At 51.4% G+C, this 109,508-nt stretch carries 98 protein-coding genes, 3 tRNA genes and 1 pseudogene; 57 read left to right on the top strand and 45 right to left on the bottom strand.

The features are described 5' to 3' along the window. On the top strand, nucleotides 1–5,106 hold a 5,106-nt coding region (locus EYB30_RS18685; RefSeq protein WP_166840894.1), incomplete at its 5' end, for a calcium-binding protein. Between the two features lie 89 nt (nucleotides 5,107–5,195). Here the strand turns inward: EYB30_RS18685 and minE are convergent. From minE to minC, 3 genes are read right to left on the bottom strand one after another with little or no spacing between them, the layout of a single operon-like run. Next, nucleotides 5,196–5,456, bottom strand: coding sequence for a cell division topological specificity factor MinE (gene minE, locus EYB30_RS17990; RefSeq protein WP_166840896.1), 261 nt, complete (start codon nucleotides 5,454–5,456; stop codon nucleotides 5,196–5,198). A 3-nt stretch (nucleotides 5,457–5,459) separates the two neighbouring features. Then, on the bottom strand, nucleotides 5,460–6,269 hold the full coding sequence (minD, locus tag EYB30_RS17995) for a septum site-determining protein MinD (protein ID WP_166840898.1): 810 nt from the start codon (nucleotides 6,267–6,269) through the stop codon (nucleotides 5,460–5,462). Nucleotides 6,270–6,279: 10 nt separating this feature from the next. Continuing rightward, the gene (gene minC, locus EYB30_RS18000; protein WP_166840900.1) at nucleotides 6,280–6,993 is read right to left on the bottom strand and encodes a septum site-determining protein MinC; all 714 of its coding nucleotides are present in this window, start codon (nucleotides 6,991–6,993) and stop codon (nucleotides 6,280–6,282) included. A 164-nt stretch (nucleotides 6,994–7,157) separates the two neighbouring features. Here minC and EYB30_RS18005 point away from each other — a divergent pair, with 164 nt between their 5' ends. From EYB30_RS18005 to EYB30_RS18050, 10 genes are all read left to right on the top strand, one after another. Next, nucleotides 7,158–7,436 carry a YcgL domain-containing protein gene (locus tag EYB30_RS18005; protein ID WP_166840902.1) on the top strand — a complete coding sequence of 93 codons (279 nt, stop codon included), beginning with the start codon at nucleotides 7,158–7,160 and terminating at the stop codon, nucleotides 7,434–7,436. Between the two features lie 22 nt (nucleotides 7,437–7,458). Beyond that, complete coding sequence (locus EYB30_RS18010) at nucleotides 7,459–8,517, top strand: lytic murein transglycosylase (RefSeq protein ID WP_166840904.1); 1,059 nt, start codon at nucleotides 7,459–7,461, stop codon at nucleotides 8,515–8,517. Further along, nucleotides 8,514–9,176 carry a fumarylacetoacetate hydrolase family protein gene (locus EYB30_RS18015; protein WP_166840906.1) on the top strand — a complete coding sequence of 221 codons (663 nt, stop codon included), beginning with the start codon at nucleotides 8,514–8,516 and terminating at the stop codon, nucleotides 9,174–9,176. The genes EYB30_RS18010 and EYB30_RS18015 overlap by 4 nt, the downstream gene beginning before the upstream one ends. A gap of 2 nt (nucleotides 9,177–9,178) precedes the next feature. Beyond that, nucleotides 9,179–9,673, top strand: coding sequence for a YcgN family cysteine cluster protein (locus EYB30_RS18020; RefSeq protein ID WP_166840908.1), 495 nt, complete (start codon nucleotides 9,179–9,181; stop codon nucleotides 9,671–9,673). Nucleotides 9,674–9,690: 17 nt separating this feature from the next. Further along, nucleotides 9,691–10,308 (top strand): mechanosensitive ion channel domain-containing protein, encoded by a 618-nt coding sequence (locus EYB30_RS18025; protein WP_166840910.1) that lies wholly within the window; start codon nucleotides 9,691–9,693, stop codon nucleotides 10,306–10,308. Between the two features lie 77 nt (nucleotides 10,309–10,385). Further along, complete coding sequence (locus EYB30_RS18030; RefSeq protein WP_166840912.1) at nucleotides 10,386–13,796, top strand: AAA family ATPase; 3,411 nt, start codon at nucleotides 10,386–10,388, stop codon at nucleotides 13,794–13,796. A 14-nt stretch (nucleotides 13,797–13,810) separates the two neighbouring features. Next, a complete protein-coding gene (gene zipA / locus EYB30_RS18035; RefSeq protein WP_166840914.1) occupies nucleotides 13,811–14,710 on the top strand; it encodes a cell division protein ZipA in 900 nt (299 codons plus the stop codon). Between the two features lie 92 nt (nucleotides 14,711–14,802). Next, nucleotides 14,803–16,836, top strand: coding sequence for an NAD-dependent DNA ligase LigA (gene ligA, locus EYB30_RS18040; protein ID WP_166840916.1), 2,034 nt, complete (start codon nucleotides 14,803–14,805; stop codon nucleotides 16,834–16,836). Continuing rightward, entirely contained in the window at nucleotides 16,837–17,172 is a 336-nt protein-coding gene (locus EYB30_RS18045; protein ID WP_166840918.1) for a DUF3392 domain-containing protein, read from the top strand. After that, nucleotides 17,169–17,657, top strand: coding sequence for a DUF2919 family protein (locus EYB30_RS18050; RefSeq protein ID WP_166840920.1), 489 nt, complete (start codon nucleotides 17,169–17,171; stop codon nucleotides 17,655–17,657). Before EYB30_RS18045 ends, EYB30_RS18050 begins: the two co-directional genes overlap by 4 nt. On the opposite strand, the gene EYB30_RS18055 is transcribed toward EYB30_RS18050, so the two are convergent. From EYB30_RS18055 to EYB30_RS18070, 4 genes are all read right to left on the bottom strand, one after another. Further along, complete coding sequence (locus EYB30_RS18055) at nucleotides 17,654–19,276, bottom strand: response regulator (RefSeq protein WP_166840922.1); 1,623 nt, start codon at nucleotides 19,274–19,276, stop codon at nucleotides 17,654–17,656. The two genes, EYB30_RS18050 and EYB30_RS18055, sit on opposite strands and share 4 nt — an antisense overlap. Nucleotides 19,277–19,515: 239 nt before the next feature. Beyond that, nucleotides 19,516–19,591 (bottom strand) — tRNA-Val (locus EYB30_RS18060). A gap of 107 nt (nucleotides 19,592–19,698) precedes the next feature. Then, nucleotides 19,699–19,774, bottom strand: a tRNA-Val gene (locus EYB30_RS18065). Nucleotides 19,775–19,891: 117 nt separating this feature from the next. Next, nucleotides 19,892–19,967: transfer RNA gene (locus tag EYB30_RS18070), tRNA-Val, on the bottom strand. Between the two features lie 199 nt (nucleotides 19,968–20,166). Here EYB30_RS18070 and gltX point away from each other — a divergent pair. Both gltX and EYB30_RS18080 read left to right on the top strand, forming a co-directional pair. Continuing rightward, entirely contained in the window at nucleotides 20,167–21,576 is a 1,410-nt protein-coding gene (gltX, locus tag EYB30_RS18075; protein ID WP_166840924.1) for a glutamate--tRNA ligase, read from the top strand. 191 nt (nucleotides 21,577–21,767) lie between these two features. Further along, complete coding sequence (locus tag EYB30_RS18080; protein WP_166840926.1) at nucleotides 21,768–22,565, top strand: DUF481 domain-containing protein; 798 nt, start codon at nucleotides 21,768–21,770, stop codon at nucleotides 22,563–22,565. Between the two features lie 29 nt (nucleotides 22,566–22,594). Here the strand turns inward: EYB30_RS18080 and EYB30_RS18085 are convergent, their stop codons facing one another. After that, complete coding sequence (locus EYB30_RS18085; RefSeq protein WP_166840928.1) at nucleotides 22,595–23,584, bottom strand: 2-hydroxyacid dehydrogenase; 990 nt, start codon at nucleotides 23,582–23,584, stop codon at nucleotides 22,595–22,597. Nucleotides 23,585–23,654: 70 nt separating this feature from the next. Further along, nucleotides 23,655–24,134 carry a glutathione peroxidase gene (locus EYB30_RS18090; protein ID WP_166840930.1) on the bottom strand — a complete coding sequence of 160 codons (480 nt, stop codon included), beginning with the start codon at nucleotides 24,132–24,134 and terminating at the stop codon, nucleotides 23,655–23,657. Between the two features lie 86 nt (nucleotides 24,135–24,220). On the opposite strand from EYB30_RS18090, the gene EYB30_RS18095 reads away from it, so the two are divergent. Then, nucleotides 24,221–25,102 carry an NAD(P)-dependent oxidoreductase gene (locus EYB30_RS18095; protein ID WP_166840932.1) on the top strand — a complete coding sequence of 294 codons (882 nt, stop codon included), beginning with the start codon at nucleotides 24,221–24,223 and terminating at the stop codon, nucleotides 25,100–25,102. Nucleotides 25,103–25,143: 41 nt separating this feature from the next. Here the strand turns inward: EYB30_RS18095 and EYB30_RS18100 are convergent, their stop codons facing one another. The 9 genes from EYB30_RS18100 to EYB30_RS18140 form a co-directional block, all read right to left on the bottom strand. After that, complete coding sequence (locus tag EYB30_RS18100) at nucleotides 25,144–26,286, bottom strand: hypothetical protein (protein WP_166840934.1); 1,143 nt, start codon at nucleotides 26,284–26,286, stop codon at nucleotides 25,144–25,146. Between the two features lie 221 nt (nucleotides 26,287–26,507). Further along, nucleotides 26,508–27,167, bottom strand: a complete 660-nt coding sequence (locus tag EYB30_RS18105) for a CoA transferase subunit B (protein ID WP_166840936.1) — start codon at nucleotides 27,165–27,167, stop codon at nucleotides 26,508–26,510. Nucleotides 27,168–27,177: 10 nt separating this feature from the next. After that, complete coding sequence (locus EYB30_RS18110) at nucleotides 27,178–27,879, bottom strand: CoA transferase subunit A (protein WP_166840939.1); 702 nt, start codon at nucleotides 27,877–27,879, stop codon at nucleotides 27,178–27,180. Between the two features lie 323 nt (nucleotides 27,880–28,202). Beyond that, nucleotides 28,203–29,117: a hydroxymethylglutaryl-CoA lyase gene (locus EYB30_RS18115; RefSeq protein WP_166840940.1), complete on the bottom strand. Its 915-nt coding sequence runs from the start codon at nucleotides 29,115–29,117 to the stop codon at nucleotides 28,203–28,205. After that, a complete protein-coding gene (locus EYB30_RS18120; protein WP_166840941.1) occupies nucleotides 29,114–31,099 on the bottom strand; it encodes an acetyl/propionyl/methylcrotonyl-CoA carboxylase subunit alpha in 1,986 nt (661 codons plus the stop codon). The genes EYB30_RS18115 and EYB30_RS18120 overlap by 4 nt, the downstream gene beginning before the upstream one ends. Beyond that, a complete protein-coding gene (locus tag EYB30_RS18125; protein WP_166840942.1) occupies nucleotides 31,099–31,899 on the bottom strand; it encodes an enoyl-CoA hydratase/isomerase family protein in 801 nt (266 codons plus the stop codon). Before EYB30_RS18125 ends, EYB30_RS18120 begins: the two co-directional genes overlap by 1 nt. 308 nt (nucleotides 31,900–32,207) lie before the next feature. Then, nucleotides 32,208–33,815: a carboxyl transferase domain-containing protein gene (locus EYB30_RS18130; RefSeq protein ID WP_166840943.1), complete on the bottom strand. Its 1,608-nt coding sequence runs from the start codon at nucleotides 33,813–33,815 to the stop codon at nucleotides 32,208–32,210. A gap of 64 nt (nucleotides 33,816–33,879) precedes the next feature. Beyond that, complete coding sequence (locus tag EYB30_RS18135) at nucleotides 33,880–35,049, bottom strand: isovaleryl-CoA dehydrogenase (RefSeq protein ID WP_166840944.1); 1,170 nt, start codon at nucleotides 35,047–35,049, stop codon at nucleotides 33,880–33,882. 33 nt (nucleotides 35,050–35,082) lie between these two features. Then, the gene (locus EYB30_RS18140) at nucleotides 35,083–35,487 is read right to left on the bottom strand and encodes a MerR family transcriptional regulator (protein WP_166840945.1); all 405 of its coding nucleotides are present in this window, start codon (nucleotides 35,485–35,487) and stop codon (nucleotides 35,083–35,085) included. Between the two features lie 265 nt (nucleotides 35,488–35,752). On the opposite strand from EYB30_RS18140, the gene EYB30_RS18145 reads away from it, so the two are divergent. From EYB30_RS18145 to EYB30_RS18180, 8 genes are all read left to right on the top strand, one after another. Continuing rightward, nucleotides 35,753–36,934 carry a thiolase family protein gene (locus tag EYB30_RS18145; protein WP_166840947.1) on the top strand — a complete coding sequence of 394 codons (1,182 nt, stop codon included), beginning with the start codon at nucleotides 35,753–35,755 and terminating at the stop codon, nucleotides 36,932–36,934. Nucleotides 36,935–37,079: 145 nt separating this feature from the next. Further along, nucleotides 37,080–38,576, top strand: coding sequence for a CoA-acylating methylmalonate-semialdehyde dehydrogenase (locus EYB30_RS18150; protein WP_166840949.1), 1,497 nt, complete (start codon nucleotides 37,080–37,082; stop codon nucleotides 38,574–38,576). A gap of 299 nt (nucleotides 38,577–38,875) precedes the next feature. Further along, nucleotides 38,876–40,033, top strand: coding sequence for an acyl-CoA dehydrogenase family protein (locus EYB30_RS18155; RefSeq protein ID WP_166840951.1), 1,158 nt, complete (start codon nucleotides 38,876–38,878; stop codon nucleotides 40,031–40,033). A gap of 165 nt (nucleotides 40,034–40,198) precedes the next feature. After that, entirely contained in the window at nucleotides 40,199–40,972 is a 774-nt protein-coding gene (locus EYB30_RS18160) for an enoyl-CoA hydratase (protein WP_166840953.1), read from the top strand. Beyond that, the gene (locus EYB30_RS18165) at nucleotides 40,972–42,114 is read left to right on the top strand and encodes an enoyl-CoA hydratase/isomerase family protein (RefSeq protein ID WP_166840955.1); all 1,143 of its coding nucleotides are present in this window, start codon (nucleotides 40,972–40,974) and stop codon (nucleotides 42,112–42,114) included. Before EYB30_RS18160 ends, EYB30_RS18165 begins: the two co-directional genes overlap by 1 nt. Nucleotides 42,115–42,126: 12 nt before the next feature. Continuing rightward, nucleotides 42,127–43,014, top strand: coding sequence for a 3-hydroxyisobutyrate dehydrogenase (gene mmsB / locus EYB30_RS18170; RefSeq protein WP_166840957.1), 888 nt, complete (start codon nucleotides 42,127–42,129; stop codon nucleotides 43,012–43,014). 316 nt (nucleotides 43,015–43,330) lie between these two features. Beyond that, complete coding sequence (locus tag EYB30_RS18175) at nucleotides 43,331–44,089, top strand: SDR family oxidoreductase (protein WP_166840959.1); 759 nt, start codon at nucleotides 43,331–43,333, stop codon at nucleotides 44,087–44,089. A gap of 286 nt (nucleotides 44,090–44,375) precedes the next feature. Next, on the top strand, nucleotides 44,376–44,825 hold the full coding sequence (locus EYB30_RS18180) for a hypothetical protein (protein WP_166840961.1): 450 nt from the start codon (nucleotides 44,376–44,378) through the stop codon (nucleotides 44,823–44,825). Nucleotides 44,826–44,918: 93 nt separating this feature from the next. Here the strand turns inward: EYB30_RS18180 and EYB30_RS18185 are convergent, their stop codons facing one another. Continuing rightward, nucleotides 44,919–45,746, bottom strand: a complete 828-nt coding sequence (locus EYB30_RS18185) for a S1 family peptidase (RefSeq protein WP_166840963.1) — start codon at nucleotides 45,744–45,746, stop codon at nucleotides 44,919–44,921. Nucleotides 45,747–46,166: 420 nt separating this feature from the next. Between EYB30_RS18185 and EYB30_RS18190 the strand changes: the two genes are divergently transcribed. The 5 genes and pseudogenes from EYB30_RS18190 to EYB30_RS18210 all read left to right on the top strand — a co-directional run. Beyond that, nucleotides 46,167–46,595: a nuclear transport factor 2 family protein gene (locus EYB30_RS18190; RefSeq protein WP_166840965.1), complete on the top strand. Its 429-nt coding sequence runs from the start codon at nucleotides 46,167–46,169 to the stop codon at nucleotides 46,593–46,595. 39 nt (nucleotides 46,596–46,634) lie between these two features. Continuing rightward, complete coding sequence (locus EYB30_RS18195; RefSeq protein WP_166840967.1) at nucleotides 46,635–46,970, top strand: 5-carboxymethyl-2-hydroxymuconate Delta-isomerase; 336 nt, start codon at nucleotides 46,635–46,637, stop codon at nucleotides 46,968–46,970. Continuing rightward, nucleotides 46,971–47,249 (top strand): GNAT family N-acetyltransferase, encoded by a 279-nt coding sequence (locus EYB30_RS18200; protein ID WP_206674688.1) that lies wholly within the window; start codon nucleotides 46,971–46,973, stop codon nucleotides 47,247–47,249. A 104-nt stretch (nucleotides 47,250–47,353) separates the two neighbouring features. Next, nucleotides 47,354–47,629 carry an ArsR/SmtB family transcription factor gene (locus EYB30_RS18690; protein ID WP_277816745.1) on the top strand — a complete coding sequence of 92 codons (276 nt, stop codon included), beginning with the start codon at nucleotides 47,354–47,356 and terminating at the stop codon, nucleotides 47,627–47,629. A 42-nt stretch (nucleotides 47,630–47,671) separates the two neighbouring features. Continuing rightward, a pseudogene (locus EYB30_RS18210) lies at nucleotides 47,672–48,100 on the top strand (arsenic resistance protein); the annotation flags it as partial. A 74-nt stretch (nucleotides 48,101–48,174) separates the two neighbouring features. Here EYB30_RS18210 and EYB30_RS18215 read toward each other — a convergent pair. Continuing rightward, complete coding sequence (locus tag EYB30_RS18215; RefSeq protein WP_166840970.1) at nucleotides 48,175–48,870, bottom strand: outer membrane beta-barrel protein; 696 nt, start codon at nucleotides 48,868–48,870, stop codon at nucleotides 48,175–48,177. Nucleotides 48,871–49,216: 346 nt separating this feature from the next. Between EYB30_RS18215 and EYB30_RS18220 the strand changes: the two genes are divergently transcribed. The 8 genes from EYB30_RS18220 (at nucleotide 49,217) to EYB30_RS18250 (ending at nucleotide 53,875) form a co-directional block, all read left to right on the top strand. Continuing rightward, the gene (locus tag EYB30_RS18220) at nucleotides 49,217–49,678 is read left to right on the top strand and encodes a GNAT family N-acetyltransferase (protein WP_166840973.1); all 462 of its coding nucleotides are present in this window, start codon (nucleotides 49,217–49,219) and stop codon (nucleotides 49,676–49,678) included. 27 nt (nucleotides 49,679–49,705) lie between these two features. Next, nucleotides 49,706–50,017, top strand: a complete 312-nt coding sequence (locus EYB30_RS18225) for a YciI-like protein (protein WP_166840978.1) — start codon at nucleotides 49,706–49,708, stop codon at nucleotides 50,015–50,017. 32 nt (nucleotides 50,018–50,049) lie between these two features. Then, a complete protein-coding gene (locus EYB30_RS18230; RefSeq protein WP_166840982.1) occupies nucleotides 50,050–50,337 on the top strand; it encodes a hypothetical protein in 288 nt (95 codons plus the stop codon). A gap of 86 nt (nucleotides 50,338–50,423) precedes the next feature. Beyond that, nucleotides 50,424–51,026 (top strand): DUF1294 domain-containing protein, encoded by a 603-nt coding sequence (locus EYB30_RS18235; RefSeq protein WP_166840985.1) that lies wholly within the window; start codon nucleotides 50,424–50,426, stop codon nucleotides 51,024–51,026. Between the two features lie 97 nt (nucleotides 51,027–51,123). After that, nucleotides 51,124–51,666: a hypothetical protein gene (locus EYB30_RS18595; protein WP_206674689.1), complete on the top strand. Its 543-nt coding sequence runs from the start codon at nucleotides 51,124–51,126 to the stop codon at nucleotides 51,664–51,666. Between the two features lie 54 nt (nucleotides 51,667–51,720). Further along, entirely contained in the window at nucleotides 51,721–52,128 is a 408-nt protein-coding gene (locus EYB30_RS18600) for a hypothetical protein (RefSeq protein WP_206674690.1), read from the top strand. A 36-nt stretch (nucleotides 52,129–52,164) separates the two neighbouring features. Beyond that, a complete protein-coding gene (locus tag EYB30_RS18245; protein WP_166840989.1) occupies nucleotides 52,165–52,575 on the top strand; it encodes a MerR family transcriptional regulator in 411 nt (136 codons plus the stop codon). Nucleotides 52,576–52,648: 73 nt separating this feature from the next. Continuing rightward, nucleotides 52,649–53,875, top strand: a complete 1,227-nt coding sequence (locus tag EYB30_RS18250; protein ID WP_166840992.1) for an NADH:flavin oxidoreductase/NADH oxidase family protein — start codon at nucleotides 52,649–52,651, stop codon at nucleotides 53,873–53,875. A gap of 9 nt (nucleotides 53,876–53,884) precedes the next feature. Here the strand turns inward: EYB30_RS18250 and EYB30_RS18255 are convergent, their stop codons facing one another. Beyond that, nucleotides 53,885–55,540 (bottom strand): tetratricopeptide repeat-containing response regulator, encoded by a 1,656-nt coding sequence (locus tag EYB30_RS18255; RefSeq protein WP_166840995.1) that lies wholly within the window; start codon nucleotides 55,538–55,540, stop codon nucleotides 53,885–53,887. Between the two features lie 136 nt (nucleotides 55,541–55,676). On the opposite strand from EYB30_RS18255, the gene EYB30_RS18260 reads away from it, so the two are divergent. Further along, nucleotides 55,677–55,985, top strand: a complete 309-nt coding sequence (locus tag EYB30_RS18260; RefSeq protein ID WP_166840998.1) for a DUF6482 family protein — start codon at nucleotides 55,677–55,679, stop codon at nucleotides 55,983–55,985. A gap of 1 nt (nucleotide 55,986) precedes the next feature. Here EYB30_RS18260 and EYB30_RS18265 read toward each other — a convergent pair whose 3' ends face one another. From EYB30_RS18265 to wecA, 3 genes are read right to left on the bottom strand one after another with little or no spacing between them, the layout of a single operon-like run. Next, nucleotides 55,987–57,147, bottom strand: coding sequence for a polysaccharide pyruvyl transferase family protein (locus tag EYB30_RS18265; RefSeq protein WP_166841001.1), 1,161 nt, complete (start codon nucleotides 57,145–57,147; stop codon nucleotides 55,987–55,989). A gap of 12 nt (nucleotides 57,148–57,159) precedes the next feature. Then, complete coding sequence (locus EYB30_RS18270; RefSeq protein ID WP_166841004.1) at nucleotides 57,160–58,476, bottom strand: flippase; 1,317 nt, start codon at nucleotides 58,474–58,476, stop codon at nucleotides 57,160–57,162. After that, nucleotides 58,476–59,552, bottom strand: a complete 1,077-nt coding sequence (gene wecA, locus EYB30_RS18275) for a UDP-N-acetylglucosamine--undecaprenyl-phosphate N-acetylglucosaminephosphotransferase (protein WP_166841007.1) — start codon at nucleotides 59,550–59,552, stop codon at nucleotides 58,476–58,478. Before wecA ends, EYB30_RS18270 begins: the two co-directional genes overlap by 1 nt. A gap of 173 nt (nucleotides 59,553–59,725) precedes the next feature. On the opposite strand from wecA, the gene EYB30_RS18280 reads away from it, so the two are divergent. The 5 genes from EYB30_RS18280 to EYB30_RS18300 are packed head-to-tail and all read left to right on the top strand — an operon-like array spanning nucleotide 59,726 to nucleotide 64,403. Further along, nucleotides 59,726–60,781: a glycosyltransferase family 4 protein gene (locus tag EYB30_RS18280; protein WP_206674691.1), complete on the top strand. Its 1,056-nt coding sequence runs from the start codon at nucleotides 59,726–59,728 to the stop codon at nucleotides 60,779–60,781. After that, entirely contained in the window at nucleotides 60,778–61,521 is a 744-nt protein-coding gene (locus EYB30_RS18285) for a WecB/TagA/CpsF family glycosyltransferase (RefSeq protein ID WP_166841010.1), read from the top strand. The genes EYB30_RS18280 and EYB30_RS18285 overlap by 4 nt, the downstream gene beginning before the upstream one ends. A 13-nt stretch (nucleotides 61,522–61,534) precedes the next feature. Further along, nucleotides 61,535–62,434, top strand: a complete 900-nt coding sequence (locus EYB30_RS18290; protein WP_166841012.1) for a glycosyltransferase — start codon at nucleotides 61,535–61,537, stop codon at nucleotides 62,432–62,434. Nucleotides 62,435–62,445: 11 nt separating this feature from the next. Next, complete coding sequence (locus tag EYB30_RS18295; RefSeq protein ID WP_166841014.1) at nucleotides 62,446–63,711, top strand: O-antigen ligase family protein; 1,266 nt, start codon at nucleotides 62,446–62,448, stop codon at nucleotides 63,709–63,711. Continuing rightward, entirely contained in the window at nucleotides 63,708–64,403 is a 696-nt protein-coding gene (locus tag EYB30_RS18300; protein ID WP_166841016.1) for a YdcF family protein, read from the top strand. Before EYB30_RS18295 ends, EYB30_RS18300 begins: the two co-directional genes overlap by 4 nt. A 43-nt stretch (nucleotides 64,404–64,446) precedes the next feature. Here EYB30_RS18300 and EYB30_RS18305 read toward each other — a convergent pair whose 3' ends face one another. Then, on the bottom strand, nucleotides 64,447–65,580 hold the full coding sequence (locus EYB30_RS18305; protein ID WP_166841018.1) for a PAS domain-containing protein: 1,134 nt from the start codon (nucleotides 65,578–65,580) through the stop codon (nucleotides 64,447–64,449). 74 nt (nucleotides 65,581–65,654) lie between these two features. On the opposite strand from EYB30_RS18305, the gene EYB30_RS18310 reads away from it, so the two are divergent. Both EYB30_RS18310 and EYB30_RS18315 read left to right on the top strand, forming a co-directional pair. Further along, nucleotides 65,655–66,656: a Kelch repeat-containing protein gene (locus EYB30_RS18310; protein ID WP_166841020.1), complete on the top strand. Its 1,002-nt coding sequence runs from the start codon at nucleotides 65,655–65,657 to the stop codon at nucleotides 66,654–66,656. Further along, nucleotides 66,653–68,398 carry an ABC transporter transmembrane domain-containing protein gene (locus EYB30_RS18315; protein WP_323601806.1) on the top strand — a complete coding sequence of 582 codons (1,746 nt, stop codon included), beginning with the start codon at nucleotides 66,653–66,655 and terminating at the stop codon, nucleotides 68,396–68,398. The genes EYB30_RS18310 and EYB30_RS18315 overlap by 4 nt, the downstream gene beginning before the upstream one ends. 3 nt (nucleotides 68,399–68,401) lie before the next feature. On the opposite strand, the gene ytfE is transcribed toward EYB30_RS18315, so the two are convergent. Next, entirely contained in the window at nucleotides 68,402–69,136 is a 735-nt protein-coding gene (gene ytfE / locus EYB30_RS18320) for an iron-sulfur cluster repair protein YtfE (RefSeq protein ID WP_166841022.1), read from the bottom strand. A 170-nt stretch (nucleotides 69,137–69,306) separates the two neighbouring features. Between ytfE and norR the strand changes: the two genes are divergently transcribed. The 6 genes from norR to EYB30_RS18350 all read left to right on the top strand — a co-directional run bounded on the left by norR (nucleotide 69,307) and on the right by EYB30_RS18350 (nucleotide 75,093). Then, nucleotides 69,307–70,833, top strand: coding sequence for a nitric oxide reductase transcriptional regulator NorR (gene norR, locus EYB30_RS18325; RefSeq protein ID WP_166841024.1), 1,527 nt, complete (start codon nucleotides 69,307–69,309; stop codon nucleotides 70,831–70,833). 42 nt (nucleotides 70,834–70,875) lie between these two features. Further along, entirely contained in the window at nucleotides 70,876–71,274 is a 399-nt protein-coding gene (locus tag EYB30_RS18330; RefSeq protein ID WP_206674692.1) for a YbaN family protein, read from the top strand. Next, complete coding sequence (moeB, locus tag EYB30_RS18335) at nucleotides 71,258–72,046, top strand: molybdopterin-synthase adenylyltransferase MoeB (protein ID WP_166841026.1); 789 nt, start codon at nucleotides 71,258–71,260, stop codon at nucleotides 72,044–72,046. Before EYB30_RS18330 ends, moeB begins: the two co-directional genes overlap by 17 nt. A gap of 22 nt (nucleotides 72,047–72,068) precedes the next feature. Next, a complete protein-coding gene (locus tag EYB30_RS18340; RefSeq protein WP_166841028.1) occupies nucleotides 72,069–72,563 on the top strand; it encodes a SixA phosphatase family protein in 495 nt (164 codons plus the stop codon). 351 nt (nucleotides 72,564–72,914) lie between these two features. After that, complete coding sequence (gene rsgA, locus EYB30_RS18345) at nucleotides 72,915–73,955, top strand: ribosome small subunit-dependent GTPase A (protein WP_166841030.1); 1,041 nt, start codon at nucleotides 72,915–72,917, stop codon at nucleotides 73,953–73,955. 178 nt (nucleotides 73,956–74,133) lie between these two features. Further along, nucleotides 74,134–75,093 carry a GlxA family transcriptional regulator gene (locus EYB30_RS18350; protein ID WP_166841032.1) on the top strand — a complete coding sequence of 320 codons (960 nt, stop codon included), beginning with the start codon at nucleotides 74,134–74,136 and terminating at the stop codon, nucleotides 75,091–75,093. 52 nt (nucleotides 75,094–75,145) lie between these two features. Here the strand turns inward: EYB30_RS18350 and EYB30_RS18355 are convergent, their stop codons facing one another. The 3 genes from EYB30_RS18355 to EYB30_RS18365 form a co-directional block, all read right to left on the bottom strand. Continuing rightward, nucleotides 75,146–75,520, bottom strand: coding sequence for a putative zinc-binding protein (locus tag EYB30_RS18355; protein ID WP_166841034.1), 375 nt, complete (start codon nucleotides 75,518–75,520; stop codon nucleotides 75,146–75,148). A gap of 272 nt (nucleotides 75,521–75,792) precedes the next feature. Beyond that, nucleotides 75,793–76,995: an NnrS family protein gene (locus EYB30_RS18360; RefSeq protein ID WP_166841036.1), complete on the bottom strand. Its 1,203-nt coding sequence runs from the start codon at nucleotides 76,993–76,995 to the stop codon at nucleotides 75,793–75,795. Further along, nucleotides 76,986–78,314, bottom strand: a complete 1,329-nt coding sequence (locus tag EYB30_RS18365) for an MFS transporter (protein ID WP_166841038.1) — start codon at nucleotides 78,312–78,314, stop codon at nucleotides 76,986–76,988. The genes EYB30_RS18360 and EYB30_RS18365 overlap by 10 nt, the downstream gene beginning before the upstream one ends. A 303-nt stretch (nucleotides 78,315–78,617) precedes the next feature. Between EYB30_RS18365 and EYB30_RS18370 the strand changes: the two genes are divergently transcribed. From EYB30_RS18370 to EYB30_RS18380, 3 genes are all read left to right on the top strand, one after another. Next, nucleotides 78,618–80,114 carry a NarK family nitrate/nitrite MFS transporter gene (locus EYB30_RS18370; protein WP_166841040.1) on the top strand — a complete coding sequence of 499 codons (1,497 nt, stop codon included), beginning with the start codon at nucleotides 78,618–78,620 and terminating at the stop codon, nucleotides 80,112–80,114. 14 nt (nucleotides 80,115–80,128) lie between these two features. Then, nucleotides 80,129–81,865: a bifunctional protein-serine/threonine kinase/phosphatase gene (locus EYB30_RS18375; protein ID WP_166841042.1), complete on the top strand. Its 1,737-nt coding sequence runs from the start codon at nucleotides 80,129–80,131 to the stop codon at nucleotides 81,863–81,865. Nucleotides 81,866–82,022: 157 nt separating this feature from the next. After that, complete coding sequence (locus EYB30_RS18380; protein ID WP_166841044.1) at nucleotides 82,023–82,673, top strand: hypothetical protein; 651 nt, start codon at nucleotides 82,023–82,025, stop codon at nucleotides 82,671–82,673. Between the two features lie 52 nt (nucleotides 82,674–82,725). Here EYB30_RS18380 and mog read toward each other — a convergent pair whose 3' ends face one another. From mog to ubiU, 3 genes are all read right to left on the bottom strand, one after another. Next, nucleotides 82,726–83,265, bottom strand: a complete 540-nt coding sequence (mog, locus tag EYB30_RS18385) for a molybdopterin adenylyltransferase (RefSeq protein WP_166841046.1) — start codon at nucleotides 83,263–83,265, stop codon at nucleotides 82,726–82,728. Between the two features lie 63 nt (nucleotides 83,266–83,328). Continuing rightward, nucleotides 83,329–84,201 (bottom strand): U32 family peptidase, encoded by an 873-nt coding sequence (locus tag EYB30_RS18390; RefSeq protein WP_166841048.1) that lies wholly within the window; start codon nucleotides 84,199–84,201, stop codon nucleotides 83,329–83,331. 4 nt (nucleotides 84,202–84,205) lie between these two features. Next, a complete protein-coding gene (ubiU, locus tag EYB30_RS18395) occupies nucleotides 84,206–85,198 on the bottom strand; it encodes a ubiquinone anaerobic biosynthesis protein UbiU (RefSeq protein WP_166841051.1) in 993 nt (330 codons plus the stop codon). A gap of 110 nt (nucleotides 85,199–85,308) precedes the next feature. Between ubiU and ubiT the strand changes: the two genes are divergently transcribed. Together ubiT and hemN are read left to right on the top strand one after the other, a co-directional pair. Next, nucleotides 85,309–85,821, top strand: coding sequence for a ubiquinone anaerobic biosynthesis accessory factor UbiT (gene ubiT / locus EYB30_RS18400; protein ID WP_166841054.1), 513 nt, complete (start codon nucleotides 85,309–85,311; stop codon nucleotides 85,819–85,821). A gap of 85 nt (nucleotides 85,822–85,906) precedes the next feature. Further along, on the top strand, nucleotides 85,907–87,268 hold the full coding sequence (hemN, locus tag EYB30_RS18405; RefSeq protein WP_166841056.1) for an oxygen-independent coproporphyrinogen III oxidase: 1,362 nt from the start codon (nucleotides 85,907–85,909) through the stop codon (nucleotides 87,266–87,268). A 131-nt stretch (nucleotides 87,269–87,399) separates the two neighbouring features. Here hemN and EYB30_RS18410 read toward each other — a convergent pair whose 3' ends face one another. Then, nucleotides 87,400–87,804 (bottom strand): ribonucleotide reductase subunit alpha, encoded by a 405-nt coding sequence (locus tag EYB30_RS18410; RefSeq protein ID WP_166841058.1) that lies wholly within the window; start codon nucleotides 87,802–87,804, stop codon nucleotides 87,400–87,402. Between the two features lie 167 nt (nucleotides 87,805–87,971). Here EYB30_RS18410 and EYB30_RS18415 point away from each other — a divergent pair, with 167 nt between their 5' ends. Next, on the top strand, nucleotides 87,972–89,933 hold the full coding sequence (locus EYB30_RS18415; protein ID WP_166841060.1) for a methyl-accepting chemotaxis protein: 1,962 nt from the start codon (nucleotides 87,972–87,974) through the stop codon (nucleotides 89,931–89,933). Nucleotides 89,934–89,937: 4 nt separating this feature from the next. Here EYB30_RS18415 and EYB30_RS18505 read toward each other — a convergent pair whose 3' ends face one another. The 3 genes from EYB30_RS18505 to EYB30_RS18430 form a co-directional block, all read right to left on the bottom strand. Beyond that, a complete protein-coding gene (locus tag EYB30_RS18505) occupies nucleotides 89,938–90,162 on the bottom strand; it encodes a hypothetical protein (RefSeq protein WP_174978772.1) in 225 nt (74 codons plus the stop codon). Between the two features lie 113 nt (nucleotides 90,163–90,275). Further along, nucleotides 90,276–90,572 carry a hypothetical protein gene (locus EYB30_RS18425; RefSeq protein ID WP_166841062.1) on the bottom strand — a complete coding sequence of 99 codons (297 nt, stop codon included), beginning with the start codon at nucleotides 90,570–90,572 and terminating at the stop codon, nucleotides 90,276–90,278. A gap of 143 nt (nucleotides 90,573–90,715) precedes the next feature. Then, nucleotides 90,716–92,983, bottom strand: a complete 2,268-nt coding sequence (locus EYB30_RS18430; RefSeq protein WP_166841064.1) for a nitric-oxide reductase large subunit — start codon at nucleotides 92,981–92,983, stop codon at nucleotides 90,716–90,718. 318 nt (nucleotides 92,984–93,301) lie between these two features. On the opposite strand from EYB30_RS18430, the gene EYB30_RS18435 reads away from it, so the two are divergent. Continuing rightward, entirely contained in the window at nucleotides 93,302–93,682 is a 381-nt protein-coding gene (locus tag EYB30_RS18435; RefSeq protein WP_166841066.1) for a SirB2 family protein, read from the top strand. Between the two features lie 175 nt (nucleotides 93,683–93,857). Here the strand turns inward: EYB30_RS18435 and nrdD are convergent, their stop codons facing one another. The 9 genes from nrdD to EYB30_RS18480 form a co-directional block, all read right to left on the bottom strand. Continuing rightward, complete coding sequence (gene nrdD, locus EYB30_RS18440) at nucleotides 93,858–95,663, bottom strand: anaerobic ribonucleoside-triphosphate reductase (RefSeq protein WP_166841068.1); 1,806 nt, start codon at nucleotides 95,661–95,663, stop codon at nucleotides 93,858–93,860. An 18-nt stretch (nucleotides 95,664–95,681) separates the two neighbouring features. Continuing rightward, complete coding sequence (gene nrdG / locus EYB30_RS18445) at nucleotides 95,682–96,134, bottom strand: anaerobic ribonucleoside-triphosphate reductase activating protein (RefSeq protein WP_166841070.1); 453 nt, start codon at nucleotides 96,132–96,134, stop codon at nucleotides 95,682–95,684. 319 nt (nucleotides 96,135–96,453) lie between these two features. Continuing rightward, nucleotides 96,454–97,644, bottom strand: coding sequence for a hypothetical protein (locus tag EYB30_RS18450; RefSeq protein WP_166841071.1), 1,191 nt, complete (start codon nucleotides 97,642–97,644; stop codon nucleotides 96,454–96,456). A gap of 374 nt (nucleotides 97,645–98,018) precedes the next feature. Next, on the bottom strand, nucleotides 98,019–99,293 hold the full coding sequence (locus EYB30_RS18455) for a diguanylate cyclase (RefSeq protein WP_166841073.1): 1,275 nt from the start codon (nucleotides 99,291–99,293) through the stop codon (nucleotides 98,019–98,021). Between the two features lie 206 nt (nucleotides 99,294–99,499). Further along, complete coding sequence (locus EYB30_RS18460; protein ID WP_166841075.1) at nucleotides 99,500–100,267, bottom strand: peptidylprolyl isomerase; 768 nt, start codon at nucleotides 100,265–100,267, stop codon at nucleotides 99,500–99,502. A 145-nt stretch (nucleotides 100,268–100,412) separates the two neighbouring features. Next, on the bottom strand, nucleotides 100,413–101,102 hold the full coding sequence (gene narI / locus EYB30_RS18465; protein WP_166841077.1) for a respiratory nitrate reductase subunit gamma: 690 nt from the start codon (nucleotides 101,100–101,102) through the stop codon (nucleotides 100,413–100,415). Nucleotides 101,103–101,114: 12 nt separating this feature from the next. Beyond that, entirely contained in the window at nucleotides 101,115–101,870 is a 756-nt protein-coding gene (gene narJ, locus EYB30_RS18470; protein ID WP_166841079.1) for a nitrate reductase molybdenum cofactor assembly chaperone, read from the bottom strand. Nucleotides 101,871–101,873: 3 nt separating this feature from the next. Continuing rightward, nucleotides 101,874–103,409: a nitrate reductase subunit beta gene (narH, locus tag EYB30_RS18475; protein ID WP_166841085.1), complete on the bottom strand. Its 1,536-nt coding sequence runs from the start codon at nucleotides 103,407–103,409 to the stop codon at nucleotides 101,874–101,876. A 158-nt stretch (nucleotides 103,410–103,567) separates the two neighbouring features. Then, nucleotides 103,568–107,287 carry a nitrate reductase subunit alpha gene (locus tag EYB30_RS18480; protein ID WP_166841089.1) on the bottom strand — a complete coding sequence of 1,240 codons (3,720 nt, stop codon included), beginning with the start codon at nucleotides 107,285–107,287 and terminating at the stop codon, nucleotides 103,568–103,570. Nucleotides 107,288–107,621: 334 nt separating this feature from the next. Between EYB30_RS18480 and EYB30_RS18485 the strand changes: the two genes are divergently transcribed. Next, the gene (locus EYB30_RS18485) at nucleotides 107,622–109,406 is read left to right on the top strand and encodes an ATP-binding protein (RefSeq protein WP_166841093.1); all 1,785 of its coding nucleotides are present in this window, start codon (nucleotides 107,622–107,624) and stop codon (nucleotides 109,404–109,406) included. The last annotated feature ends 102 nt before the right edge of the window (nucleotides 109,407–109,508 follow it).

Here is a 109,508-nt window from a genome sequence, read left to right on the forward strand (position 1 = left end):
CGTGGCTGGGGCCAGGACAACATTAATAACTACGATACCGGCAGCGATAAGACCGATGCGATCGTATTTGCGGAAGGGATAGCACCGGCAGATATTCAGCTTACCCGTTCTGGTAACAGTTTGGTGTTGTCATTGCTGGGCAGCACCGACCGGATTACGGTGAGCAGCTACTTTGATAGCGATGCTAATGGTGTTTATAAGTTGGAAGAGATCCGCTTTGCTGATGGCACGGTGTGGAATATAGCGCAGGTTAAAGAGCTTGCGATGCAAAGTACGGTTGGCAACGATAGCTTGTATGGCTATGCGACTGATGATGTGCTGCACGGCGGAGAGGGAAATGACACCTTGTTTGGCCAGGCCGGCGATGATGAGTTGCATGGTGAGGCGGGGGATGATCGACAGTATGGCGGCGAAGGCCAGGACGTGCTGTTTGGTGGTGAGGGTAACGACCAGCTGTATGGTGATGCCGACAATGACCGATTATACGGCGGAGCAGGCAACGATACGTTGCAAGGCGGTGCTGGAGCTGATGTGCTGGACGGTGGTGAAGGCAATGATTCGCTGAACGGCGGTACAGGCAGTGATGCATATCACTTTGCGCGTGGTTGGGGCCAGGACACGATTAATAACTACGATACGGGTACGGATAAAGCTGATGCGATAGTGTTTGCCGAGGGGATTGCGCCAGCAGATATACAGGTTACCCGTTCAGGTGACAGCTTGGTGCTGTCACTGTTGGGCACTAATGATCGTATTACGGTAAGCAACTATTTCCATAGTGATGGTACCAGTGCTTATAAGCTGGAAGAGATCCGCTTTGCCGATGGCACGGTGTGGAATATAGCGCAGGTTAAAGAGTTTGCGATGCAAAGTTCGGATGGTGACGATAGCTTGTATGGCTATGCGACTGATGATGTGCTGCACGGTGGAGAGGGGAATGACACCTTGTATGGCCAGGCCGGCGATGATGAGTTGCATGGTGACGCGGGGGATGATCGGCTGTATGGCGGTGAAGGCCAGGACGTGCTGTATGGTAGTGAGGGTAACGACCAGCTGTATGGTGATGCCGGTAATGACCGATTATACGGCGGAGCAGGCAACGATACGTTGCAAGGCAGTGTCGGAGCTGATGTGCTGGACGGTGGTGAAGGCAATGATCAACTATCTGGTGGAGCGGGTAATGATACTTACCTTTTTGGCCGAGGGGATGGCCAGGACACGATCCATAACCACGACGCAGTTGATCATAATAATACCCTAAGCCATGACCGACTTGTGTTTAAAGATGGAGTTGTGCTTGAGGATGTGGAGTACTACCGCTCGGGTGCTAATCTGGTATTCCGAATAGCGGGCAGCACGGACAGCATAACGGTTAACAACTGGTTTAGCAGCGCTGGTAGTTACAAACTGCAATCAGTTGAGTTCGCTGATGGTCGTAGCCTGGATTTAGCACAGGTCGAGCAAGACGTGCGAACCATACACGGTGATGCATCAAACAACAATATAGCTGGTTTTGAAACCGATGATGTACTGTATGGCCATGAAGGAAATGATTCCTTATTTGGTAAAGATGGCGATGATAAGTTGTATGGTGGTGCAGGTAATGATGTCCTAGAAGGCAATGCGGGCAGTGACGAGTATCACTTTGCGCGCGGTTGGGGCCAGGATGCGATTAATAACTACGACACTGGCAGTGATAAAACTGATGCCATAGTGTTTGCTCAGGGCATTGTAGCTACAGATATTCAGGTTACCCGACAAGGTGACCACCTGTTGTTGTCGCTGGTAGATAGTACCGACCACATAACAGTAAAAGACTACTTCAACAACGACGGCTCTAGTAGCTATAAGCTGGAAGAGGTGCGTTTTGCTGATGGCGTAGTGTGGAGTATTGAGCAGGTTAAAGCTTTTGCAATACAAGCTACTGATAGTAGTGATGATTTGCTTGGCTATGCGACAGACGACGTTATCCGAGGTGGTGGCGGGAATGACTCGATTTATGGTCGGGATGGCGATGACAAGTTGTATGGTGATGCCGGGGACGATAGCCTAAATGGCGGCTTGGGCAACGATAAGCTGTATGGTGGTGACGGTGATGATTATTTGTCCGGTGATGTCGGTAACGACCGCTTAGAAGGTGGTGCAGGTAACGATCGCTTAAGCGGTGGTGCCGGCAGCGATGAATACCACTTTGCCCGCGGTTGGGGCCAGGACACAATTGACAACTTCGATTCTGATAGCAATAAAACTGACGCCATAGTGTTTGCAGAAGGTATATCAGCAAGTGATATTCGTGTTGCCCGCGAAGACGATGACTTGCTGTTAACCTTAGCGAATAGCACGGACAGCATTAAAGTAAATGGCTACTTCTTAGACGGTAGTAGTATTTACTTGCTAGAAGAAGTGCGTTTTGCTGATGGCACTGTGTGGGATGCTGAGCAGGTTAAAACTATCTTGCAACAAGGCACTAGTGGTAACGATGTCTTGTATGGTTTGCAAGGAGACGATGTTATCCACGCTGGTGCTGGCGATGATGCTATCTACGCAGTAGAAGGCAACAACGAGTTATACGGTGAAGACGGCAACGACACTATAACCGGTACCGGCTTACTCGATGGCGGCGCTGGCGATGATGTGCTTGAAGGCAAAGGCGCTGATACGTTGCGCGGTGGCGACGGTAACGACACTCTAATCGCCCACAGCGATGCCTGGATGCAAAACCAAAGCACACTTGAAGGCGGCAAAGGCAACGACACGCTTTACGGTGGCTTTGGCGACGATACTTATATCTTTAACTTAGGCGATGGTGCAGATGTAATTATTGAGCGCCGTCAGGGTGAAGCCTACAGCAATGTTGAAGCATCGAACGATACGCTGCAATTTGGTGAAGGCATTGCGGCGGATGATTTGCTGTTTATCCGCAGTGGCAGTGATTTGCTTATTCGTCACAGTAATGGCACAGACAGCATCACGGTACAAAACTGGTTTGCCGGTTCGGCGCATTACCAGCTAAATCTGCTGACCTTTACTGATGGCAGTGAGCTAACTGCTGAGCAAATAGAAAGCCAACTGGTTACTTTTGGTACTGAAGGCGATGACAGCTTGTTTGGCTCGGCACAAGTGGATGTGATTTACGGCGAAGCCGGGGATGACTATATCGATGGCCGCGCTGGTGACGACAAACTTTATGGTGGCGCCGGTAGCGATACCATAGTGGGTGGCGCGGGCAACGACTTACTGGTTGGCGGTACCGGTGATGACAAATATGTCTATAACCCGCAAACTGGCCAGGACACTATTGATAATACCGGCGGCGGTTTTGATGGCGTATTCTTTACCAATGGCATAGATGCATCGCGGCTTAGCTTTAGCCAGGATGGCGACGATTTGCTTATTCTGGTTGATGGTGATGAAACACAAAGTGTGCGGGTATTAAACCACTTCTTAGGTGGTGATGCGGCCATAAGCTATGTGCAACCCAGTGGTGGCTATATGCTGACGGCAGAGCAAATTGCCACTGCTATTGCCGCTGGAGGTGAAGAGCCGGTTGACCCGACAGACCCTGTTGAACCAGTCGATCCGGTCGACCCTGTTGATCCAACTGAGCCGACAGAACCGGTTGAACCTGGCCAGGGTGGCAGCATAACGCCGGGCTTAGGTGGTAATGATAGCTTAACCGGTACCACCGCTAATGATGTATTACTTGGCGGCGCCGGTGATGATGTATTAACCGGCCTGGCCGGCAATGATCGCTTATTTGGCGGTACTGGCAGCGATACCTACATTTACCATGCTGGGCAGGATCTGATTACTGAGCTCGGCGGTACCGATAAGCTCATCTTTAGCAATGGCATTACCTTTAATCAGGTGGCGTCAGGTTTAACCAAAAGCGGTAATGACTTAATCCTGAAAGTAAACGGCAGCAACGACAATAGCGTTACCTTAAGCAATTTCTTCCTTGGCGGTGCGCATTTGGTGGAAAACTTCGAGTTTGAAACCGGTGGCAGCATCAGTGCCGCACAAATCTTTGGTGCCTTTGGCTTAGCCGTGCCTACTGCTGATGCACCGGTAGTGAACGCTGTGCAAGGAACTGCTGGCAACGATACGCTAAATGGCAGCGCCGCGGCAGATATATTGTCAGGCTCGCATGGTAACGACAGATTAAACGGCGGCACGGGCAATGATCAGCTTAGCGGTGGCCGTGGCAACGATACCTATGTTTTTAGCGCTGGCAGTGGTCACGACACTATTGATAACAGTGGCGGAGGTGAAGATGTACTACTGTTTGAGGGCATCAGCTTTAATCAGGTAGCCAGTGGTTTAATGAAATCGGGTAATGACTTGGTATTAAACATTGGTGGCGGCAGTGACAAAGTTACCCTGAAAAACTGGTTCCTTGGTGGCGACTATGTCGTACCAACCATCCGTTTTGCTGCCGGCGGCGAAATTAGCGCTAACCAGATATTTGGTGCCTTTGGCCTGACCAACCCTAATCCGCAAGGTTCGCTGGCCTATACCGATTTGCCGGATGAGCGTGCCTTTGGCAATGTGTTTGTTGGCACCGGTGAGACAGAAAACATTGTCGGCTCGTCTGACGATGATTTTATCGATGCTGGTAACGGCAATGACATCCTTAACGGCGGCGCGGGTAATGATTACTTGTTGGGGGGCCGGGGCAACGACACTTACCTGTTTGGTGCTAATGACGGTTATAACACTATCAACAATTATGATCCGACGACAGGGCGTACTGATGTACTGCGTTTTGCGCAGGGTATAAACCCGGGCGATGTCGCGGTGCAGCGTGATGGTGACAACTTGCTGTTAGTGGTCGCAGACACCAGTGTGGCAGTGGTGAATTATTTTGCCGAGGCAGGCGCCAGTGCTTATCGGTTAGATCAGATCCAGTTCGCTGATGGCAGTATATGGGCTATGTCAGAGATCAATTCGCAGTTAATGTCGGGTGTTAGCGTTGCTGCTTCTGATCTGGACAGAAACTACGCAGGTCTTGTCGATGCGTTAAATGCATTCGATGCAGATAGCGAAGCCGAACTTGGTAGCTTTATACCAGCGGCGATGTCGGCGGAGCAATATACCCATTATTAAACGCATAAGGGCCGTATCAGCGGCCCTGTTAAATAGCAAAAAGGCCCGCATCTGTTGAGATGCGGGCCTTCTTTAATCACAGGATTTTGCTAACGCTTATCATCCGGGAAAGTGACGTTAAGCTCTAATACCGACAACTCGTCGTCGCGCTTTTCCAGTGAGACGGCAATTTGCTCTGGCGAGATATCTACGTATTTGCGGATCACCTCTAAAATATCGCGCTCTAACTGTGGCAGGTAGTCGGGGCTGTTACGCTTTCTGCGTTCGTGCGCGACAATAATTTGCAGCCGCTCTTTTGCCGTGTTGGCGGTGTTCTTTTTACTTGAACGAAAATAATCCAGTAACGACATGCGTTAACCTCCAAAAATCCGTTTTAACAGGCCCTTTTTCTCCACAGTTAAAAAGCGGAAAGGCACATTTTCGCCCAGCAGGCGCTCTACCGTATCTAAGTAAGCTTGCCCTGCGTCGCTGTCTTTATCCAAAATTACCGGCTGGCCAGAGTTTGACGCGTTAAGCACGGCTTGTGATTCCGGAATAACGCCAACCAGGTCGATAGATAAAATTTCTTTTACATCGTCGACACTGAGCATTTCGCCTTTTTCTACCCGCTCCGGGTTATAGCGGGTAAGCAGCAGGTGCTCTTTAATTGAATCCTGGCCTTGTTCGGCGCGGCGGGATTTACTCGATAACATGCCTAAAATGCGGTCGGAGTCGCGCACAGAGGACACTTCCGGGTTGGTGACCACTATGGCTTCATCGGCAAAGTACAGCGCCATCATGGCGCCGGCTTCAATACCGGCCGGTGAATCGCACAGAATAAAGTCAAAATCTTTCGCCAGTTCATTTAGCACCCGCTCTACGCCGTCTTTGGTCAGGGCGTCTTTGTCGCGGGTTTGTGAGGCTGGCAGAATAAACAAGTTGTCGATGCGCTTATCTTTGATCAGCGTTTGCTTTAAATTAGCTTCGCCGTTAATCACATTAACAAAGTCGTACACCACGCGCCGCTCGCAGCCCATGATCAAATCTAAATTGCGCAGGCCAATATCAAAATCGATAATGACCGTTTTGTGGCCTTTTAAGGCCAGGCCGGTACCAATGGCGGCACTGGAGGTGGTTTTACCGACACCGCCTTTGCCTGACGTTACCACTATGATTTTTGCCATAGTAAAATCCTTAAACTAATTCTGCTAATACCAGTTGGTCGTCTTGTAGTTTGATACAACAAGGCTTACCCCAAAAACTTCCCTGCAGGCTTTCGCTAAGCCAGTAATTACCGGCAATGGATACCAGTTCGGCTTGCAGGTTGTAACAAAAAATACGTTTGCTGCTATCGCCGCCAGCACCGGCTATGGCCTTGCCGCGCAAGGTGCCATAAATATGGATATTGCCATCGGCTATCACTTCGGCCCCGGCACCTACGGTACCTTTTACCACCAGATCAGCGCCTTTGGCGTACACCTGTTGGCCTGAGCGCACAGTTTGCTCAATAATTCTGCTGTCCATTGGCACCGCAACATTATTGGTGACCAGCGTGGTTTGGCGCGGCGTCTCTGCGGTATCTGTTGCCTTGACCGTTTTAGCGTCTTTACCCAGCTGCAATGCGGCCAGGCCAGCGCGCTGTGCTTGCTGTTTTATGCTGCTATTGGCACCACACACGCCCACCAGCACCAGGTTTAACTCATTAAAAAGCTGTTTTATCGCATCAAAGTCAGGCGCTTGTTCCACCTCGGTCAGGTTAAGCACTATTGGCGCCTGATAAAAAAACGCCGGTGCCTGCGCTAATTTTTGCTGCAATTGCTGCTGTAAGGCATTAAGGCTGAGGTCGGGGCAGGACAGCACCGATAAAGGAAATAAACTGCCTTTTAGTTCCAAAGACTGATCTGACATAAGAATATCGTGCGCACTTATTAGTATTTACTGTGGTCTGGCTTTTTTTGCCGCAAAGCCCGGCATTTTATTTGCGCTGCGCCTGTCTGGCAGGTACGCAACACCTGACGGTCATGTTATAGTTTAGCCCCTGGTTAAGCAAGGTTGAGGCGTGGTTTTATTCGATGCTATGTGCGGTTTATAAAAGTCTGAAAAAAGACAGCACCTATTTGTATGTTCAGCGGCGGGACGATTTCTCAGCGGTGCCCGACGTGTTGCTGAAAACCTTTGGTACGCCGGTGCTGGTGACCTTACTTAATTTAGCCAAACGGGAACATTTAGCGCTGGCTGATATCGATAAGGTACGGCAGCAGCTTAGCGAGCAGGGGTATTACCTGCAGTTGCCACCGCCCGAGGACAACTTGCTGGCACAGCACAAAGCCAGCCTGTCCGGTTTATCGTGATAGCAATTAACAGGCGTTTTTTATGTTTAGACTAACCTTCAACACACTATTTCAAGCCCGTTGCCGCAGCCTTATCTTTGCTGCATCAGCGGCCATTTTCAGCCTGCCGCTACTGGCAGATGACAGCAAGCCAGCCTTTATTGATTATGTTGCGACGTTAAAGCAGGAAGCCTTAAGCAAAGGTTATGCGCCTGAGCTGGTTGAGCCGGTATTTGCCAGCTTGCAGTACCATGAGCGCGTGGTGTCTGCTGATAAGAGCCAGCCTGAATTTGTTGAAACACTAAGTACTTACTTACCGAAACGGGTCAGTGAAACCCGGATACGGATGGCGCGTGAGCGTTACCAGCAGCATTTGCCGCAGCTGCAGGCCATTGGCCAGAAATATGGCGTGCAGCCACGTTTTATTGTCGCCCTGTGGGGGCTGGAGAGCAGCTTTGGCCGCATTATGGGCAGTTATTCTGTGCCCTCGGCGTTGGTGACACTGGCCTATGACGGCCGGCGTGAAACCTTCTTCAAACAGGAGTTTTACCATGCGCTGGATATTCTGGCGCAAGGTCATATCAGTCTGGACAATATGAAGGGCTCCTGGGCTGGCGCTATGGGGCAAAGCCAGTTTATGCCCAGCTCTTTTATGGCCTATGCGCAGGATGGCGATGGTGATGGTAAAAAAGATATCTGGACTAATCAGTTAGATGTGTTTGCCTCTATTGCGAACTATTTAAAGCAGCAGGGCTGGGATAACAGTAAAACCTGGGGCCGTGAAGTGCTGTTACCAAAAGATTTTGACGCCAGTCACGCCATTGCCCGTGGCAGCCTGCAACGCAGCGAATGGCTGGGGCGCTGGGCACAATCTGAACGTAGCCTGGCAGACTGGAATCATCTGGGGCTGCAACGCTTAAATAAAACAGCTTTGCCGCAAAGAGACATTAATGCTGCACTGGTATTGCCTGATGGTGAAGGCGGCCGGGCGTTTTTAGCCTATGATAATTACAAAGTACTGATGCACTGGAACCGTTCTTATTATTTTGTCACCAGTGTTGGCTATCTGGCCGATTTAATTGTCGCCGCGGAGTCATCATGAGTTATCAGCATCGCACTATTGACGGACAAGCTATCGACCTGCCGGTAGGCAAAGTGGTGTGTATTGGCCAGAACTATCAGGATCATATTGCTGAGATGCAAAGCAAAACGGCGCCGCAGGCGTTGTTTTTTATCAAGCCTGCGACGTCTTTGTGTGCGCTGACGCCCGGCTTTAGCATTCCGCAGGCGCAGGGTGAGGTACATAACGAAACTGAACTGGCGGTGTTAATTGCTAAGCCATTGAAGCAAGCCGATTTTGCTACGGTGAATGACGCTATCTGGGGGTACAGCTTAGCGCTGGATTTAACCCTGCGCGATGTGCAGGCTGAGCTGAAAAAGCTGGGCCGGCCCTGGGAAGTCGCCAAAGGCTTTGACGGCGCCTGCCCGGTGGCCGGTTTTGTTGAAAAAAGCCAGCTGCAGCATCCGCAGCAGCTGGAGTTTCGTTTAACGGTAAATGGGCAGCTGCGCCAGGATGGCAATACCGCCAACATGATCCGTGGCATCAGCCAGCTGATCAGCGAAATGAGCCAGCACTTTACCCTGTTACCGGGTGATATTGTGCTGACAGGCACCCCGGCCGGTGTCGGCCCACTGCAGCGCGGTGATGAGCTACAGCTGCAACTGGCTGACGTGTTCAGCCTGACAACCCGAGTAGATTAAGCATGACATTAACAGAACGCTTCTGGGAGCAGAAAACGCTGGACCAGATGACAACTCAAGAGTGGGAAGCACTGTGTGACGGCTGCGCTAAATGCTGCCTGAACAAGTTTATCGACGACGATGATGAAGAAGGCCCAACCGCGGTATTGCATGCCGATGAGCAGGTGCATTACACCAATATTGCCTGCCGTTATTTAAACAGTCACAAGTGCGAGTGCACCGAGTACAACCAGCGTACGGTGCTGGTACCCGATTGCATTGCACTGACCAAAGACAATTTAAAAGACATCTTTTTTATGCCCACCAGCTGTGCTTATCGGCGGCTGCACGAAGGCCGCGGCCTGCCGCACTGGCATCCACTGTTAAACGGCGGTAAAAAAAGCCTGATGCATAAAAAGCAAATGTCGGTACGCAATAAAACCATTTCAGAGTTGCAGGTAAATCTGGACGACTTTGAAGATTTTATCGTGCGCTGGCCACTGAACGATCTGGATTAAGCCGCAGGAAGTTAACCTTGTCATTTTTTCAACAGGCACAGCAGTTGCTGCAACATTTAAGTCCGGTTACCTTGCAGCTGATCATCAGCGTGGCGGTGCTGGTGCTGTATTTTATTATCAGCCGCCGGATTATGCCGCTGTTATATCAGGTGATTGCCCGCAGTAATCTCAAGGCAGAAATGAACAAGCGCGCTGGCGTAATAGTGCATATTTTGCTGGTACTGCTGCTGATTGTCGTACTGAGCGTGGTTTGGGGTGTCGATATTCGCGGCTTGCTGGTGCTGGCCTCCTCGATGATTGCCGTGGTGGGTGTGGCATTGTTTGCCGCCTGGAGTTTGCTTAGCAATATTACCGCCTTTTTTATTCTGCTGGGGCAAAAAGCCTTTGCTGAGGGCATGGAAGTACGGGTAATAGATGGCGGCAATTATCTGGAGGGGCGTATTGTCGAAATTAACCTGTTTAGCACGGTACTGCGCACCAAAGACAACGAGCAGGTGGTGTACCCGAATAATTTACTGATCTCGCGCCCGGTGGTGGTGTTTCCGAAAAAAAGCCGCTTGCCGCGAAAAAACAACGTGACGGAAAAAGCCCTGCGCTGGCGCAGTAAAACCGGTGCCGGGTTAAAGCCAGACTGATTTTTCCGTGACAGCCTTTTAGCCTGCTGCTACATTGCGCATAACGCCATGATAATTATAAAAACTGTATTGCTTAAATGCGCTTAAAACAGATTAAACTGTCCGGCTTTAAGTCTTTTGTTGACAGTACCAGCGTGCCCTTTCCACAGCAGATGACTGCCGTGGTTGGCCCCAATGGCTGCGGCAAATCTAACGTGATAGATGCGGTGCGCTGGGTGCTGGGCGAAAGCTCGGCAAAAAATCTGCGCGGCGATGCAATGACCGACGTGATTTTTAACGGCTCAGCGCAGCGCAAGCCGGTGTCACAAGCCTCTGTTGAGCTGGTGTTTGAAAACACCGAAGGCCGGCTGGCGGGCGGCCTGGCTGATCGCAGCGAAATCTCGATTAAGCGCATTGTCACCCGTGACGCTCAGTCACTGTATTTCTTAAACGGTAGCAAATGCCGCCGCCGTGATATCACCGATATTTTCCTTGGTACCGGCCTTGGCCCGCGTAGCTACGCCATTATTGAACAGGGCATGATCTCGCGCCTGATAGAATCTAAGCCGCAGGAGCTCAGAGTCTTTATTGAAGAAGCGGCCGGTATCTCTAAATACAAAGAACGGCGGCGCGAAACGGAAAACCGCATTAAACATACCCGGGAAAACCTTGACCGCTTAGCTGATGTGCGCGAAGAGCTGGGCAAAAATATCGACAAGCTCAAACGTCAGGCTACGGCAGCGCAGCGCTACAAAGAATTAAAAGCGCAGGAGCGCAAACTAAAAGCCGAACTGACCACCATCAAATGGCTGCATTACAGTACCCGTTTTAATGCGTTGGAGCAGCAGCTGCAACAACAGCAAACTGAACTGGAAAAATACCAGTCGCAGGAGCTGGGTGACCAGCGGGTATTGCTGGAACTAAAACAACAGGCGCAGGATACCCGGCAGCAACTGGAGCAGGCGCAAAGCCGGTTTTATCAGTTGGGCGCTACCATCAGCCGGTTAGAGCAGCAAATTTTACACCAGCGCCAGCAGCAACAAACGCTAAGCGACCAACTGGCGCAGGCCGAACAAAGCTTAAGCCAGGCGCAGGACTTTATTGCTGCCGAGCAAGCGCAGCAGCAAACGTTAGCGCTGCAATTGACTGAGGATGAGCCACAGCTGGAGATCATGCAGGAGCAAGTCGAAGAGTTAGCACTGCAACTGCAACAGCTTGAAGATGAACAGCAGCGTCAGCAGCAGGCACAGATGCAATGGCAGCAGCAACAATTTCGTTTGCAACAACAACAACAGCAGCAGCAATTCCAGCTGCACAATGAGCAACAGCAATGGCAACAACAACACGCTGCGCAGCAAATGCTGCAGCAGGAGGTGGCTGAGCTGGCGCTTATTCCGCTGCAGAACAAACAACAGGCGATGGCTGAAGCCTTAGAGGACAGCAACACCAGGCTTGAGCAGCAGCAACAGCGGTTTGACATCAGGCAGCAGCAGATAGTCCAGCAAGAGCAGGCCGTTAAAGCCCTGTTGCATCAGTTACAGGATGCCCGCACTGCGCGGCAGTTACTGCAAGGTGAGCAACAACAGTTACAACGCCAGCAACAACAGCACTCCGCTGAGCAGCAACAACTATTACAGCAATTGCAGGTAAAACCGGGCTGGGCAGCCAGCGTGGCGCTGGTGCTGGGGCAACTACAACATGCCAGCATAAATGCTGTGCTAAGTGACAGTGCGCTGACCGAAGTGTTACCAAACCAACAAGCTGCCGCACCGGGTAGCCTGGCAGCACAAATAACCGGTGGGGTTTATCCGGAGTATTTTAATCAGGTGCTGTGTGCCGACAGTGCTGCCGCTGCCCGAAGCAGAGTAACAACACTGGCGACAGGCCAGTCTGTGATTACTGCAGAAGGTTACTGGCTGGGGTCTAACTGGGCGGTGCTGGCCGGCAGTGCCAATGCCGATAGCTACCTGCTGCGCGCTGAGCGCTTGCAGCAGCTGACTGCCGAGCTTGATACTGCTGTACAACAGGTCGCGCAGCTTGACAGCGACTATCAGGCTCAGCAGCAACAACTGGATACGCTGCAGCTGCAACAAGCAGAGCAACAGCAGATTTTGCAGCAAATACAGCAGCAAGTACAACAAGCTCAAACCGCCAAACTGCTGGCCGAGCAGGAACTGCAGCAGGCAGAAAAATTATCGCAAAAGTTACAGGCCGAACTTAGCCAGAAGGCATTAGAGCAAGCGCAGCGGCAAGAGCGCATTGAACAGCTTGAAATGGCGCTGGAGCAAAGCAGTGAGCAGCTGTTATTGCATGAGGCACAGCAGCACGAATTGCACCACCACAGCGGTGCGCAGCAACAACAATTACAGCAACTTAAGGCGCAGTACGAGCAGCAGCGCAGCGCACAGCAACAACTGCTGATGCAACATAAAATGGCGCAACAACAGTTGGTTACGCTGCAGCAGAACCTTAGCCGCAGCCAGCAGCAACAGCAGCAATTGCAGGAGCAGGTGAGCCAACTTAAGGGCAAATTGCAGCAGGATGACGAACCTCTAGTGTTGCAGGAACAATTGCAGGAAAGCCTGTTAAGCCGCGAAGATGCCGAGCAAGCTTTGATTGCCCACCAGGATGCGCTGGCCAATATTGAGCAGCAGATCCGTCAGCTAGAGCAAGGCCAGCAGGGGATCATGCAGCTGCTGAACAAAAAGCGGAGTGAACTGTCTGAACTGCAGCTGGATGCCGAAGGCTACCGGGTGCGGGCCAATAATATGATGGAACTGCTGCGCGAGCAGCAAGCTAATATGAAAGAGGTGCTGGCAGCGTTACCCGCTGACGCCGATGAAACGCTGTGGCAACAGCAGCTGGATAAAACCACAGAGGCGATAAGCCGGTTGGGGCCGATTAACTTAGCGGCGATAGAAGAGTATGAGCAGCAAGCGCAGCGTAAACAGTATTTAGACGCGCAAAATGACGATTTAATGGCGGCGATGGACACACTGGAAACGGCGATCCGTAAAATTGATAAAGAAACCCGGCAAAAATTTAAAGATACCTTTGAGCAGGTTAATGACGGCTTAAAAACGCTGTTTCCGAAGGTGTTTGGCGGTGGCAGCGCCTACCTGGACTTAACCGAAGATGACTTACTGGAAACCGGTGTCACTATTATGGCCAGGCCGCCGGGCAAAAAAAACAGCACAATACATTTATTATCGGGTGGTGAAAAAGCGCTAACCGCCTTATCATTGGTGTTTTCGATTTTCCGGCTTAATCCGGCACCTTTTTGTATGTTGGATGAGGTAGATGCGCCACTGGACGATGCCAACGTCGGCCGGTTTTGTAATCTGGTACGGGAAATGTCAGAAACAGTACAGTTTATTTATATTAGCCACAATAAAATTGCCATGGAAATGGCGGCGCAGTTGATGGGCGTGACGATGCAGGAACCGGGCGTATCACGTGTAGTTGCTGTCGATGTGGATGATGCTGTTAAAATGGCAGCAGCTTCTTAATTAAGGGTAGCCTTATGGTTAGCGAATTACGTTTAGTATTAATTATTCTCGGAGCCCTGGTACTGGGTGCACTGTTATTACACGGCTTATGGACAGTGCGAAAAAATGCCGGTCAGCCACGGCACCGTTATCTTGATGAAGACAGCAAGACAACCACAGAAAAAGCCGATGGCTTTGATGATTTGGGCGTCGGCCCGGTGCGGGTGATTAAAAAGGGCGCACAGCAGAGCACGGCTGAACATGGCCCTGCGGATAACGCTTTGGTTAGCACAGCGCCTGCAGTAAAAGCCAGCAGCGCCAACCCGGGGGTGCAGCCGGTGCGTGAGCCGGCGGCGACGGAAATACAAAATGAACTGCCGTTTGATGAACCGCAAGAGCCGCAACTGAACTTCAGCGCGTTAAGCGATGAGGAATTACAACAGGATGCCTTTAGTGCCCCAGCTGAGCCAGTGGACACAGCGACAAACGACACGGCACCGACAGAGCCGGCTGAAGTACTGATCCTGTATGTGCTGTTGCCGGAAAATAAAGAAATGACCGGGCCACAGCTGTTGTCGGCACTGTTAACACTGGGTTTTAAATACGGCGATATGGATATTTTCCACCGTCATCAGGACAGTGCAGGTTCTGGCGCGGTGCTGTTTAGCCTGGCCAATATGTTTAATCCGGGTACCTTTGATTTAGAGAACATCGACAAGCTGAGCACCCGTGGTGTCAGTTTGTTTATGACATTGCCAGGCCCCGGCGAGCCACTGCAAAACTTTAACCTGATGCACAATGCCGCGAAAAAACTGGCTGAAGAGTTCGGCGGCCAGGTGTTGGACGGCCAGCGTAGTGTATTAACGGTACAAACCGTACGCCACTACGTGGATAAAATCCGCGAATTTCAGCGTCAGCAGCTTATTCACGGTTAACGGCGAAATTCTCATCAGACAAAACGGCAGGCAGTAGTCCTGCCGTTTTTGTTATGGCAAACTCAGCAGATATTTTTTACGGGCAAGAATTTATGAGCCAGTCTCCATTGCAGCAAGTGCAACAGCTACGTCAGCAGCTGGAAGAATACAGTTATCAGTATTATGTGCTGGACAACCCAAGCGTACCGGATGCCGAGTATGACCGGCTTTATCGTGCGCTGCAGCAACTGGAGTTACAGCATCCGGATTTAATCACAGCCGATTCACCGACACAGCGCGTTGGTGCTGCGCCGCTGGCTAAATTTGGCCAGATAAGCCACAGCATGCCGATGTTGTCGCTGGACAATGCCTTTGATGAGGCTGAATTTCATGCCTTCTGTAAGCGCATGGCCGATCGGCTGGACAGCGCTACCGACTTTAGTTTTTGCTGTGAACCAAAACTGGATGGCCTGGCGGTCAGCATCCGCTATGAAAAGGGTGTGCTGGTGCAGGCTGCAACCCGTGGCGATGGTTATACCGGTGAAGACATTACCAGTAATGTCAAAACCATCCGGGCGGTGCCATTAAAGCTAAAAGGCCCGGCAGTACCGCCTGTGCTGGAAGTACGTGGTGAAGTCTTTATGCCGCTGGCCGGTTTTCATGCCATGAATGACAAAGCCCGTGCCAGCGGGGACAAAGTTTTTGCCAATCCGCGCAATGCCGCAGCCGGTAGCTTACGCCAGCTTGATCCGAAAATAACCGCGCAGCGACCTTTGATGTTTTATGCCTATGCGGTGGGCATGATTGATGATCCGGCGGCCTTACTTAATAGCGACAGCCATTATCAGCGTTTAATGCAGTTAAAAGCCTGGGGCTTGCCGGTATGCCCGGAAATTAAACTGGTGAGCGGCGCCGAAGCGGCATTGGCGTATTACCAGGATATTTTGCAGCGCCGTGCCAGCCTGGCGTATGAAATTGATGGCGTGGTCATTAAGGTGGCTGACTTAGCACAGCAGCAGGCGCTGGGCTTTGTCGCCCGGGCGCCGCGCTGGGCGATGGCCTTTAAATTTCCGGCGCAGGAAATGTTAACTACTTTATTGGATGTTGAGTTTCAGGTCGGCCGCACCGGCGCTATTACACCGGTAGCCAGGCTGGAGCCGGTGGCGGTAGGCGGCGTAACCGTTAGCAATGCGACCTTGCATAACCAGGATGAAATTGACCGCCTGGGCATCAAAATTGGTGACAGCGTAGTGGTACGCCGCGCCGGTGATGTGATCCCGCAGATTGTCTCAGTGGTACTGGAACAGCGGCCAGATAGCGTGCGCGACATCGTGTTTCCGGCACAATGTCCGGTATGCGGTTCACAGGTTGAACGGGTAAGCGGTGAGGCGGTAGCGCGCTGTAGCGGTGGGCTGTTTTGCGCGGCGCAGTTAAAAGAGTCGATTAAACATTTTGTCTCGCGCAAGGCCATGGATATAGAAGGGCTGGGCGACAAACTGGTTGAGCAATTGGTAGAGCAGCAGTTAATTCAGAGCCCGGCTGATATTTATCAGCTGGATATGGCCGCATTGGTTGGGCTGGAGCGAATGGCAGAAAAGTCAGCATTAAAGCTGTTGGCGGCGATTGCAGGCTCTAAAGAAACGACGTTACCACGCTTTATTTATGCGTTGGGTATTCGCGAAGTGGGCGAAGCGACGGCGCTTAATCTGGCCAATCATTTTGCCACACTGGAACTTTTGCAGCAGGCCAGTCTTGAGCAATTGCTGGCGGTTAGCGATGTCGGAGCTGTGGTGGCAGAGCATGTGCAAAGCTTTTTTGCTGAGCCGCATAATCAAGCCGTGATCTCAGCCTTACTGCAAGCGGGGATCCACTGGCCAGCCATTGCCCAGCAAGCCGCCACTGAGCAACCACTGGCCGGGCAAACCCTGGTATTAACCGGTACTTTAACCAGCATGGGGCGTGATGATGCCAAAGCCAGGTTACAACGTTTAGGTGCTAAGGTGTCTGGCTCGGTATCGGCGAAAACCCATGCCGTCATTGCAGGTGATAATGCCGGCTCTAAGCTGGTTAAGGCGAACGAGCTAAAGGTTGCAGTGTGGACAGAACAGCAAATGCTGGATTTATTCAGCCAGTACGGAGTGATGTAAATGCCGGATTTTCTGTATCAGTTGCTACTGGACTGGGGCGCGTTATTCCGGCCTTATCTGCGTGATATGGCGCTGGCGATGGTTGCCACAGCGCTGGTGGTGTTTGGTGATGATATTAACCGCCTGGTACGGCGTCAGACGGTAGCACTGCACTTTATCTGGCGCACGCTGATTTTTATTCTGTTATGTGCCTTTGGCTATGGCGCCCTGACCATTTTCCTGACGCCGCTGGTAGCCAGTCAGCTGGCTAAGCTTGGCAATTTATGGTTGCCTTGGGTCGCTTTGGGCATTTTTGTGCTGCTGGCGATGCTGGCACAACGTAAACGCCAGTTATGAGCCGGCCACCACTTTGGCCTGTGCTGGACGATTATGGCCTGCAGAAGGTGCCGCTGCGCTTTTATGGGTTGTTACTGTTATTACTAAGGCCCTATATTTGCTGGGTACTGGTATTAACACTGCCACAGACGCAGCGCGACATGCTGGCGTTGTTTTATCCGCAGCAAAATGACTTTATGCTGGCCTGTGCGGTGGCGTCACCCTTGCTGCTGCTTATCGCTGCATTAAGCCAGCGTAAACCCAAAGGTTATGCGCCCTGGCGTAAGGTGTGGCGCCTGGCGTTACCGCTGATGTTGCTGGTCGCGATAGCGGATTTAGTCCTTACCATACTGGATTTACCGCCACAGGTCATGTTGGACGCGCCCTGGCGCATCGTTACGCCGGTGCTGTTGTCGGTGAGTGTACTGTGGCTGTTGCGTTCGCGCACGCTGCGGCTGGTGTTTGCCGAATGGCCAGAGCCGGTTACCGCCTCAAAGCAAGACTAAGCCAGTTTGCTTAGATATTTCTGCTTTAGCTGCTGATAACGTTGTAGCTGTTCAGTTTTAAGTTTACTGTTGTCTATCAGCTGCTGGCATTGTTGTAACAGCTGCTGTTGCTGCTCGGCCGGGCACAGTGGCCGCGGTGAGGTAAGCAGGGTTTGCCACAAGTTTAAGGCGATACCGGCATTTTTCGGCATGACCTGCCAGGCCAGCATAAACGCTGAAAAAGCTTCCTGCCAGTTGCCGTGCTGATACAGATGCACGGCATTGTTGTTCAGTTCGCGGGGGCCATGCGCCATAGCAGCGCGCTCTTGTTGTTCCTGTGCTAAATAAGTTTGCAACACCGGTTCGGGCTGCTGTTGCCGGCAATACTGGCTGATCTTTACGAACAGGGTTTTAGAGGCTTCCGTTAAGCCAACTTCGTGCAAGGCTTTGGCTTTATCCAGCGCATCTTCCAGCGAAGTGATCTGCTCTTCGCTGGTTAACTCGGTCAGCAACTGGCGGGCTTTCTCTTTATGATCCTGCAAATACAATAGCCTGGCCTGTAGCACCTGCTGAGGTTGCATCAGGTCAGGCTGAGAGAATTGCCGCTGTACAGTATTAAGCGACATATTCGCCTGACGGCTTAAGCGCGCTTGCTGCTCGCTGTCTTCACTGCTCAGGGCAAAGTCGATACTGGCACGGGCTAAATTCAAATACAGCCCGGCGTGTTCGTGGATAGAATGGCGGGCAAATTTAACCATATCGCGGGCGGCGCGGTATTGCATCTCGTAATCATGGTTTAGCCGGGATAGTTGCAGCAGTTTTTGCTGGCGAAGCAGGTTACGCGGCGCTATGTCTGCTGCGGCCAGTATATGCTGCTGTGCCTGCTGATAATGTTGCTGGCGAAATTCCAGTTCACTTAAACAATCCAGCGCAAATAACCGGGTTTCTGAGCGGGCTAACATCTGCTGAAGCTCGGCAAAGGCTTGCCTCTCTTGCTGTTGTTGTATTAAGCAACGCACTTTGCCTATTCGGGCCCAGCTAAAGGGTTGGATATGTAACATGGCCTGAAAGAACGCCAGGGCCGTGCTGTAGTCATGTTGCTGCAGCAGTATATCGCCTTTGAGCTTTAACAGTAGCGGAAACAGCTTATGCAGTTCGGCTTGGGATAACTGCTGATCAATCAGTGCTAACGCTTTGTCGTAGGCAAAGTGTTCCAGTAAATCATAGACCGGGCGCAGTTGCTGTTTACGTTTTAATACCCGCTCAATTCGCTGCTGCAAGTCGCGGATCACAAATGGCTTGGCCAGAAATTCATCCGGTTGTAATTCCAGTACACTGTGCACCAGGGCCGGATCCGTGTCGGCACTGATAAAAATCAGACCACAGCTGATTTTCTGACAACCGGTGCTTTTTAGCTCGTCAAACAACTGATAGCCATCTTTACCTTTGGGCAGGTTATAAGCGCAAATAATCAGATCATAGCTATTTTGCCGGCACAGCGTCAGCGCCGTCTGCGCGCGGTCAGCATAGCTGATATTTTGATAATGTAATTGCTCCAGCGCATAGCGCAAATAACTTTGGCTTAAACTTTGCTCATCAATAATCAGAATGCGTTCGTCGCGTTTAACGGCAGTTTCCATAGAGATAAAGCAGGTGACAGAGGCAAGATTGGCTTTACTATAGCAAGTTTTTAACAACAAGTAAGGGAGTAAGGTGGTGGATTGTACTGGGTTTGGGTAGTGGCAACCGTGTCTTCGCAAAGAGTGGGCGGTGCTGTCTTATGATAATCAGGGAGTTGGTGGATTGTACTGGGTTTGGGCTAGTGGCAACCGTGTCTTGGCAAAGAGTGGGCGGTGCTGTCTTATGATAATCAGGGAATTGGTGGATTGTACTGGGTTCGAACCAGTGACCCCCGCCTTGTAAGGGCGGTGCTCTCCCAGCTGAGCTAACAATCCATGGGAGTATCAAACGACTTTTTATTTGGTGGATTGTACTGGGTTTGTGCCAGTAACAACCGTTTTGTCATGAAGAGCGGGCGCTGCTTCTCATGATAAATCCCAATTGGTGGATTGTACTGGGTTCGAACCAGTGACCCCCGCCTTGTAAGGGCGGTGCTCTCCCAGCTGAGCTAACAATCCATGGGAGTATCAAATTGTGATCAAACTTTTTAGATTTGGTGGATTGTACTGGGTTTAATCAGTGTCCACCGTCTCGTCGTGAAGAGCGGGCGGTGCTTTTCATGATAAGACATCAAGTGGTGGATTGTACTGGGTTCGAACCAGTGACCCCCGCCTTGTAAGGGCGGTGCTCTCCCAGCTGAGCTAACAATCCACGCTGTTTGATGGCGCTCATTATAGGGAGCACGAAAAAGCTGTCAACCTTATTTTAGTAAATGTGGTTTGCTTGCTGCAAAAGTAAACATTATACCGGCTGTTGCAGTAAAACTATGTATAGCAAGCCACCTTTGCGGGTGCATCCGGCGCAGCGCATTGTTACAATATGGCCATTATTGCACTGTGATGGATAAACTATGTCTCTTGTTACCCGTTTTGCACCAAGCCCAACTGGCTATTTACATGTTGGTGGCGCCCGCACGGCGTTATTTAGTTGGTTATATGCCAGAAAAAATGGCGGTAAATTTATTCTGCGGATTGAAGATACCGATTTAGAACGCTCTACGCAGGAATCGGTAGATGCCATTTTAGAAGGTATGCAGTGGTTGGGGCTGGATCACGATGAAGGCCCTTACTATCAAACCCAGCGCTTTGATTTATATAAAGAGGTTGTTGCTAAGCTGCTGGCAGAAGGTAAAGCCTATAAATGTTTTTGTACGGTAGAAGAAGTCGACGCCATGCGCGAAGCGCAGATGGCGGCCGGTGAAAAACCCCGTTACAACGGTATGTGGCGTGACCGTACTGACCATCCGGCAGATAAACCTTTTGTGATCCGTTTTAAAAACCCGCAAAGTGGCACTGTCGTGATTGATGATCTGATTAAAGGCAAAATTGAAATTGCGAACAGTGAGCTGGATGATTTAATTATTGCCCGCAGTGACGGTACCCCTACTTATAATCTGACCGTGGTAGTAGACGACTGGAAAATGGGCATTACCCACGTAATTCGTGGTGATGATCATGTGAATAACACGCCGCGGCAGATGAATATTCTGGCCGCCTTAGGTGCTGACATCCCTAAGTATGCGCATGTACCGATGATTTTAGGTGACGATGGTAAGCGCTTATCTAAGCGTCATGGCGCTGTGGGTGTAATGCAGTACCGCGACAATGGCTTTTTGCCAGAGGCACTGCTGAATTACCTGGTGCGTCTGGGCTGGTCACATGGCGATCAGGAAATTTTCAGCAAACAAGAACTGATCCAGCTGTTTGATCTAGAAAGCTGTAACCGGGCCCCTTCGGCCTTTAATACCGACAAACTGATTTGGTTAAACCAGCATTACATGAAAACTCTGCCGCCAGAGCAGGTTGCGAAGCAATTAGCCTGGCATATTGCCGAACAAAAGCTGGATATCAGCCATGGCCCGGCGTTAACGGAACTGGTAAAAGCCCAGGCAGAGCGGGTAAAAACATTAAAAGAGCTGGTAGAAGTAAGCCGGTATTTTTATGAAGATTTTGCTGAGTTTGATGCTGACGCCGCGAAAAAACATCTGCGCCCGGTTGCGCTGGAACCATTACAAGCGGTACTCGCTAACTTATCGGCATTAGCAGACTGGTCACAAGAAGCGATACATCAGGTGATTAACGCTACCGCTGAGCAATTAGGTGTTGGTATGGGAAAAATTGGTATGCCACTGCGTGTTGCGGTAACGGGCAGCGGCAACTCACCGGCGCTGGATATCACTTTGGCATTAATCGGCAAAACGCGCAGTCTGACGCGGTTGGCCAACGCCATTGAGTTTGTCAAACAGCGCGCGGCCGAGTAAACGTTAGCCTGCACCCGCTGGCAATTTCGGTGAATGCACCTGATACTCAGTCAGGTGCCGCTGGGCATAGCCTTGTTGCTTGTTACAATGAGGCCGCGCCCAGCGCAAGGAATAAAAGGAATAATAATAACAACCGGGACGACATACTACTCATGGGTAAACATCGATAACGGGAGTCAGATAGCAATATAATGCATGTTTTTTTAACCGGTGTCAGTTTGGCACTGATGTTAAGCTTGTATGGGGTACAAGCCGCCGAAACCGACAACTTACCCAGCAGTGAAGAGCCATTACAACCTATTGGTTTTTTTGGTACTGTTACCGGCGATGTCGAGTTAGGTTTTCTGTTAACGTCAGGCAACACTGATGCTTTTGCTATTCGGGCAAACAGTGAACTGGTGCACGATCTGGAATACTTCCGTAACCGCTATCAGCTGCAGAGTTTGTTGCAGAAAAACAACGTTGCGGATGTCAACACAGGTGAGCGTAACCGGGTTACCACTGCCAGCCGCTATGCGTTTACCGGCCAGAGTAACTACAAGCTGGTCACCGGGCGCGAGTCGATTTTTGGTCGCGGCGCTTACGCCTATGATAAATTTGGTGCTTTCAGGCAGCAGGCTTCATTAGTCGCCGGCTACGGTAACCGTATCTTTGAAAAACTGACCAATTATCTGGACTTGGAAACCGGCCCGGGTTTTGCGCAGCAGCAAACCGCTGCAGGTGAGCGTAGAAGTGGTGCGATTTGGTTTTTGGCGGCCAACCTTGATTATGCCCTGTTTGATAACAGCAGTTTTCGGCAAACGCTGGAAAGCGCAGTCTCTTTAGATGGTGAAAACTCCACCTTACTCAGCCGCAGCAGTATTACTGCCAAAGTGGCGGATAAACTGTCGATGCGCTTTAACTTTGTGGTGCGTTATAACTCCCGGCCGGAAGGTGATCTGCGTGAGACAGATAGCGAAACCTCGGCATCACTGGTTTATACTTTCTAAACGCTTCGGGCGCTATAAAGCGCCCCGGTTTAATTAACCAACTCGTTGCCGCTCGCGGCGTTGCTGGCAAAGGCCAGTAAGTTATCGCTGGTTACCTGGCTGATTTCCTGCAGTGCTTCGCGGGTAAAAAACGCCTGATGGCCGGTAATTAATACGTTAGGAAAGGTGAGTAACCGTTTAAATATTTCATCATCAATGACCTGCTCTGACAGGTTTTCAAAGAACAGATCGGCTTCCTGCTCATACACATCCAGGCCCAGATAGCCTATTTTGCGGCTTTTCAGACCATCAATAACGGCTTTGCTGTCCAGTAGCGCGCCGCGGCTGGTGTTAATCAGCATTACGCCATCTTTCATGCTGCCAATGCTGTAATGGTTAATCAGGTGATTGGTGTCGGGCGTTAGCGGGCAATGCAGGCTGATAATATCGCTTTGGGCGTAAAGCTCAGCCAGTGACACGTAGCGGCCACCGAGTTCGGTAATAACTGCGCTGGGGCTAATGTCGTGGCACAGTAGCTGACAGCCAAAACCGTGCAATATTCTGGCGGTTGCCTGGCCAATACGGCCGGTGCCAATTAAACCGACTGTTTTACCAAACAGGTTAAACCCTAATAAACCATCCAGGGCGAAATTGTCATCACGCACTCTGTTGTAGGCTTTATGCAGTTTTCTATTCAGGCATAACATCATGCCAATAGTATGTTCAGCGACAGCTTCAGGTGAGTAGGCGGGCACTCTGGCCACGCGAATGCCCAGCGCTTTGGCGGCGTTTAAATCAACATTATTGAAACCCGCGCAGCGCAGCGCTACCATTTCAATGCCCATTTCGGATAGCTGTTGTAACACAGTGGCATTCACTTCATCATTTACGAACACACAAACCGCGTGGCAACCGGCGGCCAGCCTGACGCTGTCAGCGGTTAAACGGCTGTCGATATAAGTAAAATGCAGGCTGCTGTCTGCCCACTGGCTAAAGCCATCACGGTCATATTTTTTCGCGCTGAATACGGCAACTTTCATGGCATGTCTCCCATTCTATGCCGTTTAGCTTAACGGAGTTTACAGCGCTACAGTTAGCGCTGGATCAAACTTATAGCAATTCTTCGATGGCTGATGCAATGGCAGAGGGTTTAGTGCGTGGAGCATAGCGTTTAACCACATCGCCGTCTTTGTTGACCAGAAACTTAGTGAAATTCCACTTAATCGCGCGGGTTTTCATCAGACCGCGGGCGCTGTCTTTCAAATGTTCAAATAGCGGCGACGCGTCGGGGCCGTTTACCATCAATTTGGCCATTACCGGGAAGCTTACGCCATAATTTATCTGACAAAACTGCTGAATATCGCTGTCAGAGCCCGGTTCCTGGCCGCCAAACTGATTACACGGAAAGGCCAGGATCAGTAAACCCCGCTCATGGTACTTTTGGTAGAGTTCTTCCAGTTCTTTGTATTGCGGCGTAAAGCCACACTGGCTGGCGGTGTTAACAATCAGCAGCACTTTGCCGCGGTACTGACTTAAGTCGATTTCGTTACCTGTCGCGTCTTTTATGGTGTATTGATGCACGTTGGCCATGCTGTGTCCTTATTTAAATGCTTTTCATTGTCTACGGAACTTTGTAAGCTTTGTACCACAGTATGTCACAGTTTTAAGTCATTAATATGTCAACTAATAGTAATAACAAAGTCGCATTTATCGGTTTGGGCGTAATGGGCTATCCGATGGCGGGTTATCTGCAGCAAAAAGGCTATCAGGTCACGGTATATAACCGCACCGCGGCTAAAGCGGAAAAGTGGGCAGCGCAGTATGGCGGTGCTTATGCTGAGACCCCGGCGAAAGCGGCACAAGGCGCTACGCTGGTGTTTCTTTGCGTTGGCAATGACAATGATGTGCGCTCTGTAGTGTATGGCGAGCAAGGTGTGTTGGCCGGTATGCTGGCAGGCTCAGTGCTGATAGACCACACCACAGCGTCAGCTAATTTAGCCCGTGAGCTGGCGCAAGCGGCGAAGCAGCAAGGTATTGGCTTTTTAGATGCGCCGGTTTCCGGTGGCCAGGCTGGCGCTGAAAACGGCGTGCTAACGGTGATGGTTGGTGGCGAAGCCAGCGATTTTGCCAAGGCCGAAGCGGCGATAATGAGCTATTCACGCTGTGCCAAATTGCTTGGCCCGGCAGGTAGCGGCCAGTTGGCGAAGATGGTGAATCAGATTTGTATCGCCGGGGTAGTGCAGGGGCTGGCAGAGGCGCTTAACTTTGCGCAAAACGCCGGTTTAGATGCCGCCGCCGTGGTCGAGGTGATTTCACAAGGTGCAGCCTCATCCTGGCAGATGCAAAACCGCTCGCTGACTATGCTGGACGGCAAATACGATTTTGGTTTTGCCGTCGACTGGATGCGTAAAGATTTGGGTATAGCACTTAGCGAAGCGCGTGAAAACGGCAGCCATTTACCGCTAACGGCGTTAGTAGATCAGTTCTATAGTGAAGTGCAGCAAATGGGCGGCGGCCGCTGGGATACCTCCAGCCTGCTGGCGCGGTTAAAGCGTTAAGCTCCAGAGCAAAAGAAAAAGGCGCCGCGGCGCCTTTTTTGTTAGTCGTAAGCTATAACCATTCGCACCCAAAACAGCAGTAAGCCGCCGCCCACCAGTACTGTTTTTAACACGTATATTATAGTGCCGATATCTGCCGGCCAGCCCAAACCGAATATAAAGCTGCATAACAGCAGCGCAAATCCGACATAGCTATACAGAGTCTGGTCGAACAGTCTGGATTTATTTTTCATACTGCCGCTGAAACCGGCGATGATGAGAAAGGGGCTAAGTACATCAGTTAAAAACACAAAATCATCGAATTCATTGCTGATCAAAAGCCAGCGACAGACAACTAATACTAAGAAAGACAGGCAAGCTGCGGCGATAATACGTCGCCAGCTAAAGTTGTTTAAGGCAAATGCCCGCCTGATTTGTTCTGCGGTAAACTCAGGTTGTTGTAAAATGTTCCTTACCTGACGCAAGCGGCTATAGGCTTTGAGCGGAGAGGGTGATGCTGCAGTTTGTTGACCGCTGTTGATGCAAAGGCAGGTGATAAAAACATGGTTTTTTGCGTTGAATTTTATGGATAAATTTTTAGCGTCCTGCAGCATGCGATTGTCATCCTGGCCAAGAATAAACACTTCAAATTGCACACTAAACTTCATCGGACCAGACGGCTTAGTCTCACTATCTGCCAACAGGTTATCGCGTAGTACTATCGCCTGCTGTATACATTCCTGTTTGGTTGGCAGGTTAGCTGCGCTATGGTCGATAAACAGCGCAATCTTACAAGTCATAGGGCTTAACTTAACCAAAATGCGCTTAGCATAGCGCTTAAAGTACAACAATTCAGGTAAGGCAGTATGGGTTAACATTGCAGTGTCATTATCAGCAGTGGTTATCTCTACCTCTTCAAATTGCCCACCAACCGGTTGCCACCCCAAGCGGTGTTCCAATTCTTTTTGTTCTAACTCTGCCAGCAAAGCCGGAAGCTCTTCATCACTACAGTGTTCGGTTTTTTGCAGCCATTCTGCTTCATCAGGCAGTGGCATTTCTTCTTCTGTTACGTCTGCCAGCAATGTGTACTGCTGCTCTATCATCATATGCAACATAAGTTGCCTGATGTAACTCGGATCAGCAGTATGTTGTTCTGGCACGCTTTCAGTTAAGTCAGCGGTTGTAGTGGGTAATAAGCTTTCCATGCCGTGATTCCGGTAATTATGGCTGAGGTAAAGATCGCGAAATGTTATTTAAAGATGATTTATATGTCAAAAAATATTCGTTATAGCGAAGTGGGCTATTACTGCGCCATTATTGATATGGACGGCCGCCGCAGGGATACATTCAGCTTGCCGGCGCGGTTAAAGCGTTAAGCTCCAGAGCAAAAGAAAAAGGCGCCGCGGCGCCTTTTTTCTAGTACTGTTTAGTTAAACACCATCTCCGGTATATCGCCGTCGATTACCAGCTTGCCGGCGGTTTTTTGTTTGATTTCGTCTACCGAAATGCCCGGTGCACGCTCTAACAGGTGAAATGCGCCGTTACGTACTTCCAGTACGGCTAAGTCGGTAACGATTTTCTTCACGCAGCCTACACCGGTCAGCGGCAGGGTGCAGTCGGTTAGCAGCTTGCTGTTGCCGTATTTGTCAGCATGGGTCATGGTTACGACGATGTTTTGTGCGCCGGCGACTAAGTCCATCGCGCCGCCCATACCTTTAACCAGCTTGCCCGGGATCATCCAACTGGCGATATTGCCGTTTTGGTCTACTTCAAAGGCGCCCAATACGGTTAAATCGACATGGCCGCCGCGGATCATGGCAAAGCTTTCAGCCGAGCTGAAAATCGCCGCGCCTTTAATAGCGGTGACGGTTTCTTTGCCGGCGTTAATCATATCGGCGTCAATTTCATCTTCCGTCGGGTAGGGGCCCATACCCAGTAAGCCGTTTTCAGATTGCAGCATTACTTCAATACCGGTCGGCACATAGTTGGCCACCAGAGTAGGAATACCGATACCTAAGTTTACGTAGTAACCGTCTTGCAGCTCCTGCGCCACGCGCATGGCAACCTGTTCACGAGATAAAGCCATTGTTGCCTCCTTAACCTTGACGGACCATACGACGTTCAATGCGTTTTTCAAAGTTGCCTTTAATAACGCGCTGCACGTAAATACCCGGGGTATGAATTTGTGACGGTTCCAGCTCACCCGGCTCGACGATTTCTTCAACTTCCGCCACGGTGATTTTACCGGCGGTGGCCGCCATCGGGTTGAAGTTCATTGAAGTGTGACGAAACACCAGGTTGCCGTAACGATCAGCTTTCCAGGCGCGCACTATGGCAAAATCGCCGGTAATCGCCGGTTCTAACACGTAGTGACGGCCATTAATTTCGCGGGTTTCTTTACCTTCAGCTACGGGGGTGCCGTAACCGGTGGCGGTGAAAAACGCCGGTATACCGGCACCGCCGGCACGCATTTTTTCCGCCAGCGTACCTTGTGGTGTGAGCTCTACTTCCAGCTCGCCGCTAAGCAGTTGCTTTTCAAACAGGGCGTTTTCGCCAACGTAAGAGGCAACCATTTTTTTAATTTGCTTATCTTCCAGCAAAATACCCAGGCCAAAGCCGTCAACACCGCAGTTGTTCGATACCACGGTGAGATCTTTGGTTTTCATTTTCTTGATCTGAGCGATTAAGCCCTCAGGTATACCGCATAAGCCAAAGCCACCGGCAATAACGGTCATGCCGTCCTGCAGGCCTGCCATGGCGTCTTCGTAGCTATGTACGACTTTATTAAACCCTGCCATTTGTTGTCCTCTGTTCTTTGCTGAACTATCTGTTGCGAACTGCTCTTCGACTGCGCGGATGCTGCGTGAAGTTTTTTCTGCGACACGCCATAAACCATCCATGGGGCTCGACTCCGGCCATCCATGGCCTCCAACGGTCGCCGAAAAAATCACATCCGCATCCGCTGGCATCTGTGCCAAGGTAAGCGCGTAGTGCACTTTGACCGGAACCGTGTTTTTCATGGATGAAAAACAGGAGCCTACAGGGACGTATTTACGGCGTGTTCCGGCAAAGTTGTACGGAGTGATTACCGTGTTCGAAGAACCTTAGTTGTTGCTGTTAACTAACTACCAGTTTGCGTGCACTTGGCCCTTAGCGCCAATCCTACTTTAGAACTAGGCTGCTTCCCCAGCTTATCGGTAATAAACCAGCCGGCTTTGGCCAGCGCAGTTAAATCGATGCCGTGCGAAATGCCAAGGCCGTTCAGCAAATACACCACATCTTCAGTGGCAACATTGCCTGACGCACCGGCAGCGTAAGGGCAACCGCCAAGGCCTGCTACGGCGCTGTCAATCACTGCTATGCCACGGTTTAGCGCCACGTAAATATTGGTTAACGCCTGGCCATAAGTGTCGTGAAAATGCACCGCCAGCTTGTCTACCGGCACCATGCTAAGTACTGCATCCAGCATCGCATTCACTTTATCCGGCGTACCAACACCTATGGTATCGCCCAGCGATATTTCGTAGCAGCCCATCTCCAACAGCGCCTTGGCTACTAAGGCTACTTCGGTAGGCGCAACATCACCCTGATAGGGGCAGCCGACCACACAAGACACATAACCACGTACTTTAATGCCGTCGGCTTTGGCGGCTTCTACCACAGGTAAAAAGCGCTCCAGGCTCTCAGCGATGCTGCAGTTAATGTTTTTCTGGCTGAAGGCTTCAGAGGCTGCACCAAAAATGGCGACTTCAGTGGCTCCGGCGGCTTTAGCCGCTGCATAGCCTTTTAAGTTCGGGGTCAGCGCCGCATAGGTAACACCGGCTTTGCGGCTGATACCGGCAAACACCTCAGCAGAGTCGGCCATCTGCGGCACCCACTTCGGCGAGACAAAGGCGCCGCTTTCAATGTAGCTGTGGCCTGCGGCGGTTAGCATATCAATCAGTGCGATTTTATCGGCTGTGCTAACGCTTTGCTCGTTTTGCAGGCCATCACGCGGGCCGACTTCAACAAGGCGAACGTTTTTGGGTAAACTCATGCTTCCTCCGGCGTAAAATCGACCAGCTCGGCGCCGTCTTTTACCAGATCGCCAGCGGCATAGAACACTTCATTTACCACACCGTTTTTCGGCGCTTTTATGCTGTATTCCATCTTCATCGCTTCCATAATCACCAGCGTATCACCGGCTTTTACCGTGCTGCCTGCTTTGGCCATTACCGCAACGATAGTGCCGTTCATCGGTGCCGTTAAGCTGCCGGCGTGATCGGCGCCTTCCACTTCTGTCGCCACTTCGGTCTGGTAGATAAAGTCATAACGCTGGTGTTTGATAAACACACTGATGGTGTCGCCGTAGCGACTTACCCGCACCTTGGTGCGGTGATCGCCGAGCACTGCGCTTAGCTCATCGCCGTTAAGTTCGGCCGTGCAGCATAGCTGCTGGCCTGCCACGTCAATCACATAATGCTGCTGCAGTTGCTGCACTTTTAACAAACTGCTGTTCTCACCATGCTGCAGTGCAATGTCGACTGTTGGTGTTTCGTTCATTCGCCAGCCGTGGCTGAACTGCCAGGGGCTAAAGCTGTTGCCCGAGCCTTGCGGTGCTTTTTGCTGCTGCAAAATAAACAGCGCAGCCAGTATCAAAGCCTGATTATTTTCTTTATTGGCCGGCGCAAATAAGCTTTGCTGGTGTTTGTTGATAAAGTTGGTATCAAGCTCGGCCGCTTTAAACGCCGGGTGCTCGGTTAAGCTGGTTAGAAAGCTTAAGTTAGTGGTAACACCGGCAATACGGTAATCGTCCAGCGCACGTAACATGCGGGCGATGGCGCGGTCGCGGCTTTCATCCCAAACAATCAGCTTGGCGATCATCGGGTCATAAAACGGCGACACTTCATCATTTTCTACCACACCGGTATCCACCCGCACATGACGGTTGGCTTCAGGCTGGCGCAAGTAGGTCAGCTTACCGGTTTGCGGCAGGAAGTCGTTATCCGGATCTTCGGCATAGACCCGCACTTCTATGGCATGACCATCAAGCTGAATATCCTCCTGCGCCAGTGGCAGTGTTTCGCCGGCGGCGACCAGCAGCTGCCATTTTACTAAGTCCTGGCCGGTGATCATCTCGGTAACCGGGTGTTCTACCTGCAGCCGGGTGTTCATTTCCATAAAGTAGAAAGAGCCGTCTTCGTCGAATAAAAACTCCACGGTACCGGCGCCGCGATAATCAATGGCTTTGGCGGCTTTTACTGCGGCTTCGCCCATGGCTTTTCGCTGTTCGCTGCTAAAGTTCGGTGCCGGCGCTTCTTCAATCACTTTCTGGTGGCGGCGCTGTATCGAGCAGTCGCGCTCGGCTAAGTACACGGCATTGCCGTGGTTGTCAGCAAATACCTGAATTTCAATATGCCGTGGCTTGGTTAAATAACGCTCAATCAGCATTTTATCGTTGCCAAAGCCGGCTTTGGCTTCACGCCGCGCACTGGCCAAAGCATCAGCAAATTCTTCCTGCTTCCACACCACGCGCATACCTTTACCACCACCACCGTAGGCGGCTTTTAGCAGCTGCGGATAACCGATGCGGGCTGATTCGGTTTTAAGTAAGTCATCGGACTGATCATCACCATGATAACCCGGTACCAGTGGTACGCCGGCTTTGGCCATAATCTCTTTGGCGGCGCTTTTTGAGCCCATAGCAGTAATAGCGCCGACTGGTGGGCCGATAAACACTACGCCGGCTTCCTCACAGGCTTTGGCAAAGCTTTCGTTTTCCGATAAAAAGCCATAGCCCGGATGAATGGCTTCTGCGCCGCTTTGTTTGGCGATGGCGATAATTTTATCTGCCCGCAGGTAAGAATCTTTACTTGGCGCCGGGCCCAGCAAATAGGCTTCGTCGGCCATGCGCACATGGCGGGCATTGGCGTCGGCTTCGGAATATACCGCCACGCAGCGGATACCGAGTTTATGTGCAGTGTCGATAACGCGGCAGGCAATTTCACCGCGGTTGGCGATTAATATTTTACGAAACATTATGCGTTTTCCTTGCCCAGCCAGGCCGGTTTACGTTTTTCGAGGAATGCCGTTAAGCCTTCCTGACCTTCCGGTGATACCCGTATTTCAGCAATCGCTTGTTCGGTATGGGCTATTACGTTATTGCTGATCTTGCGATTATAAATATTGTGGATCAGCGACTTGGCAGCTGTTAATGCCGCCGGGCTGTTTTGCAGCAGAGTGTTGATAAAGGTTTCAGCGCTGTCGGCTAATTCACCTTCGGTTACTACTTCATGCAGCAGACCAAGCTTTTTCGCCGTCGGTGCCATAAAGCGCTCGGCAGTTAAAAAATAACGCCGGCTTTCACGCTCACCAATGGCGCGCATGACATAAGGGCTAATCACCGCAGGAATAAGGCCAATACGCACTTCGCTTAAGCAGAAGCTGGCATTCTCTTCGGCAATGGCGATATCGCAGCAGGCAACCAAACCTAAAGCGCCGCCAAAGGCTGCACCTTTTATCAGGGCGAGGGTAGGTTTAGGGAATTTATCCAGCCGGTGCATTAGGGTGGCCAGTTCAGCGGCGTCATTTAAATTTTGCTGGTAGTCTTTTTGCGCCATAGAGCGCATCCAATTTAAGTCGGCACCGGCAGAGAAGTTTTTGCCGTTAGCAGCCAGCACCAATACCCGCACTTTATCGTTATTGGCTAAGTCTTTTAGCACAGCGATAAGCTCGGCGATCATGGCATCGTCAAAGGCGTTGTGTACCTCGGGACGGTTTAGCGCTAGGGTGGCTACGCCGCGCGGGTCGATACTGACTTCTGTGTAAACCTGGTTCATTTTGTCTCCGAAAGTGTTAATGCAACTTGTGACTGCATTTCTTCGAAATCGCGGTTGCTGCGTGAAGTTTTTTCTGCGACACGCCATAAACCCTCCATGGGGCTCGATTCCGGCCATCCATGGCCTCCAACGGTCGCCGAAAAAATCACATCCGCACCCGCTTGATATCCGGTGCAGCAAGCGCGCAGTGCACTTTGCTCAGAACCGTGTTTTTCAGGGACGAAAAACACGAGCCTACAGGGATGTATTCACGGCGTGTTCTGACAAAGTTGTACGGAGTGATTGCGATTGTCTGCATCATAGTGGCATCACATCCGAAACACGCCAAAACGGCTCTCTTCAATCGGTGCATTCAGCGCAGCGGCTAATGCCAGCCCCACTGTCATCCGTGTCTGTGCCGGGTCGATAATGCCATCGTCCCACAAGCGACCACTGGCATAATACGGGTGGCCCTGTTTTTCGTACTGCTCAATAATCGGTTGCTTCAGCGCTTTTTCCGCATCTGCCGACAGCGTTTCGCCTTTACGCGCCAAACCATCTTTAGTCACCTGCGCCATTACACCGGCGGCTTGCTCACCGCCCATTACCGAAATACGCGCATTGGGCCATATCCACATCATGGTGGGGTCGTAAGCGCGGCCGCACATGCCGTAATTACCGGCGCCGTAGCTGCCGCCAATCAACACAGTAAATTTGGGCACCTTGGCGCAGCTTACTGCCATCACCATTTTAGCGCCGTGCTTGGCAATGCCTTCGGCTTCGTACTTTTTACCTACCATAAAGCCGGTAATGTTTTGCAAAAATAGCAGGGGTATTTTGCGCTGGGCACACAGCTCAATAAAGTGTGCACCTTTTTGTGCAGATTCGGAGAATAAGATCCCGTTATTGGCGACGATACCAACCGGGTAGCCGAAAATGCGCGCAAAACCGCACACCAGGGTGGCACCATAGTATTGTTTAAATTCATCAAAGTCAGAGCCATCGACGATGCGGGCAATCACTTCTTTAACATCAAACGGCTTGCGTAAATCGGTGCCGACTATGCCGTACAGCTCTTTGGCGTCATACAGCGGCTCTTGCGCCGGTTTAATATCCATCTGCTGTGGGGTAGGGCGGTTTAAGCGCGATACCGCATTGCGGGCCAGTTGCAGCGCGTGCTCGTCGTTTAACGCATAGTGATCCGCCACACCGGAGATTTTACAATGTACGTCAGCACCGCCGAGCTCTTCGGCGGAGACTTCTTCACCGGTGGCAGCTTTTACCAGCGGCGGGCCGGCTAAAAAGATGGTACCTTGCTCTTTTACGATAATGCTTTCATCGGCCATTGCCGGTACATAAGCACCGCCAGCAGTACACAAGCCCATTACTACAGCAATTTGTGGTATGCCTTTAGCCGACATATTCGCCTGGTTAAAGAAGATACGGCCAAAGTGCAGTTTATCCGGGAATACTTCATCCTGGCGTGGCAGGTTAGCACCGCCTGAGTCGACCAGATAAATACACGGCAGGTGGCAGCGCTCGGCAATTTCCTGGGCGCGTAAATGCTTTTTCACGGTAAGCGGGTAGTAGGTACCGCCTTTTACCGTGGCGTCGTTGGCGACAATCATGCACTCGACACCACTAACGCGGCCAATACCCGCGACAACACCGGCACTGGGTACGTAATCGTCGTAGCATTCCCAGCCGGCAAACTGGCCAATTTCTAAAAAAGGCGAGCCCGGATCGAGCAGCTTTTGAATGCGATCACGCACAAACAACTTACCGCGTGCGGTATGACGGGCAATTAAGGCTTCACCGCCACCGAGTTTAATTTGCTGTACTTTGCTTTGCAGATCATCGACCACGGCCTGCATGGCGGCGGCGTTTTTCTGGAAGTCCTCAGCGCGAGGATTGATTTTTGAGGTAATTCTGGTCACTTAAGTCACCTTTAACCGGGCCTGCAGGCCCGGTGCAGAATAGCTGGAAAGGTTTGTCTTGCGTTTAGTTTGATTCAGTAAACAGTTCGCGGCCAATCAGCATACGGCGGATTTCCGAGGTGCCTGCGCCAATTTCGTACAGCTTGGCATCACGCAGTAAGCGTCCGGTAGGGTACTCGTTAATATAGCCATTACCGCCTAACAACTGAATTGCATCCAGCGCCATCTTGGTGGCCAGCTCTGCCGAGTACAGAATAACCGCCGCCGCATCTTTACGGGTGGTTTCACCGCGATCACAAGCTTTGGCGACGGTATAAACGTAAGACTTAGCGGCGTTCATCTGAGTGTACATATCGGCCAATTTACCCTGTACCAGCTGGAATTCACCGATAGATTGACCAAACTGCTTACGGTCGTGAATATACGGCACTACCACGTCCATACAAGCTTGCATAATGCCCAGTGGACCGGCTGATAACACCACGCGCTCGTAGTCCAGACCGCTCATTAATACCTTAACGCCACCGCCAACCTGGCCCAGCACGTTTTCCTCTGGTACTTCGCAGTCTTCAAACACCAGCTCACAGGTGTTAGAGCCGCGCATACCTAATTTATCCAGCTTCTGCGCTGTGCTAAAGCCTTTAGTGCCGCGCTCGACGATAAACGCAGTAATGCCCTTAGAGCCGGCATTAATGTCGGTTTTGGCGTAAATTACATAGGTGTGTGCATCCGGGCCATTGGTGATCCACATCTTGTTGCCATTTAAAATGTACTTGTCGCCTTGTTTCTCAGCGCGCAGTTTCATGCTGACCACGTCTGAACCGGCGTTCGGTTCACTCATCGCCAAGGCACCGATATGCTCGCCCGAGCACAGTTTTGGCAGATATTTCAACTTCTGCGCTTCGCTGCCGTTGCGGAATATCTGGTTTACACACAGGTTAGAATGCGCACCGTAGGATAAGCCAACCGAGGCTGAGGCGCGGCTGATTTCTTCCAGTGCTACTACGTGCTCTAAGTAACCTAAACCTGAGCCGCCGTATTTTTCATCGACGGTAATGCCCAGCAGGCCTAAATCACCGAATTTGCGCCACAGCTCATTCGGGAATTCATTTTTTTCGTCAATATGGGCGGCGCGCGGGGCGATTTCTTCGCGGGCAAAGGCGTTAACCTGCTCGCGGATCATATCTACCGTTTCGCCTAAATCGAAATTAAGCCCTTTATAACTGCTAATCATTGTGGATCCCCGTTTGCTATGTTCTTCAACTGCTTAGGCAGTTTTATGTTGTTTGGCGTCGGCTAAGGTGTCGCGGCAACGTTTTTCTACCGTTACCAGCTCCATCAGCACTACTTTGATATCGTCCATCTGCTGATGCAGTTCGGCTTTTTTCAGCTCAATCAGTTTCAGCATGGTACTTAATTGGGTGACGCTGCTTTTATCAGCGTCGTACAGTTCAAACAGCTGGCCGGTTTCTGCCAGGCTAAAACCCAAGCGCTTGCCGCGTAAAATAAGCTTTAACCTTACCCGGTCGCGCTTACTGTAAATACGGGTTTGGCCGTTACGTAAAGGCGTGATCAGCCCCTGATCTTCATAAAAGCGGATACTACGGGTAGTAATATCAAACTCTTTGGCCAGTTCGCTGATACTGTATGTTTTTTCTTCTTTTTCTGTCATAAACGCCATCCCCGAAAACGCAGTCAATATAAGTGAAGTTTACGTAAAGGTAAAGCTGATGGCGTGAAGCTAAGTCGGCAAAACGGCCATTTTTGCCACCTTTGTAAAGCAAAAATGCCAGTTTGCGCTGGTCAGACTGTACACTTTGCTGAACCAAAAGCGCAGCACCCTACCATAGTGTTAGGTGGTTGACGTTGGCGTAAACGTAAATTTGGTGTAGGCTCTGGAGCAACTTTTTAGCCGACAGCTTTTTTTGGAGATTTATATGGCTAGCGAAAATATTGTTATCGTTGCTGCAAAACGTACCGCCATGGGCGGCTTTATGGGCGGCTTAGCTGATGTTGACGCCACTGTGCTTGGCGCAACGGCGATTAAAGCAGCATTAGAGCAGGCTGGTATAAGCGGCGATAAGGTTAGCGAAGTGATTATGGGCAACGTGCTGCCAGCCGGTTTAGGCCAGGCACCCGCGCGTCAGGCCACGTTAAAAGCCGGCTTACCGTTAACAGCAGGCGCTACCACCATTAATAAAGTATGTGGTTCCGGCTTAAAAGCGGTGATGCTGGCCAGCGATTTATTAAAAGCCGGCAGCGCCGATGTAGTAGTGGCCGGTGGTATGGAATCGATGAGTAACGCGCCTTACCTGCTGGATAAAGCCCGTAGCGGTTACCGTATGGGCCACGGCCAAATTAAAGATCATATGATGTTAGACGGCCTGGAAAATGCCTACGACGGTAAAGCCATGGGCTGTTTTGCGCAGCAGACAGCAGACGAGAAAGGCATTAGCCGTGAGCAAATGGATGCCTTTGCCGTGCAATCGTTAACCCGTGCGCAGCAGGCGATCAACTCTGGCGCTTTTGAAGGCGAAATTACCCCGGTCACTTTCCAGACCCGCAAAGGTGAAATGACCTTTGCGGTAGATGAGCAGCCTGGCAATGCCAAGGTAGATAAAATTCCAACGCTGCGGCCGGCTTTTGCCAAAGATGGCACTATTACGGCGGCTAACTCCAGCTCAATTTCAGACGGCGCCGCTGCGCTGATTTTAATGCGCGAGTCTGATGCCAAAGCCCAAGGTGCTAAGCCACTGGCACGCGTGGTAGCGCATGCGACAAATTCAATGGAACCGGCTCTGTTTACCGTAGCCCCGGTTGGCGCAATGCAAAAAGTGCTGCAAAAAGCTGGCTGGGATAAACAGCAGGTAGATCTGTGGGAAATTAACGAAGCTTTTGCCATGGTAACTATGCTGGCCATTAATGAGCTGGGCCTGGACGAGAGCAAAGTAAACGTGAACGGCGGCGCCTGTGCGCTGGGCCATCCTATCGGTGCTTCAGGTGCGCGCATTCTGGTTACCCTTATTCATGCGCTGCGCAACCGCGGTTTAAGCAAAGGCGTTGCCTCACTGTGTATCGGTGGCGGCGAAGCCGTAGCATTGGCGGTAGAAGTACTGTAACAACGCAAAGAGTTTGCAAGCATAGCAGGCTTTGCAACCGGCTCACGGCAACTGCAGTAATAAAGACAAATTAACTGACGGCAACTTTGCATAATTACACAGATATAAACGCCGGCAGTACACCCAAACAATCGGGAGAAGCAACATGACACAACAGGTTAAGCATTTTATCGACGGCGAGTTTGTCGCACCAACAGGTGACAAATTGATCGCCGTGACCAACCCGGCAACACAAGAGGTGATTGCTCAGGTGGCCTGCGCCACGCCAAGTGAAATGGAGCAAGCGATCGAATCGGCCAAGGCCGCGTTTAAAACCTGGAAAGAAGTGCCAGTATCAGAGCGCGCTCGTTTAATGATGCGTTTTGCGCATTTATTAAAAGAGCACCAGGCTGATATTGCTGACATTATCTGTAAAGAGCTGGGTAAAACAGTCGAAGATGCCAAAGGCGACGTCTGGCGCGGTATCGAGGTAGTAGAACAGGCCGCGAATATACCGTCATTAATGATGGGTGAGACGGTAGAAAACGTCGCGCGCAGCATCGACACCTACAGCTACATCCAGCCGCTGGGCGTGTGTGCCGGTATTACCCCGTTTAACTTCCCGGCGATGATCCCGCTGTGGATGTTCCCGATGGCCATTGCCTGTGGCAACACCTTTATTTTAAAGCCGTCTGAGCAAGATCCGATGACGGTAAACAAAATTGCCGAGCTGTTTGTACAAGCCGGCGCGCCCAAAGGCGTATTACAGGTGGTACATGGCGCGAAAGAGCAGGTTGATGCCATTTTGCACCATCCGGATATCAAAGCCATTTCGTTTGTCGGTTCAGTTAATGTTGGCCAGTACATTTACAAAACCGGCACTGACAACCTAAAACGCGTACAGGCCTTTGCCGGTGCGAAAAACCATATGGTCATCATGCCGGATGCGAACAAACAGCAGGTGATCAATGCCTTAGTGGGCGCTTCAGTCGGTGCGGCCGGCCAGCGCTGTATGGCGATTTCTGTCGCGGTATTTGTTGGCGCAGCAGCTGATTGGATCCCGGAAGTGGCCGCAGCTATAGGCAAGGTACGTCCGGGTGTTTACACCGACCCTAACGCTGCCTATGGCCCGCAAATCAGCCCGCAGGCACGTGCCCGCGTGTTGTCACTGATTGAGCAAGGCAAAAAAGAAGGTGCTACCTGCGTACTGGATGGTTCTGACTGTAAAGTTGACGGTTACCCGAACGGTAACTGGGTTGGCCCGACGGTGTTTAGCAACGTGACTACCGAGATGGAAATTTATAAGCAGGAAATCTTTGGCCCGGTACTGTCTACCATGACAGTAGGATCACTGGATGAAGCGCTGAAAGTGGTTAACGAAAGCCCATACGGTAACGGCACCTCTATTTTTACTGCCAGCGGCGCGGCTGCACGTAAGTATCAGCACGAAGTGGAAGTGGGTCAGGTAGGTATCAATATTCCTATTCCGGTGCCTCTGCCATTCTTCTCGTTTACTGGCTGGAAAGGCTCGTTCTACGGCGACCAGCATGCCTACGGTAAGCAGGCAGTGCGTTTTTACACTGAAACGAAGACCATTACAGCGCGCTGGTTTGATGACGATATTCAGGTGTCTGGCCCGAATATGTCGATTAATTTGCGTTAAGGCAACACGGAGCCTGATTTTGGTCAGGCTCAGGCCTGCACACTTTACACGCCGACACGCCATAAACCATCCATGGGGCTCGACTCCGGCCATCCATGGCCTCCAACGGTCGGCTAAGTAAAGTCTGCAGTCCTTCTGCGATGCAGATTCGAAGCGGTTAACAAGGCGCCGAGCGGAGTAGATTTAACTTAGCGAGCGATCAAGAGTGAGCCGGGTGATCCGACATTTCGGAGCGGCGAACGGGCGAGCATGTTAAATGTACGGAAGCTCGAAAGCCGATTGGATAAGCAGGACCAACTATGAATTTCAATTTAACAGAAGACCAACAAGCCTTTGTCGATGTGGCCAAACAGTTTGCCGAACAAGAACTGGCGCCACACGCAGCCCAGTGGGATCGCGATCACCACTTTCCAAAAGACGTTATTCAAAAAGCCGGTGAGCTGGGTTTCTGCTCACTGTACACGCCGGAAGATGACGGCGGTATGGGGCTATCACGTTTAGATTCATCCATTATTTTCGAACAGCTGTCTATGGGCTGTACCGCGACTACCGCGATGCTGACCATTCACAATATGGCCACCTGGATGATCGCCAACTGGGGTACCAGTGATGCTAAAGCACAGTGGATGGAGCATCTGGTTACAGGCCAGAAACTGGCGTCTTATTGCTTAACTGAGCCAGGCTCAGGTTCGGATGCCGCCGGGCTTCGCACTACAGCGAAAAAAGATGGCGATGAGTACGTATTAAACGGCTCGAAAATGTTTATCTCCGGCGCCGGTTCAACTGAGGTGTTGGTAGTGATGGCGCGTACCGGTGAAGCCGGGCCTAAAGGCATTTCAGCCTTTATCGTGCCAGCGGATGCCAAGGGCGTTATCTACGGCAAAGCAGAAGAGAAAATGGGCTGGAACGCGCAGCCGACCCGCTTGATCACTTTTGAAGACGTACGTATTCCGGCACATTACCTGTTAGGTAACGAAGGTGAAGGTTTTAGCTTTGCCATGAAAGGTTTAGACGGCGGCCGTATCAATATCGCAACCTGTTCAATTGGTACCGCGCAGCAGGCACTTAACACCGCGCGTAACTATATGTTGGAGCGTCAGCAGTTTGGTAAGCCACTGGCAGCGTTTCAGGCACTGCAGTTTAAACTGGCCGATATGGCAACCGAGCTGGTTGCCGCGCGGCAGTTAGTGCGTTTAGCGGCGTTTAAACTGGATCAGAAAGACAGCGAAGCGACAGCGTACTGTGCTATGGCAAAACGCTTTGCGACTGACGTTGGCTTCCAGGTGTGCGATCAGGCGCTGCAACTGCACGGTGGTTATGGCTACATTAAAGAATACCCGCTGGAGCGGCATTTCCGTGATGTACGTGTGCATCAGATTTTGGAAGGCACCAACGAAATTATGCGGCTGATTATTGGCCGGCGTTTACTGGATGAAGCCGCAGGCGACATTCTGTAACTGGTAGATGAACTCAATCTGGGGGAACAGGATTGTTCTAAACCGACCGTTGGAGGCCATGGATGGCCGGAGTCGAGCCCCAGGGATGGTTTATGGCGTGTCGGTGTGGACAATGCTGTTTCACCGGGCACGTTGCATAAACTACGCCCAGATCAGGAGACAACAATGGCTCAACTAAAACTCGAAAAACGCGGCCACACGGCGCTTATCACCATGTCAAACCCGCCGGCAAATACCTGGACGGCGGAAACCTTAACCCAACTGCGTGATGCGGTTAAAAGCCTGGATGCCGACAAAAATATCTATGCCTTAGTGATTACCGGCGAAGGCGAAAAGTTCTTCTCAGCCGGTGCCGATTTAAAACTGTTTGCAGACGGCGATAAAGCCGTAGCCAGCGACATGTCACGTATCTTTGGCGAAGCGTTCGAAACCTTAAGCGCATTTCGTGGTGTATCGATTGCCGCGATCAACGGCTATGCCATGGGTGGTGGCTTAGAAGTCGCACTGGCCTGTGATATCCGTATCGCCGAGCAACAAGCCCAAATGGCGCTGCCAGAGGCCAAAGTGGGGTTACTGCCTTGCGCTGGCGGCACCCAGAACCTGGCCTGGTTAGTGGGCGAAGGTTGGGCGAAACGCATGATCCTCTGTGGTGAGCGTATCGGTGCAGAAAAAGCACAGCAAATTGGCCTGGTAGAAGAAGTTGTGGCAACCGGTATGGCACTGGAAAGTGCACTGGCCATGGCGGAAAAAGTGGCTGAGCAAAGCCCGTCTGCTGTTAGCGCTTGTAAGACGCTGATCCAAAAAGGCCGCAGTGGCACTATGCAAAGCGCATTGCCGCTGGAGCGCGAGCTGTTTGTTGGCTTGTTCGATACCAAAGATCAGGTTGAAGGTGTGCAGGCGTTTTTAGAAAAACGCAAAGCTAACTGGGTGAACGGCTAATGAGCGCGGTAAATGAGGTGGTGCTGTATCAGGAATTAACAGCTCAGAATGGTAAGAAAATTGGCGTCGCCACGCTTAACTCAGAAAAATCGCTAAATGCTTTAAGCCTGCCGATGGTTGAGTCACTGCTGCCACAACTGCAAGCCTGGCAAGTCGACAATAGCATTAGTATGGTATTGCTGCAGGGCGCTGGCGATAAAGCCTTCTGCGCCGGCGGCGATATTCGTGATCTATACAAAGCCATGCTGGATAAGCCGGGTGAGTATGCGCCCTATGTTGAAGAGTTTTTCACCAAAGAATACACGCTGGATTACTTAATCCACACCTTTGGTAAGCCGGTGCTGGTATGGGGTAATGGCATTGTTATGGGCGGCGGTTTAGGCCTGATGGCGGGGGCCTCGCATCGGGTGGTGACTGCAAGCAGCCGCATCGCGATGCCGGAGATGGCGATTGGCTTATACCCCGATGTTGGCGCCAGCTGGTTTTTAAACCGGATGCCGGCCGGTTGCGGTCTGTTTTTAGGCTTAACCGGTGCCTCTATTAACGCCGCCGATGCCAAGTTTATTGGTCTGGCCGATAACTTCTTGTTGCATGAGCGCAAAGACGCGCTGCTGCAAAAGCTGCTCAGCATTAACTGGGGCGATACCATAGCGCTTAACCATCAGAAGCTGAGCGATGTGCTGCGTAGTGAAGAAGATCAGTGCCGCACCCAGATGCCGCTGAGTAATATCCGGCCGCATCAGGGTGAAATTGAGCAGTTGGCCAACCACGACAATCTGCAAAACGTGATCGCTGCAATTAATACTATGGCTGGTGAAGATAAATGGCTGCAAAAAGCCAAAGAATCGCTGGCCTATGGCAGCCCTATCACCGCGCACATTGTATTTGAGCTGTTAAAGCTGGGGCAGAGCAAAATTCTGGCCGACAGTTTCCGTCTGGAGCTGGGTTTAAGTGTGCAATGCGGCAAGCTGGGCGAGTTTACCGAAGGTGTGCGTGCGCTATTAATGGACAAAGATTTACAACCGAAGTGGCAATATAAAACGGTAGATGAGGTGCCGCAAAGCGTAATTGACGAGCTGTTCCGCTCACCGTGGGCAGCTAACGAGCACCCGCTGCGCGATTTGGGCCAAACCGATAACTAATCAGGAGCAAATATGGCGAAGGTTGCATTTATAGGCTTAGGTAATATGGGTGGCCCTATGGCCATCAATCTGGTGAAAGCCGGCCACAACGTGACGGCCTTTGATTTATCGGCCGCGGCATTGGCACAGGTAAAAGCCGGGGGCGCTGCGGTGGCTGCCACTGCGGCAGAGGCGGTAACCGGCGCTGAGTTTGTTATTTCGATGCTGCCGGCCGGTAAGCACGTTCTGGGGCTGTACTTAGGCGAGCAGGGCATCGCAGGCAACATCAGTAAAGAGGCATTGGTGATTGACTGCTCAACCATTGACGCCGACAGCGCGCGTAAAGTCGGTGCGGGCCTCTTTGCACAAGGCATCGCCTTTATCGATGCACCGGTATCCGGTGGTGTCGGTGGTGCTAAGGCCGGCACGCTAACCTTTATTGTTGGCGGCGATGCGGCGCATTTTGAGCGCGCGAAAACTGTGCTTGGCAATATGGGCAAAAACCTGTTTCACGCCGGTGATGTTGGCGCCGGGCAGGTGGCGAAAATTTGTAACAATATGCTGTTAAGCATTTTAATGGTAGGCACCTCAGAAGCGCTGCAAATGGGCGTGGATAACGGCCTGGACCCGAAAGTGCTGTCAGAGATTATGCTGAAAAGCTCAGGCCGTAACTGGACATTAGAGCTGTATAACCCTTGTCCGGATGTAATGCCCAATGTGCCATCGTCAAACGGTTATCAGGGCGGCTTTATGGTCGATTTAATGGCCAAAGATTTAGGCCTGGCACTGGAAGCGGCGATGCAAAGTAACAGCAGCACGCCAATGGGTGCACTGGCGCGTAGCCTGTACGTGGCGCACCAGCGGGCCGGTAATGGCAAACTGGATTTTTCCAGCATTTTTAAGCTGTTTGAAAAGAAGTAATTGGTTAAGTAGTGAAGTCACGCGGCTACTGCGTACATTTTTTCTGAGACACGCCATAAACCGTCCATGGGGCTCGATTCCGGCCATCCATGGCCTCCAACGGTCTCAGAAAAAAGTACATCCGTATCCGCTACTACTGCTTTTTTACGTAGCCGGGCGTTACTTCAAAGGCAGACGCGGATGTACTTTTTTGGCGGACCGTCTTTTTCAGGGATGAAAAAGAGGAGCCTACAGGGATGTATTTACGGCGTGTCCGACGAAAAATGTACGCAGCGGCTGTCGGTGCAGAACAATACTTGTAAATTAAGGTAGAAAGATGAACCTGCAAAACAAAACCATCGTAATCACTGGCGGCGCACAAGGCTTAGGCCTCGAAATGGCCCGCATGTGCGCAGCTGAAGGCGCCAAACTGGCATTAATCGATATGAATGCCGACCAGTTAGCGGCTGCCAAAGCCGAGCTGGGTGTGAGCACCACAGTACAAACCTATATTGCTAACGTGGCCGATGAACAGCAGGTTGAAAGCACCTTTGCCCAAATTGACAGCGATTTTGATGGCATTGATGGCTTGATCAACAATGCCGGCATTTTACGTGACGGCTTATTGCTTAAATACAAAGACGGCGAGTTGCAAAGCAAAATGTCGCTGGCACAGTTCCAGTCGGTGATTGATGTTAACTTAACCGGCGTGTTCCTGTGTGGCCGCGAAGCCGCAGCGGCTATGGTAAAGCGCGGCACTAAGGGCGTGATTATTAATATGTCCAGCGTAGCGCGGGCCGGCAATATGGGCCAAACCAACTATGCTGCCTCTAAAGCCGGTGTAGTGGCGATGACAGTCACCTGGGCGCGCGAATTGGGCCGCTTTGGTATTCGCGTAGGCGCCATAGCGCCGGGCGTTATCCGCACGGCGATGACCGATGCAATGAAACCCGAAGCACGCGATCGTTTAGAGAAAATGAAACCGGTCGGCCGCTTAGGCGAAGCCAGCGAAATTGCCCACACCGCTAAATATATATTCGAGAATGACTTCTTTACCGGACGGGTAGTGGAAATCGACGGCGGCATTAGTATGTAATCGCCTGATTATTTACACCAAAGGGCGCTGCGGCGCCTTTTTTATTGTTATGATAATCGGTTTTTTCAAATTTATTTAAAATGTTTTTTATTTTGCTCCTGTGTTTTTTTAGTGTTTATTTTATGGTGTTTATTGTTTTGTTGCTGTGTTTTGCTGTTGTAAGGTCTTGTTTATTTTAGGTTGTAATAATAACTCGGTAGATGTCTGAGGATTTACTATACTTTGTCGTGCTCGGTGTCTGAATTAAATGTGAGCAGATTATTTCACTATTAAAAGGATATTTAAGATGAAAAAGATTCTGATAGCACTTTTGAGCATAGTGTTCAGTTGTACCCTGCAGGCAAAAGATAGGCTGGAAGTGTACAAAGATTACGATCTGGGTACGGAAATAATGACTATTACCACCGTTAAGGTGGACCCGAATATGGGTGATGTTTACCTAGCCGGTTTAAAGAACAGCTGGATAAAGGCGGTAAAGTTGCAGAAAGAGTTGGGTTTTATTAAAGACTGGAAAATATACGGCAGTGATCTACCTAACAGTGGTGAGTTTAATATGCTGTTAGTAGTGACATTTAATAGCAGTGCTGATCTGGAGCCCAGCAAAAAGAAATATGATGCCTTTATGAAAAAATGGAGTGAGGCAGACGAGAAAATGTCAAATGAAACCGCGGCTAAGTATCCTGAAGTAAGAACGCTGACCGGTGAGTATCAAATGCGTGAAATTATGATGAAATAAATTGTATTTTAGATGTGATTTATTTTTGCTGTGCAGTCTGCTATTGAATAAGCGCCCTGAACAAGGTTTCATGGGCGCTTTTTTAGTTTAAAATTAGTGGTTTGCCATAAAACCGTTGATAAAATCCAGCACATTTTGCCTATCTACCCGGAATACGCCACCCGTGCCGCCACAAGACCCGTTCAAGCCAAAGGAGGTTACCCCGGCAATAACCATACTGTTGCCAATAAAGTTAGGGCCTCCAGAGTCACCAAAGCAGGTACCGCCGGTAGAAGCGTTATTCGATAGTAGCAACGAGAAGTCGCCGGTAAAACCCGGCACATTAGATTGGATCAGCCAGGGGTTTGAGCGCATTCTGACACGCAGCCCGGAGTATGGTGCATTGCCGGTAGGATCTGAAGTGATGCGCTGCAAACCATAGCCGACGGCAGTGAAGCTGCTAAAATTGCGACCAGATTTAATTAAGTCGTTGCTATTTAATGTAGGCAGTTGGCCGTATTGCCCGATATCCAGAGTAACTGGCATTGCCAGTTTAACCATGCCGACATCATTACGGACAAAAGAGGCGGTCGGGTAATCCGGATGTGTCGCCCAGGCTGCTGCTTCAACGGTATTATTGCCACCGCCAAAGGGGTAATTGTTATCGCCGTTTTGCACATCTGACTCGGTAAAAATGCGAATGCCACTGACAACACCGGGCATACCAGTGCAATGTCCGGCGGTTAACACAAATTGTGGCGTAATCAGGGTACCACTGCAGCGCCAGGCCGGTGAACCATTCACATCCATAATAAGCAGCACAACGGCGGGATGTTGGTCGCCATCCAGCTCACCGTGCGTTATTGCCAGGGTGGTGCCCGACCAGGTTAATGCCACGGCAGCAATCGCGGTGCAAAGGTGTTTCCATGTTCTAAATTCCATTAGTTGTACTCCCTCTACTTTAGTTTGACGAGATGACCAGCATACTCAGAGGAACTACAGCCAGCCTCACTGCCGGTGTTGTGGAACAGACAGAAATATGGTTGCAGCTTGTTATTCTGTCAAATGTCGGCTGAGGGCTGAAATAACCGGGGTTGTAAAAGAACATGACGGAGTCAGCGATACTTAACGCTGATGCTGTTTTGATTTAACCTGGAAGTAAAATAACCTGCATACTGTTTAAGAAGCTATGCCATTTTATTCTTAAAACCAGCTTAGTTAGCTAAAGAGATTATCAGTAGCGACGGCATTAATATCCCGGCGCTGTGGTAAATCAGTAGTGGACATTTGGCCAGCAGCACTGGCACAGTATAGCGACATTCACGTCTGGAAAATCTTAACCAAAACAATGGGGAACCCACAATGAAAACCAGCCTGCTGCTCGCCACGTTGTTATTAACGCCAACGCTTGCCCTGGCGGATGACAAAGCCGAACTTACTGCACTGTTAAGCGAGTTTTTAGACGGCGCTACCCGTAACGATGCCGCTATTCATAATAAATACTGGGCTGATGAGCTTATTTATACCAGCTCTGGCGGTACCCGCTTTGGCAAAGCTGAGCTGATGCAAAGCGTTAGCAGCCGCGGCATGTTAAAAGCCGATGAAATTGACACCGTGTACGACAGTGAAGACGTACGCATTATGCAGTACGGTGATACCGCGGTAGTCGCCTTTGTGCTGGTGGCCAGAGCTGGTGTTGATACCAAACGTTATTTAAACAGCGGCACCTTTGTGCGTAAAAATGGCCAATGGCAGGCGGTAAACTGGCAAGCGACCATTAAAGCGGAATAACAGCCATAGCGCAGCGGTTTAAGCATTAAGGAGCCTATTTTGCCGCATTGTATTATTGAACACTCAGACGCATTAGATGCTAAAGCACTGCTAAAAGCGGTATTTGCTGGCGCATCACAATCCGCGCTGTTTGAGCCGGGCGGCACAGACATTAAAGTGCGGGCCCAGCCTTACCAGCAACATATCAGCGGTGCCGAGCATCGCGATTTTATCCATGTGCAGCTAAAAATTTTAAGCGGCCGAAACTTAGCGCAAAAACAGCATTTGTCGCAATGCGTGCTGGAGCAGTTGCTTAAGCTTGAGCTTACAAGCTGCTCGCATACGGTCGAAGTGATTGATATCGACCGTGCCAGCTATGCCAAAAAGGTTAGCTAAATGCAGATCAAACTAGATGATTTATCCGGCGGTGAAGTCATTACCTTGCTGCGAGAGCATCTGGCCGATATGTACGCCACCTCACCGCCAGAGAGTGTGCATGCGCTGGATGTTGACGCGCTCAAAGCCAGTAATATCTGCTTTTTCAGTGCCTGGCAAGGCAACGGCTTAGCCGGTTGTGTCGCCATTAAAGCGCTGGATAGCCAGCTGGCCGAGCTAACATCAATGCGCACGGCAGCAGCTTTTCGCGGCGAGGGCGCGGCTAACATGCCATGTTGAACTTGACTAGTGTCTAACCCCTTCTTATATTCGTTTATCGTCGAATAACGATATTAGTATTTATCAGCACGCTAAATTCAGTCTCCAATGATCAACTGGCCGCTATCGCCAAAGCGATTGCACATCCTGCCCGCATACAAATTGTCCGTCTGCTGCTGAGCAAGCCGTCCTGTATTGGTGGTGAAATCACCAGTGAAGTTGGTCTTGCTCAATCAACTGTGTCGGAGCACTTGCGCATATTAAAGGCGGCAGAAATCGTTATCGGTGAAATAGAACACCCGCGAGTGTGTTACAGCCTTAACCGTGAAAAGTTATTGCCGCTACTGGATTTGTTACAGCAAATTGCCAGCAGTCAGGTATCACTATCGGCGCGGCTGTAAGTTCTCAGAGTAAGGTTAGGTACTAAAGGTATTGAGTAAATTATGGGTATTTTTGAGCGGTATTTATCAGTTTGGGTGGCGCTATGTATTGCTACCGGTGTTGTGCTTGGCAACCTGATACCGGGTGTGTTTCAGGCCATAGCGGCGATTGAATACGGCCAGATTAACTTAGTGGTGGCACTGCTGATTTGGTTAATGATTTATCCGATGATGGTGCAGATAGATTTTGGTGCAATTAAAGATGTGGGCAAAAAGCCTAAGGGCATTGTGCTTACGCTTGTGATGAACTGGTTAGTTAAGCCTTTTACTATGGCTGCGCTGGGTTGGTTGTTTTTTAAGGTGTTCTTCGCCGGTTGGGTTGACCCACAAAGTGCCAATGAATATATCGCCGGTATGATTTTACTTGGCGTTGCGCCCTGTACCGCGATGGTGTTTGTCTGGAGCCAGCTGACCAAAGGCGATGCCAAACACTGATGCCAACACATGAACTAGAGCAAAAAGCCACCATCAAAGCTGAGTAGGCCTCATCTACAATTTGGACGCACTCAGAATGATAAACGTACGCCCACGTTCAATGTGGTGATTTTTCCATACTCGTAGCCTGTAACCAGCGCGATGTTGGGGTGGAAATGCCAGCGCCCGTTTACACCGATAAGAACGTCGGACTCAAAGGGATCTGAACCGCTGGACGCGACGCCACCAACCGCGGTGTAACGCGCATGGCCCTGCAGATGTAACGTCGGCGTTGCTGCCCAGATAACGCCAAGCTCCGCACCAGGGCCGCTGTCGTCAGCGTCGACATCCAGATTGAAACCTGCAGCGCGCGCATCCTTGAACTCGAGCTGATCAAGGCTTAGCCGACCGTAGTAAGCCAGGCTTTTCGAGACCGGGTATTGGTAACCCACGCCAATGCGCCAACGCACCACGTCGTACTCACCGGCAACAGTGTCGGTGCCGCTACGGATCTCAAGCTCTTGGCCAAGTGAGGCATACTCGCCAAACAGGTGCAGCTGATCGGTTAACTGCCACGCCCCACCAATAAATGCACCGCCATCAGCATCGCTTTCAACATCAAGTGGCACGCTCCCCGTGACTGCGCCGGATGTCTCAATGTCGTTGACAAAGCCGCCGACAATACCGCCTTCGATGTAGGTAAAGCCAATATCTCTCGCATGCGCCATCGCCGGTCCAGCCAACGATACTGCAATCGCTACCATGATCATTCTGTTTTGCTTCGACATTTGTGTACCCTTAATTCTGAAAAAATGCGTTTTGGCCGTATTCGCCGTAAGCGATTTCATTGGCGTTGGCGTCTTTAACGTATGACCGCAACACCCGGATCAATATAGCCAGCTCATTCGATTCAATCAAAGTGCCACTTTGTTGAGGACGACCTGGTGGATAGTGACGTGACTGCTGAGTTGGTGGGTAGCTGCGAGTTGGTCAGCGGTGCCCACGAGCTTGAGCTTAGACTGACCGGTGGCCTGATTAAAGGCTTGAATAATTAAAATAAAAAGTGAAAAGAGCGGTGTTACCGCCACTTTTTATTTGTACACTGACGATACGTTTTTCAAAGGGTTACCTAAGATGGAAATTCATCTCGATGATTTATCCGGCGGTGAAGTGATTGCTTTACTACATGAACACCTGGCCGATATGTACGCCACCTCACCGCCAGAGAGTGTGCATGCACTGGATGTTGACGCGCTCAAAGCCAGTAATATTTGCTTTTTCAGTGCCTGGCAGGATGGCGAGTTAGCCGGTTGTGTCGCCATTAAAACACTGGATAACCAGCTGGCCGAGCTAAAATCAATGCGCACGGCAACAGCTTTTCGCGGCAAGGGTGTAGGGCAGGCGTTATTGCAGTTTGTTATCGAGCATGCCAAAGCCCAGGGTTTTAGCGCACTTAATTTAGAAACAGGCACCCAGGACTATTTCGCCCCGGCCAGAAGCTTATACCGTAAGTTTGGCTTTAACGACTGCGGCCCCTTTGGCCAGTATAAGCCAGACCCACACAGCCATTTTATGACGCTAACCTTACGCGACTAAAAACATCTGAGCCAAAAGGAGAGCCCAATGCACTTTTTGCTAATATACGACACCGCACCGGATTACCTGCAACGACGTGCTGAGTTTCGTTCAGCGCATCTGGCACTGGCCTGGCAAGCGGCACAGCGCGGCGAATTGCTGCTAGGCGGCGCCGTCGGCGAACCGGCAGACAGTGCCCTGCTGCTGTTTAACTGCGACAGCGCCGATATCCCCACCAACTTTGCCAAAGCCGACCCTTATGTACTCAACGGCCTGGTAACGAGCTGGCAGGTTAAGCCCTGGCATACGGTAGTGGGCGAGGGCGCGGCTAACCCGGTAAAGCCCTTTGCTCAGACTTAGTTTGCCTATTGAAATAAAGATTTGGATTGCAAATGAATAACCATGCTAACCGTGACTTAAACTTAGTGATGTACGCGTTGTTTCATGTGAGAAGCCTGGACGATGTGCGTGCCAATAAATATATGTACAATATTTACGGCCAATTTACTCGTGAATTTGATAAAGCGACGCAAGAAAAGGTGGTTAATGCGATACAAAAGGCCTTGGACAATGGAAACCTTAGTGATTTCTACACATTACCCAATTTACCTGGATCCGATGAATTCAAAACTGAGTACCTGAAAATTGTGTTGGGTCATTTTAAAGATGCCATGAACTGACAATAGGCGCCAGTTAGACAGCATTCGTCGTACATTTTTGCAACAACAAAACGCTGATATAAGCGGCGGCACAACAAGGAGCAGTAATGCTGGTTAAAGGAAAAATTACCCAGTGGGATGATGATAAAGGCTTTGGTTTTATCCAGCCGCTGTTAAAAGGCGAGCGGGTGTTTGTGCATATAAAAGCGCTGCAAAACCGTTCGCGCCGGCCGGTGATTGGTGAGGTGGTTACTTACGCCATCGCTAAAGATGAGCAAGGCCGCTTGCAGGCGCAGCAGGTCACCTTTGACGGTGAAAAACGCAAAATTAAAGCCGCAAAAAGCGCTACAAAGTGGCCGCTGTGGTTTGTACTGGTGTTCGCTGCAGTGTTGAGCGCAGCTGTTGCTATGGCCAAACTGCCACTTTATGTGCCGCTGCTTTACGTCGGGCTGAGTGTCTTTACGTTTATGGCTTACTGGCTGGATAAACGTAAAGCGCAGACAGGAAGGTGGCGTACGCCTGAGTCTACCTTGCAATTTATGGCGTTGCTGGGCGGTTGGCCCGGCGCTTTACTGGCGCAAAGTTATTTGCGGCACAAGTCACAAAAACGCGCGTTTCTGATGGTGTTTTATTTTGGTACTTTGTTAAATCTGATTGCTCTGGTCTGGTTACACAGCCAGCATTTGCTGCCAGTGGGTATTGGCGGATAGTAAAGCGAAAAACGCTATAGATAGGCATTGACCTTAAAGCGTGGTTCAACGTTAGCCTGCACTTATCTGATAGTAACAGTAAAGTGTGGAGACGTTTATGAACATTATTAACCGCAAAATAATCGCAGGCGGCTTGCTGCTGCAGGCGTTATGGCTGCCAGCTGGTTATGCGCGGCAAACGGATGCCCAGAGCATTATCGATATAGCCGGCCATCAGGTGCCGGTAAAAGCGGGCGGCTTGTATGACAAATACCGCTCCAACCCGCCGTTATCAGTGATTGCTGAGCAGGCGCCGGATATCGATCTGAGTTGGTTTAACACCATGGAAAAAAGCCGGGTTAATATTGGCTTTAGCTCTTATTCACCCAACTTTTATTATAAAAACAGCCGCATTACTGCGGTGTATACCGCCGATTTAGCGCAGCTGCGTGCTTTAATGCCGCCGCAGATTTTGCAGCAGGTGACACCGTTACAAATTTGGCCCGGCCGGGGCCTGATAGCGCTGACCGCCTATGCTTATCATTATTGTGACAACGACAGTTATAACGAAATTGCCTTGTCGGTGATCACGACAAAACCGGGAAATCTGCACCTTGGGCCGTTAAGCCTGCTGCGCCAATCACTAACCGATGACTACTAGGGCTATGTGTTAAAGCTGCCGGTGAATACCGAGCTTGCCAGAGTAAGGGGTATTGTGGGTTATAATTTACCGAAATGGACCACCGCTATTGATTATCAGCAGCATACCGACAAGGTGGTGGTGAGTATTGCCGATGCACAGACTGGCGCTACCGATTTTACTATTGAAGCTGCAGCACTGCCGGTGAAAACGGAAGATTTCCCGGTCGTCAGAAATAGCTTTGTTAATCTTGATGCAAGCGGCGCAGTTACAACAGGTTATGCCTTATCACGCTTGCAGTTATTTGCCGACACGTCGGATGAGGATGCAGTAAAACTGACGTTAACGGATGGCAGCTTATCGCGCTATATCAGGCAACTAAAGTTAGGTAAGCTGATGAAATATGAATATGTGCCGGAATTTCAGAGTGCACTTTATGCCCCGGTTACGCTGCAGCAAGCGCAGGGTGGCGAAAATTGGTAGGTAAAAATCAGAGCCGGGTTTGGAGGAGCAGATCAGATGAAAATAGGTGAACTGGCCAAACGCACTGGCTTGGCCGCGTCTAAAATCCGCTTTTATGAGGATATTGGCTTGCTAAAGCTGGTACAGCGCAAAGCCAATGGCTATCGCAGTTACCCGCCGGAGGCCGAGCTGGCGCTGAATTTAATCGTCAAAGGCCAGCAGGCCGGTTTTAGCCTGGACGAGCTGCAAAAGCTGGTGCCTGCCAACCTGGATGACTGGCGCCATGACGCGCTGCTTAGCGCCTTAAAAGGTAAAATAGCCGATATTGACGCGCTGCAGCAGAAGCTGGCGCACAGCAAGCAGCAGTTACTGGGTGTACTGGCTGAGATTGAAGCTAAGCCTGATGATATGGCCTGCGCCGATAATGCCCGCCGTGTCATAGCGCAAATAAGTACAGAGAAAAAATAGCCGCTAAAACCGCTTGACCTTAAAGTTTACTTTAACCTTACAGTGGCTGCTGTAACCTAACAGGAGCCACGTTATGAGCCTATTTACCCCCCTTACCTTACCCAACGGCAGTGTTATTGCCAACCGTATTGCCAAAGCGGCGATGGAAGAGAATCTGGCGTCTGCACAGCATACACCTTCAGAGCGATTATTCCGCTTGTATCAGGCCTGGGCTGATGGTGGTGCCGGGCTAATTATCTCCGGTAATGTTATGGTAGATCGCACAGCGATGACCGGCCCGGGCGGCGTGGTGCTGGAAGATGATACCGCGCTGGACAGTTTTAAGCGCTGGGCCGCCATTGGCCAGAGCGGCGGTGCGCAGTTCTGGCTGCAAATTAATCACCCCGGCCGGCAGATGCCGGCCAGTCTTGGCCAGCCAACCTTTGCACCGTCAGCGGTAGCACTCGACCTTGGCAAGCTGTCGCATTATTTTGCCCCGCCGCAACAGATGACGAGCGCTAAAATTCAGGATGTTATCCGACGTTTTGTTAACACCGCCAAACTGGCCGAACAGGCCGGTTTTAGTGGGGTACAGGTACATGCCGCTCATGGTTATCTGCTAAGCCAGTTTTTATCGCCACTGACCAACAAACGCACTGATGAATGGGGGGGCAGCCTGCAAAACCGCGCCCGTTTACTGGTTGAGATTGTTAAAGGCATTCGGGCACAGGTTAATCCGCGCTTTGCTGTTGCGGTAAAACTTAACTCGGCTGATTTTCAGCGCGGCGGTTTCAGCACAGAAGATGCGCATGAGGTGGTTTTGCTGCTGAATAAATTAAAGGTAGATCTGATTGAATTGTCCGGCGGAAGCTATGAAGCTCCCGCGATGCAGGGCACTGCACGGGATGGCCGTACCTTAGCGCGCGAAGCCTACTTTCTTGAGTTTGCTGCCAGGCTGGGTAAAGTCGCCACTATGCCGGTAATGGTAACCGGCGGTATTAAACGCCTGGCTGTTGCGCAACAGGTTATGGCAGGTGGCGTCGATATGGTGGGTATAGCAACAGCACTTGCCATCGCACCCGACTTGCCGCTTAAGTGGCAGCAAGGCAACGCGATAGTGCCACAGCTGGCAGCAATTACATGGCGTAACAAACCCCTGGCATCTTTAGCAAATATGGCGCTGGTAAAGTACCAGCTTGGTAAACTCAGTGCTGATAAAAAGCCAAAACCCGATGTATCACCACTTTGGGCGCTACTAAAACAGCAGCTTGCTGATAAGTGCCGTACACGGCGCTACCGTAGCTGGCTGGAAAAACACTGACAGCTGTTGCTACAACACCTCGCGCTCTTTGGGCCGGCGCCTGGGGATAACCTCCGGGTGCATTTCTTTTAACTGGCCAAGGTAGCGTTTAAAGCGCACCGTCAGCTCTTCGTCCAGCTCACTTCTGGCCAGCAGCTTTACCGCCGCGCGCACATAGCGCTGGCTCTGCTCGTTTACCCTGGCACCTTTAAGCATGGTTTGCATCAGGTTGATAGCGATGGTGGGGTTGGTGGGCATATAATCGAAAGTTTCAGCAAAGCGGTCAAAGGCAGTGTTAAAGTCGTTTTGCTGATAGGCGTCGGTGGCTTCAGCATTAATGATTTTTAGTTTGGCTTTTAACGCCTCGTGCCGTTTTTGCTCCATTTCCAGCATAATGCGCTGGGTTTCCGTCAAAAAGTCATCACGATCGAGAATATGTTGCAGTTTGTCGATATACACCTGACTGGCGTATAAGTCGCCCAGTTCAAAATAGGCTTTGGCGGCGTCCATACAGCTGTCGATAGTTATATTTTGCTGATATGACAGCGGTATTTCGCCAATCAGTTGCTTAGCGTCGGCCAGTTCGCCTTTGGCTGCCAGAAAACGGCTGCGCAGTATGGTAATTTCAGCTTTTAACTTACTGGCATCGAAGCGTTTAGCCAGATGATCGACAATTTTGGCCGCGTTATTAATGGTAACAGCGCGCTCCAGTACATTACCGCAATAGGCGGCGTCGACCAGGCTGCGCGCCTGGTTCAGGTAGTTTTCGGCAATATCGTTTACCGAATGTCGCGCTGTGGCGACTATTTTGGCGTTAATGCGCGCAGATGCCGGCTTATCGCCAACAATGGACGCCAAATTGGCTAATGTTTTTAAACGGGTAATGTTTTTCGGCGACAGCAGCGCCGCTTCATATAAGGTGTCGTGGGCAATTTCAAAACGGCGGTATTTCACATATAACCGCGACAGCCAGTCCAGTGCTTCTACTTTGGTTTCATCAAATTGGGTTAAGTCGGCCAGTTGCAGTTCGGTGTCGTCCCAGCGCTGCTGATAAAAACAGGCAACGGCATGGCCCAGCCTGGCCCAGGCCAGGTTTTTTTGCCGTTGCAACAGCTGCTGATAAAACAGCTCGGCGTCAGCGTAGTGCTTTAGTTTGAGCAGCAGTTCACCTTTGATGCGCAAGGCGGCATTGGCAAACTCTGGCTTAGCGGCAACGGCGTTATCACATTCAGTGATGGCAGTGTGATAATCCTGCTCAAACAGGCTGATATAAATTTTACGCAGTGCAATGCGGCTTTTTATCGCCCGGCTGATACGCAGCTCCAGTTGCTGGTAAGTAAAGGGTTTTAGCAGGTAGTCATCGGGTTGTAGCTCTATCATGCCGTGTACGGTTTGGCGCTGGTTTTCTGCGCTGATCATAATAAAACAGCTAAGCGGCGCTAACAGCTGCTGCGCTTTTAAGGTTTCAAACAGCTGATAGCCGTCTTTGCCTTCGCCAAGATTAAAGTCACTGAGAATAAAATCGAACGGGATCTGCTGGCATTTGCCGATGGCCTCGGCGGCGTCCCGTGCCAGGTGGATGGACTGAAAACCAATTTGCTGCGCCATGGCCTTAATGGAGGTGCGCACCGGGGCACAATCATCAATGATCAAAATTTGTTTACAACTAAAAAAGCTGGCGTCCATGGCATTACACTATCACGGCAATTATTAGCCCATACTAGAGGAGAATAGGCTGTAGCGTAAAGTACTGTGTGACTAATCCAGCCGCTATACTTTAGCGTACCAATTGCAGTGTTAAGCAAGCCAGCGGAGCAAAACTATGCCATACCATCGCGTTGCACATTTAAACCATCAGGATGTTCGTATTAACGAGCTGACCATACACTCGTTTGAAATGGGCGTCTATCTGGCCGAAGCCGACTACGACGGCCGGCGTGCCTTTTTGGTGGATGATGAAAATAAACCGCAGCAATTTCAAAGCGTTGAGCAGGTAAAGCAGGCGCTGGACCGTTGCACTATTTATCAGGCGTATTTAGTGCATCAGTCGGCCTATGATGAAATGTGCGGCGGCCCGGATAAGGTGGATAACACCTTAAAAGTGCCGCTGTATGTGCAGGGTGTTGCCTGAGTTAACGGATCGCTTGATACAGCCGTTGCCACATGGCGGCATTTTGCTGTTTTAATGCCGCAGCCTTGGCTGTAACCTCTGCGCTTAAGCTGGCTTTGTTATCCAGCAGCTGTTGCAGTGCGGCCAGTAAGCTTTGCTCGCTAAGCTCGGCCACGCAGTAATCGGCCATGCCAAAATCTGCCATCATGGCGTGATATTTATGGCTCCAACTGGTCGCAATACAGGGCACGCCCTGGCTAAGCGCGTTTACGGCGCCGTGAAAGCGCGAGCTTATTGCCAGCGCTGCTTTACCGATAAAGGCTTTTACCGCCAGCGGATCGTCAATTTGTACGATAGTGCAGGGGGCTTTTGCAGCAATTTCAGCGCAAAGCTGTGCATCTTCTTTGCCTTCATGGTTTACCAGCACACACTGCAAGCCGTCAGCGGCCAGTTTATTGGCGGCAGCGGCAAAGGCATTGATATAGCCACTGCGCAGTTGCTCGGCACCGGCATGGTTAAATTTAGACACCACTTTGTTGTTGGGGATCAGGGCGGCATAAGGGCCGCTGATCTGTGGCAGCTCGTCATTAGGGCGCGGTGTCAGGCTAATGGTGAAATCCGGCGTTAGCACGACGGAATCTGGTAAATTGGGCACACAGCTTTGCAGATGTTGCAAGGATACCGGGTCGCGGACAAAAATAAGCTTGGCGTGCTGGATAATATCGCGCATCGCCGCTTTGCTATGTTCGCTGTTAAAGGGGCCAAAGGCTTGTGGCATAAAGACAAAAGGCTTGCCAGCCTTGGCAAAGCGTACCACTTCTTTGGCGGTATTTTGCAAAAAGCGCAGTGGCCACTGCTCGCCATAGGCAAAGCCGCTGGCTTCGAGCACCAGATCAACCTGACGCTCGCTTACCATGCCGTAGCGGTTAAACAGCCGTTGTACGGCGCCGGGTAACTTGCCAATTAACGGGCTGATATCCACCCCGCCGCGGCGAAAAGACAACTTTTGCCAGGCACCTAAGCGGGCGCGTTCAACATAAGGCAGGTTAGGGCCGGGCGACAGCACCAGTTCAACCGGTTGTTTAATGCCTTTTAAGCCTTCCAGACAGGCCAATAGCATTAAGTAAGCACCTTTATTGCGAAACTGTACGCCTTTAATCTCAACGAAAAGTGGTTTGCTCATAAAAAAACCTTGTTAATTGCTGCGCCGACGCACAGTAATAAGTTGCCACAGTTGGCCGCGGGTACTTCTGGCCAAAAACAAAAAAAAGAATGATGCATAGGCATAGGATATTAACGTGGCCCAGGCCGCGCCTACTATGCCCATTGACGGAATAAGCCAGAGGTTTAAACCAACATTAAGTGCCGCCCCTACCGCATGGCTAAGCAGTGACAGCGGCTCTTGTTCAGTAATAAGTAAATGCTGGCTGATGAGATAACGCACAAAAATAAAACAACCGGCCCAGATATGGATCCGTAGCACCTCGACGGCGCTGGCAAACGTATCACCAAACAGCAGGCTGATGATCCAGGGTGCCAGCAGCGACATTATTAGCGCTATGGCAAACGCCATACTAAAAAACAGCAGCGCAAAGCGGCGCAGTTTTAGGTAATACGGTGCCCAGCCCTGCTGATGGGTGCGGATCATATCCGGGTAATAACGCGCGGCTAAGGTGGCCGGAAACACATACCATAGTTCGGATAAACGGCTGGCAGCGGCATAAATGCCGGCCTGCTCTGTGCCGGCGATGGCGCCTATCATGACGATATCAATTTTCAGGTAAATGACCGATACAATGCCGGATAACCAGAGCCAGGACGAGCGTTTAAGCAGTTGTTTCGCCTGCGTAAAATTAAACCAACGTGGATGATAAGGCGGCCAGCGTGTTTCACCGTCTTTATAGGGTTGATGTTTGCGCCGGTACAACAGGTATTGCGCCATACCGACCACAAAAAACTCGATACCGGTTAACAGCAGCAAACTGGCAATACCAAAACCGCTGTATAGCAAGGCCAGCTTAGCGCTGAAGCTAAGCAGCGAAATGGCCGATTTGACATAAGCCACACTGCGAAAGGTGCCCTGATAATTTAAATAGAATTCAAACAGCAAAAAACCAAAAAACGTTTGTAGTAAAAACAGCACTGGAATAGCAATAGCGGTATGGCCGCTGAACATGGCAGGGTACAACAGGTAAAACGCCAGCAGCATCAGGCTGCCGCCAAGCAAACCCAACGCCAGACGCATCGTGATAGCGCTGTACAGCATGGTCATGGCATCAACGCCGTGATCATGCTTTACCATCTGACGTACCACGATGTTGTTCAAGCCTAAGCTGGTGATAGGCACTAAAAATGCGCTCCAGGCCATGACGATAGAATACACGCCCAGCTCGCTGGCACCGAGCATACGGGCAACAAACACGGTAAGCACGGCACCGGCCGCCAGCTTTACCAGCTTGTCTCCCAGCATGGCAGTGGCGCGGGCCAGCAGAATTTTTTTCAGCAGTTTCACTACTTTACTACCCTAGGTATTGAACGGCGTAGCCGCTTATGGCGCAGGTGCGAGATAATACGCCAGATATGCTGCAGCAGATACAGATAGCCGGCAAAGAGGATTAAAAATAGCAACAGCATCAGCCAGTCTGGTAGCAGCAGATATTCGCCGATAATACCGATACTGGCGAAAATACAGGACAGCGCCGTAATTAAGGTCAGCGATTCGCGCGAACTTAAACCCAGGCGCAGCGAAATATGGTGCAGATGCTCGCGGTCAGCCTGAAACGGTGATTGGCCTTTGCGAATGCGCCTTAGCATAATGGCAATCATGTCCATCAGCGGAATGGCAATGATCCAAAGCGCAGTGACCGGGCGAAAACTGGCGCTTTCACTTTGGGTGCCGATGATCAACAGCCAGATCACCGACAATCCAATTAACATACTGCCGGCATCGCCCATAAAAATACGCCGTCCGGGTATCAGATTAAGGTTACACGCCAGGTAGGGTAGCAGTGCCAATGCCAGCAGTAATGCCAGGGCGGCATATTCCTGTTGGCCCCACAGCGCCATAAAAATAGCGATAGTACTAAAGCTGACCAGGCTGAGCATACCAGCCAGACCGTCTATACCATCGGTCATATTAAAGGCATTAATGGCGGCAATTACGGCCAGCAGCGTAACCGGTAAGCCCAGCACGCCAAGCTCAATCACACCCAGACCAAACAGGTTGCCCAGACTGGATAGGTGCAAATCCAGGCTCCAGGTCATGGCTAAACCGACCAGTGTTTGTACCGCCAGACGTAGCTTGACGCTTAAATCCAGATAGTCATCAAATACGCCCAGCAGCATAATAATGCCGCTGCAGGAGAGATAGTAAAAAGGTTGCACATTGCTATCGGCAAACAGCAGCAGGGCCGTTGCCAGGCCGCAATAAGTGGCAATACCGCCGATTAGCGGCACCGCCCCCTGATGCTGCTTACGCCCACGCGGAATGTCCACCAGGCCAACGCGCACTGATACCGGGTACAGCAGCCAGATGGCCAGCGCAGAGGTAAATAAAGCAGTAACATAAAGCAGAGTGTGTTCAGGCATTTACCTATCCTGTAGTGATTGTGCTGATACCGGTATTCAGCCGGGCGTCAGCTACAACAGGTTATATCTGTCAGGGTTAAGTTTCTGGCGCAATGCGCTATAAACTAAGTGTTTTTTTTACTAACAACAAGTATTGTACACAGCCATGCCGGCTGTCAGGATGAATTTTCAGCGTGCTAAGCATTAACTCTAACATTCTTATTGTCAGCAATATGGGGCCCAAGCCATCCTCACCGTTTCAGGGCAAGTTTGTGCATAATCAGGTATGGGCGCTGGCCGCGCTGAATCCCGGTTATCATTATATGCGCTGGCATAGTGACTCTTTGCTGAATAAATTTTTGAAATATCCGGTTTTTACGCTGGATTTTATCTGGCGTTATGTTTTAAGCCGCCGCCGCTTTGATATTGTTCATGTGCATTTTTTCTATCCGACGATTTATCTGGCGTTGCTGTATAAAGTACTGCGTAATCGCAGGGTGAAAATTGTTGTTACCTGCCACGGCAGTGATATTTATAAATATCAGCCGCCGGGCAGATTATATCGCTGGTGCGCGTCTAAGGTTGATCAATGGATCTTTGCCAGCAAAGCCCTGGCGCAGCATTTTAGCCTGCCAGCGCCACAGGCCAGGGTGTTGCCGGCCGGCATTAACGAGCTGTTTCGCCAGGCAGAGCCTTTGAGCTGGCAACAGAAAAGCATAGATGTGTTGTATGTGGGCAGCCTGGATCAGAACAAAGGCATGGACCGGCTGTTGGCGTTGCTGCCGGTGCTGCGGGATAAAAAAGTGGTGCTGGCAGGCGCAGGCCCCTGGCTGGAAAAGTTACAGCGCTGTGCGCAGCAGTTTCCGAATGTGCTGGTGGTAGGGCCAAAAGACAGCGCCGCATTAAAGCAGTTATATCAGCAGTCGCGTTGCCTGATAAGCTTATCGCGCCACGAAGCCTTTGGCCTGGTAATGGCGGAAGCCATGGCCTGTTATACGCCGGTCATTGCCACGGACACCGATGGCGCAAAAGAGCAGCTAACACATGGTGTTAATGGCTTGCTGGTCAGCCAGCAGGGCGACGAAGCGGAGGTCATAGCGCGGTTGACCGGCGCCTTGCAGCAGTTTTTTGCCTTGTCAGAGCAGCAGTATCAGTTACTGCAGCAGCAAGGCCGTGCCGGTGCTGAACAATACTTGTTGGCAGCGGTGGTGACAGAATTACAACATCTTTATCAGAGCGTGGTGCGATGAGTAAGCCAAAAATGGCAGCTGGGCAGATAGCCGAAGTGAGTGTCGGGCCGGTGCAGGTATCGGCCTTTGCCGATATGACGCAGTTGCTAAAATTTATTGTGAAAGATGATGGCAGTGTGTACGCCGGTTCAGCCATTGCGATTAACCCGGAAAAAGTGCTAACGGCGATGCGCAGCGCCGACATTGCCGATGTGATCCGCGCTGCTGATATTCGCTATGCGGATGGCATAGGCGTGGTAAAAGTCATGCGTAAGCGGTTAAACAGCAAGGTGCAGCGCATTCCCGGCTGTGAGCTGTGGCAACAGCTAATGCTGCGGGCGGCGCAGTATCAGGTGCCGGTGTTTATTGTTGGCGCTAAACCTGAAGTAAACCTGCAAACGGCCGACAAGCTGCGTGGCCAGCAGGTTAATCTGGTGGGGGCCGTCGATGGCTATTTTACTGATGAAGCAGCGCTGATTGCGCAAATTAAACAAAGCGGCGCCCGTATTGTCAGTGTGGCCATGGGCTCGCCAAAACAGGAGCTGCTCATTCAACGGATCCGGGCGCAACACCCCGAGTGTTTTTATATGGGCGTGGGCGGGACTTATGATGTGTTTACCGGCAATGTGAAACGGGCACCAGCGCTTTGGTGTAAGCTGAATCTGGAATGGGCGTATCGTTTATTGAGCCAACCCAGCCGTATTGGCCGTCAGCTTGGTTTATTGCGTTACCTTTGGTGGTACTGGACAGGTAAAATTTAGGCAGGTAGCAAGAATGACAGCACAACACTTACCTCTGATCAGCGTTTACATGCCAACCTATAACCGGGTGCAAATGGCCATTCGGGCTATCGAGTCGGTACTGGCTCAGGATTATCCACATATTGAACTGCTGGTGGTTGACGATGCGTCTACCGATGATACCTGGCAGGTGCTGACCAACAAATATATTAACGACGAGCGCATTCGGTTTTTCCGCCAAAGTACAGGCCAGGGCGCCTGTGCGGCACGTAACCGGGCGATTGCTGAGGCCAAAGGTGAATTTGTCACTGGTATAGATGACGATGATGAGTTTTTACCTCACCGCTTAACCAGCTTATATCTGGCGTACGATGATAAATACAGCTGCGTCTGTTCCGGTTATATCTGGGATTATGGCAGCGTGCAAAAACGGCTGTTTGCCAGCAGGCAGGTGGTGGCGCTACCCGAGCTGCTGGATTTACACACGCTGTCAAATCAGGCCTTGGTGCGCCGCGAGCGTATGCTGGCGCTGGGCGGTTTTGATATTGGTTTGGCGGCGTTTCAGGATTATGACATGTGGGTGCGGGTGGTGCAGGCCTATGGCCCGGCACTGCGTATCGCCGAGCCCAGCTATAAAGTTAACGTCGGCCATGAGTTGGGACGCATTACTAACTCACCCAAGCGGCTGGATGCACATAAACAGTTTGTTGCTAAACACCGCGTGCATATGAGCGAGCGTAACCTGCAAAATCAGATGTTTTATCGGCAGATGATGGAACAAATACCGCTTTCATTGCCGCAACTGCTCAGCAGCAGCCGCTATGGTCTGGTTACGCTGAAATGGCGCTACTATCTGAAACATAAACTGGGGCTGCTTAGCCGCTGGCGCATTAAAGTGTTTAGTAAGGGCATTAGCGGGTTGTTTAAAAAATAATGCAGCGGGCAATGACGGCATCTTATTTAAAGCAGTACTGCGACACTGTGCTGTGCTGGCTGATCCCGCTGTTTTTGCTGGTCGACTGTGTTAACGGTGCCTTGTTACAACTCTATGGCAGCAGTTTCAGCGTGTCGCTGTGGTATAAAATTGTCGTGTTGGCGCTGATGGCCATCGCGACGCTGCTGCAACAGGCAAAGTGGGCGCTGACGCTGTTACTGCTGCTTTTTTGTATGCTAATCGGCCCGGCCTTACATTGGCCGGAATTAGCCCGGCGCTGGATACTGGCCGATGTACAACTGGCGGTAAAAGCCTTAAGCCCATTGCTGGCGTTTAGTTACCTGACCGCGCTGGCCGGACGCGCGCCACTGAGTGCCAGGCGGCTGTTGCAACATACGCTGGCGCTCAGTGCTATTGTGCTGCTGCTCAATGCATTGGCTGGTGTTGCTGGTCTGGGTTTTACCGCCTATCAACCGCTTGACGGCGTAGCGCAGTCTTTTCTTGGGATCAAAGGTTTTTTCTATTCCACTAACGAGCTGTCAGCGGTGCTGTTGGTGATCAGTGCGGCCTTGCTTTGTCTTAGCTGGCCGCAACATAAGCTGGCCTATGTATTGTGCAGTATCACGGCCTTGCTGTTGGCGCTGTCACTGCTAACTAAAACCGGGCTATTTGGCGTTATGCTATTGGTACTGCTGGTACCGCTGTTACTGCAACCGGCGCCGTTTTGGCAGCAACAAAAAAAGCGGTTGCTGGTTTTCTCTGCGCTATTACTGCTGGCACTGTTGTTGCTGCTTGCCAACGCTGAAGCCTTGCTAAGGTTGCTGGGTATTTACGACAAGCTCAGTTTTGTTTATCAGCAGCGTGGTATCAGCGGCATACTGCTGTCATCGCGTGATTATTACGCCCAACAGATCTGGCAAACCGTCAGCACGCATTACCCTGATTGGCAGCGTATGCTGGGCGTAGGCCAGGGCGGAATTGCGCTGTACTTAAAGAAATACTTCGCCGAGCTGGATTGGTTTGATCTGTATGTGTTTTACGGTGTCGCGGGTATAGCCACATTTTTGCTGACCTTTGCCCTGTTTATCCGCCATAGCTGGCAGCGCTCAAGACAGGGTGTTGGCCGGGTGTTGTTGCTGTTAAATTTGCTATTGTTGGCGGTGGCGTCGATGGCAGGCCATATACTCAGCTCGGGTATGTTGTGGCTGCCGTGGGCACTGTGTAATGCGCTGTTGCTGCAAGGCGCGGCCAAGGCTGAGGTTGCTAACAGACGATGAAAGATTTATTGGAGCCATTTTTATATCCGCATAATCTGCTACTGCTGGGCTTACTGGCTGCCTGTATTGGCTATCGCAAAAAGGGCCTGTGGTTGCTGCTGGCTTTTTACTATCTGGCCGGTAATACCTGGCTGGCAAACCAGGTTCGGCACTGGTACAGCGGCTATATTGGCAGTTACAACATTAGCCCGGACAGCACCACGCTACTGCTGGGCTGCGGTGGTTCAGCCAGTTCGCTGCCGGCCTGTGCCAAAGCCCGCATCGATACGCTGGTTAGCCAGTTGCCAAAGCGCAGTAGTGTCGTTATTACGACCGAATACTGTCAGCCTTATGTGGAATATCTGTTAGCCCAGCCCCTTGAGTTGGCGCTGGATTGTTTTAATGGTGGCGACAATACCTATCAGGAGTTTAACAGTCTGGCCGCGCGCGGACTAAAACCGGATTATATTGTCAGCAGTGACTTTCATGCCTGGCGGGTTAGCCGGCTGATACAATACCACGGCTTATCCAGCAAGGTTATCGCAACCTCCAGCCAGACGTTACGGCAGGTAAACTGCAGTTATAACTGTTTTGTAACGGTAAACCTGAGCAACTTTGACTTTTACAGCAAGCTAACCGCCGAGTTTAGCAGTTACGCTGTATATCGTATAACAGCCAGTTGGACCGACTGGTATCAGCCGGCAACAAATTAGTTATCGCGCCTGTCAATTTCTGAATTCAGACATATACTTTGTGCTACGGCACTTGCGCCGGACTAACCAACGCCTGGCCGGGTTTGCTGCCTACCCCTAATGCCATGGCGGAGCCAAGCCATTTTTCAATCTGGCCTTGGCTGTCATATACCGCGACGGCGCGGGTCAGATGCCAGATATACTGACCATCTAAACGGCGAAAACGAAACTCAATATTGTACGGATCGCCGGTTTGCAGGCAGTGTTGCCAATGTGACATGACCCGTTCACGGTCTTCCGGGTGGACAATATCCAGCCAGTTTAGCAGTAAGTCTTCTGTTGGCATGCCGCTAAATACGGTCATCAGTTGGCTGACAAAGGTCAGTTGGCCATCGCTGGCGGCTGTCCACACCACTATGGGCATACTGTCGGCCCATTGTTGAAACCGCTGCTGCGCCTGTGCCAGACGCATTTCGCTCTGGTGTACGGCATTGCTGTCCTGTAGTACACCCTGCAACAGGGCATTGTCGTCGGCACTGCAATGGCCGATAATCCGCAACCAGCACGGAGGCGACGCGTCTGGCCGGCATGGACACTCAATGTCAAAAGCGGTGTGCTGCTCCTGACACGCGGTCAGGGCTTGCTGCAGTGCTGAGCGATAGTCGGGGTGAAATAACTGGCAAAACTGACTGACAGTAAGCTGCGTATCCGTGTTGCCTGCGAGCAGCAAAGCGGCTTGCGGACTGAGCCTGATCATTTTGCTGTGCGTATCCAGATACCAGCAGCCAAACCTGGCCAGCTGGCTAGCCAGCTCTAACTGTTGCTGCGTTAAGTTGTCACGGATTGCTGATTCGCGCTGTTGTAATTGCATGGCGGAGCGTGTTTGCAGGTAAATCAGCAATAGGCAAATGGCCGCACCGGCACGGTTCGCCAGCACATAGGCTGATGCAAAACCCGCCGGGGCAGCAGGTGACAACCAGTAACCCAACACTATGGCTGCCACCGCCAGCACAAAGCTGACATTAAGCACCCGGGGCTGGTTGAGCAGACTGGCTAACAATAACAGCGGCGCGTAAAGCACACCATGAGCAAAACCGAGCTGGGTCTGGCTGTCGGCAATAAGGATTAACAGTAACATTAAGTAAATCAGGTAAGCGGCGTTACTGTTGTCACGAAAATGTTGGATCCAATGGCTCATTGTCTGCATCCTGCAACCCAGTGTGGGCTAATTATGGTACAAAGGTTGTAAAGTTGAAAAAAATGAGGTGTCAGATGTGGAAATTTCTTCAGCGGCTGCTGTTATCTGTGGCGTTGTTATCCGGTTGTGCCAAAGCCGACAGCCTGCATTGGCAAACACTGGCACCTATGCCGCTGGCGGTGCAGGAAATTTACCCGGCCGTGCACAAGGGCAAAATTTATGTCGCCGGTGGCTTAAGTGATGCGTTAACACAAGACGTGCAGCAAATGACGGCAGCCGTGCAGGTATATGATGCCGCCGTGAATCGCTGGAGCATGGCAGCGTCGTTGCCCGAGCCGCGCCATCATGCCTATTTATTATCGGTTGATAATAAGCTGTTTTTATTCGGTGGTTTTATTATTGCCGACGGCGGGCGCTGGAGCGCCAGCGCCGATGTGTTGCTACTTGACGAAGAAGCACAACAGTGGCGCAAAGTGGCACAGTTGCCTAAGCCGCTGACGGAAACGGTGGCGGTAGTGTTAAACGGCAAAGTACATCTGGCCAGTGGTCGCTCGCCATCTGGCAGCGACAATGCGCAGTGGCGCGATCAGGCCGATGTTAACTGGCACTGGGTGTTTGACCCGCACAGTTTAAGCGTTACCGAAGCTGCACCCTTGCCGCAGGCGTTTAATAGCGCTACTGGCGTGGTATTAAATGACCGGTTTTATGTTGTTGGTGGCCGCCAGGTCGGCGGGGCTAACCTGGCACAGTTACAGCGTTTTGATGCGGCAACAAATAGCTGGCAGCCGCTTAGCGCCATGCCACAGGCGCAGGGCGGCTTGGCTGCAGCTGTGCTTGGCGATGCTCTACTGGTATTTGGCGGTGAGTATTTTGACCATGGTGGCGGGGTGTACCGCCAGGTGTGGCGCTATCAGGCCGGTACGGACAGCTGGCAACAGGCCGGCACTATGCCACTGCCACGCCATGGCTTAGGTGCCGTAAAGCTGAATAACCAGGTTTATGTGTTGGGCGGTGCGTCTGTTGTTGGCTTAAAAGCCACCTCTGCTGTGCTTGAAGTTGTGACGCAGCCACAATGATGAGTGCTCCCTCTGCCGTAATGCCCTGGCTGCTGGGCTTTTTACTGCCGTACCGTCGTCGGGTAATACTGGCGCTATTGTGCTTATTGCTCGGCTCGCTCAGCTGGCTGGCACTGGGCCAGGGCGTGCGCTTATTGGTAGATGAAGGCTTTGTCGCCAATAACAGCGCGCGGTTAAACCAGATTACGCTGGCTATTTTGCTGCTGTGTGCGCTAACGTCACTGGCGGTATTCTGCCGCTTTTACTTAATGACCTGGCTGGGCGAGCGGGTTAGTGCTGACATCCGCAACCGGGTGTATCAGCATATGCTTAAGCTGTCGCCCACCTTTTACAGCCAGATGCGCACCGGTGAGGTGATCTCGCGTTTTACCGCCGACACCACTCTGCTGCAAAGTGTGGTGGGTTCCAGTTTGTCCATGGCACTGCGCTCGGCGGTAACCGCTATTGGCGGCTTACTGATGATGGCCTTAACCAGCCTGAAAATGACGGCACTGGTGCTGCTGGCGGTGCCGCTGGTACTGTTGCCGATAATAGTGTTGGGGCGTAAGGTGCGCAAACTGTCGCGCGCCAGCCAGGATAAACTGGCAGATGTTGGCGCCTATGTTGATGAAAGCCTGCATGAAATTCATACCGTGCAGGCCTATGGCCACGAAGCTATTGATAAGCAGCACTTTGCCAGCCGCATTGAGCAGGTTATGCAGGCGGCACGGCAGCGTATTTTTTACCGCGCCTTGTTAATTGCAGCGGTAATGCTGCTGAGTATCAGCGCCATGGTGCTGATAAGCTGGGTTGGTGCTCAGGATGTGATGGCAGGTAAGGTTAGCGCCGGTGAGTTAACCGCCTTTATGTTTTACGCGGTAATGGTAGCAGGCAGCGCAGCCACCATCAGCGAAGTGATTGGTGATATCCAGCGCGCCGCCGGTGCCACTGAGCGCCTGATTGAACTGGCCAGCGCGCCGGTAGAGATCAGCTCGCCGTCAGTACCGGCGACATTACCGCTGCCGGTCGCCGGTGCGCTGTGTATTCGCCAGCTTAGTTTTGCCTACCCGCAAGTGGCTGATAAAACGGTGCTGCAGCAGCTGAATATGGCGATTAAACCCGGCGAGCGTATTGCTTTAGTTGGCCCCAGTGGCGCCGGTAAAACCACCTTGTTTCAGCTGTTACAGCGCTTTTACCAGCCTGGCGCGGGGCAAATTTTACTCGATGGTGTTGATATCAGCACGCTGGACTTAGCACAGCTGCGTGCCCAGTTTGCGCTGGTGCCACAGGACGCCGTTATTTTTGCTACTTCAGTGCTGGAAAATGTACGCTACGGCCGGCCTGATGCCAGCGAGCAGGAGGTGATAAACGCCTGTATTGCCGCCCGGGCTGATGGCTTTATCCGCGATTTTAGTGCGGGCTACGCCACTGAACTGGGCGAACGCGGCGTGCGCTTGTCCGGCGGGCAAAAACAGCGCATTGCCATCGCCCGTGCCATCTTAGCTGACCGGCCTGTGCTGTTGCTGGACGAGGCCACCAGCGCATTAGACGCCATTAGCGAGCAGCAGGTACAGCAGGCATTGGAGCATTTAATGCAGGGCAAAACCACACTGATTATTGCACATCGTTTAAGTACAGTGATTAATGCCGATCGTATTGTCCTGCTGGAGCAAGGCAAGCTGGTGGCAGTGGGCAACCACCAGCAGTTACTGCAGCAAAGTGCGTTGTATCAGCAACTGGCTGAGCTGCAGTTATTAAACTAGGTATTACTGGCAACCGCCACAGCAACTCTGGCCGTCGCTACCGTGCGCCGGTTTTGCCTGCGGCTGGACAAATAAAATTTCGTTTTCCAGCAAAATATGCTGCATTAAGTCTTCTTTTAGTTCCTGTAAGCCCAAATACAGCGCTGTCCAGGTATTGCACGCATCTGCCGGTAATCTGATGTTGTTGGTTAGCCTGTCTAAGGTTTCCAGCGCATCACCATGCTGCAGGTGCTCTTCTTCCATTACGCTTATCGGCCCGGACGGATAAATACCACCGGCTAACATTGGAAACAAAATTTGCTCCTCTTTCATCATGTGGCTTTCCAGTTCCTGGTACATCTCTTCCAGATGTTCGGCCAGGCCGGTTGGGCAATCCGGATCGGCAGCGTGTACATGCTCTACCCGGCGGGCTAAGCGGCTAAGCTCGGGCAATTGACGGCGGTGGCGCTGGTGAAAACGCTCTAGAATAAACTCAATCAGCTGTTTTACCGGTTTACTGCGCCAGTCGGTCAGCTCGCCGTCTTGCTGTTGCAACTGTTGCAGTGCACTGAGTATTGGCTCTGCCGCCAGCTGCTTATTCTCTAAAGCTTCACGCAGGCTATGTTTGCCGCCACAGCAAAAATCCAGTTTGTATTGATGAAATACCGCGGTGGCACCGGCAATGCTGGTGGCCAGCTGGCCCAAAGTGCGATCTAACAGGTTTTGCTGTGACAAAGGTAAGTTGCTAATAGCTGACATAAAAACTCCTGCTCAGGTAATGTAACGTTGCGCCATAGCGGCGCGGTTAAGCGTAAAAGGCAAGAGTCAGGCCAAAACTACCTCCTTTGATTTATATAGCTTTATTTTATGCTGTGGTACATTGAACCCGCAAAATTCAGGGTAATATCTACCCAAGGGTAAAAAACACCATGCTGGAAGAAAGTTTAGTTGCCGATTTAGTGACCGAGTTGCCCGCCGCCGTGCGCTTGCAACGTCTGGTGAGCACGCTGCGCAGTCATTTTAACTGCGGTGCCGTGGGGTTGTTGCATCTGGAGCACGATGTCCTCAAACCGGTGGCATTACATGGCCTGGTACGCGAAGCCCAGGGCCGGCGCTTTGTGGTGGCGCAGCATCCGCGTTTGGCGGCTATTCTGGCCAGCCGCAATCCGGTGCGGTTTGAGCCTGGCTCTGAGCTGCCCGATCCCTACGATGGCTTGCTGGCTGACCAGCCCGGCCAGGCCTTGCCGGTACACGATTGCATGGGCATCGCACTGTATATCGAAGGTCGCTGCTGGGGCGTACTAACGCTGGATGCACTGGATGCCGGCCGTTTCTCTGCGGCGGCCGTGCCAGACTTACAGCGCTACAGTTTGCTGGTTGAGGCCGCCGTGCGTATGACTGAGCTGGAGCAAGCCAACCGGGCGCTTCGGCTTAACCATCAGGCTGACGAGCAACAGTTTGAACCGGCCAGCAAGCAACGCTATGAGCTGATTGGCCAAAGCAGTGCGCTAAAGCAAATTTTGCAGGAACTGACCGTGGTGGCCAACTCAGACTTACCGGTACTGTTACTGGGTGAAACCGGTGTGGGTAAAGAACTGTTTGCCCGCCATTTGCACCGCAGCTCGGCGCGGGCCGCCAAGCCGATGATCTATATTAACTGCGCCGCTCTGCCGGAAAGCCTGGCCGAAAGTGAACTGTTTGGCCATAACAAAGGCGCTTTTTCCGGTGCCCACAGCGAACGCGCCGGCCGTTTTGAAGCGGCTGATGGCGGCACCTTGTTTTTAGATGAAGTGGGCGAGCTGCCGCTGGCGGTGCAGGCCAAGTTGCTGCGGGTATTACAAAACGGTGAAATTCAGCGGTTGGGCTCGGATAAAAGCCGCACCGTTAATGTGCGTCTGGTCGCAGCGACGAACAGAGATTTAAAGCAGCAGGTAAAAAGCGGCGAGTTTCGCGCTGACTTGTATCACCGTTTATCGGTATACCCGCTACCGATCCCCCCGCTGCGGGAGCGGCCGGAGGATATTCCGTTGCTGGCCGGCCATTTTCTCGAGCTAAACCGCAGCCGTTTGGGGCTGCGTGCGCTTAGGCTGTCGGAAGATGCTGAACTGGCGTTATTAAGCTATAGCTGGCCGGGTAATGTGCGGGAGCTGGAACATGTCATTAGCCGCGCCGCGATAAAAGCGCTGAGTCAGGGCGCGTTGCGCAGCGACATAGTGACTCTGGAAGCTGCACTGCTGGACCTGGATACGGTTCCAGCGGCCATAGTGCATACCGAGCAGCATGGCAATGCAGCACAGCAGGGTATAGGGCTAAAACAAGCGGTAAATCAGCTGCAGCGGCAGATGATCCAGCAGGCGCTGGCGCAGCACGATGGCAGCTGGTCGCAGGCCGCACGCCAGCTTGAGCTCGACCCGAGTAACCTGCATAAACTGGCACAGCGCTTAGGCCTTAAATAAAATGGGGGCAGAGTCCTCTGACCCCATTGTAACGGAGGGGATTTGACGTTAATACGACGAGTGTTTTGGCGCACGCTGGCAATATGCAGCCTGGTGCTGGGGTTAATAGGTATACCGCTACCGGTATTACCAACGGTGCCGTTTATTTTGCTCAGTGCCTGGTCGGCCGGTAAAGGCTGGCCGGCACTGGAGCAGCGTTTATTGGCGCACCCCAAGCTGGGGCCACCGGTGTTGGCCTGGCGTCAATCCGGTATCGTACCGCGGCGCGCTAAATACCTGGCCAGTGCCATGATGCTGCTAAGTGCACTGCTGCTGCAGTTATCCGCTGTAGCATTGCCGTTAAAACTGCTGTTACCTTGCTTTTTGCTGCTGGTGGCCCTATGGCTGTGGCGGCGGCCGGAGCAGCTTAATCAGGATCTCAAAGATGACAACACCCACTAAGCCCACCGAGCTGACGACACAACAGGCGCTGCGCTACAGCCGGCACTTAATGCTACCGGCACTGGATTTTCGCGGCCAGGAGGCATTGCTGGCAAGCTCGGTGCTGCTGATTGGTATGGGCGGCTTAGGCTGTGCGGCGGCGCCTTATTTAGTCGCCAGTGGCGTGGGTAATATAACGTTGGTTGATGACGATACCATTGACCGCAGTAACTTACAGCGGCAGATATTATACCGTGAGGCCGATATTGGCCTAAGCAAAGCACAGCAGGCCGCGGCGAGCCTGGGCCAGCTCAATGCTGACATTACTCTTGACGCTCTGCAGCAACGTTTAAGCGCAGCAGACTTAGCCGCGCTGGTGCCGCAGTATTCGCTGGTACTGGATTGCACTGATAACCTCGACACCCGCAATGCCATCAATGCGGCTTGTGTGAAGGCTAAAGTACCGTTGGTATCGGGCGCGGCTATCCGTTTTGAAGGCCAGGTTGCCAGCTTTAGCATGCAGGGTAAGGATGCTTGTTATCATTGCCTAAGCCAACTATTTGGTGAGCAACAACTTAGCTGTATGGAAGCGGGAATTTTAAGCCCGGTGGTCGGTGTTATCGGCGTGATGCAGGCGCTGGAAGCGGTAAAAATTCTCGCTGGCGTTGGTACCCCCTTGTATGGCAAGTTACAGCTGTTTGATGGTTTAACCAGCCAGTGGCGCCAGTTTAACTTAATAAAAGATCCCGCTTGCAGCGTCTGTGGCGGCAGTCAAACTAACCCGGCGCAATAAAGAACAATAAAGGACAATAGCTATGCTGTTTAACATCATCAGTCTGTTAGTGGTTGTGCTGACATCTTCTATGGCTGTGGCTGATACGGTGTATGTAGTGCGCCATGCTGAAAAACACGCCGAGGGCAAAGATCCGGCGCTCACCGCCTGTGGTCAGGCGCGCGCCGAAGCACTGGCGAGCAGTTTGGCCGGCGTTAAACTGGCCGCTGTTTACGCTACGCCCTATCAGCGTACCCGGCAAACGGCCGCGGCGGTGGCGAAACAGCAACAGCTTGATATCACGCAGTACGATCCACGTCAGCCAGAGGTTTTGCTCGCGCAGTTAAAAACGCAAACCATGCCGGTATTGGTGGTAGGGCACAGTAATACGGTGCCTGAGTTAGTTGAGTTGTTAAGCGGTATCGCCATGGCACCACTGACCGAGCAAGACTACGACTTGTTGTATCAGGTTAAACTGACCACGCCGGCCAGTGTTAACATCAGCCGGCAGAGTTTTCGCTGTCAACAAGTTGAATAAAGCGGCTATGCATTATTACGGTGTGTAGTTGGCAACCAAAGCGCTGGCCGGGTGTTTTTGCTTAGCATCTTTTATTAACAAAACCAGGTTGGTTTTTCTGTTCACTATCGGTATACTTTTGTGCGTTATTTAGCCTAAGAAGGATAATTTGATGATTGTTGCAATTACCCACCCGGCGAAGGCTGCGGCGTAAGTAAAACTTTTACCTTTTTGCCTTAACCTGCCTTTGCCCGGTGTCTGCTGACCGGGAACTCTGCTAACCGCTTAATACGGTTACCTTAGTCTTATTCCAGAGCTCCTAACCATTTTTACTGTGCGCGCAGTGCTTCACTGTGGGCAGAAGGAAATGACATGAACTTACCCTCAACATTACAACACCTGGGGTGGCAGGCTTTTTTTCAACAACAACTTACGTTGCAGGAATTTGAACACTGCATTATCGCCCGGGTTACGGCACATCACCGCAGTGGCTATGAGCTGATAACACTACAGGGCCCGTGCCGTTTAATGGCCAGCACCACGTTGCCGCCGATAACCATTGGCGATTGGCTGCTGTTAGATGCCGCTGGCGGTTTTATCCGGCTGCTAAGCAGAAAGTCGTTGTTTAAACGTAAAGCCGCGGGTAGCCAGCTGGCCGAGCAACTTATTGCTGCTAACGTCGATACGCTGATTATTGTCTGCTCGTTAAACCATGACTTTAATTTAAGCCGGATAGAGCGCTACCTCACCCTGGCGCACGACGCTGGTGCCGAGCCGTTACTGGTATTAACCAAGATGGACCTATGCGCCGATGTCGACGCCTTTTTGCAGCAGGTTAAACAGCTGGACGCCATGCTGATGGTCGAGGTTGTTAATGCGCTTGATGCCAGTTGCAGCAGTACCTTGCAGCACTGGTGTAAAGCTGGTAACACCTTAGCGGTGGTGGGGTCTTCTGGTGTCGGTAAATCGACGTTAGTGAATACCCTCACTGGCAGTGGCGGCCAAAAAACCGCAGCAATACGTGCTGACGATAGCAAAGGCCGACATACGACAACAGGGCGCTCCATGCATTTTATTGCCGGCGGCGCCGTAGTAATTGATACACCCGGTATGCGTGAGCTGCAGCTGACAGACTGTGACGAGGGCATTCGCCGCGCGTTTGCCGACATTGACGCCCTGGCCAGCCAATGCCGCTTCAGTGACTGTCAGCATGTTGCTGAACCAGGCTGCGCGGTACAACAGGCTATTGCGCAAGGGGTTTTAGAGGCAAGGCGATTGACCAACTACCAGAAGCTAAACGCCGAACAGGCACGCAACGGCGCATCACTGCAGCAAAAGCGCGCCCACGAGCGGCAATTTAGCAAGCTGGTAAAGTCGGTTAAATCACTTAAAGCGCAAAAATACCGCGATTAGCACAGCATACGCCGCCGAAAGGCGGCGTTTTTTTGATAGCCGCAGGCTTGGGCGATTTTACCTATTGGCCATCCGCTAATGTTAAACCTAAAAAATGGCCGAAAAAGTGAATTTAATGGCCATTCGGCCGGCAGCTTATTTGCTACAGTAGCCAAAATTAGCTGACGAAGAGGCTGTTATGGTTACGGTAGGCATTATTATTTATCCGGATATTCAGGCAATAGATCTGGCCGGGGCGCTGGATTGCTTTGGTCAGGCGAACCAGGAACTGCTGGCAGCCGGGCAACAACCGTATTACCGCCAGTGTATTGTTGGCCTGAATACGGCGCCGCTGTGTGCTGAAAATGGCCTGCAATTAACCGCTCAGTACTCACTGGATAGCTGCCCTAAGCTGGACTATTTGGTTATTCCCGGTGGGGCAGGTGCCAGAAAGCTAGCGGCCAATCAGGATTTTATGCACTGGCTGTGTCAGCGCAGTATTGATACCGATAAGGTGCTATCTATCTGTACCGGTGCCTATCTGCTGGCGCACAGTGGCTTGGTTAACGGTTTGCCACTGGCAACACATTGGCGCTTTGCCGCCGATTTACAGACACGCTATCCAAAGGTGCAGGTAAACGCCACTGAGCTGTATGTTAAATCGGGCAAGTTTTACTCGTCCGGCGGCATGACAGCGGGTATCGATTTATGTTTGGCGGTGATTGAACAAGATCTTGGCGTAGCCATTGCTCAGGCGGTCGCCCGGGAACTGGTGATGTATCTGCGCCGCAGTGGCGACCAGTCACAATATGCCAGCCCGTTAAAAATTCAACACAGTGGCGAGCAGCGTTTTATCCAATTACAACAATGGTTGCTGGCTAATTTAACTAAACCCTTAACGGTAGCCGATATGGCTGAACAAGTGGCGCTGAGCGAGCGCCAGTTTCGCCGGGTATTTCGCGAGCGGTTTGCTATGGCGCCGGTGCAGTATCTGCAGCAACTGCGGCTGGACAAAGCCCGTAGCTTGTTGCTGTGTGACGGCTACAGCCTGCAGCGTATTTGTACTGAAGTGGGTATCAAGGACCCACGCAGCTTGATCCGGCTGTTTAATATCGCTTTTGGCTGCACCCCCGGTGAGTACAGGCAGCGCTTTTGTTAGGGCTAATTAAGTTGATAATGACCGATAAAGCGTAAGTAATCTGCCTTGGCGGCTATGTTGCTTTTGGCAGGATATCGCTGTGTACCATTTGCAGCAGTTTATAGGCGTCGCTTAAATCACAGTTTTCATGGTCGCGTTTTTTATAGCCCAGTGTGGTCAGTTCTATATGCCAGGTGGGCACTACGTCTACTGTGGCCAGGGTTTGTTTTACGCAGTTAAGCGGGCAGCCATCTATTGCCAGTATTGGCCGGCCGGACTGGGCCACTTTTACCAGCGGCTTTACTTTGCCGCCAACCCCGGCAATGCAGGACATTTGTGCTGAGCCTTCGCGGTCAAGCACTACGGCTAAGTCATTGGCCAGTTGGGCAACGTTTGAGCAGCCGGAGCAGGCATACACCAGCGGTTTGTCTTGGTAGTCGGTGTTCATACTGGGCTCCGTTGTTGTAGAGATATTTACCCAGTGTAAAAGCTGTTGCAGCTGGCGGCTTGATATAAATCAAAGCCGCCGCAGCCTTACCTCTTCAGGGGTAAATTGGCACAACGACACAAGGTAGGGGGGATTTAAATAGCGTCGGTTGCAATTCCCGCTATGCTCGCCACAGCAACTCGCCCTACTGCCTGCGGCAGGGCTCAGACACTCTGTGGCTGCGCTATCGGGATTCCAACCTCGCTTCGAGAGTAAGCTTCTGCATTCAAATGTTAGCCTGGCCGGCCATCTGGCCTGGGGGTGGTGAGCACCGGAAAATACACCAGCACGTAAAGCGCATAGGCCAACACCCAGCCGCCGACACCCAACCACAGCCATTGCATGGTTTGCGCTGGCCACAGCCAAATGAATATCGTGCGGCTAATGGCGGCTGCCAATACCAGCAAAAACGCCAGTGACATCACCGCATGTGGCTTTAACAGGCGGCCACTGTGGCCTAAGGATACCCGCGCCATCATGCTTAAAATCATGCTGCCCATGGCGCCAGCGGTTAACGCATGCAGTGCAACACTGTTGCTGATATTCACGCCGGCGTAGCGGGCACTGTAAAGCGCCAGGCCAAGCGGTATGCACCAATAGGCGACATGCAGTGACCACAATAGCGGTACCTTTAGCGTGAGCCAGATTTTCCAGCGCAGGCAGCGCAGGCCAAGCAGCAGGGCACTTAAACCAAATAAACTGCTGATCGCCAGTGGCGGCAGGTATGGCGTCAGGGCAAAAAAGTGTAAGACAAAAATCAGCCACAAGGATGCCAGCGCCGCGCGATCCAGCCAGACAATAGCCTCGACCTTTTTGGTTTGGGTGCCATTGGCGGTAAACATCGGCAATACGCGGCCGCCGACAATCGCCATTAGCAGGGTGATAAGCCACACCGCATTCTGGCTACCCAGTTGCACCAGTTCATAGCGCGATGTTGCTACGCCGACATACATCAGTAAGTTGCAGGCTGTCAGTAACAATAACACCGGAATAAAAAACAGGTTGCGCTGCTGGCCGGTTTTAATCAGCGGTATGGCCAGCAAATAAGCGCATAGCGGTAAAAAGCTTAAATCTACAGCCGCCACCAGATACAGCGGCAAACCCTGGCCAAATAGCAGCAATAACCGGCCAGCCAGCCATAGCAGGCTGATAAACAATAAGCTTTTGCCATGCGGTGCACGTAGCCCGGTCCAGTTTTGTACTGCGGTGAGCAAAAAGCCAATCACAATGGCGCTGACAAAACCAAACAACATTTCATGGCTATGCCAAAACAACACATTGGCAAAGGGGGTTAGCTGAAGCTGGCCAGCCAGCGTCAGGCCCCACAGCAGCATGGCGATGGCGCTAAAAGCGGCACCAAATAAAAACATTGGCCGAAACGCCTGGCGTAGCAGGGGTAACAGCTTTTGCTCAGTAGCCAGATCGGTTATTTGCATGTGTTGTCCTCGAGCTCAGAAGTGTCATCATCAAGTAAGAAATTATTGCTGCGCGCCTGTGCCAGTCGTTGCTGATATTGTGCGGCCTGATTGGCAAAAAACATGGTGATCATACACAGCGCCAGCACACCGTATAAGATCATAAAACAACCGGTGACTATGCCCAGCACATCCTGTGCTACGCCAAATAAAATGGGTAAGGTGCAACCGCCTAAAGCGCCAATGGCAGCAACAAAGCCACCGGCGCTGCCCATATGCTGTGGGTAGTAGTCGTGAATCACTTTGTACACACTGGCACGGCCAAAGCCCTGTGCTACGCCGATGATAAAAATCAGTAAGGTAAACCACCAGACATTAACGCCAATTTCCAGCCTAACGTCTTTGTGCAAACCATGAATAATCAGCGTTGTTGGCGGGTAACTTAAAAAAAACAGGCAGACAATGCAGACCCAGAATACGCTCCAGTTTACCGCCCGGCCGCCATAGCGATCGGCAAACCAGCCACCCAACGCCCTGACCATGCTGGAGGTGGCAACAAAGAACAAGGTAAAGGCCATCGCCTGCTGCGCATCCATAGCATAGGCCTGCATATAGTACTGTGGCAGCCACAGCAGCAGGGCTAAAAAGCTACCAAATACAAAGTAGTAATATAGCGAAAAGCGCCAGATGCGCGCGTCACTGCAAAGCTGGCGCAGGCTAAGTGCTTGGTGTTTGGCGGGGCTGAACGGCGGCGGCTCTTTTGGCGCCAGCAAGACAAACAGCAGGCTGATCAGCAGCATGCCACCGGCATATAAAGGCCCGACCCATTGCCAGCCAGCATGGTTAATGGCCAGTGGTACCAGCACAAAGGTAATGGCTACACCGGCATTGCCAACACCAAATATGCCCAGTGCCCGGCCCTGACGGCTGGAAGCAAACCACTGGCTGACATAACGCACACCAAAGGTAAAAGACACACCGCTAATACCAAACCACAGTCCCAGCCATAAATAACCGCTATAGCTATCCACCGTTGGCAGCAGCAACAAGGCCGGTATCACCGCCAGCATTTGGTATAGCCACAACAGCCTTGCACTGACACGGTCAGCAAGGATCCCCAGCGGTATACGTAATAGCGCACCGGTTAAAATAGGCGCAGCTAATAAAAAGCCGTATTCGGTCGCGCTAAGCTCAAGTTGTTGCTGTAGCTGCAGCCCCATAACTGCATACAGTGTCCAGACTGAAAAACAGGCAGCAAAAGCCAGCGTCGCCAGCAATAACGCCCGGTTAGCACCGTTTAGCGTGGCCTGACTCAGGCTGGTGGCAGCAGGTGGCGGCATAACAAAACATCCGGCAAACAGTATTACTGCTTAGTGTAACGCCAAAGCCGGAGGCTGCTGCAACGAAGAGGGTGTACCTCTGACGCGCCGGCAGCGTCTTGCGGCGGTTAGCGCTTTAGCCAAAGTGGGTATAAGTGGCAGCCAGGCCTGGTGTTGGTGGCAAAGATGCGGCTACCTATAAAGTGGTATCTGCTTGTTTTAGTGAATAAAATTGCCTTTCTGGCTTTGTTTTATATCAATGATTTTGCCCAGCAGCCTCTCTACACTGGCCAAAGTGAAACAATAAATCCTGTGGAGGATGTTATGGCTGGTCCTGCTTTAGCACAACAAAGCGGCAGTGGGTTAAACCTGCTGAATTTTGCTGAACAAAAAATAAAAATGCTGCACCTGACCTGGTTTGCCTTCTTTTTAACCTTTGTCATCTGGTTTGCCCATGCGCCGCTGCTGATCCATATTAAACAGGCGTTGGCGCTGACAGATGCGCAAATTAAAGCGCTGCTTATTCTAAACGTCGCCATAACAATACCGGCACGCATTGTTGTTGGCATGCTGGTAGACCGCTATGGCCCGCGCATTATGTATTCTTTGCTGCTGTTTATCTCGGCCTGCCTGTGTATCGGTTTTGCCTTTGCCGATACCTATGCCGCGCTGGCGTTATTCCGCTTTTTACTCGGCTTTGTCGGCGCGGGCTTTGTGGTGGGTATTCGTCTGGTAGGCGAGTGGTTTCCACACCATCAGGTGGGTACTGCCGAGGGTATTTATGGTGGCTGGGGTAACTTTGGTTCGGCGGCTGCGGCGATGACGTTACCGCTATTAGCACTGGCCTACGGCGGTGACGATGGCTGGCGCTATGCCATTGGTACTGTAGGGGTGATTAGTGCCGTTTATTCGCTGGTGTTTTATAAATTTGCCCGCAACACGCCTAAAGGCTCAGTGTATTTTAAACCGAAAAAAACCGGTGCCATGATGGTCACCAGCTGGGGCGCGTTGTGGGGCCTTATTCTGATGAATATTCCGATGCACCTGGCGCTGGGCATGCTGGCCTGGCGCTTATCGCCGGCCGGCGTCAATCTGTTCAGCGCTGATATGATGTATGCGCTCTGGGGCGTGCTGTTGCTGCTGTTTATCGTGCAAACCCAGCAAACCTGGCGTATTAACGCTGAGCATTTACGTGCCGGTGTACCAGAAGCCGATAAATACAGCTTTAAACAGGTGGGAATTTTAAATATTGCTTACTTTGCTACCTTTGGCTCTGAGCTGGCGGTAGTGTCAATGTTGCCGCTGTATTTTCTGGAAACCTTCGAGGGCTTAAGTGCAGTAAAAGCCGGTTTGCTGGCGTCGGGTTTTGCCTTTATGAACCTGGTATCACGGCCGATGGGCGGCTGGTTTTCAGATAAATTTGGCCGGCGAAAAAGTATGCTGATATTAATTGGCGGCCTGGCCGCGGGCTACTTTTTGATGGGGCTGATGGACAGCCACTGGTGGATCCCGCTGGCCGTGTTGGCCACCATGGCCTGCAGTTTCTTTGTGCAGGCTGGTGAAGGTGCTGTATTTGCCATAGTGCCGCTGATTAAACGCAGCATGACCGGGCAAATTGCCGGTATGGCCGGTGCGTACGGTAATGTCGGTGCTGTGGTGTATTTAACGGTACTAAGTTATGTTAGTTACAGTATGTTCTTCTATGTTATTGCCGCCTCTGCGCTGGTGGGCTTGGTAGCGGTAATGTTTTTAGATGATCCCAAAGGCCATATTACCGAAGTGGGTGAAGATGGCACTGTGCACCGCATCAATGTAGGTTAAACAAGGAGCCCCGGGTGAGCGCATCTGAGCTGAAACTCCGCTACAGCAGTCTTTGTGAGGCCGGTATCAAGCCGGCCAACGAAGATGCGGTAGCGCAGCATATCCCCGCAGATCCTCACCTGTTAACGTACAAAGGTGCCTGTTTTGCACTAGCCGATGGCGTCAGTACCGCCGAGGCCGGTCAGCAGGCCAGCCAGCGCGCAGTTAGCCGATTTTGCCGCGAATACAGCCAGACACCGGATAGCTGGTCGGTGGCCTACAGCGCTGAGCAGCTGCTGGCAACGATTAATAACGAGCTGTACGAGCTGAGCCACCAGTTTGCGCTTGATCAAAAAGGCTATCTGACAACCTTTACTGCGCTGGTGCTGAAATCGCAAACCGCACATTTTTTTCATATTGGCGACAGCCGGTTGTACCACTGGCGCGATGGCGTACTGGTGCAGCTGAGCCAGGATCACACGACAGTATTATCTGAGCAGCGCCAGTTTCTCGGTCGCGCGCTTGGCATGGATGCCCGGGTTGAGCTGCAACAGGGCAGTTTAACTGTCAAATGCGGCGATCGTTTTTTACTCTGCTCTGATGGCCTGTCGGACTTTGTCAGCCCGGATGCACTGCAGCAGGCCGTATCAGCAGCTGATGATCTGGAGCAAAGTGCTTTGCAGCTAAAACAACAGGCGTTAGCGCAGGGCAGTGATGACAATATCAGTTTGATCCTGCTGCAGATAACCGCACTGCCAGAGCAAAGCCTGGATGATTTAAACCAGCATCTCACCCGGCTGCCATTTCCGCCGGCGTTAAGCCCCGGCATGAAACTGGATGGTTATAAGGTGCTGCAGGAGCTGTTTGCCAGCAGCCGCAGCCATCTGTATTTAGTGGAAGACGAGGCCAGTGGCGCAAAGCTGGTGCTTAAATGCCCGTCACTGAATTACGACGATGATGCGCTCTATATTGACCGCTTTATCCGCGAAGAGTGGATAGGCCTGCGCATTGAATCCGACTATGTGGTGAAGGTGGTACGGCAAACGCGGCCCCGCAGTTTTTTATACTATTTAATGGAGTATCTGCCCGGCCAGAGCCTGGAGCAATGGTTTGAACGCCAGCCCAAGCCACTAAAACCGGCGCTGGCCATTAAGCTGGTAAAACAGATAGCCAAAGGCTTAACCGCGTTTCATCATATGGGCGCCATTCATCAGGATTTAAAACCGGGCAATATTATTTACCTACAGGATGGCAGCGTAAAAATTGTCGACTTTGGCTCAGTGTACGTGGCGGGCCTGGCCGAAATATACAGCCCGCTACAGCATGAAGCGGCACTGGGCACGGCGGCCTATTCCGATCCGCACTATTTATTGGGGCACAACTCCGGCGTGCAGGGCGATATTTACGCCCTGGCCACCATTGCCTACGAGCTGTTCAGCGGCGGTCACCTGCCTTACGGCACTGCGGTAGAGGAATGTCGCAGCGCGGCCGATTACGACAAGCTGCGTTATCGTAGTAGCAGCCAGTTTAACCCGGTAATTCCTACCTGGTTTGACCGCGCGCTGCAAAAAGGCGTCAGCCTGGATTTATCACAGCGCTATCAAAGCATTAATCAGCTGCTGACCGACTTGCAGCAGCCGAATCCGGCGTTTTTACACGAAGAAGTCAAGCAGGAGCACAAAACTAACCCACTGCTGTTCTGGCAGCTATTGTCAGGCTTTTGGTTTATCACCTTACTGTTGGTGGTGTGGCTGTTTTTATTAAAACGCTAAACAGTTTGACGTTTTGCTGTGCAGCGGCCAGTGAAAAATGTCAGAAAAATTTACACCCTGTTCAATAGCGAAAGTTAAAAGCCATATATTTCACTTGGTTGCAAACTGGTATGTATCATGTATGCAAATTGTTAATTTCATCACTGAGGCTTCACTTATGTTAACAATTACTAAATCCAGTTTGTATGCTTCACTGGCATTGTTAAGCAGTAGTTTATATGCCGCTATTATCCCGGTTAGCAGCACTGACGTACTGCCGGGTACCGCAACCTACATTGCGTCGGCCGCAGGCGATATGGGCGGCTATCCTACGCCTTACACACTAAACAGCACAGTGACACCGCAAAATACGTTTTTTACAACCGACGATATTCGTGTGGCAACACAATTCGATCTTGATGCGCTGGACCGTACGACGGATAACGGCGATCCGGGCCAGGGCTGGAGCGATGTCGATTTGGAGTGGTATACGGTGTTTTATTACCTGGATACTGATGCCGTGACCGGCGACTTGTTCTGGAACCCGATTACGCAATGGCTGGCTTATGCCGAGTGGGATGACGTAGAAGAGTGGCAAGTTAACCCGGCATTTGACATTGTGGATTTTTATACCGCTGATATGCGTGCTTTCCTGCCGGGCGGTGAATGGGCTGCAGGGCAATGGCAGGCGGTATCCTATGCTGAAGATTTAACTAATCCGACTTCTGCCTTCTTTGCGGTAATAGACCCTGCCCAGGTGCCAGAGCCGGCAGGCCTTGCTGTATTGGCGTTGGGGTTGGTGCTATTACGGCGTAAACTTGCTGCTTAAACAGCGAACACTTTGCTGCTTATTACAAGAGCCCTTACCGGGCTCTTTTTGTTTAGCTATTCTTTGGCCGAAATGCTGTAATCACCGCCTCATTGCACTGTAAATAGGGTCCGTCCATTAAATCGATGCAGTAGGGCACAGCCGGAAACACCGCATCTAAACACTGGCGGATGGCTTTGGGCTTACCCGGCAAGTTAATAATTAAACTGCAGCCACGCAAACCGGCCGTTTGGCGCGATAAGATGGCTGTAGGCACATACTTTAATGATTCAGTGCGCATTAGCTCGGCAAAACCTGGCATCATTCTGTCGCACACTGCCTCGGTGGCTTCTGGTGTCACATCGCGTTTGGCCGGGCCGGTACCGCCGGTAGTAACAATTAAACAGCAGCCTTGTTCATCGGCCAGCTCGCGCAGGGTTTGCTCAATTAACGGCTGCTCATCCGGAATAAGCCGGTATTCAGGCTGCCAGTCACTGGTTAAATAGTCTTTTAGCGTATCGATAATTGCCTTACCGGATAAGTCTTCATACACGCCGGCACTGGCGCGGTCGCTTACGGTAACGATGCCGATTTTGGCGGTTTGGTTGGTCATTATTGTTCCTGTATTACATTGTTCCGTAACAACAGGGCGCAATAATGCGCCCCTACGGTGTTATCACCCTGTCGCCATACCGGCCAAATTTAACCAGTAGCCGTTACTGTCGGTAGCCGGTAGTGGCTGCGGCGCTTTGCCGTTAATATTGGCTTTAAATTTCGCCAGCCAGTCAAAGGTGCCACTTAGCTGTGGGCTTAACCGTACTATATCTACCAGGCCCTGCATAGTGTTTAGCTGGTTAACCAGGTTATAGCGCTGGCCAGACTGGGTTTGAATGCCGTTTAACACAAATACCTGAGTGCCGTCCTGGCTTTTTACTTCGCGCCCCTGTGGGTAGTTAATACAGCACAGCTCACACTGATCTTTACTGCGGTTTTCCGAGCGGGCAGTGAAGCAGCGGCCGCTCCAGGCCAAAGGCAAATGACCAAAGCCAAATACTTCAGTGCTGAAGCAGTCGCGGATATCGCCAATCAGGCTTTGCTGTAATACCTCGCTAAGCCAGTGGCCGGATAATTCGACCGGCATAACCCAGCGCGTCAACCCCATACCGACCAGCTGGCGCAGCGTATGCTGGTTGTAGCAATTAATCGCCGCCCCGGCGACAAAAGGCAAGCTTTGCTGCTGCAGCATACTGATGGCGCCAACATCATTGGCTTCCACTAAAAACTCACCGTTATCGACGTATTTACGCAGTTCGCGCAGCTCGCCGGGGGCTTCGTATAAGGTCATCGACGATAAACACACCTGCTTGCCGGCTTCGCGCAGCATTTGTGCCAGGGCCATATAGTCATCAAACTTCAGCTCGCGCCTTTTGCTGCACACGGTTTCGCCTAAATAGACGATATCAATGTCGCTGTCGGCGACCTGACGGTAAAATTCAAGCATCTGTGCTTTGGGCCAGAAGTACAGCACCGGGCCTAGTGAAAATTGCATGTGATTACTTCCATTTGCGATGATAGGCACCAAGCGTGGTTTGGCTGCCTTCAGATAAGCCGGCCAGTACCTGCTGCCACTGTGGTTGCACATTAAAACGCTCTGGCGTTGACATTACGGCATCAATAGCGGCGCGCCAGACTTTAGTAATTTGCGCCACATAAGCCGGGCTGCGCTGGCGGCCTTCTATTTTCAGTGACTTAATGCCTTCGGCATACAGCTCGGGTAGCAAATCCAGCGTATTTAAACTGGTAGGCTCTTCCAGCGCATGGTAGGTGTCGTTGCCTACGCTAAAGCGGCCCTTACACAGGGTGGGATAGCCGGCGGTTTCGTTAGGTGCAAAGCGGTCAATTAAAATGCCGTTTAAGCGTGACTCCAGCGTGCCCTTATTATCCTGCCACTGTACAAAAGCCGCCGGCGAGCAGGCACCGGCGGTGTTGGGGGATTGCCCGGTCATATACGAGCTTAAATAGCAGCGGCCCTCGGCCATAATGCACAAGCTGCCAAAGGCGAACACTTCTAAATCGATTTCGCAGCTTCTGGCCAATGCCCGTACCTGTTGCATCGACAATACCCGCGGCAGTACCACCCGGCTGATGCCAAACTGGCGGTAAAAATCTATTGCCGGGGCATTGGTGGCCGAGGCCTGCACCGATAAATGCCGCTCTATTTTCGGGTAACGCGCTGCGGCATAAGCCAGTACGGCAATGTCCGCCAGAATAAGCACATCGGCACCGGCATCGGCGGCCATATCCACTGCCTGCTGCCAGCGTTGGTAGTTATTCGGGTGCGCAAAAGTATTAATCGCCACATGCAGCTTTTTGCCGTGCTGGTGCACAAAGCGGGCGGCGTCTTTCAGTTTAGCCTGATCAAAATTCAGCCCGGCAAAATGGCGGGCGTTAGTATCATCTTTTAAACCGATATAAACGGCATCGGCGCCATGCTCGATGGCAGCCTTTAGGGCCGGCATACTGCCAGCGGGACAAAGCAGCTCCATAGGGGTGGCTCCGCGTTAATTGGGCTTTCTTACTACCACCGACAGGGCATAGCCCCGAGCAGCGTACTGTGGTTTTATTATAGGGTGATAACTCAGTACAAGGCTTGTATATGTTTGATATTAAAAGCGTTAACTCTAAATTGGTAGCAGCACTACCTACAATGCTGCGCACTGTTACCCGCTGTGCACCCAAAGCCGCCCAGGCCGGCGTGTTACAGTTGGCGTTGAACCAGTTTTTCCGCCCGGAGCTACAAGCCGGTGAGCTGGACTTTTTACGCGGCAAAACCCTGGTGGTGCAGGTAGCGGATATAGCACTGCAGTTTGCTATCAGCCTGAGCGGCAACAGGCTGAAGGTGCAGCTAGATAGCGCACAGCAGGATTTACTGCTAAAGGCAGAGCTTGCTGACTTTGTGGCGATGATCAGCAATACGGCCGATCCGGATACGTTGTTTTTTCGCCGTCGTCTGCAAATGCTGGGGGATACCGAGCTTGGCTTGTACTGCAAAAATCTGCTCGACAGCATAGGACCAGAGCGTCTGCCTAAGCTGTGTCAGCTCGGGCTAAACTGGCTGGCGCAGCAGCAACAGTTGGCTGGCAACAACGCTGCTGTGGTGGCCAATTAAATTTGGCCTGCGGTAGATCAAAGTATGCGCCTTGGCGGTCGTTATAATGGCAAGCCGCCGGCCTAAACCCGTCAACGAGGTGAGAATGCAAACCATACAGTGGGATCAAAAGTTAATCAGTAAGTACAATATTAACGGCCCGCGTTACACCTCGTACCCGACGGCGCTGGCGCTAAATACCAGCTTTGACCGCGCACAAATTCAAACGGCGATAGCGCAAAGCCCAAACGAGCTTAGCCTGTATTTACATATCCCGTTTTGCCATAAGCTGTGTTACTACTGCGGTTGCAATAAGGTGATTACCCGCCATCAGCATAAGGCGGATACCTATCTGGATGCGTTAGCGCAGGAAATGGCGCTGTACCAGCCACTGCTGCAGGGTAAAAGCATCAACCAGCTGCATTTAGGCGGCGGCACCCCGACCTTTTTAACCGAAGTACAGCTAAGCCGCTTAATGGCGTTGTTGCAGCAATACTTTACTATTGAAGCTGATGCCGAAATTAGTATTGAAATAGACCCGCGCAGCTGCAGTGACGACAAGCTGCGACATTTGCGCACTCTGGGTTTTAACCGGGTGAGTTATGGCGTGCAGGATTTAGACGAAAAAGTGCAAATTGCCATTAACCGGGTGCAGGATACCGACCTTATCCGTCATCAGGTGCAGTTAAGCCGTGAGCTGGGCTTTAGCTCGATAAATCTGGATTTAATCTACGGCTTACCCTTTCAACAACCGGCCAGTTTTGCCGAAACCGTCGACGAAATTATCCGCTTAAATCCCGATCGCATCTCGTTATTTAGCTATGCCCATATTCCGGAGCGCTTTGCCGCCCAGCGCAAAATAGACAACAGTAGCTTGCCGGATGCGCCGTTAAAGCTGGAACTGATGCAACTGGCGATTAACCGTTTTGTCGGTGCCGGTTATCAGTTTATTGGTATGGATCATTTCGCCCGGCCTGACGATGCCCTGGCCAAAGCCCAACAAGCCGGTAAGCTGCAGCGTAATTTTCAGGGTTATACCACCGCCGGCCAGGATGCATTAATTGGCCTTGGCGTATCCAGTATTAGCCAGGTCAGTGGCGTATTGTGGCAAAACAGCAAAGAGCTGCCAGCCTATTATGCTCCGATAAACAGCGGCCAGCTGCCGGTAGAGCGCGGCTTTAGTTTAAATAGCGACGACAAACTGCGCGCTGCGCTGATAAGCCAGTTAATTTGCCACTTCGAGCTGGATGTCGAAGCCTTTAGTGATAAATGGCGCCTTAACGGCTTCTGGCAATACTTCGCCGAAGCGCTGGAGCGCTTGCAGCCGTTTATGGAGGATGGCCTGGTTGAGGTATACGCTGAGCGCATTAAAGTGACCAACGCCGGCAGGCTGTGGGTGCGCAGCATCTGCGCTTGCTTTGATGCCTATTTAAGCCAGGGGCAGCAGCGTTATTCAAAAGTGGTTTAATCTGGTGGGGGCGCAGCTATTTACACCGAGTAGGCGCCCCGATTTTTAGCAAAATGGCAGAACATTAATTGTCACAAGGGCGCAAATTGTCAAAGGGCGCAATGATGCGCCCCTACGTTTTCCGGCTGTCGTTAATACAACGCCACTAAGTCGCCGGCTTTGTTAAAGGTCAGAAAATCGGCAATCATGCCGCCCTGAATCTTCTCCATCATCATCTTCAGCGGCTGTGTCGCTTCATCGCTGTTGGGTGGAAAACCACCGCGGCCGCCCAAAGCTGAGACAAAAGCAATATCCCAGTCAACGCCAGTGGTGGTGGACTCTTGCACTAAGCTGGCAAAATCGCTGACGTCATCTGGCAGTTTATCGACACACAGTACCGGTGCTAAAGCGCCGCCCTGGCCTTGCTCGAAGTTGTGTTTTTGCGTGTCGGTATAGCCGTTTGGCAGCTCGGCTTTGGCAAACACAAACAGCAAGCGCTGTGGCTCGTCCTGCATGGCCGCGGCTTTAATTAAGTCGGAGTAGGATTCTATATTCATGATTCACGCCTGCTAACAGTTTTCGCCAGTGTAACAAAGCCGGTGTAGTGAAAATACCGGCTCTGGTGGGGTAGAGGCTAACCCTGAAGAGGTAGTCACCTTTGCCTGCTTAGCAATTGGGTGGTTTTTACCTAAAATGGTGGTAATTTTCACCCCGAGGCCGTTTTATGACGCACTTTATCCGCAACTTGTCTATCAGCCGTAAACTGATGTTATTACTTTTGCTACCGGCAGTGGCGGCGTTATGGTTGGCGCTGGGCCGGATTAGCGACAGCTGGCAGCAGGTTGCTCTGGCTGAGCATGTTAGCCAGGCTATTAAGGCGTCAGCCACAACCAATGCCTTAGTGGCCACCCTGCAAGCTGAGCGCGGAGCCAGTGGTGTTTATCTGGCTAGCAATGGTAACCGCTTTGCCCAGCGTCTGGCGCAATTACGCCAGCAAAGCGATCAGCGTTTACAGGCGTTTTTAGCTTTGCAATTGCCCGAGCTTAGTGCGCTGCAACAACAGCTTGGCGAGCTTAATGCGTTGCGCCGGCAGGTTGACCAGCAAAGTATTAACAATGCCGCTTCGGCTGAGCGTTATACCGCACTGATTACTGCCATGATTGCGCAAAACCATCAGTTGGAGGCGGCATTGACGCATCGGGATATGGCGCAGCAACTGGCGATTCTAAACCAGTTTATAGAAATGAAAGAGCGCGCCGGGCGCGAGCGTGCCATTTTAGGTTTGGTGTTTAGTCGTGGCAGTTTTAACAGTGAATTACTGGCCCGCTTTAGCAATAACTTAGGCGCTTATAATGCGTTTGCCGAAAACTTTTTACGTATGGTCAGCCCACAACAGCAAAGTGCCTGGCGCACTCTTAGCCAGCATAACAGCTTTGCTAAAGTGGCCCACCTGCAACAACTAGCGTTTAACACCGCACTGGGTGAGCCGCTTAATGTGGATGATGGCCAGTGGTTTGACCTTGCTACTAGCCGTTTGGCGCAAATGGCTGAATTTGAAACCGCACTGAAAGCCGGTATTGCCGCCTCTGCTGAGCGGCTGCAGCAGCAGTCGGTGCGCCAATTAGGGTTGTTGGCGGCGGCTATTGTGTTGATAAGTGCCGTGCTGACGATTGTTGCAGCTATTACCATGCGCAGTATCTCGGCTGCAGTATGCAGTATTGAAAGCACTATAACCGCACTGGCAAAGCGCGATCTTACCGCACGCAGCCACTATAAAAGTAAAGACGAGTTTGGTCGCATTGCCGACAGCACCAATAATATGGCGCAGCAGCTGCTGCGGGTTATTCATGAAATTGGCGGCGCTACCGCCCAGGTCGCTACCGCCGCCGAGCAATCTTCGGCGGTAACGCTGCAAACCAGTAAAGGTGTGCAGCAGCAAAAGCAAGACACTGAAATGGTGGCCACTGCGATGCATGAAATGAGTGCTACAGTGCGTGATGTTGCCGCCAGCACAGCAGAAGCGGCAGAGCTGTCGGAAACCGTGCAAGCCGGTGCAGCCCGGGGGCAAAGCCGGTTAGAGCAAACCATAGCGCTTATTCAGCGTTTATCCGGCCAGGTCGACAGCACCGCTAAAGTGATTGATCAGGTAAAACAGGACAGTGATGCCATTACCTCGGTGCTGGATGTTATTCGCGGCATTGCCGAGCAAACTAACTTGCTGGCGTTAAATGCAGCGATAGAAGCGGCCCGGGCCGGCGAGCAAGGCCGCGGTTTTGCCGTGGTCGCCGACGAAGTGCGCACTCTGGCGCAGCGCACGGCGCAGTCCACCGGTGATATTCAGCGCATGATAGAAGGTTTACAACAAGGCGCAATCCAGGCCACTGATGCGATGCGCATTAGCCTGAGTCAGGCGCAGGAAGGCCGCGATAAAGTGGCTGAAACGGGTGATATTCTGGCACAGGTGCTACAGGGTATTAATGGTATTAATGATAAAAATATGCAAATCGCTTCAGCGGCCGAGCAGCAAGCTGCAGTAGCTGATGAGATTAACCAAAAAATTCTTAATATTAGTGACGTAGCAGTACAAACCAGTGCCGGCGCCGAGCAAACCTCCACCACCAGTCGTGAGTTAGCGCGCTTAGCTGAACAATTACAACAACAGGTAGGGCGTTTTACCCTGGCCTGATGTCTCAGGCCAGTTTGGCATTAAACAAAGCGGCGATAAGATCCGACTGGGTTATGACTCCAACCAGCTGCAAGCTGCTGTAGGTGACAATAAACAGCGCAATACAGGCTGAAAGAGCCACTTTTAGCCGTTCTGTTAGTGGTATAGCAGAAAGCCGCTGGCTGTCGCGTTTAATGAGCCTAAGCTGTGCCAGTAGGGCGCTCAGCAGATTTTTCGCTTGGCGTTGCAAGGCGATATCCAGAATTTGGAGAAAAGGGGGACAAGTATACGCCGTTAGCAGAAAAAAGACACCCGCGCACCCTGGCGCATATGGTTTATTTGCCCGGCTGGCTATTTGCTGCGCTAAACGGCAGTGTCGGCCGCGATGATGTTATTGCGGATCAGGCTGCGTTTAACACTTAGGCATAATTTGCCAAAACGTCTTAGTTCATCAAACTTGGGCGTGCGGCCATTTTTAATGGCGTGCTGCCAAAACGACACTTCGGCGTCCACCATCTCCAGCAATTTTTTTGGGCAGCCCTGACAGTCGGTGTTGGTAATACCACAGACAAAGGTGGCAGGCTCATATAATGGCAGGGTAGCTTTAACCTCAAGCAGTAATTGCTGCATTGCGGTTTTAAGATCAGGTTTAGTCGACATAATACTAACCTCTGGTTACGGCAACCGGACTAATTGTACGGTTTTGTTCCCCACGTGACGATGATACAAAATGGGTATGTCAGCAGGGCATTAACAAGTAAGACACCGCAGCCACGCTACGGTGTCTTTAACTAACAGGAGTATTAGCTTAGCTGTTGCAGTGGCTGCCGGGCGGCTTTGCTGTCAAACACGCCTTTAACCACTTGCCCACTTACTGCTAAGGCACCGATGATAAAGATCACATCGCCAACCGTGCGTACCCAGCGTAGCGTATGCAAAATGTCGCTTTGCATAAAGGCTTCACTACGGGCATACCATAAGCCTTCGGTAGCGCTGGCGTAAAACTGAATAAAACCAATTGGTAACAGGCTGCTAAACAGCATCAGTACCAGGCCGCCGTTCATCCACCAAAAGGCGGTTTTCATCAGTTTTTCATCAAACACCAGTTGTGGCCGGATATAACGCAGAATAAGCAGACAGAAACCCAGCGCCAGGAAGCCGTAGACACCAAACAGCGCCGCATGGGCATGGGTTGGCGTGGTGTTTAAGCCTTGCAGGTAATACAGCGCGATAGGTGGGTTAATCATAAAACCAAACACACCGGCACCAAGCATATTCCAAAATGCTACCGCGACGAAAAACATCAGTGGCCATTTAATATCGCCCATCCAGGGTGCTTTGTTTTTTAAGCGCCAGTTTTCCCAGGCTTCATAGCCCAGCACCACCAGTGGTACCACTTCCAGTGCACTAAAGGTGGCGCCAACCGCCATCACCGGCGTAGTAGTGCCGGAGAAATACAAATGGTGGAAGGTGCCCGGAATGCCGCCTAACATAAACAGTGACGCTGACGCCAGGCTGGCGCTGGTGGCCACACTGCGTGATACCAGCCCCATGCTGTGGAAGATAAACGCCAGCGATACGGTGGCGAACACTTCAAAGAAGCCTTCTACCCATAGATGGACTACCCACCAGCGCCAGTACTCCATTACCGATAAATGCGTACGCTCACCATAAAACAAGCCGGCACCGTAGAATAAGCCGACACAGATTACCGAGGCGGCAAACAGTGCCAGCAGGTTTTTGTCCCCGGGGGCTTTAAAGGCCGGTACCACAGCGCGCAGCATCAGTACTAACCAGAACAGCACGCCAACGTATTTAATAATTTGCCAGAAGCGGCCAATATCAATGTACTCGTAACCCTGATGGCCAAACCAGAAGCTTAAATGCTCGGGCATTATTTGCATAATGGCAAAGTAGTTACCGGCAAAAGAGCCCGCTACCAGCACCACTAAGGCCCAGAACAGCAGATCGACGCCCAGTTTTTGGAACTTCGGATCTTTACCGCCGTTAATAATCGGCGCTAAAAATAGCCCGGCGGCTAAAAAGCCGGTGGCGATCCAGAACATCGCGGCCTGAATATGCCAGGTGCGCGCCAGGCTGTATGGCAGCCATTCAGTAGTGTTTAAACCGTAAAAACCATCACCCTCTACCGTGTAGTGCGCGGTAAAGCCGCCCAGCATCACCTGCAAGGTAAATAGCGCAACCACCACCAGAATATATTTGCCCAGCGCTTTTTGTGATGGCGTAAGTTTAAGCCGTGCAATAGGGTCTTGTTTAGGTGCTGCGGGCTCTTCTTCATCATGTTTGCGTAAAAACGCCCAGCCCCAAATCAGGCCTCCGACACCGGCGATCAGTAAAATAATACTGACCAAAGACCAAATCAGGTTCTCGGCGGTAGGGCGGTTATCAATTAGCGGCTCGTGCGGCCAGTTATTGGTATAGGTTGCGCTATCCGGGTGGCGCTCAGTGCTGGCGGCCCAGGCAGTCCAGAAGAAAAACTGTGTCATTTCCTGCCGACGGCTTAAAGACGGCAGGGTATTGTTTTTCATCGCATAGTTAGCGCGGGTTTGGCTAAGCGCAATATCATCGCCAAATAAGGCAATATAGTGCTCTGCCGTTTGCGCGATAGCCTGTACCCGGCGGTCGCTCAGCACCAGAGTATCAGTGGCTTTATCATAGCTGTTAGTGCGATAGGCCTGCTTTAATGCAAATTGCAGCGTATTTTGCTGGCCGGGTGTCAAGGCGTCGTAGCTTAAACCAAACTCATCCTGTGCTGCCAGTTCCAGCCAGGCCATCAGCTCGCGGTGCAGCCAGTCGGCCGTCCAGTCTGGTGCCTGGTAAGCACCATGGCCCCAGATAGAGCCCAGCTGCATACCGCCAACCGATTGCCAGGCCGTCTGGCCGTTTAAGATAGTCTCGTTAGTCATCAGCACCTGGCCTTGCTGGCTAAGCACTTTTGCCGGAATAGGCGGCGCCGAGCGATACACCTCGGCACCAAAATAGCCCAGCACGCTAAAGGTGATGGCTAAAATGGTAATTAGCAGCCACCAGAGTTTACGATATCCGGCCATACAGCCCCCTTACATCATTGTTATTGCGCCCAAGTGTCATAGATCACTCCTGTTTTTTTATAGCAGCGGCGGTGTCGCCTATAGGGAGTGTTACAAGAACCAAGCCATGTTTTAATTAGTTGTTTTTAAACGACTTTCTGTTTTGTGGCGTAAGATTAGGGTGGTTTTAACCTTGACATGGCTGGGTTTAAAATACCTTTAGGGTATAAATTACCCTAAGCCTGATTGCTGTTGGTGTTTTCTACCTCTTTAGCGATATAGGCAGGGCGCTAAAGTTGTTTTATGGTGGCGCGCAAAGATGACTAAGAGAGCTGCCAGATGGAATACTATTTACCGGTAAAACAACTGCATATGTTTTGCGCTTATTTAAGCGCAGCCTTGTTTGTGCTGCGGTTATTGTTGGATATGGCCGGCAAACCCGGTTGGCGCTTAAACCCGGTGCGACACTTGCCGCATATTAACGATACGCTATTGCTAACACTGGCTTTTACGCTTCTGGCCATAGGCCCCTGGCAGCCCTTTGCGCATCAATGGCTGGGCTTTAAAATTTTACTGTTGCTTGGCTATATTGTGTTTGGTATTGGCGCGTTAAAACAGCGCTTGCCTGTGCCAATACGCATATTGTGCGCCGTATTGGCGCTGGCACAATTGGCCGGTATTTTTTACCTGGCCCGGTTTAAACCACTGCTGTTTGTTTGATGGTATATGACGGGGCGCCCATTCTCATGTTACTGGCACCCCGAAGTTGCAACGGCACATTTGATGAACAGGGCGCAAGCATGCGCCCCTACGATGCTCTGGGTTTAACGATGACATTTGGTGTTAGCCTCGGGTTGGGTAGGGGCGCATTATTACGCCCCAGATTTAACCCGCGTTAGGCGCTACGCTGTGCTCTATTATTCGATTGTTGTCGTTGATAATGCCGCAGGCTATGCTCCAAGCGACGGCCGCTGCTAAAAGCAGACACCCGCTTTAAATAGCCGATAACCCGGGTGCCATAGTCAATATCCTTACTGCCGCATTGGGCACAGGCGCACAGTGTGCGTTTGTCGATAGCCTCGCAGCTGTTGCAGATGGTAATTTTCACGTTGACGCAAAAGTAGTTACAGCCGGTTTGGGCGGCGATATTCAGCAGGTTAACGTAACCTCTCTGGTCGAGTTTTTCTGCCAGATTTAAATGCAGTGCCGAGCCACCATCGAGGTAATCCAGCAGCTGCCGGCCATGTAGCTGAAATTTGTCCAGCGTATTGCTGTGCTCATCTTCTACCACATAAAAATACGAGTTATAGCAATCACGCGGCACAAAGTAGCCATCTTCGCGGTCCCACTTAGCGTTTTTCACGCCCAGGTTTTCCGCCGGCACAAACTCGGTATTAAACATATAGCCATATTCGGCCTTGGCGGCTTTGTTAGCATCAAAGATCACTTTTAGCTGTTGCTGCACAAAGTGGATATAGGCCGGGTTATTGCCAGCGGTTAAGCCCTGTGATTCAGCGGCTTCTACCATGCCGTTTATGCCAATGGTTAGAAATTGCTTGTCCAGGCTGATAAAGCCAGCGTCGTATACGGTGAGCAAACCGGCGGCTTTGTATTGTTCCATTAACTTACGGTAGGCGACCTGATATTTATGAATTTTCGCCACTTCCACAGCCAGGTCGCGGCCATCCTGCACCAGGCGGTTGATATTAATGGTGATCACATTAATAGAGCCGGTGGCGACGCCGCCGGCACCTAGTGAGTAAGAAAAGGTATTGTCGCTGATTTCACTGCGCAGGCGGCAGCAGCTGGCCAACGAGTCGGCATTCTCAGACTGGTAAATAAAGAACGAGTTACCCTCGGCCATCTCGCGGGCGATGTCGTTGGCAAAAGCATTGTCTTTACATTTTCCATTATCGGTAAGCATCGCCACGGTGACTACCGGAAAGGTCAGTACGGTTTTTTCCCGCTCTTTATTAAACCAGCTTAAAAAGAACTGCTGCAAGGCAGCAACAGATGACCACTCTGGTTTTACAAAGTCCGGAAACACAAAATTGCCAAACATGCTGTCGAAGTAGTGCTGATCGTACACCGAGATATTCCAGAATACGCTTTGGTAGCCGCGCGCGGCAGCTGGTTGATTCAGCGCGTATACCACATGCTGCAAGTGGTTTTCGATTTGCTTGCGATGCGTTTGCAGGTAGTTATCGCCATAGTCTTTACGGGCAAAGTAATCAAAGTAGGTTAAAAACTCCACCGTGGCCACGGCGCCGGCAAACTGGCTGGACACGGCAAACACAAAGTTAACAAAGCAGCCGCAGAAGGATTCTAAATGCTTCGGCGCTTGCGACTCGCCACCCAGTTTGGTTAAGCCATCACGTAAAAACGGATACATCGTCACCGATACGCAGTACGGCTTTAAGCTGGTCTCGTCATGCACATATATTTCATGCTCAGTTATTTGCCGCAGGTATTCCGCGGCTAGCTCAGCGCCAAATAACTCACTGATTTTATTGCTAACTAAAGCGCGGTTGACCTGAATAAACTGATCTTTCATCAGTTCGGCTTCCAGTGTGGCAATGTTTTTTTGCGTCACGTTAGCGTTGGCATCTAATTTTGAGCCATCGGCGGCATTAGTGGCATGCAGGTAGTTGTCGATAAAGCTGAGTTTTTGTTGTAGTTGCGAGAAATTAAGCGCTTGCATGGCATATCCCTTAGCAGGTTATTGACGGATAAATAAATGGTTCAGGCGTTGGCCTGTGCGTAAATCGGTAAAGATCTGGTTAGTGTGCAGGCTGTCCAGGCCGCCACGTTCTGAGCGCCAACGGCCGGTTTTCAGGTAAGTTAGCCGCTGTTTCAGTGCCGGGCCGACATCGTCTAAGCCGGTATATAAACAGGTATTAAGGTTGGCACTGCGGCTTAGCTCCAGCAGCGCTATTAGTGCATCAGGCTGCCATTCACCGCCTAAAAACAACACGCAGCTGATCAGGCCTTTATAGCTGTCTAAGCGATGCTGCAAGTAAAGCGGCGTTAGCGCTGTGCCCTGGTCGCTGCGCCAGCTATAGCTGCTATGGCAGCCTTTGCAGCCCAGTTGACAGCCGGCTATGGTGAAGGCCAGTGACACCTCATTTGGCACTTCCTGAAAAACGATTTGCTCATCGGTGAATCTAAGCATTTAGTCCTCTATATAGTGTTTTTCTGTCTTGATGGCACTAGATATTGTGTTTTAGCTTAGCGTTAGCTGTCGGCAAAAGTTTGATCTGGATCACGTTTTAACCGGGCTGAAATTGCCATGGCCGCGTCAGAGCGCATTAAAGCTGAGCTTGTTACCCCATCGGGGGTAAGTTGTTTTTGCCAAGGCCCAGGATGGAAAAACAAAAAAACCGCCCGCTGAAAACCAGGGGCGGTGCAGAGGAGCCAAAACAACATTGGCCAACGTGGAGCTATGAGAGAAGTGATTGGGCGCAATGATGCGCCCCTACGGATACATATATTTACAACTGGTAGCTAAGCATCAGCCAGACCTTAGTCGTGTCAACCGCCAGCGTGTCAGCCTGGTAGTGTGCCAGCTTTAACAGCGCTGACAGCTGTTTGTTAAGGTTATAACCGGCGCTGGCGCTCCATTCATCGCCATATTTCGCGCTGCCAAGGTCGCTGTCAAAGCGATGATAAGCCAGGCTTAAGGCAACGTCGTTTAGCTTGGTTTTGGCTTCTAGCCAGTTATCGCGTAGGCCGTTATCCGGCGTGTTTAAAAACATATCGGCAAAGCCAGAAAACGCATGCAGGGTCGCCAGCGGGGTTTGAAAGGCGCTTTGGCCATCGCCGGCTAAACGCTCCTGGCCGGCTTGCAGTGTTAGGTTATCCAGTGCCCAGCTTAAGCTGAAACGGTGGTAGTGGTGGCTAAAACTGAGCGGCGCATTATGCGCATCGTCTTGCTTGGCCAGGGCTAGCTGCCAGCTTAGTTTCGGGCCGCTGGCTAATTTCCCCTGATAGTCGACGCCATAAGTGCGGCTGCTGCGTACCGCCCAGTTATCAAAGTCGAAATCATAAGCAAAACCGGCCAGCTGATGTGCTGTATTGGGCTGCCATTGCAGCAAGGCGGTATTAAAGCTACCGTGTTGATCGGCCGCGGCGCCCTTGGGGCCAAATACCCGATTCACGTTATGGTAGTGGCCTAGCTCAGCACTCACACTGTCGCTGAACTGCTGTTGCAGGCGGTAACCATCCAGGGTCTGCTCGTTCTGGCGCCAACCGACACCGCCTAAAAAGCGCTGGTTTAAATGGTTCACCAGTTGGCGGCCCGCGCTTAGCGTGGTGCCGTTGTCATTTTGGTAGCGCAGCAGCGCCTGGTTAATATCGGTGCCCTTAGGGTCTGCCACTACGCTGTAGTGGGTTTTAGCGTTGACGCTGCTGTTGTAGTTGTCATTACCCAGCAGGCTAACGTTGTCTACCTGTAGTAAGGCGCTAAAACCATACGCCTTGCCGGTATTTACGCTTAAGCGGCTGCGCAGGGTAGAAGCGATGGCATCGTCCAGCGCATTATCTTGCTCGACATATTCTAAACGGTAGCGAAACTGCGCCGACACATTGCTTTGCTTAAGTGCAGTGCTAAGTTCATTGGCAATAAGGCTGGGGCTAAAGCAAAACGGTAACACAGATAACATCACAGCGGGGAAAGCTTTCATAATGTATTCCTTTGGTCAGGGCCGCGTAAAAGCAGGCTGATCTTAACGCGGCTAGTAAATTTATATAATTTAATTAAAGGGTTACCTAAAAGGCGGTAAGCCGGTGCTAATGTTGGTACTGCTGCAGTACATCTGTTAGGGGCATAAAAAAACGCCGGCCGCTATCAGTCCGTTACCGGACTTAAACGACAGGCGTCTTTGCCATTTGAATAAATATTGTACCAACAGGGTTTCACTAAGCAGTGCTTGTGCCAGTGAGTGATTTTCTAGCTAACTATAGCTATTTCAAAGACTTGTGTTCTATTGTCAGGCTGGTTTGTTCCGGCGCTGAGCAAAAGCGGGGCAGAGCAGCGCTAAATTGGTGCCTGTTCAGGTTAAGGCGCCAGTGCAATCACCTGATTACGGCCTTGCTGTTTCGCCTGATACAGCGCTTTGTCGGCTCGGGCAAATACTTCATCGAAGTATTCTTCACGCGCTGTGCTAAGGCAAGCTACACCAATACTGACACTGGTGTTAATGCCTTCTGGTTGCAACTGTTGCAAGGTTTGGCACAATTGCTGGGCTTTGTCGTGTGCTGTACTGAGGTTGCTATCGGGTAATAACAGCACAAACTCTTCGCCGCCAAAACGCGCCAGGTATTGCTCTGCTGTGCACTGCGCTTGTAACGCAGTGGCGACACGTTTTAATACTTTATCACCGGTTTGATGGCCATACTGATCGTTAATCTGTTTAAAGTGATCAATGTCCAGCACCAGTACAGCTAATGCCTGTTGCTGGCGGTTGGCATCGGCAAAACGGCGCTTGGCCAGCTCAGTGAGGAAGTGGCGGTTATATAAGCCGGTAAGATGGTCTTTGGTGGCCAGCTCCAGTAGCCGCTGACGCTCGCGCGTTAATTGTTCTATTAAACGGGTGGCAGAGATCAGGTTATTTATCCGCGCAAACAACTCTTCGTCCAGCACCGGCTTGGAAATATAGTCATTGGCGCCGGATTGCAGCGCCTGAATACGGCGGTGCACACTTTCCAGGCTGGTCACGGCCAGGATCGGCGTTTGCGAAAAACGGCTGTCGGCACGCAGCCGCTGAATAAAATCAATACCGGTCTCGTTATCCTGCAGCACGATGTCGGTCATGATCAGTTCGTATTTATTGTTGTCGAGTAACTGCAGTGCCTGAGCGATAGAGAACGCATGATCCATCTGTAAGCCCAGCCGTTTTAATTTCGCATCTGTCGCTTTGGCTACTGTCAGGCTGTCTTCCAGGTACAGCGCTTTGCCGCTGATATTGTAACGAAACGGCCCCAGAGGAATAAGCGCATGCAGGCTTTCCTCCAGTCGCGGTAAATCATCTTTACGGATGATATCGCTGGCACCGGCGGTCAGTGCTGATGATAGCAGTTCCGGATCCGTCTCTGAGGTCACAATAAAGATCGGTACTTCGCTGTTGCGCTGACGCACGTGCTGACAAAAATCGATACCGGTTAGATCGGGCAGGTACATGGCAACACAGATCATCTGAAATTGTTGTTGCGTTAAAGCGCGAAAGCCGGCAGTGGCAGAGTCGACAAAGGTAAGTTGAAAGTCATAACTTTCCAGCATTCGGGATAAAATGCGCTGATAAGTGGGGCTGGGTTCAACAATCAGTGCTTGCATGCGCTACTCGCTGTATACAGTTGTTACGTTAAGTCTATCGTAAGATAACGTCGCTGTGTAAATAATGTGGCGATACCGCCGTTAGCGTAGGGACGCATATTTGCGCCCCTGGTTTAGATGGATAGGCTTGCGATACAACATTGAATAAAGCAGGGCGCAAATAGGCCTGAGCGCTTGCTATGTTGCCTGGGCGCAATGGTGCGCTCCTACTGCATTAACGGTGAGGCTGACAGGTTAAAGTCGTAACCCTCTATTTCAGCGTCCACTATTAAGGTGTGAATATACTGGGCTACCGCTTTGCGCCGTACTTTTTCATTTAAATAGTCGGCAATTTTTTGCTCGACTGCGTTAAATGGCAGTAACTGGCCAGGCACTTTGCGCGCAATATACACTATGTGGTAACCATAACGGCTTTCTACCGGTTGTGGCATTAGCCCTGGTTCGGCATTAAATATTTGCCGCTCAAACTCCGGCACGGTTTGGCCGCGGCTGATTTGGCCTAAACTGCCGCCGGTTTCTTTTGACGGACAAGCCGAGTAGTGTTGTGCCAGTTGTGCCAGCGGTTCGCCTTGTTGTAGCTTACTAATTAACTGCTCGGCCAGGGTTTTTGCCTCTACCCGGGCTTTGTCATCTTCTGGCGCTGCCGCCAGCAGAATATGGCTGACTTCCAGCAGTGGTGAGCTTTGAAACCGCTGTGGGTTTAGCCGGTAATATTGCTCGCACTCTGTTTGGTTGGCCTGCGGAATAGCCACTTCAGCATTGATCAGTACGTCAAGAAAGTTATCATCACTGGCGGTGTTGGCTTCGCTTTTTACGCTCAGTCCCAGCGCTTTAGCACGCTGGCGCAGCAGCTCACCAATAATCAGTGACTCGGCCGCCTTTAGCATAGCCGCGCGTTTATCGCTGGCCGGGTGGTACTGCATTTCGGCCATTATCGCCGCTTCGCTGATACTGGCTTGGTTGACTTGTATCATATTAAACCTCTGTAATCTGCTGGTTATTGGGGCGCAATGATGCGCCCCTACAATGGTCAGATTGTAAATCGACACTTTGTTTGAAACCGAAGTGTCCCGTAGGGGCGCATCCTTGCGCCCTAGAGCAATTGTTGCCAGTTCTGAGTTAGCGAACAAAACGCTGGCGTACTATCTGGTGTTGACGGCTGATGTACTGCACCGGCACGCTTAACATGTGCACTAAGCGGCTAAACGGAAACACCACAAACAACGTCATGCCCAAAAACACATGCAGTTTAAAAATCCAGTGCACGCCGCTAATGGCTTCTGCTGCCGCCAAGCTGTTAAAGGTGACGGTGTTTTGCGCCCAGGCCATCAGTTTTAGCATCTCAGCGCCATCTAAATGGCCCATCGAGACAAAAATAGACAGCAAACCCAGGATTAACTGCGCATAGAGTAAAAACAAAATGGCAATGTCCATCGGGTTACTGGTAGCGCGAATGCGCGGGTTAAACAGCCGGCGTTTAATCAGCACGGTTAGGCCGTAAAAGCAGATCAAGCCAAACAAGCCACCGGCGCCAATGGCGATCATTTGCTTCATTTGGGTGGTAATACCAAACAGATACCAGATTTCTTTTGGCATTAATAAGCCAAAGAAATGGCCTAAAAAGATGCCCAGCACGCCGATGTGAAAAGCGATACTGCCTTTGCGCAGTTGTTTGCTTTCCAGCAGCTGGCTGGAGCTGGTTTTCCAGCTGTATTGCTCTCTGTCGTAGCGGATCCAACTGCCAATCAGCATAATGGCGATGGCAATGTAGGGGTAAATGCCAAAGGCAAACAGATTTAAGTGTGCCATGTTAATGCTCCTTTAAGCGCGCTTAGCCGCGGCTGCTTTATAAAGTTGTGCGCCTGCTTCAGTGCTGCCGAGCAGCTCTGTGCTGAGTGGGATAAACTGATCGCGGCGCTGACCGTCAGTTGGTTTATTGCCGCTGCCGCAGGCTGAATTGGCTTGCTCGTTACCGATAAAGCTGACCATTTCCTCTTCCCATACCTTGTCCAGCGCCTTGGGCGTGTCGTCGCGCTGCTCGCCGGCCAGCTGTTGCTTGATGTCGGCTAAATCGACGTCAGCTTCAGACAGTGCCAGCAGGGTAGCGAAAATACTGGCGTAGTCAGAGCCGCGTTGCTCAAGACGGCACAGCAGTACCGCCAGCACTGGCGCGATTTCTTCCAGACCAATTTGCGCGTTTTGTTCGCCTTGGGTGGATAAAAACTCCAGGTAAAGCGGCAGGTAGTCCGGCAGCTCTTTAACGCCAATGTCCAGCCCGGCTTCGCGATATTGCGCCATCAGGTTCACCATGGCCTGGCCGCGATCGCGTGACTCACCATGAATATGCTCGAATATCAGTAAGGATAATGAGCGGCCGCGTTCAAACAGGCCGTCGTACTCTGACTGCCAGTCCATCAGCTCACTGGTGCAGCGATGCTCGATAAAAGCCGTTAAGTTTTGCTTAAGCTCGGCTGCGATAGCGGCATCAGCCACTATCGCCAGCAAGTCAGCCTTCGCCTCTACCAGCGGCTGCTTCGGGTAATCCAGCAGCAGAGATAACAGTTGTAGTATTGGCATGCTTTAATCCTTAATCTCAACCGGGATAACCTGACGTACGCCTTTGGCTTTAGTGCCAAACAGGTTTACGCCGTTATTGCCATCGCCGCAGCCGTTGCCAAAACTAAAACCACAGCTCGATTTTAAGTCATAGGCGTTTTCGGCATAGGCGCGGTGGCTGGTAGGGATAACAAACCTATCTTCATAGTTGGCCAGCGCCATATAGCGGTACATTTCTTCTACCTGTACCGGTGTTAAGCCGACTTGTTTCAGCACATCGGCATCTTCTACACCGTCTACCTGCTGCGCGCGTTTAAAGGCGCGCATCGCTATCATCCGCTCCAGCGCCCGCACTACCGGTGCTTCATCACCGGCGGTCAGCATATTGGCCAGGTAACGCAGCGGAATACGCAGTGATTTCAGATCCGGAATTTCACCGTTCATGCCAACATGGCCAGCCTGCACTGCACTTTGAATAGGTGACAGTGGCGGCACATACCACACCATTGGTAAGGTGCGATATTCCGGGTGCAGTGGCAGTGCCACTTTCCACTCCATCGCCATCATATACACCGGTGAGCGCTGGGCCGCTTTAATCCAGTTATCGCTGATGCCTTCAGCGCGGGCCGCGGCAATCACTACCGGATCGTTCGGATCAAGGAAGATATCCAGCTGCGCCTGATATAAATCTTTCTCGTTTGGCGTATTAGCCGCCACTTCAATTTTATCGGCGTCGTATAGCAGCACGCCTAAGTAGCGGATGCGTCCGACACAGGTTTCTGAGCACACCGTTGGTTGGCCGGCCTCAATGCGCGGGAAGCAGAAAGTACATTTTTCGGATTTACCGGTTTTCCAGTTGTAATAGATTTTTTTGTACGGGCAGGCCGACACACACATGCGCCAGCCACGGCATTTGTCCTGATCAATCAGTACTATGCCATCTTCTTCGCGCTTATAAATGGCGCCGCTGGGGCAGGCCGCGACACAAGCCGGGTTTAAGCAGTGCTCGCACAAGCGTGGCAGGTACATCATAAAGGTCTTTTCAAACTGACCGTAAATGTCCTTTTGCACTACTTCATTGAAATTCTGGTCGATTTTGCGTTTAGCAAACTCGGTACCGAGAATTTCTTCCCAGTTCGGGCCCCATTCAATTTTCTCCATCCGTTGGCCGCTGATCAACGATCGCGGCCGTGCTACCGGTTGGTGCTTGGTGTCGCCAACGTTATGTAAATGCTGGTAGTCAAAATCGAATGGCTCGTAGTAGTCGTCAATTTCCGGTAAGTCCGGGTTGGCGAAAATATTTGCCAGAATGCGGCGCTTACCGCCGATTTTCAGCTCCAGCTTGCCGCTTTTATTGCGTACCCAGCCGCCGTTCCATTTTTGCTGGTTTTCCCACTCTTTCGGAAAACCGATACCGGGTTTGGTTTCAACGTTGTTAAACCAGGCGTACTCGACACCTTCACGCGAGGTCCAGACATTTTTACAAGTGATGGAGCAAGTGTGGCAACCTATGCACTTGTCTAAATTCAGCACCATGCCTATTTGGGCTCTGACTTTCATGTTAATTCCTCAAATCTTGTTAGGGGGCATAATCCACAATGATGGATGTCTCGTCAGAGCAAGGCGGGGCAGGTTCGAAAAAGCGCAGTTTACCTTTGAGTAAATGAGCATTTTGAGACCTGGCCCAACGCCGCGCTGGCGTGACAGATGCGTTGTGGTTATGCCTCCTTGTCCAGCCAGTCGACTTTGCTCATCTTACGCACCACAACAAACTCATCGCGGTTACAGCCGACAGTGCCGTAATAGTTAAAGCCGTAGGATTGCTGCGCATAGCCACCGATCATGTGGGTGGGTTTCATTACCGCCCGGGTAACCGAGTTATGAATACCGCCACGGGTGCCGGTAAGCTCGCTGCCCGGTACGTTTACAATGCGCTCCTGAGCGTGGTACATCATGCTCATGCCTTCCGGCACCCGCTGCGATACCACAGCACGGGCAGAAATAGCGCCGTTAACGTTGAAGATTTCAATCCAGTCGTTATCTTCAATGCCGGCGGCGGCTGCATCGGTTTCACTTAACCAGACAATAGGGCCGCCACGCGACAGCGTTAGCATTAACAGGTTGTCAGAGTAAGTACTGTGAATACCCCATTTCTGGTGCGGTGTGATCCAGTTCAGTACCACTTCTTTGTTGCCGTTGGGTTTCTTGTTCAGCACCGGCTGCACGGTTTTTAAGTTAATCGGCGGCTTGTAGCTGCACAGCTGCTCGCCAAAATCGCGCATCCACTCGTGATCCTGATAAAACTGCTGGCGGCCGGTAATGGTGCGCCATGGAATTAGCTCGTGCACGTTGGTGTAGCCGGCGTTGTACGACACATGCTCATCTTCCAGGCCTGACCAGGTTGGCGAGCTGATGATCTTACGCGGCTGGGCGACGATATCGTTAAAGCGGATTTTCTCGTCTTCTTTGGGTAGCGCTAAATGGGTATGGTCACGGCCGGTAATTTTGCCCAGCGCTTGCCAGGCTTTAACTGCGACATGGCCGTTGGTTTCCGGCGCTAACGATAAAATCATCTCGCAGGCGTCGATGGCGCTGTCAATTTTCGCCATGCCTTTGTTGGCACCTTCATCGGTATGCACCCGGTTTAACTGCTTAAGGAATTTCACTTCCTCTTTGGTATCCCAGCTGATGCCTTTACCGCCGTTGCCTATTTTCTCCAGCAAGGGGCCAATCGAGGTAAAGCGGGCATAGGTGTTGGGGTAGTCACGCTCGACAATATTAATGTGCGGCATGGTGATACCCGGAATGGCATCACATTCGCCTTTCCACCAGGCTTTAACACCATAAGGCTGGGCCAGTTCGGCCGGGGTGTCGTGGTGCATTGGTGTGGTGACTACGTCAGTTTCCACACCTAAGTGGCCAACGGCGGCTTTGGAGAATGCCTTGGCAATGCCTTTGAAAATTTCCCAGTCGCTGCGCGCTTCCCATACCGGGTCAATAGCGGCGGTTAACGGGTGAATAAACGGATGCATATCCGAGGTATTCATATCGTCTTTTTCATACCAGGTAGCGGTAGGCAGCACAATGTCGGAATACAGACAGGTGGTGGACATACGAAAATCCAACGTTACCCATAAATCGACCTTGCCCTCGGCACCCTTGTCAGCCCACTCGATATCCTGCGGCTTTTTACCACCGAACTCGCCTAAGTCTTTACCGAGCAAACCATGCTTGGTGCCTAAAAAGTGCTTCAGCATATATTCGTGGCCTTTACCGCTGGAGCCCAGCAGGTTAGAGCGCCAGATAAACATATTGCGCGGGAAGTTTTGCGGGCTGTCGGGCTGCTCGCAGGCAAACTTAATGTTGCGATCTTTTAGCTGCTGTACCACATAGTCTTTTAGCTCGACACCGGCAGCTTTAGCTTTAGCGGCCAGGCCCAGCGGGTTAACGCCCAGTTGTGGTGCTGACGGTAACCAGCCCATGCGTTCGGCACGGCTGTTAAAGTCGATAATGCTGCCGCTCCACTTTTCTTTGTTCGCCAAAGGCGATACCACTTCGGTCATATCCAGCTTTTCATAGCGCCACTGGCTGGAATGGTTATAGAAGAACGAGGTACCGTTCATATGACGTGGCGGCCGCTGCCAGTCCAGTGCAAACGCCAGCGGGGTCCAGCCGGTTTGTGGCCGCAGTTTCTCCTGGCCAACATAGTGCGCCCAGCCGCCGCCACTTTGGCCGATACAGCCACACATCATCAGCATGTTAATTAAACCGCGGTAGTTCATGTCCATGTGGTACCAGTGGTTTAATGCGGCACCGACAATTACCATAGAACGGCCGCGAGTTTTATCGGCGTTACGGGCAAATTCACGCGCTACGCGTACCACATCTTCCGGGTTAACACCGGTAATGCTCTGCTGCCAACCCGGGGTGTAAGGCACGTTGTCGTCATAAGATTTAGCCCGGCTGGCATCATTAATGCCGTTATCTACGCCATAGTGCGCCAGCATTAAGTCAAATACGGTAGCCACTAACGCCGTGCTGCCATCGGCCAGTTCGACGCGTTTAGCCGGGATTTTACGCAGTTGCACTTCATCATGCGCGGTATGCTGGAAGTATTTATACTCGTGCGGCGCACCGCCAAAATACGGGAAGGCCACCTCGACCAGCTCGTCACGGTTATCTTTTAGCGATAACTGTAAGTCGATATCGCCGTCTTTATCTTTTTGCTCCAGGTTCCATTTGCCGGCCTGGCCCCAGCGATAACCAATAGCGCCATTCGGGCTGGTTAAGCGGCCATCTTTGTTAATGGCAATGGTTTTCCAGTCCGGGTTATTGTCTTCGCCCAGGTTATTAACCAAATCGGCAGCGCGTAAAAACCGGCCCTGCGTCAGATGCTTGTCACCTTGCTCCAGCATCACCAGCATTGGCATATCGGTGGTGCGTTTTACATAGTCGGTAAAATAGGCACTTGGGTTATCGACATGGAATTCTTTTAGAATGACATGGCCAAAGGCCATCGCCAGCGCAGCATCGGTACCCTGACGTGGTGCTAACCAGGTGTCACCAAATTTAGACGCTTCAGAGTAATCTGAGGTAATAACACAGGTTTTAGTGCCTTTGTAGCGTACTTCGGTTAAAAAGTGCGCGTCGGGGGTACGGGTTTGTGGCACATTAGAGCCCCAAACAATAATGTAATTGGAGTTATACCAGTCGGCCGATTCTGGCACGTCGGTTTGCTCGCCCCATACCTGCGGTGACGCCGGGGGCAAGTCGCAGTACCAGTCATAGAAGCTTAAGCAGTTACCGCCAATCAGTGATAAATAACGCGCGCCGGCGGCGTAAGACACCATCGACATCGCCGGAATAGGTGAGAAGCCGGTAACCCGATCCGGGCCATAAGTTTTAGTGGTATAGACATTAGAGGCGGCAATCAGCTCGTTGACTTCGTCCCAGCTGGCGCGGACAAAACCGCCTAAACCACGGCGCTCTTTGTAGCTTTTGGCTTTTTCCGGGTTAGTGACAATAGACTCCCAGGCTTTAACCGGGTCCTTGTGCGCAGCCTTGGCTTCGCGCCATAGTTTCATTAGCTGCTGGCGTACCTTGGGGTACTTTAAGCGGTTGGCGCTGTAGATATACCAGGAATAGCTGGCGCCACGCGGGCAGCCGCGCGGTTCGTGGTTCGGTAAATCCGGACGGGTGCGTGGGTAGTCAGTTTGCTGGGTTTCCCAGGTGACTAAACCGTCTTTAACATAAATTTTCCAGCTGCACGAGCCGGTACAGTTAACACCATGGGTAGAGCGCACAATTTTATCGTGCTGCCAGCGCTGGCGGTAACCCTGTTCCCAGGTTCTATCCTCATTAGTGGTAACACCGTGGCCATCGGCGAACGGGGCTTTGCGGGTTTTAAAAAACCGCAGTTTGTCGAGTAGGTGACTCATGGTTTACTCCTGGTCTTGTCCTGCATGAACAGACATATTGCTTTTCTGGTATGCACACTATAGAAACAACAGCTGGATGATGCTTGATTTAGATCACGCTAACCAGAGCGCTAAATGGCTGATAAAAAACGAAAATACCTACAAAGTGGTAGTGTGGGTAGTGCCGTAATCGCCGACAATAGGCGGGTGTTTACCCCTTGCGGTATCAAGTGGCAAGCGCCAGCTACCCCGACGGGAAAAAGGGGGTAGCTCGATTGTGCCGACGGTTTTTATAACAAAGCGGCGTAATAACAGATAAGCAGGTATGCTTAGGCAGTAAATATGCGGAGTGGTTATGCGACAGTTTTCTATTGTTACCCGAATTAATATCGCGCTGGCCTGTATTGTTACGCTGGCCATTGGCACTATGCTGGCATCGTATTGGTTGTCGGATAAAACCGACAGTGATGCTCATGCGGTGAATGTTGCTGGCTCGCTCAGGATGCAAAGTTACCGTATGGCCTGGTTAACGCAGCAGCAGGACGAACAAAATTTGCAACAGGCTAAAGCACAGTTTAACGAGAGCTGGCAGCATCCGGTATTTACCCGTTTTATGCACAATGCGCGCATCGTGGCCCAGTTCGATGCCGCAAAGCATCATTGGCAGCAGCTGGAGCCGCGCCTGGCACAATTGTCCGGCCAGCCAGCGCAGATTGAAGTGGCGCTGGCAGAGCAAATCCAGTTGCTGGAGCAGCTGGTGTCTTATATCCAGCAGGATGCCGAGCAAAAGGTACGCAGTTTTCGCACCCTGCAACTGGTGGCACTGCTGGCGACAGTATTACTGTCAGCGATAGTGATCTACTGGTTAAAAGTGATGGTACAACAGCCGCTGGAAGCCTTGACACAAGGTGCCAAACGGGTCGCGATGGGAGATTTTACTCACCGCTTAAGTGTAGAGAATAACGATGAGCTGGGCACCCTGGCGCACAGCTTTAACAAGATGAATGACTCTATTGCCTATATGTACGGCAACTTAGAACAGCGGGTAGAGCAGCAAACCGAGGCGCTGCAGCATACCAATACCACTCTACGCTTTTTATACAACACCGCGCGGCGTATCAGTGAGCACGTGCCGGAGTATGTTGATTTCAGTAAAATTGTTACCGAGCTAAAAACGGTGGTAAAACTTGATGATTTAGAGCTGTGTCTGTTTACCGAAGCCGGTGACAGACCCTATATGCAGTTGGTGCCGGGGGACAGTGAAAATGATCCCTGCGCAGAACAAAATTGTGGCGACTGTTTAAGCCAAAGCGAGAATAGCGGCTGCAGCACACACCAGTATAATTATTTGCTGCAACGCGAGCGTAAAAAGTACGGCGTACTGGTGGCGCGGTTGCCAGAAGGGCAACAACTGGCGCGCTGGCAGCAACAGTTAATGGCCTCGGTGGCCGATCAGCTGGCATTGGCACTGAGTTTAAAATCAGAAGAGCAGCAGGTGCGGCGGTTGGCACTGATGCAGGAGCGCACGGTAATCGCCCGCGAGCTGCATGATTCTTTAGCGCAGGCGTTATCCTATTTAAAAATTCAGGTCACCCGGTTAAATAAAGCCACCCAGAAAGAGGATAAAGCCACTATTGCCGATGTATCGGCTGAGCTGAAACAAGGGCTGGATGCGGCCTACCGCCAGCTACGTGAGCTTCTGACCACCTTCAGGTTAAAAGTTGACGGTGCAGGCTTGTTAAGCGCGCTGCAAACCACGGTAAAACAGTTAACCGAGCAGTCTGACTTGCAGATCCGGCTGGATTATCAGCTGACCAATGTGCCGCTGGCGCCGCATGAAGAAATACACCTGCTGCAAATTATCCGCGAAGCCAGCCAGAATGCCGTACACCACAGCCAGGGTAGCGAGCTGAAAATCAGCCTGCAGCACAGTAAAGACGGTATCAGCCTGGCGGTAGAAGATAACGGCGTTGGCATACCGCAAGCGGCCGAAAAGCTTAACCACTATGGCCTGGCTATTATGCAGGAGCGTAGTAAACATTTAGGCGGTAACATTCAAATCAGAGCGAGAGAGGAGGGCGGCACCGGGGTGTATTTTAGTTTTGCACCGGAGTATTTATTACAGCAGCAGATGGCGTGATGACATGCCGGTGTTGTAGGCCCCAATGATATTGGGGGCGCAATAATGCGCCCCTACGGTGGTATGGGTTTACATATTGAATTGGGTGTTTGCGTCGGGTTT

Source organism: Rheinheimera pleomorphica (genome assembly GCF_011634895.1).
Classification (GTDB): Bacteria; Pseudomonadota; Gammaproteobacteria; order Enterobacterales; family Alteromonadaceae; genus Alishewanella; species Alishewanella pleomorphica.

Coding starts and splice junctions, on each gene's coding strand:
- EYB30_RS18255 (WP_166840995.1), bottom strand. CDS start 55,540: ATGGACGCCAGCTTTTTTAGTTGTAAACAAATTTTGATCATTGATGAT.
- nrdG (WP_166841070.1), bottom strand. CDS start 96,134: ATGCTTAGATTCACCGATGAGCAAATCGTTTTTCAGGAAGTGCCAAAT.
- moeB (WP_166841026.1), top strand. CDS start 71,258: ATGACAACACCCACTAAGCCCACCGAGCTGACGACACAACAGGCGCTG.
- EYB30_RS18140 (WP_166840945.1), bottom strand. CDS start 35,487: ATGACAGAAAAAGAAGAAAAAACATACAGTATCAGCGAACTGGCCAAA.
- EYB30_RS18265 (WP_166841001.1), bottom strand. CDS start 57,147: ATGAGCAAACCACTTTTCGTTGAGATTAAAGGCGTACAGTTTCGCAAT.
- EYB30_RS18340 (WP_166841028.1), top strand. CDS start 72,069: ATGCTGTTTAACATCATCAGTCTGTTAGTGGTTGTGCTGACATCTTCT.
- EYB30_RS18215 (WP_166840970.1), bottom strand. CDS start 48,870: ATGTCGAAGCAAAACAGAATGATCATGGTAGCGATTGCAGTATCGTTG.
- EYB30_RS18175 (WP_166840959.1), top strand. CDS start 43,331: ATGAACCTGCAAAACAAAACCATCGTAATCACTGGCGGCGCACAAGGC.
- EYB30_RS18015 (WP_166840906.1), top strand. CDS start 8,514: ATGAGTTATCAGCATCGCACTATTGACGGACAAGCTATCGACCTGCCG.
- wecA (WP_166841007.1), bottom strand. CDS start 59,552: ATGCCTGAACACACTCTGCTTTATGTTACTGCTTTATTTACCTCTGCG.
- EYB30_RS18370 (WP_166841040.1), top strand. CDS start 78,618: ATGGCTGGTCCTGCTTTAGCACAACAAAGCGGCAGTGGGTTAAACCTG.
- EYB30_RS18425 (WP_166841062.1), bottom strand. CDS start 90,572: ATGTCGACTAAACCTGATCTTAAAACCGCAATGCAGCAATTACTGCTT.
- ytfE (WP_166841022.1), bottom strand. CDS start 69,136: ATGTCAGCTATTAGCAACTTACCTTTGTCACAGCAAAACCTGTTAGAT.
- EYB30_RS18295 (WP_166841014.1), top strand. CDS start 62,446: ATGACGGCATCTTATTTAAAGCAGTACTGCGACACTGTGCTGTGCTGG.
- EYB30_RS18430 (WP_166841064.1), bottom strand. CDS start 92,983: ATGGCCGGATATCGTAAACTCTGGTGGCTGCTAATTACCATTTTAGCC.
- EYB30_RS18315 (WP_323601806.1), top strand. CDS start 66,653: ATGATGAGTGCTCCCTCTGCCGTAATGCCCTGGCTGCTGGGCTTTTTA.
- EYB30_RS18050 (WP_166840920.1), top strand. CDS start 17,169: ATGAGCCGGCCACCACTTTGGCCTGTGCTGGACGATTATGGCCTGCAG.
- EYB30_RS18185 (WP_166840963.1), bottom strand. CDS start 45,746: ATGGAATTTAGAACATGGAAACACCTTTGCACCGCGATTGCTGCCGTG.
- EYB30_RS18145 (WP_166840947.1), top strand. CDS start 35,753: ATGGCTAGCGAAAATATTGTTATCGTTGCTGCAAAACGTACCGCCATG.
- EYB30_RS18310 (WP_166841020.1), top strand. CDS start 65,655: ATGTGGAAATTTCTTCAGCGGCTGCTGTTATCTGTGGCGTTGTTATCC.
- EYB30_RS18235 (WP_166840985.1), top strand. CDS start 50,424: ATGCTGGTTAAAGGAAAAATTACCCAGTGGGATGATGATAAAGGCTTT.
- minE (WP_166840896.1), bottom strand. CDS start 5,456: ATGTCGTTACTGGATTATTTTCGTTCAAGTAAAAAGAACACCGCCAAC.
- ubiU (WP_166841051.1), bottom strand. CDS start 85,198: ATGGAGCTGCTTTGTCCCGCTGGCAGTATGCCGGCCCTAAAGGCTGCC.
- EYB30_RS18415 (WP_166841060.1), top strand. CDS start 87,972: ATGACGCACTTTATCCGCAACTTGTCTATCAGCCGTAAACTGATGTTA.
- EYB30_RS18010 (WP_166840904.1), top strand. CDS start 7,459: ATGTTTAGACTAACCTTCAACACACTATTTCAAGCCCGTTGCCGCAGC.
- EYB30_RS18350 (WP_166841032.1), top strand. CDS start 74,134: ATGGTTACGGTAGGCATTATTATTTATCCGGATATTCAGGCAATAGAT.
- rsgA (WP_166841030.1), top strand. CDS start 72,915: ATGAACTTACCCTCAACATTACAACACCTGGGGTGGCAGGCTTTTTTT.
- mog (WP_166841046.1), bottom strand. CDS start 83,265: ATGACCAACCAAACCGCCAAAATCGGCATCGTTACCGTAAGCGACCGC.
- EYB30_RS18455 (WP_166841073.1), bottom strand. CDS start 99,293: ATGCAAGCACTGATTGTTGAACCCAGCCCCACTTATCAGCGCATTTTA.
- EYB30_RS18055 (WP_166840922.1), bottom strand. CDS start 19,276: ATGGAAACTGCCGTTAAACGCGACGAACGCATTCTGATTATTGATGAG.
- EYB30_RS18260 (WP_166840998.1), top strand. CDS start 55,677: ATGCCATACCATCGCGTTGCACATTTAAACCATCAGGATGTTCGTATT.
- EYB30_RS18365 (WP_166841038.1), bottom strand. CDS start 78,314: ATGCCGCCACCTGCTGCCACCAGCCTGAGTCAGGCCACGCTAAACGGT.
- EYB30_RS18120 (WP_166840941.1), bottom strand. CDS start 31,099: ATGTTTCGTAAAATATTAATCGCCAACCGCGGTGAAATTGCCTGCCGC.
- gltX (WP_166840924.1), top strand. CDS start 20,167: ATGTCTCTTGTTACCCGTTTTGCACCAAGCCCAACTGGCTATTTACAT.
- EYB30_RS18020 (WP_166840908.1), top strand. CDS start 9,179: ATGACATTAACAGAACGCTTCTGGGAGCAGAAAACGCTGGACCAGATG.
- EYB30_RS18090 (WP_166840930.1), bottom strand. CDS start 24,134: ATGGCCAACGTGCATCAATACACCATAAAAGACGCGACAGGTAACGAA.
- EYB30_RS18285 (WP_166841010.1), top strand. CDS start 60,778: ATGAGTAAGCCAAAAATGGCAGCTGGGCAGATAGCCGAAGTGAGTGTC.
- narH (WP_166841085.1), bottom strand. CDS start 103,409: ATGAAAGTCAGAGCCCAAATAGGCATGGTGCTGAATTTAGACAAGTGC.
- EYB30_RS18290 (WP_166841012.1), top strand. CDS start 61,535: ATGACAGCACAACACTTACCTCTGATCAGCGTTTACATGCCAACCTAT.
- narI (WP_166841077.1), bottom strand. CDS start 101,102: ATGGCACACTTAAATCTGTTTGCCTTTGGCATTTACCCCTACATTGCC.
- EYB30_RS18225 (WP_166840978.1), top strand. CDS start 49,706: ATGCACTTTTTGCTAATATACGACACCGCACCGGATTACCTGCAACGA.
- narJ (WP_166841079.1), bottom strand. CDS start 101,870: ATGCCAATACTACAACTGTTATCTCTGCTGCTGGATTACCCGAAGCAG.
- EYB30_RS18150 (WP_166840949.1), top strand. CDS start 37,080: ATGACACAACAGGTTAAGCATTTTATCGACGGCGAGTTTGTCGCACCA.
- EYB30_RS18045 (WP_166840918.1), top strand. CDS start 16,837: ATGCCGGATTTTCTGTATCAGTTGCTACTGGACTGGGGCGCGTTATTC.
- norR (WP_166841024.1), top strand. CDS start 69,307: ATGCTGGAAGAAAGTTTAGTTGCCGATTTAGTGACCGAGTTGCCCGCC.
- EYB30_RS18250 (WP_166840992.1), top strand. CDS start 52,649: ATGAGCCTATTTACCCCCCTTACCTTACCCAACGGCAGTGTTATTGCC.
- EYB30_RS18435 (WP_166841066.1), top strand. CDS start 93,302: ATGGAATACTATTTACCGGTAAAACAACTGCATATGTTTTGCGCTTAT.
- EYB30_RS18480 (WP_166841089.1), bottom strand. CDS start 107,287: ATGAGTCACCTACTCGACAAACTGCGGTTTTTTAAAACCCGCAAAGCC.
- EYB30_RS18085 (WP_166840928.1), bottom strand. CDS start 23,584: ATGAAAGTTGCCGTATTCAGCGCGAAAAAATATGACCGTGATGGCTTT.
- EYB30_RS18595 (WP_206674689.1), top strand. CDS start 51,124: ATGAACATTATTAACCGCAAAATAATCGCAGGCGGCTTGCTGCTGCAG.
- mmsB (WP_166840957.1), top strand. CDS start 42,127: ATGGCGAAGGTTGCATTTATAGGCTTAGGTAATATGGGTGGCCCTATG.
- EYB30_RS18180 (WP_166840961.1), top strand. CDS start 44,376: ATGAAAAAGATTCTGATAGCACTTTTGAGCATAGTGTTCAGTTGTACC.
- EYB30_RS18245 (WP_166840989.1), top strand. CDS start 52,165: ATGAAAATAGGTGAACTGGCCAAACGCACTGGCTTGGCCGCGTCTAAA.
- EYB30_RS18460 (WP_166841075.1), bottom strand. CDS start 100,267: ATGATACAAGTCAACCAAGCCAGTATCAGCGAAGCGGCGATAATGGCC.
- EYB30_RS18080 (WP_166840926.1), top strand. CDS start 21,768: ATGCATGTTTTTTTAACCGGTGTCAGTTTGGCACTGATGTTAAGCTTG.
- zipA (WP_166840914.1), top strand. CDS start 13,811: ATGGTTAGCGAATTACGTTTAGTATTAATTATTCTCGGAGCCCTGGTA.
- EYB30_RS18485 (WP_166841093.1), top strand. CDS start 107,622: ATGCGACAGTTTTCTATTGTTACCCGAATTAATATCGCGCTGGCCTGT.
- EYB30_RS18220 (WP_166840973.1), top strand. CDS start 49,217: ATGGAAATTCATCTCGATGATTTATCCGGCGGTGAAGTGATTGCTTTA.
- EYB30_RS18190 (WP_166840965.1), top strand. CDS start 46,167: ATGAAAACCAGCCTGCTGCTCGCCACGTTGTTATTAACGCCAACGCTT.
- EYB30_RS18110 (WP_166840939.1), bottom strand. CDS start 27,879: ATGGCAGGGTTTAATAAAGTCGTACATAGCTACGAAGACGCCATGGCA.
- EYB30_RS18160 (WP_166840953.1), top strand. CDS start 40,199: ATGGCTCAACTAAAACTCGAAAAACGCGGCCACACGGCGCTTATCACC.
- EYB30_RS18200 (WP_206674688.1), top strand. CDS start 46,971: ATGCAGATCAAACTAGATGATTTATCCGGCGGTGAAGTCATTACCTTG.
- EYB30_RS18300 (WP_166841016.1), top strand. CDS start 63,708: ATGAAAGATTTATTGGAGCCATTTTTATATCCGCATAATCTGCTACTG.
- EYB30_RS18125 (WP_166840942.1), bottom strand. CDS start 31,899: ATGAACCAGGTTTACACAGAAGTCAGTATCGACCCGCGCGGCGTAGCC.
- EYB30_RS18095 (WP_166840932.1), top strand. CDS start 24,221: ATGTCAACTAATAGTAATAACAAAGTCGCATTTATCGGTTTGGGCGTA.
- nrdD (WP_166841068.1), bottom strand. CDS start 95,663: ATGCAAGCGCTTAATTTCTCGCAACTACAACAAAAACTCAGCTTTATC.
- EYB30_RS18100 (WP_166840934.1), bottom strand. CDS start 26,286: ATGGAAAGCTTATTACCCACTACAACCGCTGACTTAACTGAAAGCGTG.
- EYB30_RS18390 (WP_166841048.1), bottom strand. CDS start 84,201: ATGCAATTTTCACTAGGCCCGGTGCTGTACTTCTGGCCCAAAGCACAG.
- EYB30_RS18305 (WP_166841018.1), bottom strand. CDS start 65,580: ATGAGCCATTGGATCCAACATTTTCGTGACAACAGTAACGCCGCTTAC.
- ligA (WP_166840916.1), top strand. CDS start 14,803: ATGAGCCAGTCTCCATTGCAGCAAGTGCAACAGCTACGTCAGCAGCTG.
- EYB30_RS18105 (WP_166840936.1), bottom strand. CDS start 27,167: ATGGCTTTATCTCGTGAACAGGTTGCCATGCGCGTGGCGCAGGAGCTG.
- hemN (WP_166841056.1), top strand. CDS start 85,907: ATGCAAACCATACAGTGGGATCAAAAGTTAATCAGTAAGTACAATATT.
- minD (WP_166840898.1), bottom strand. CDS start 6,269: ATGGCAAAAATCATAGTGGTAACGTCAGGCAAAGGCGGTGTCGGTAAA.
- EYB30_RS18135 (WP_166840944.1), bottom strand. CDS start 35,049: ATGATTAGCAGTTATAAAGGGCTTAATTTCGATTTAGGCGAAACGGTA.
- minC (WP_166840900.1), bottom strand. CDS start 6,993: ATGTCAGATCAGTCTTTGGAACTAAAAGGCAGTTTATTTCCTTTATCG.
- EYB30_RS18005 (WP_166840902.1), top strand. CDS start 7,158: ATGCTATGTGCGGTTTATAAAAGTCTGAAAAAAGACAGCACCTATTTG.
- EYB30_RS18115 (WP_166840940.1), bottom strand. CDS start 29,117: ATGAGTTTACCCAAAAACGTTCGCCTTGTTGAAGTCGGCCCGCGTGAT.
- EYB30_RS18410 (WP_166841058.1), bottom strand. CDS start 87,804: ATGAATATAGAATCCTACTCCGACTTAATTAAAGCCGCGGCCATGCAG.
- EYB30_RS18155 (WP_166840951.1), top strand. CDS start 38,876: ATGAATTTCAATTTAACAGAAGACCAACAAGCCTTTGTCGATGTGGCC.
- ubiT (WP_166841054.1), top strand. CDS start 85,309: ATGTTTGATATTAAAAGCGTTAACTCTAAATTGGTAGCAGCACTACCT.
- EYB30_RS18360 (WP_166841036.1), bottom strand. CDS start 76,995: ATGCAAATAACCGATCTGGCTACTGAGCAAAAGCTGTTACCCCTGCTA.
- EYB30_RS18230 (WP_166840982.1), top strand. CDS start 50,050: ATGAATAACCATGCTAACCGTGACTTAAACTTAGTGATGTACGCGTTG.
- EYB30_RS18380 (WP_166841044.1), top strand. CDS start 82,023: ATGTTAACAATTACTAAATCCAGTTTGTATGCTTCACTGGCATTGTTA.
- EYB30_RS18030 (WP_166840912.1), top strand. CDS start 10,386: ATGCGCTTAAAACAGATTAAACTGTCCGGCTTTAAGTCTTTTGTTGAC.
- EYB30_RS18165 (WP_166840955.1), top strand. CDS start 40,972: ATGAGCGCGGTAAATGAGGTGGTGCTGTATCAGGAATTAACAGCTCAG.
- EYB30_RS18450 (WP_166841071.1), bottom strand. CDS start 97,644: ATGAAAGCTTTCCCCGCTGTGATGTTATCTGTGTTACCGTTTTGCTTT.
- EYB30_RS18355 (WP_166841034.1), bottom strand. CDS start 75,520: ATGAACACCGACTACCAAGACAAACCGCTGGTGTATGCCTGCTCCGGC.